The following is a 115,343-nucleotide window of genomic DNA, read 5'->3' as shown; positions in this document are numbered from 1 at the left end:
CCACTATCCCACCAATATTTAAGTTTACTTATATTATTAATACTTTGCGCAGCATAACATTGAGATATTTTATCACGTGATATTACCTCTATATCACTAGCAGAACCCTTAGCTTCTTTTGTAACTGCTTTAGGTTTGACCTGCATAGGTTTTACCACCAGTCCTCGCTCATCTATCGCAACGACTATACGTAATGAGTTATCCTTATGTTTAATAAATGAGCCAGGTGGAGTTAAGGATGGGTATTCTAAAAGTGGCGTTAAATATTGATACCAATGAGCTGGAACAAGCAAACTTATTTGTTTAAACGCGTGATGGAATGTGACCGTTTTGCTTTCTTTGCCTGCTTTGTTAGGCGTGCATAAAAGTGAAAATTTATACCCTATTACTAATAAGCTTTGTAATTTAGTTAACTGTTTGAGGGATTCATTATCTTGATGGTTTAAAAAAGTAATTGATGGATAGGTAGCTTGCCAAATATGTTGATTATGTTTTTTTAATAAGTTGGCAAATAATGAATTTTTTTTCAGTTGTGGTTTATCTTTTGGATTATTTTGTGAGTTATTCGCACTAAAAGCTGATTGATTCGAACCTAAGATACTTAATGCAGTACACATCAGTTGCACACAAACAGACTCATCTACTTTATTCCTAACGCCCAATAAACAAACATGAAGGCAAGCGTTAAACGCTAGGTTGGTAGTGTAAGGTAATTGTGCTTTGTAGAGCTGTGCTTGGGCGAAAACGAGGTCCGGATGGACTTTTATATCGGTTAATAATGTTTGGCAAAATCGATGTGTATCGTGTAAGTGAAGTTTACTTATATTTTTCGTACGATAAATATTGAGTAATTTGACTAGAGAAATATAGTGTTGTTTGATTATTTCGCTAGACATATCGGCTAAGTGTTATCCATCTATATAAGCTTGATAAGCATGTTTGCCTAAAGCGATAAGGGTGTTGTTTTCAAATAATAACGCAGTGCATTCGTCTTGGGTGGTGATCCCATCAGCTTGTTTGTGTTGTGTTCGATAAAACATAACCTGTAATTCTTTATTGGCACTTTTTTTAGCCTCAGTGATATCGGGGCTACCTAATAACTTTAAGATATCTTTTTTGCTTAAGCCTAATTCAAGTTTAGATATTTGAATTTGATTATATTCTTGACGATCCTCCCAATCCATACTCTGAGGGGTATCAGGATATAGTTTGACAACCGCTATGGCAAAAACAGCGTATAAAAACACACCGACACCAATTCTTTTTATAACTTTTTTGTTCATACTTTTTGTCTATTAACAAACCATAATTATCATATAAAATTTAACCTTTTATTACAGTTAACTGGCCGCAAAATATAGGTATCTTAGCCTAGATGCGGGTGCACGCTAACAAGACACGGCAAAAGTTAAAGATAAAACTATTTAGTGAGTTGATAACAGGGGACGTAATTACTTCCAGGTAATTTCATTCTTTGTTGGGTAACAAATGACTCTAGTAACTCATCCATCATTTCCATTAATAGAGGTTCACCACTAAGTTGATATGGCCCCTGCTGTTCGATTAGTTTGACATATTCTGCTTTAACATTCCCCGCTACTATTCCAGAAAAGGCTTTACGTAGAGCTGCAGCTAATTCTGTTTTAGGTTGCTCGAAGTGTAAATTGAGAGCGGCCATATTTTCATGGCTAGGTTCGAATGGGGATTGAAATTCAGTCGCTATTTTTAAAGACCAATTGAAGTCATATGAATCACCAATATCTTTACGGTAGTCTCTCATCGCTTGCTGTTTTTGTTTAATCACTCTCGCTACTTCGCTAGCGTCGCCGACGACAATTTCATACAAATTTTGTGCGACTTGACCTAAAGTTGCCCCAATGAATTTATCCAGTGACTCAAAGTAACCGCGACTTTGTTCTGGGCCCGTTAAGATGATAGGTAATACTTGTTGGGTATTATGTTCGTCTAACATGATGCCAATTAAATACAATAACTCTTCCGCTGTACCCGCGCCTCCTGGAAAGATTACAATAGCGTGAGATAGGCGAATAAATGCTTCTAAACGTTTTTCAATATCCGGCATTATCACTAACTCATTCACAATTGCGTTAGGTGGTTCAGCTGCAATAATACCAGGTTCAGTTAAGCCTAAGTAACGTCCAGTTTTATACCGTTGTTTAGCATGGCCAATGGTTGCACCTTTCATGGGGCCTTTCATTGCACCGGGCCCACAACCTGTACAAATGTTAAGTTCTCGTAAGCCTAATTGATACCCCACTTCTTTAGTATATTGGTATTCAACGGTTCCAATTGAATGCCCACCCCAACACACCACCATGTTTAATTCAGCGGTATTTCTGATTGCATTTGCGTGACGTAACATGTCAAACACACTGTGGGTAATATAATTGGAATCAGAATTAAAGGTTAAAGACTGGGCTGAATATTTTGCTCCAGTGTGGAGTAAATCCCGCAATACAGAAAATAAGTGCTCGTGAACACCTTTTATCAATACACCGTCTACAAAAGCTAATTCAGGCGGATTAAGTAATTCTATTTTTACCCCACGCTCTCTAATGATGAGATTAATATTGAAATCTTTATGAGGCGCAAAAATACTTTCACTATTATCAATTTCTGCCCCGCTATACAAAACGGCTAAACAACAATTACGAAATACCTTGTATAACTCGCCATTAGCGGATTGATTCAATAAATCAACTTCCAGTTGAGAGAGTTGGTTCATAGTGCCTAACGGATTGAGCTGAATACTTTGCATATTGATTTTAGCCTTGTGGGGTAATGTCACTCTGAGTGAAAAAAGAGGTTAACACTTAATGTATAGGTAATTATTATTGCCTTGCAAGTCTTGTCTCTGGATATATATCTTCAAAATTGCTTCTAAATGGGTTGATGTCTAGTCCTCCTCGACGGGTATATCGTGCATAAACCGTTAATTTACTCGGTTTGCAATGCTGCATAATGTCACAAAATATACGTTCTACACATTGTTCATGAAATTCGTTGTGTTGCCTAAATGAAATTAGATATCGCAGTAAACTTTCGTGATTGATTTGTTTACCTTGATATCTAATTAAAACACTTCCCCAGTCAGGTTGATTGGTAATGAGACAATTTGATTTGAGTAAGTCACTCGCCAAGGTTTCTTCCACATAATTATCATCAGTCGAAAGTAAACTCGGGGTAAGTTGATACTGATTGACTTCAATGTCTAAATCATCGATTGAAATGGCATCAAAAGTATTTATGTCTAATTGCGAAAATTGAGATGGCGCAATTAATTTCACATTGACAGTTTCAGCAGCACATTGAGATAAATCTTTGCTGATGATTTGTTCTACCTCTGAAAAACCAGTAAACACACTTTGATTAAAACTGTTTAAGTATAATTTGAAGGATTTTGATTCAATCAGGTTTTCAGATGAGGCTGGTACTTCACAGCGTAAAATAGCTACCTGAGGTTTACCTTTTGGGTTTAACCAGGACAATTCGTAACCATTCCATCTGTCACTACCTGTGAATGGTAAAACGTTATCTAGGTTTAACTCCTGCCGATTCATGCTACGAGGCACGGCTTGGAGTAACTCAGGCGAGTAGGTCTCTTTGTAATCTGTGACCTTTCCTAAACTTAAACCGTCTAGTATGGCTGATTTATCAGTTGAATTATTCACTATATCTCTATTTGTTTTTAACTGTATATAGTAAGTCTACCTTATGAATTATTGGGCAAACACTCTTGATATCAATTTTTTCTAATAATGGTACATTAGCTCTTTGTGAGAAAGTGAAAAGAGTAGTGAAGTGAGTGCAGAAGTAATAACCGCCTTAGATGACTTTGTACAAAAGTATGTATCACAAGTCGCTTTAAGTCCTAATAAAATGTTAGTTGAGTATGATCCTGATTGGCTTTCTGAATGTTATGCGCACAATGTTGGCCCTGCAGAGGAAGTAGCCCCTGGCGAGAAAGTCGAGTGGCAGCCGGTGATCCGAAAAGACACTGCAGACTTTAGCGGAATGGAAACTGCGTTAGATTTTACTATTCATGCAGATATCAAAGCCTTTTATTCTCGGTACTGGAGTGACAATTTAATCGCTAAAACCGAGAAGGGCCGCCTGCAGCTATTACAAGCATGGAATCTAGATGATTTTGAACGTCTTCAACAAAACCTAATAGGGCACATATTAATGAAAAGAAGGTTAAATCAACCTGAAACTTTGTTTTTTGGCCTGACCGATGAAGAGGATTTTATTCTGACTTTAGATAACACCTCTGGAAGAGTCATGTTAGAGCAAGTGGGCGTTCAGCCTACAGAAGTCCTTGCACCTAGTTTGGCTGAATTCATTAAAACCTTAGAGCCTAATGTAGTTATTAATAATTAAGATTTAGTTACTATTTTTGAGTCGTTCCAGTTCTTGTATTACTTTTTGTAATGCTTGTTCTAAATATTCTACCCTTTCTTCTAATGTGTTGGCTGAAGTAGCCGGCGTGTCGGGCTCGCTAATTACCTTTTTTGTTTGGCTAGGGTTTGCCTTCCAATTTTGTAGTGCTTTTATGACTTCTGGAATGGGCAGTGATTTGCTTGCTTGATTTCTAATAAGCGCAACCGAAGGTTTTTTCCCTTGTGCGTGTATGTCGTGGCACAGGTTAATAATGTAATCAATATTGCTCATGTGTATGGTCAAAATCCCTACTTTTTTGTTTTTATCACTAAATCCATAATAACAAAGTACTCCTGTAAGAGTACATTTTTATATAAAACAATTAGTTAGAACTTTGGTCTCATTATTGAATAGATAGTGACAAATTTACTCAATATTTAAAAAAGGAACATAATGCGTAAAATTATCATAGCTACATTAATTAGCGTCTCTTTAGGATTATCTGGTTGTGTTATTTCGGTAGGCGGAGATTCAGAGCATGGTTACAAATCGGGTTGGAAAGATAAAGAAAATCATAATAGAAAGTTGATCGCCAAATTGACGCCTGAATTAAGTTACGATGAGGTTATGGGGCGATTTGGACTGGCTGATTTTAATGAGTTTTATAAAATCGACACTGATACCTATCAAGTACTTTATTATCGAACACAAAGAATTGAAGGTGATGGCCTAACAACTAAAGATGAATGCACACCTTTGGTCTTTAAAAATGGCATTTTACATGGCTGGGGAGATAAAGCCTTTCGATTGATAAATCACTAATGCGTGCTTTTAACAATTTTATTACATTTATTCTTGTTCAACTCAGTTTTAGTATTAACAACTGATAATGCATGGGGTAGAGTAATAGAAAAGTTATTCAAGGTACGATTGATGAGCGAGTTGCAAGAAGAGTTATTAGCGGATGTGAGTAAGGTAAAAGCAGTGTATTTAGCTGCTGAAGATTTGAAAATTGCTGCGTCTATTTTGTACCTTGCTTATCATGATGATCCCTTATTTGTGGATATATTCCAATTCGACAAAGAAGGATATGAGTCCCGTCTAAGATCTGCAATTCGTGAAGAACTAAACGCTTTTTGGTTATCAAAACAACCTATGGTGGGGTTGTTTGATGAAGATCGTTTACTAGCGGTTGCTTGCGTAATGAGCCCCGATGCATCATTAGGCCCGAATAGGTTTTGGCATTGGCGTCTCAAAATGTTGCTCACAGCCGGTTATTTTGGTACTAAACAAATGGTCGAAAAAGAAACCAAGGTAAGAGAGCATATTCCTGCGCAACGTTTTCATATGTTATCTTTAATTGGTGTACATCCAGATCAACAAGATCATGGTTTAGGTCATGTTTTGATGAGTGCGATTGACAGTATTGTGCTTGAAGACCCTGAAAGTGAAGGCATTGGTATGTACGTTACACTACCTAAATGTCTATCTTTTTTTAGAGATGGAAAATATTCATTGATCAAAGAATTAGAAGTGGGACACATTAAAGGTCATTTAATGTTTAAACATCGAGAACCAGCTTAAATTACTGCGTAAGCATAGCTTACATTTAATGTAAGAGATTTCGTACAAACTTGTAGGTTATCGCTTCAATTACCTCACCCTAAAACCTACGTTGTTTTTAACCTATTGTTTTTACACTAAATTAATTTTCAAACCTAAAGTCAGTGCTAATTTTTTTAAGTTTTTAAATTTTTCCTCATCGCACAATCTCATAATTCATCTATCTTTATACCCGTCACAAGGAAACACGACGAGTCAGGATGACTTAGGGAAAGAACAGGAACGCTTCAGGATTGAAGTCTAGTTTGCAAGGTAGCAAGCTTACATGGACTGGAATTTAAGGAAAATCACTTGTTAGGAAAACGAGTGAACATGGAGAAATAGGAGCTAAGGATTAGCCTTTGTTAGTTTACAAAGAAAGGATAAGGAAACACATAGATGTGTGGCTTATTAGGGATTAATAAGTGTAAAGGATTAAGGACACGTCAGTATGGCGCCTCGTTTGGAAGCGAGATTAAAGGATTAGGGACACACTCAGGAAGGGTGACTTGTATAGGATAAACAAGTATTAAGGATTTAGGATACGCTGGATGGCGCCTCATTTGGAAATGAGATAAAAGGATTAAGGACACACTCGGGACGGGTGGCTCATCGGGATGAATGAGACGGGAGGGAGGAGTACAGGATATACTCAAGATGGACTTGCAATGGATAGCAGAGATGGACCCTCAAAATTCTACGAAAAGCGTGCTCTGATTGATTCAGAACACGCTTTTTTTTGTTTCAAAAATGGATGGTAATTACAGAGCTATTCCCGCTATCAAATTTATTTTCAGTTGAACTAAACTTTTTTCGAAACAGCGTCGACTTATTAATTATCCAATCAATTTGACGAACTTCAGAATGAAAAAAATAATCCCCTTATTAGGATTTTTATTAATCTCACTTACTGTTACAGGTATGGCAAGTCAAATGCAAAGTGTTGCCAACGGTTATCAGTTTAAGTTGATTAAAAATGGCAAGGTACTAGGTTCGATGCCTATGAGTACAGAACAAAGAGACTTATTTATTGTATGGCAACGCCAACAAAGAGCTGGTGAAGAGCTGGTTTCACGTAAACTAAAACGTAATTTTATCTCGATCATAGCCGATAATTTTAATGATCTAGATTTTGACCAAGTGAAAATTATTACGCCTTGTACGGTGGTTAAAACTATACAAGCTTCTAATATTTTTGCTAGACAGTTTCCTGTTTATTAGTGCAATTTTATTAGCCTTTCAAACTCTTAAATAAATAACGCCAGTATAATTTCTGGCGTTATTTATTGTAACTTTAGTTAGTAACTCCTTCGGTATATATACAAGCTACCTAATACAAACAATAACCAAAATAGATTGCCGCCACTAGATGAGTTGTTCACTGGAGTCGTGGGTGTCGGTTCAGGTGTCGTGGGCGGAGTTGTCACAGGTGCTGGAACAAAGGTTACATTTTGTACAAAACCTTTATCTTGACCATCTACCGTTGCCGGATCTTTGGAGTATCGCCAACTAATAGTGTGGAAACCTTCGCCAAATACTAAAATATTTGAATCATCTGAGTAGGGGCCAACTGCTACTTCGCCACTGATAAACTCGATTAATTCACCATCTACGTATAATTCTAATACATCATAAGGCTCTTCTGGGTCGTCTAGATTTTCTTCAGAAGACACCCCCCAATCAAACGAAAGTGTGCCTGCACCATCGATCAAGGCTAATAAAATACTTTCTTGCCTATGAGCAATTACGCCGCTTTCTACACCATTAAGTGAGTTGCTTGTCCATGGCATGTCACCACCAGAAAACCAGGTTACTTTGTTATTCGCAGGACCAGCAACGCCAGCTAAGTTGTCTGCTGATGGCACTGCAAAACCTAATAATTGGCTGTAGCTAGTTTTTACATTGGTATTGTCTGAATGGATAATAACCTTGGCAGAATGTTCTCCGGCATATTGAGCTTCATAGTTGACGGTAATTTGGCACGTAGCATTTGCTGCTAAAGTAGAGCAGTTACTGGCATCTAGAGTGAACTGGTTGTCGCCTTCAATACTAAAAGTAAGGGTAGTGGATTCGGTTGAGTAATTAGCCACACGCAGTTCTGTCGTGTTAGTTATATTTGTAGGTACCGCTCCAAAATTTTGTAATTGGTCTATAGCCACGCCAGTAGAGATAGTGTCTATCCAGTCAGTAAATTCAGAGACCCGAGTGTAGACTCCGGGATAATTAGTATCGGCGCAACCAATGCCAAAGCTGACTATACCAACTTGTTGGATACCCGTATTCGTATCTACCACAAGTGGTCCCCCACTATCGCCTTGGCACGAACCTTTTTCTAGGGTGCTCGTTGCACACAACATGGCGTCTGTGATTGAATTTATGGATTCTCGACATTCATCATTACTGATTAAGGTTAGATCTACCTTGTGCAATATGTCTGGAAAGTTACTCGTTTCACCTTCACCTGCAATGTAGCCAGTGCGGCCACCCCAACCTGCAACAGTGGCGGTGCTATTTGCCAGAGCAAATTGTTCAGTGGTTTCTTTGGAAGCTAGTTTAATCGCAGGTGCATTAACAGATTCATTCAATTCAATAATGGCAATGTCATTATTAATGGCATCTACATCGTATTCTGGATGAATAAATATGTTGGCTATGCCTACCGCATTTTGTGCTCCATCTGATAAATCATATTCCCCAATATTCATTTTAAATAAAAAAGCATTAGGTGAATCAACGCAATGGGCTGCAGTCAACACCCATTTTCCTCCCAAGAATGAGGCACCACAACTGGCATCTTGTTGTAATCTACTGCTTGCTGAAACAGATAAATTAGCTGTTTGTCCTAGCAAGTTTAGTAAGGCCTGTCCATCTTGCTGAGTAATAGCAACGAGTGGAATAGTGCCTGTGAAATCGGTACCCATTGTGCCACTAATTGTACCCTCAACATTGTTATAGATGATCGCTGCAATACCACCGGCCGCTTCGCAGTTATTTGCTTTTTCCGCAAAAGTATTAGTGCCCCGCTCGATTAAACAGACTTTGTTCTGCACGTTTTCACAGGCTAGTTGCCCGTCTCCACAAGATACTAATTCGGCTGATACCTGACCGCTTTTTCCTTCAGTAAAATGCCTTGTTGAATAATTTGTACCATTGATTTCCAAGCTAGTTATAAAATCTTGAAAAGTGATAACGTAAGCCGTCATCCAAGGCCAATTTTGCTCAGTGGCCACTTCACCACCGACAATTTTTGTGTCAATTAAACTGGTATCTGACTGGACTGTAATAGATGGGCTGTTTTTGGTGGCAAGTACCTGTGGCGATAAAATACTAAAAGTGATAACGACGGCACTAGCAATTAGTGGCTTAATAAAAAATTGTTTGGTCATAAATTCCTCTTGCCGCAAATTGGAAATATTTATTCATAAATGTGCAGGCGCTGAATGAGTCAATCATACTAAGTAGAACATAGCAGACATTATATTCTTTCAATCGTTCATGATGTGGTATTAACTGTCAACTTAATATACGGATATATTAGTGCTAACGATCACAAGTTTTTAGTAAAGATAATTCAAGTCTGTGCTTTTAAAATCGATAACCTAGGTAATAGTATTTTTTGGATGTTGCTTTGCTCGAACCTAAAGTTGATTTTGATACATTAAATTTTGATACCTTAAATAAGGAGGGGCATGATCCCATACTTGTTAATGATCGTGAATTAAACGGTGCGATTAACCGTGCTACAACTCAAGGCGCTAAGTTTGGGCTCTTGTTGGCAATGCTGGAGCAAAATCACTTACACCGTCCAGTGTTGCAAGAAATCCCAGAGCCTGAACTAAATATAGCCGATGCAGCATTCTTACATCATTACCGGACCTCTGCGTTAAAGGCTGATGCAGAAAGCTGGTCAAACATAAATACTACAAGCCAAATGATAAAATCTGGCTATATTCAAACCGCACACTTATGGTTAGCTATGCACCCAGAACCCCTTTCACAACACAATAATTCCCTACATCTAAACGAAGAGGTCTTAGCAAACTGTAGTTACCCCACTCAAACACGTTTACAACAAGCTACAGATAATTTAGTGAAAGTTGATGAAACGGGCTTATTTGATATTTTGCAGGGAATGGAGTCAAGCACCGCTTGAGGTTTGTTATGTGTTTCGCACTCTAAACATACGCTTCGCGTACAGGGCATTCACTTCGTTCACCGTCATTCTGACGTATTTTCAAAGCGCATTCATGCGCTTCGTGCTTCGACAGACTTTTGCTATGAAATACGTCCCTATATTTCACCCTACGGGCCAGCTAAAGCTGTTTTATTTTTATCCATTATAAATTTGGTCAAACAGTCAAGAAAAGTAAGCAAAATAGGCCGCTCGACGTATATGTTCTTAATCCAGCTATCAACTCAATTAAGATTCAACGTATAGAGCGATTCTGATGTGATCACCTAAAAGTAGTCAAACACACGTCCATGATGATCGGCACCCAATCTCGACGTCCTTGTCGAGCTGTTCAACTGGGCGAAGCGGGGCTTCTAAATAATCCAGTTTCACCCTACAAAAGTAAGCTGATAATTGGCGAACATAGAGTAGGGGTAAATCAAAAGCATGGCGTTGCCATCAATCTAAAATTTTAATTTCAAAGAACCAGCCCTTTTCTCATGTAGAGTCAATTTAAGGCAAAAAACTAAAGTGGATTTATATTCATTTAACTGCAAATAAATTTTTTCGAAAGGTGAAACAACTCATATAAATGTCAGTTATTTTTACAGTTCTTATAGTTTAATTTCTTTTATTATTAATTATTCAATGACTTATAAAATGGCTTTATTTTTGCTTGGCAATCATTTGCAATGATTGCGGAAAATAAATAATAAATAAGGAACTAAAATGTATAAAAAGACTAAGAGTGTATTAATTGCTTTGGGGCTTATGATGGGTACTATGTCATCATCTAATGCTGCAATGATCGAACTTATTACTAATGGTGGATTTGAAACAGGTGATTTCACTGGCTGGACTACTACAGATTTAGCAACTAGTAGTGGGCAGTGGCATATTGACAATGGTTTAGTTACTCCTGAAAGTGGTTCTGCTACTGTTGGCCCTGCGTCTGGTAATTTTTATGCTGTGACTGACCAAAGCGGACCTGGAACACACGCGCTAACTCAAGCTTTTGTTGTGCCTGAATTTACAAATTCACTATTGATATCATTTGACATGTTTATGAACAATCAAGCGTCAAGTGTCATTGTTGACCCTATCGGTTTGGATCATACCGGTGTAGCGAATCAACATGCTCGTGTTGATATTCTTACTTCAACTGCCTCTTTGTTTTCAATTGATTTAGCTGATGTTGTGCAAAACTTGGTTGCACCTGGCGCTGATGCTGGAGCAAACCCTAACCGTTATACATCTTATAGTTTTGATATAGCAGGGGGCTTTTCTGCTGGAACTGAATATGTATTACGATTTGCTGAAACAGATAATCAACTCTTTTTTAATCAAGGTGTCGATAATGTGAGTGTGATTGCCAAAACTAATACTACTAGTGTGCCCGGACCTGCTTCGCTAGGTTTATTTTTCATGGCATTTGCTTGTATGTTCAGTTTGAAAAAAATTAAAGCAGCCCGTTAATTATTAGAAATAAAAACAAAAAGCAATACCTAAACTACTTATAAGAATTCAGGTATTGCTTTTTGTGTTAATGGCGATTAATAATTTTCGATTGTTGTAAACTACTCACTTCTCCTTTCTTTCTCAGTGAATGTTTCTATCTATAGGCTTCACCTCTTAAATAACCTTTAATAAAATAAGGTTATAGGCTGGCCTATTTAAAACACATTTGCTAACATCGCGCTCCAATTTTTTGCTCTGGGATTACGCCCCAATTTCGCAAGGTAGTAAATATGTCAAAACATTCTAAATATGTTGTTTGTGCGTTATATAAATTTGTTTCTTTAGAAAACTTTAAAGAACTTCGTCAGCCGTTACTCCAATTTATGGAGTCTAACAATATCAAAGGTACCTTGCTTTTAGCCCATGAAGGGATAAATGGAACTGTATCTGGTACCCGTGAAACCATTGATGCTTTGTTAGCTTGGTTAAATGCTGATGAACGTCTTAACCCTATCTCAACTAAAGAATCTTTAGATGAAACCCAACCATTCCATCGCACTAAAGTGAAATTAAAAAAAGAAATAGTGACTTTAGGTGTTGAAGGTATCGACCCGCTTAAAACGGTAGGCACTTATGTCAAACCTAAAGATTGGAACGCACTTATTTCTGATCCTGAAGTGTTTGTTGTGGACACTCGTAACGATTACGAAATTGAAATTGGCACCTTTAAAAATGCGGTTAATCCTAAAACCGATTCATTTAGAGAATTTCCCCAATACGTCAAAGACAATATGGACCCTGCCAAACATAAAAAAGTCGCCATGTTTTGCACCGGTGGTATTCGTTGTGAAAAATCAACAGCCTATATGAAAGAGCAGGGCTTTGATGAAGTATTCCACCTAGAAGGTGGGATTTTACAATATTTAGAAGATGTACCTAAAGATAACACTATGTGGGAAGGGGACTGTTTTGTGTTTGACAATCGTGTAGCAGTTAATCATGACTTAGAAAAAAGTCACTACGACCAATGTTATGCATGTAGGCTACCTATTACTGAAGAAGACAAACAAAGTGACGTATTTGAACCAGGGGTAAGTTGCCCTAAATGTCACGGTACACACAGTGAAGAGCAGATCGCCCGTTTTAGAGAAAGAGAAAAACAAGTTAATTTAGCCCGCGAACGAGATGAAGAGCATCTAGGCTTAGAAGCTCGAAAAGCCATTAAATTAAGACGCCAGCAAAAAGGTGCAGCAAGACGAGCACAAAGAGCGGCTATGGGAAAACCTAACGGTTAAGTTCTCGCGGGCTGACATTAGGTAATTTCAATGGACACATACTCCTAAGAAGGGGTAGACTTAACTCATTGAAACAAAAGTTGAAAAAAACTATGACAGATAAAAAATTAACGCCTGAACAAGTTGCCGAAGCCCGCAAAGAGTTCGATTTCTTTGATTCAGATGGAAGTGGTCAAATTGGCTTAACTGAATTTATCGAGTTGTTAACGGTTTTATCGCCAAAAACTAAAGCTAGCCATGTTGAAGAAGGTTTTGGATTAATTGATAAAAACCATGACGGCTCAATCGATTTTGATGAGTTTTTAGTCTGGTGGCAACAATCTTGGTGGGAATATTAAGTCTTACTGAAACTCGTTTTTACAAAGCCCAAATAGCAATATTTGGGCTTTTTTGTTTAGTACAGTCAAAAAGTGAAATTTTTATAAGCATTAAACGTACTTGTTTAAAGAACAATTTTAATGGGATTAAATTGATGTCACAAATATCAAATACAACAAAGTATACACCTCCAAAAGTTTGGACATGGGACGCATCAAGTGGAGGGCAGTTTGCTAACATTAACCGGCCTATATCTGGAGCCACTAAAGATAAAGATTTGCCTAAAGGACGACACCCTTTTCAATTGTATTCATTGGCTACACCTAATGGTGTCAAAGTTACTGTAATGTTGGAGGAATTATTAGAGTTAGGCATTAAAGATGCAGAGTACGATGCCTACCTGATTAATATTGGTGATGGCGACCAATTTTCTTCTGGCTTTGTAGAGGTTAACCCAAACTCCAAGATCCCCGCATTGGTGGACAAGTCTGGTGATGTTGAGATAAATGTATTTGAATCAGCTTCTATTTTACTTCATTTAGCCGAAAAATTTGGACATTTTTTGCCTAAGCAAGGCACAGCCGCAAGAGTAGAAACGCTCAATTGGTTGTTCTGGGCACAAGGTTCAGCTCCGTTTCTGGGTGGTGGATTTGGGCATTTCTATCATTACGCTCCAGAGAAGTTCGAATATCCAATAAATCGTTATACTATGGAAGTGAAACGTCAACTAGATGTGTTGGATAAACAATTGGCGACTAAAAATTATATTTGTGGCGATGATTACACTATTGCTGATATGGCTATTTGGCCTTGGTATGGCGTGTTAGTGCGCGGTGGTTTGTATGAAGCTGCAGATTTTTTACAAGTGAATGGTTATAAAAATGTAATCCGTTGGGCAAACCAAATTGCGGTTCGACCTGCGGTCAAGCGAGGAGTGAAGGTTAATCGCACTTGGGGAGATCTTTCTGAACAATTACCCGAGAGACATCATGCAAAGGATTTTGCCACCAAAACATTAGACAAATTGGCATAATTAATTTTTGTATTGAAGTGTTAAACATTTATCTTCAGTTGTTTAACATTTCAACTAGGTCATGCCAGCTAACTGGCTTTGATAATAAGTATCCTTGATATTGTGCGCAGTCTTTTGTTAGCAAATAATCCATTTGATAAGTCTCTTCAACTCCTTCAGCAATGACATTCAATTCGTATAATTTTGCTAAAGATAAAATAACATCAATCATAGAGCCTTTTGTCTTATCACTATTAGATATTTTGCTAACAAAAACTCTATCAATTTTTAAGGTATCTACTGGATAGTGTTGTAGTTGGTTAAACGCTGTATAACCTGTCCCAAAGTCGTCTAGAGAGAGTTTAAAACCTTGATTTTTTAATTGAATAAGAATTTCAGTACTACTTTTATCATGATCGACTAGGCTGGTTTCGGTTATTTCAAATTCTATAAAATGAGGGCTTATACAATAAGTTTGAGCCAATTTACCCACTTGGCTTGGAAATTTCTTATTTTTAAGTTCTAAAGCAGATATGTTAATTGCAAAGGTAAAATCTCTATTTTTTAAACTTTCTTGCAGTGTTTTGATTTTAATAAATGCTTGCTCGATCACAAAAAGATCAATCTCTTTAATTAAGCCCATTTTTTCGGCTATTGGAATATATTTGTCTGGACCATGCAATGATAGCTCTTTGTCCGAAGTGCGAATTAACACTTCAGCACCAATTACTTCTTTTGCTTGGTTGTAAATGGGCATAAATGTCAGAAAAAATAACTGTTCTTTAATGGCTAATTTTAAACGTTTTAGAATTAAATTATTAAGTTCTAATTCTGTAGATAAGTCGTTATCAAATATTACGAATTGATTTTTTCCTATACTTTTAGCTTTAAACATAGCTTGGTCTGCTTGAAACATTAAGTCACTAGTGTCGGTATTTTTTAAGTTTGACGAAGACACACCAATACTTACGTGTACCTTTAGATCAATACCTCGAATACACATGGGGGCGCAAATTTTTTCCATTAATATTTTGCAAATATCTTGCAAATTTTGCAATGTGTGTACATCTATATTTGCGAGAACAAATTCGTCACTTACAATTCTAGCTACTTTTGTTGAACCTTCTATTTTGTATTTATATGTTGGAGGAGTGGTAATATTCGTAATTCTTTTACTTATAATTTGTAATACTTCGTCGCCTAACGTATTGCCATAAGAGTCATTAATACTCTTAAAATCATCAACATCAATATAAAAGATGCTTAGACTTTGGGGATATGAAAGCTCTTTTATTTTTTGATTTAACCAATTCATTAAGTTTCGACTATTAGTTAGGCCTGTTAAATAGTCTTGCTTTGCTTCAAATTCTAATTCTTTTTTATGTTTAGCTACTGCGATAGCATACATAATGGATAAGGTGATAGTAATAAAAATAGGTACTGCTAGTAATAGAGTAATTTTAATATTAATAGTATTTAAGCAGGCTAGTAAGCTACCTATAGCTAGAATTGAACTTGTGAAAACGGCCCTACGAAATGGTAAATGAAAAAAGAGTGATATGATAAAAGGGAATACATAAACTAATCCTCTAAACCCTTGTTCATAGGTTGTGTAAATAATTGAGCATGTCATCACAAAAGCAATTAGGTTGTGAGGCCAATACACATACTTGAATTTTATACTTTTATATAAAACGATACTCATAAAAAAAGCATTGATTCCGCACACAATGCCAATACCTAATTTCTCCCAAAAAATATGGTACATAAAAAAAGCAAAAAGTGCGGTAATGCCTGCCACTAAATATATTACATGAATTATTCTTAATGGCAGTCGTTCAGTGGATGTAGAAATCATTTATACCCTTGAATAATAGTTATTGCAGATAAATGCATGAAATTTTGTGATCAGAGTATAAAAATTCACATTGGAAGATTATTTAAATAATAACCCGCAGAAATTTATTAACCTTTACATTTATCAATCTATTTATTTTTATTGTATTCAATGAGTTAGCTTACATTGTTTGTTTCCCATCTGAAAACAATGAAAATGTAATTTTTTGTAATCGAAATCTTAATTTTAACTAGGCATTGTTAAAACCTCGGTTCGTGAAATGCACAAGAACAGTGCGCTTGACATAAGTTTGTGCCCTGTTCTTGATAATAATTTTTATAAACTCTTCCCTAGCTCAATGAAACTAACGGTGTAATAAATGGCGTGCTCTTTGCTTTACAAGATTTGAATCAAAACCAATGACGGTTTAAAAGAAAAGATTCAACGGATAACGGCGTCCATCCATTCACTTGAGTTTCAGGTGAACGGATGTGCGCTTTTTTTTGATTTAAAAAACGTCAATAACACATAAAACACATAAAAGAGGTGCTGGAATGTCCTATTTAGAACCGAGTGAGTTTGCCACCAAAATGGTAGACGCGGGTGAGCAGAAAATTTTCATGTCCACCAAAGATACATTAATTAGAGCTTTTATGGCGGGTGCCATTCTTGCCTTAGCAGCATTTTTTGCCATCACGGTAATTGTAAAAACAGGTAGCCCAATATTGGGATCGGTATTATTCCCAGTTGGTTTTATCATGCTCTATTTAATGAAGTATGACCTACTAACAGGTGTATTTACTTTAGTGCCACTTGCGGTTATTGATAAAAGACCTGGTTGCACAGTAAAAGGCATGTTGCGTAACTGGGGTTTAGTTTTTCTAGGAAATTTAGGAGGGGCATTAACTACCGCTTTTTTTGCATCTTTTATTCTGACCTACGGTTATCAAATTGATGGCGGCATCATTGCTGAGAAAGTATCCACAATTGGCGAATCAAGAACCATTGGTTATAAAGAGCAAGGCCTTGGAGGTTGGTTTACTATCTTTATCCGCGGCATGTTATGTAACTGGATGGTATCTATGGGGGTAGTAGGTGCAATGATTTCTACTTCTGCTGGCTCTAAGATGGCTGCAATGTGGATGCCAATCATGTTGTTCTTCTTCATGGTGTTTGAGCACTCAATTGTTAACATGTTCTTATTCCCATTCTCAATGATTATGGGTGGTGAATTTCATTTATCAGATTATTTAATTTGGAATGAGATTCCAACTGTACTAGGTAACTTAGTTGGTGGTTTCTTATTAGTTGGCTTACCAATTTATTACACTCACGTTCGTGAGAGCAGAAAGCGTAACGCTGCTGCTTAATCTTTCCTAACGACCCTTTGCTGGCTGTACAAATTTCATATATGTGGCAGTCAGCAAACATGACCTTAATTTATGAGAGAAAAAAAATGAATCGGAATGAAGTAACTGAACTAATTGTTTTACAAAAACAACTTAAAAACCTGACTTGGCCGCAACTTGCAGAAGCTGTAGGGCAAAGTAAAGAATGGACTACCGCTGCTTTGTTAGGTCAAATGACCTTAACGTCGGAACAAGCTACAACTGTAGGTGATTTGTTAGAATTACCAGAGGCCGCTGTTGCACAATTACAAGTGGTGCCTTATAAAGGCTCTTTGCCTACAGCAGTGCCAACAGACCCATTAATTTATCGTTTCTATGAATTAATTAGTGTATACGGTACTACCTTCAAAGCGCTGATTCATGAAGAATTTGGTGACGGGATAATGAGTGCCATTGATTTTGATATGGATTTGAGTCGTAAAGAAGATCCAAAAGGTGATAGAGTCAAAATTACCATGACAGGTAAGTTTTTACCCTACAAGAGTTACTAACCCCCTCAATCTTAGTAGTAAGGATCTCACACTATGCCCAGTCAATTAACAGTATCGGTTGGGCAATATTCTGATAAAGGTCGTAAGGCCGAAAATCAAGACTTTCATGGTGTGATCATACCTAGCGAGCCACAGTTATCTACAAAAGGTATCGCCATTGCTATTGCTGATGGTATCAGTAGCAGCAATGTGAGCCACCTTGCCAGTCAAGCCACTGTGAGGGGGCTATTAGACGACTATTATTCTACCTCCGAAACTTGGTCGGTAAATAAGTCAGCCATGCAAGTGTTAACCGCCATTAACTCTTGGTTGTTTTCTCAAAGTCAAAAGGGTGAACATAGGTTCGATAAAAACAAAGGATATGTGTGCACCTTAAGTGCGCTAATTCTAAAATCTACTACTGCCCATGTTTTTCATTTAGGTGATAGTCGTATATACCGTATTCGCGATAAGCAAGTGGAACAGCTGACCGAAGATCATCGCGCATGGATCTCAAAAGAGCAAAGCTATTTAAGTCGCGCCATGGGAATTTACCCGCAACTTGAATTAGAGCACCAATCATTTTCAGTAGAGCCCAACGACATTTTTGTACTGGCCACAGATGGTGTTTATGAACACCTTGGTTTTGAAAAAATGTGTGAGTTTATTGATGAGCATCAATCTGATTTAGATACTGCGGCTAAGTTGATGGCAGAGTATGCGTTTGATGATGGCAGTACCGATAATCTCAGTGCCCAAATTTTACGAGTCGACTCCCTGCCTAGCCAAGATATAAAAGAGCGTCTTGAACAACTTACTACTTTACCGTTTCCGCCCATTTTAAATGTACGCAGCGATTTTGATGGTTTTAAAGTTGTACGTAATTTATATGCTACCAGTCGTAGTCATATTTATTTAGTCGAAGACCAAGAGCAAAATAAAACATCAAACCTACCGGTAGTACTAAAAACTCTTTCTGTTGATTTACAAGAAGATGCCGCTGCCATAGAGCGCTTTTTGATGGAAGAGTGGATAGCTAAAAGGATTTCTAGTGCTCATGTACTTAAACCTTGTGAACAGTCTCGTAAACGAAACTTTTTGTATACCACATTTGAATTTATCGAGGGTCAAACTCTGACCCAGTGGATGATTGATAACCCCAAGCCGAGTGTGCAAGCAGTGCGAGAAATTGTTGGCCAAATAGCCAAGGGATTACAAGCCTTTCACCGTTTAGAAATGTTACATCAAGATTTACGTCCAGAAAACATCATGATTGATAGCTTGGGTGTGGTTAAAATAATTGATTTTGGTTCAACCAAAGTCGCTGGATTAATGGAAATGACCCAATCTATCGAACATCAAAACATACTTGGTACTGCCCAATATACTGCCCCAGAGTACTTTCTAGGTGAAGTTGGTACATCTAAATCCGATTTATTTTCTTTAGCGGTTATCACTTATCAAATGTTAACTGGTAGGTTGCCTTATGGTGCGGAAGTCGCTAAAACTCGCACTAAGTCAGCCCAACGTAAGTTGTACTATCAAACTGCTCTACATGATGATAGAGAAATCCCTGCTTGGATTGACGATACTTTAAAGAAAGCGTTGCAGCCAGACCCGTTTAAACGGTATCAAGAATTATCTGAATTTGTGTTTGATTTGAGTCAACCGAGTCAAACCTTCTTAAGTAAAACTAAACCACCGCTATTAGAGCGAGATCCTGTGGTGTTTTGGCAAAGTATTAGCGCTATTTTAGTCGTGATAATCATTGTTTTACTTAATACCTAAGCTGAATTAGGGGCTTAATTACTTTTGGCGTTATTCAATCGTATTTACACCTTGCTCGGTGCCTACTAATACTACATCTGCGCCGCGATGGGCAAACAAGCCATTGGTGACTACACCCACTATGGCATTGAGTTGTCGTTCTAGTTCAACGGGATTAAGTATTTTTAGATTATGCACATCTAAAATTACATTGCCGTTATCGGTTACCACACCTTGGCGATATTCAGGATCACCACCTAGTTTTAATATTTCTCTGGCAACATAAGAGCGTGCCATAGGAATGACTTCTACAGGTAGTGGAAACTTACCCAATACTGGCACTTGTTTACTGTCATCTATGATACAAATAAATTTCTTGGCGACAGCTGCAATAATTTTTTCGCGGGTAAGAGCAGCCCCTCCACCTTTTATCATGTGTTTATGTTCGGTTATTTCGTCGGCACCATCGATATAAATATCTAAACTTCCCACTGAGTTTAAATCAAGTACCTCTATGCCTAGTGCTTTTAGGCGGGCAGTTGAGTCTTCTGAACTCGACACTGCTCCAGCTAAATCATGCCTAATATCAGCCAAGGCATCGATGAAATGTACTACGGTAGAACCAGTGCCTACACCTATAATACTGCCTTGTTCTATGTACTTTACAGCAGCTTGGGCCGCGGCTTTTTTCTTATCGTCTTGAGTCATGAGTGTAATTTTTACTTAAAAATTAATGCCGGTAGTGTAATGCTTCAAACGCTATAACCCAAACATTTATTAAATCAATCAATCTTAAAAAATTGTTTAGGAGTGACTATCCCGTGTAACGGAATATCCCAACCATCAGTGGGGAGTTTGTTTGCTTGTTGGCAGTTGTGGGCCAATCCAATAAGTTGGGTATTTAGGTTGTTTCGTTTGATTGGCGCTAAGGTTCGGTCGTAATACCCCCCACCCATGCCTAGCCGATTACCTTGTTGATCAAACGCAACTAAAGGAGTAAAAACTAAATCTATATTTTGGAGAGGGACTTGGTTGTATTGAGTAATCGCTGGCTCAGCAATGCCGTAGGTATTAATTTGCATTTGACTGTTAGCTTGATACTCCACAAACACTAAGTGCCCTGAATTATTAGGATCTAACACAGGTAACACCACTTGAATATTATGTTGCCAGCAATATTCAATAATGGCTGAAGGATCAAGCTCACCGTCATTTGCCAAATAACAAGCAACGGTTTTTAACTTTGATAATTCAGTTGTTTGCAGACAAGTTTGTAAAGCTGCCTGAGCAACAATATTCTGCTGCTCTTTATCTAACTGATTACGTAATTTGCGAAAATGTTGGCGTAATTCTTTACGTTTAAAAGGGACCATACCATTAGCTACCAGTCATCATTATTGAGGAATATAACGATTAAGTACCTCAATTAATTTGTTTTTTTCTAATGGTTTTGTCAGGTAATCATGCCATATAGCAGTGTTGTTATCGTCGCGCTCTTGGGCAAAGGTATCTGCTGTGAGGGCCACAATCATGAGGTTAGGATGAGTTTGTTTAATTATCTTAGTAGCTTCTCGACCATCTATGCCTGGTAAATGAATATCCATAAATACTAAATCAAAATCAGTTTGTTGGTTTTTTTCAACGGCTATTTCACCGCTCTCGGCCAAAATAACCGGTAAGTTTAGCGATTCAAATATTGCTGCCATAACAGCTTGATTAATTTCATTGTCTTCTACTAACAGCACTTTAGCCTGTAAGTTAAACATTTGTGCTGGAGCCTCAGTATTTTCTATTTTACTGATAGATTTATTTTTGGTCTTCATCGGCAGTGTAACAATAAATTGACTGCCTTTGTTTAATTGGCTTTTAACTTCAATTGTTCCATCAAGAAGTGTCACTAATTTTTGCACAATCGATAAACCTAAACCGCTACCTTGCTGGTTGTTAGTATTGCCCACTTGTTGAAATTTATTGAATAACTTTTCTTGATCTTGTTCAGATATGCCAACTCCCTGATCAATAATACTAATTATTAATCTTTGATTTTCATATGAAAAATCGGCATTTACAGTGTTTCCACTAGTAGTAAATTTAATGGCATTATGCACTAAGTTAGTGACGATTTGACTGATTAGAGCCTCGTCGATAACTAGTTCTTCAGGTACATTCTTGTTAATACTGACAGAAAACTTTACTTGTTTGTTTTTGGCGCCAATGTTTAACATTCTTTCCAAATGATGAATTAAATCAGCAAAATCTACAGGTTTTAAAGTTATTGGCATTTTGCCTGCTTCAATTTTATTAATGTCTAGTACTGAATTGACAACACTCAATAATCGTTTGCCTGAATAGTCTATGTTTTCTAAATACTCAGTTAGTTTGGGATCAGGGTGTTGCTCTACTTGATCTAAAAGAAGTTGACTGAAATTTATAATTGCATTGAGTGGTGTGCGTAATTCATGACTCATATTCGACATAAAGTCAGTTTTGTGTTCAGTCGCGACTTTTAGGTCTTTGATTTTTTTTCGCAATTCCATTTGAGAAATAACTGCTCTGCCCAATATCTCAAGAGATTGTTTTTGTTGTTCTGTGAGTTTACTGGGTTTTTCATCAATAACACAAAGGGTACCAATAGCATGTCCACTGGCTGTCTGTAACTGGGTACCAGCGTAAAATCGTATATTTGGCGCACTCGTTACTAAGGGGTTATCAAAAAAACGCTCATCGAGTAGTGTGTCCTCGACTTCAAAAATATCTTTTTGGTGAATAGCATGGGCGCAAAATGCAATATCTCGAGAGGTTTCAGTTGCATCTATTCCTACTGTAGATTTAAACCACTGCCGTTCAGGGTCGACTAGGCTTATTAATGTTATGGGTTTGTCACATATTTGAGAGGCAAGCAAAGTAAGATCATCAAATACTTTTTCAGCTTCTGTATCTAAAATATCATAGTCATATAACGCTTGTAGACGAGCTACCTCGTCACCTGTTTTAGGTGCTATTTGCATTCTTTCATACTCTAATTTAGTTTTTATTGCGTTAACATAAAATTATGTAACGCAATCTTCAGCTAATTATTAATGTGCATTTTACTCTTGTTGTTTAGTTTATGAGCTGTATGTGTCTAAGTAAAGTTGAGTTAGGCGTTGGTTGTTCACTTTTGTGGCAACATTAATTTGTTGTGCATCTAGCCAATCGGGGCTAGCCGTGGTGTTAGGTAATGCAATGGATGTTTGACCAATATTTAGTGGGTCAGTCGATACTCTGGCATGGCCAGTTTGTAATTCAAATAAACTTGGATCTATCAAATGCGCAATAGGCATAGCATCGTGGAAAAAACACACATCATCATCACGATTCTGTGAATAAAATTCCACATAAAATTGTGCTGCGTCATGCACAAAACCACCCAATTTAGGGTTAATATCTTTCAAGGTGGTTAAAAAATCAGGCGTAAATGGGCAAGAGTTTGTCACATCCAAACCAAACATATTGAGTTCCCAATCTGCGTCAAACACAATTTCAGCGGCGTATGCGTCATTCCATATATTGGCCTCAGCCACTGGTGTCACGTTACCTCTAACAAATGCAGCGCCACCCATGATCGATACTGCTTTGATTAGTTTTGGTAATTCAGGCTCTAAACGTAAGGCTAGGGCTAGATTTCCTAAAGGCCCAATGGCAACTATTGTGATTTCACCCGGATATTTTCGAGCCATATCCACAATAAACTGTGCTGAACTGCGCGGATCAAGCTGGCCTTTTGCTGGTGGAAAATTAATATTTCCGAAGCCATCATCGCCATGAACAAAGTGCGCATAAGTCGACTCTGGTCCCACCCAAGGTCTAGCGACGCCTTTACATACAGGTATATCTTTGCCGGCCAAATCACAAAGAGTAATGGCATTTTTTGCAGCCATCTCAACAGGGACATTACCGTATACTGTGGTTAACCCTAACACTTCTATTTCTGGTCTTTGAAAGGCAAAGAATATTGCCATAGCATCATCGATACCTGGATCTGTGTCTAAAATAATTTTATGGCTCATTTGAAAAGTCCTTAATAAGTTAATTATATTTGGCTAAAAAGCGATCCACTTCTTGAGCGGTTGGAATAGATTGGGCTGCACCTTCTTTTGTCACGGCTAATGCTGACGCTGCACAAGCTCTGACTAAAGCGGTTTTGGCATCACAATGACCACTGTAAGCTGCCAAAAAATAGCCAATAAAAGTATCGCCGGCAGCCGTCGTGTCAACAGCGTTAACGTCAAAAGCTGGCACATCTATTGATTTATCGGCTTTTAACATTCTCACGCCAGCCTTACCCATAGTGATTAATACTTCGCAATGAGACCAATTTTGTCGAAAGTAAGCCTCCATTTGGTCAAGTGTTGTTTGCCCTGATATTTCAGAAGCTTCCACTTCATTTACAATTAATAGGTTAATACAGTCATGGGGTAATGAATTGACAGAATCAGTCATAGGAGCTGGGTTAAAAGCGACCTTTAACCCCTTATCTTTAGCCAGAGTTAACACTTGTTCAACACAACTAGTTTCATTTTGTGTTAGCACCCAGTCTGAGGATTTCGCTCCATCTAAAGATTTCATTATGTCGTTTTCAGATATTTCTTGATTGGCTCCACCAAACAATACAATGGCGTTTTCTGCCGAAGGCGTAACCTGAATAATCGCATGGCCAGAAGGACTTTCAATACACTCAAGATATTTACAGTCAATGCCATCACGGATCAAACTTTGTTTAAAGTTTGAATCATGTTCGTTGATTTTACCAACATGAAATACCTCGGCCCCAGCTTTTGCTAAGGCAATAGATTGATTAGCACCTTTACCCCCAAGTAATCTTTGATAATCACTAGAAGCAAGGGTTTCGCCGGGTTGTACAAAGTGTTCTACTTGATATACATGGTCAATATTGACCGAGCCTATATTAATTATGGCCATACTCTAAATACCTTAAAGCTTTAGCTAAGTGGAATAGCGCTAGTCTAGCTGATTACGGCTCGGTATAAAATAGACTATTTGGTCAGGTTTTTGGTTGTTGATAATTTCAAATTAAAATAAGGTCTAGAAAATCGTAATCTTTGAGGGGAATTAAGGGTTAAAACTATTAGGCGAATAGCCCTGTAAACTTTTGAAAAAAACCTCTTTTAGCAACGTAAGGGGTAGTGTTAGTTAAAAATATTCTCGCAGAAATAGTTGCTCCATGTCCCCAAGGCCACCAAGCCACCATAACTTGTGGACGGTTATCAATGTGGCTACAAAATAATTTTTGTTCTTTGATTAATTTTCCAAAAGAGCCTGCGAAGTGTTTAATCTCAGGTGGCGCTTTTTTGATACTTTTGGCGTCCCAACAATTAGGTAATAAATTTTTAAGTGAAAACAAAACTTGGTCTTTCTTATCGACCGAAAACTCGGCTAACATGACCTTATGGAAGTCGTCATATTTCCATTTAACCAATGGCGATAAGGCTTCTATAATTTCTTTTCCATGTAATTGTAAATGCTCTTCTTGACTCATTTTTAATTCTTAATCCTTGTAAAAATTGGGTGTCTCCCAAAATGCCGCTGTCTAGTGTAAGCCCGTGAACCGAAAGTTCAGGGCGGAAGTATCATCACTACCTTAGGCTTCTCGATACGAGCCGAGCTTGCACAATAGCAGTGGAATCAACTTCCTGGGTAAAAAGCATCGGCCAGGGACATGACTAAACTGGCTAACATTCCAGGAGACGTTGCAAACAATCTAGCCAAACCAATTTTGCACTTGGTTTGCACTAAATTTCGAGCATTATAAACTTTAAGTACTGATAGTTACCAGCGCTAATAAGTTGTAGCTTATACGCCATAGCTTTAACGCTAGTTTTCTAACCAAGTGGTGCTAATTAATTGTTGCTAAAGATGGATGAGCATTGGTATCAATTAATGACAGTGTTAGCATTAGATATCTAATGCCACTTGTATCAATTTCAAATAGAAGATTAAGAGAGCTTAAGTGAGTACATCAAGTAACTTGTTCGACACCCTAACTGCGCTTTTAGAGCGCAATGACATTTTAACCAGCGCGGCAGAAGTGCAAGGCATGTTTTGCGGCATGTTAGGCGGAGGTATGCCTTTGGAGTGTCGAGATTGGTTAGAGCCTTTATCTGACTTTATCCACCAAGGTGAAGTGTTTAACCCTGAGGTGCAAAAAGCCTTTAATGAGTTATACGACCACACTTGCCAGCAACTTGTAGAAAGTGATTTTTCATTAGTACTGTGCTTACCCGAAGATTCTGCACCAATTAACGAACGTGGCCAAGCCTTGTTAAATTGGGTGCAAGGATTTTTATTAGGATTTGGCTTACATCAAGCTGATTTAACTGGCTGTTCTGCTGATGTCAAAGAAGCCTTAGAAGATTTTTCTGAAATAGCTCGTATGGACGACGAAATGAGTGAAGATGAAGAATCAGAGCAAGCCTTATTTGAAGTCGTAGAATATGTGCGTATGACAGCTATGTTGTGTTTCAATGAGCTTGGTAAATCTCCTGAACAAGAGCAAAGTGAGCCGAAAACAGTCCATTAATCTGGTATGAGTATTCTTGAATAATATGTCTAAAACAGAGTTTAAAAACCGCAGAAACCAATTACTGCAATCAATGCAAGCCAACAGTATTTGCCTGATCTCAGCTGCAGAGTTAGTGACCAGAAGTCGAGATACCGAATTCTCTTTTCGACAAGATAGTTATTTTCAATACCTGTGCGGTTTTCCCGAACCTCAAGCATGGCTAGTACTTTCAAATAAGGCGCCTGCTGCTAGCAAAGAGCAAGCTGCTGGCAAAGAGCAAGCTGCTAGCAAAGAGCAAGCTGATAAAAAGGCGCTGTCAAAGCATACAGACGACTCAAGCGGCTTGTCGGTGTTGTTTTGTTTGGATAAAGATCCCACAGCTGAAATATGGCAAGGTCGCAGGTTTGGGCCAGATAAAGCCAGTCAAGAATTTGGACTCGATTTAGCATTTGGTCTAGAACAACTGGAAGAAAAGTTAGTTGAATTAGTGGATGGCCATCAAAATCTATATTTTGCTCAAGGCCATAATGCCGCAGCTGATGAATTCGTAGCAAATTTAATGCAAGCCTTACGTGAAGCGCCTAAACAAAGTATGTTAGCGCCCACTAGCATAATTGATGTACGTATTATTCTAGATGAAATGCGCTTGATTAAATCGGATGCTGAGTTAGATATTATGCGTCAAGCGGCAGACATATCGGGTCAAGGGCATAAACGGGCTATGCAATTTTGCCAAGCCGATAAAAACGAATATCACCTAGAAGCAGAGATCCATCACGAATTTGCTATGCTTGGAGCCAAACATCCTGCCTATGGCACCATAGTTGGTGGTGGAGACAATGCTTGTATTTTACACTACACCGAAAATAATCAGCCGTTAAAAGCGGGAGATTTAGTGCTGATAGACGCTGGGTGTGAATTACAAGGATACGCCGCAGATATCACTCGAACGTTTCCGGTATCAGGCAAGTTTAACCCCGTTCAGGCACAGCTATATCAGATAGTATTAGATGCTCAATTAGCTGCATTTGAGTGGGTTAAACCAGGAAATACCATCAAACAAGCCACAGATGTTGCAGTGGAAATTATTACCCAAGGGTTAATTGATTTAGGAATTTTACAAGGTCAGTTAGCCGAAAATATTGAGCAGCAAACTTACCGCCAATATTTCATGCATGGTTTAGGGCATTGGCTGGGATTAGATGTGCATGATGTGGGGACTTATAAAATAGACGGTCAAGATCGGCCTTTGAAACCTGGTATGGTGTTAACCATAGAGCCAGGAATTTATATCGCTCCAGATGCTGATGTGGATCCTAAATGGCAAGGTATAGGTATCCGCATAGAAGACAATTTAGTGGTAACCGAAAAGGGTTATGAAAATCTAACTCAATCCACGCCCAAAACTATCGGCGAGATTGAGGGTTTGATGCAGCAAACCTCCACAGCAAAACAATCAAGGCAATCTCATGCAAGTGTTTGATGTCGTCGTTGTTGGTGCTGGCATAGTTGGCCTAACCCAAGCATTGGCGTTGAAAAATATAGGTTTGTCAGTAGCTGTTATTGATGGAAACCTAAGTAGTCACTTTCCAAGTGAAGCGCCAGAATTGAGAGTCAGTGCTCTTACGCTAGCCACACAAACAGTCTTGCAAAATGTCGGAGCATGGCAACATTTAAACCAAAAGCGTATGGGCCGATATGCTGATATGTTGGTGTGGGATCAAGACAGTTTTGCCAATATTGAGTTTGCCGCACAGCAAGTCGGTCAAGAGCAACTAGGTTATGTGGTTGAAAATCAGCATATACGCCATGCACTTTGGATGGAAGCTGAGCAAGCCAGTTTTATCCAAATATTGGCTCCTAAAAAAATCCAAAAGTTAATCTTTGGTCAACATGAATGTTTTATTCATTTAGATGATAATAGCCATATATCCGCTCGTCTAGTAATTGGTGCAGATGGCGCTAATTCTATTGTCAAAAAGCAGGCTAATCTAGCGCAAACATTTTGGGATTACGACCAAGATGCCATTGTTGCGACCATTAAAACTGAACACTCACATCAATATGTTGCCAGGCAAGTGTTTACTGCACATGGGCCATTAGCATTTTTACCTTTATGGGATGAACATTATTGTTCAATAGTGTGGTCTCAAGATGAACCTAAAGCCAAACGCTTGTTAGGACTAGATAAAACTGATTTCGAAAAGGAATTAACCGCCAGTTTTGATGCTAAATTAGGTTTATGTGAATTGGTCAGCAAGAGACAAGCTTACCCTTTAAAAATGCGTTACACCCGCCAATGGGTAGGTGAGCGCGTTGCCTTAGTGGGCGATGCAGCACACACCATGCACCCACTAGCTGGTCAAGGTGCAAATCTTGGGATATTAGATGCTGCCGCTTTAGCTGAACAAATTATTACGCTGGTGGAAAAAGGTAAAGATATTGGATTAGCTAGACACTTACGTCCCTATGAGCGTTGGCGTAAAACTGAGGCTGTAAAAATGATTGCTACCATGGAGGGATTTAAACAAATTTTTTCTGGGCAAGATCCGGTTAAAAAATTAATCAGGGATATTGGTTTAGCTACCATAAATAAGCTACCCAAAACCAAACATTCTATTATCAAGCAAGCTATGGGATTGGAAGGGGAATTGCCAAAACTAGCGAAATAAGGTGTTCGCTTTGGATAAATCCGATTACACTTAGGTTTAGGATTACGGAAATTAATTTAAAATAGGGTTCACATGAAAATAATAGCGGCTAGCTTTTTTATATTAGGATTAGTCTCAAGTTGTAGCATTAATTATAGTTTGTCCGATGAGCCCCAAAATACAGCAGACAAAACTCAAAATGAGACTGTAGCTGAAGAGGTCTTAACGCCAGAACAAAAAGCTATGATGGCGAAAGAACGCCAAGAAATGCAGAAGATCCAAAAAATAAAGTGCCAAGATGCAAAATTGGATCTAGTCGAAGCTGAAGCGACAAAAGACATAGGTCTGATCAACCAAGTGACTAAAAGAATTCAAAAGCATTGCCAACCAAACTAACCAAGTGCAGACGGTAAACAAGGCCTTCAGTTTGGTGTTATTTTATGCTGAATGACCTTGTGTTTTTATTTCTAAAATTTGGATTAGTTTTTCTCTTTGTTCTTTTTAATGATGTCTACAATTCGATTAATGGTGATTTCCGATAAATTCCATTGGTATCCCGCAAAATCAGTGGTATTTATAAATTGTACTATCACTGTATCTATATCTTTGTGGTACTCAGCGAGACTTTGGTAACCCGGTACTAAGCCTCCATGTTCATATACATAAATAGACGCATAAATTTCTTGTTCACCCGCATCGAAAATTGATCCATCATTTAAAGCCCGTAAGAATATACCCACGTCTTCGGCCGTGGCTAACATACCGTGTTCATGGGTTTTAAAGTCTTCTTCAACACCTACGTAATATCCACTCATTACATCTGCTAAATTAACTTCTGCTAACGAATAAAAGGTATTCTTCAAGTTAAGAGGTTGGAGTATTTTCTCTTTGAAAAATTGCTGTTCGCTACTGCCTGATACCTTTTCGATGATCCGACTTAATAACAAATAATTGGTGTTGGAATATTCGTAGCCTTGGTCTGGAGCAAAACTGGCAGGTAAATCAAGAGCAAACTCTAGGGCGTTTTTATTGTTTTCTTGTTCGTTATGCCAAAAAGTAGGGTGGTTGGTATAACTGGGAATGCCACTTCTATGTTGTACCATTAATTTCAGTGGTATTTGTGCGGCATTTTCGATTCGGCCTTCAAGCTCCGGAAAATATTTAGTTAAGGGATCATCTAGCGATAATTGTTTTGCGCTGGCCAGTTTAGTAATAGCTACTGCCACATATAACTTACTGATACTGGCAATCTTGAATAATGAATGGGGATCGGCAGGTATTTGGTTTTTACGATCTTTCCAGCCTCCCGCATAAAATTCAGCTGGTTGGCCAGCTTGATCCACATAAACAATCATGCCATCAAAACCATGGCTTATTGCTTCATTGACTTGTTCTTGTACCGTATTCGGTAGTGGTAATATCCAAGCTTTAACTAAGATCCAAGGCACAAAATACAAAGAGATAGCTGTGCTGATAAATAATACTAATCGCACAATAAGTGTGGTTTGTTTCTTAGTCATAGCTTAGCCATTTCCGTTATTCAGATTAAAGTCCTGTATTTCTATTAAATAGCTTTAGGCAAAATTTTTCCAGCCAAATTTTAGTGGTGAAGTTGGTAAGATGGGAAAAATCGGGAAAGAAATCAAGGTGTTTATGATGTTTGAGAACGATTACTTTTGAATAATTTGATCATGGTATGAGTATTAATAATGACAAATAGGCTTTCTATTAAGACTCCACCTAAAGAGCCAGCTAGAAAATTATGACTTAACCAAGATACAGTACCGATTAACATTAAAAAACGCATACGTATGCCATGCTCCCTGAACAATGCCCAAGTTCCCAAGGTTGTGGCGAGTATTGGCAGTAGGTGTATGGGATCAGTCACGTTAGGGATGGCAAGCGTCAGTGCCACCAATAAAAAAACTGTCATTACCCAAATATTGCTGGTTCGAGAGGATAGATAATTACGAATAGCACTCAAAAAAGCCATTGTTGCAGCTGTCCATAAGCCTAACATTAAAAAATGTATACACATGAAGAGAGTGAATACAGACAGGTACACTCGCAATTTTTGATCATCTCTGTGTAAAAAAGCATAAACGCCAACAAATAAGGCGATTAATCCTATGGTTTGGGCTACTGGGTTGAGCCAGAAAAGCTGGTTTACGTTCTGAAAAAAGAGAGTAAAAAGGTTAGTAAGGAATTCCAATGCAAGTCTCAGTTAGGTTTTAGTAGGCGGGCGCTATTCTACAGAATCTATTCTGTTGATGTGATAAACGTTTTGGCTATATGATAAAAAGCTCCCGCCAGATAGTGTATCTGACAGGAGCTTTTTGGAACCGTCTATCAATTGCCTTTGTATTTTATTTATATTGGCTACCTTATCGTTGTTTTAACGTTAAAGCATTCCCTGGATAAAACTGAACGACGGTTCATGCCGAGTACTAAGCTATAATCAGGCCAAGTTTTAAAGTTCTTTATAAACAGTCGCTTAAGTTTTTTGATAGCTTAGATAGTGTCGTGTCTGCACAGTTTTGGATGTTAGCTTCACCAAAGTAGGGGTTGTTTTTTAAGCACATTACAATACGTAAATGTGCGTAGTTTTGTTAACCTGAGTGTGAGCTATGGACTCAGGCTAGTTAAGCTCAAACCTTAGTTAAGATCAACCGCCCCTAGTAAAAATTGCCCATTGTTCAAGTAGGTGTTTAAAGTCGATTAATCCACAGCCTGTACTTTCATCTGGGTCGTAATCTTCAGCAAATTCATCAACAGTGGTTTGATTGTTATTTAATGATAGTAAAACTTCATCATCTTCAAATGTAAGGTAATACTCTTTGCCTGAAAGCTCATAATGAGCAAGGCGTTTATTAAGTAATTGTTCGACAATCTCTAATAAGTCTTTAATTTTTGCCCGGTCAGTGCCTAAATCGTGGCTTAACCAATCACCAAATGCTTCACATTCTAAATCACATTTGGCTAAGGGTAGGCCAGTGATACCTTTGCGAAATTGAAACTCCATTAGGACTCCTTAGTTGCTTTAAAGACATAACCAGTTGCTTCTAGTTCAGTTAAGTACACTCTCACATCAAATTCAACTTGGTGGTAGTCAGGCATCATATGTTGGCAAAGTTTATAGAAAGCTTTGTTGTGTTGTTTTTCTTTTAAATGAGCCAGCTCGTGCACCACTATCATGTTTAAAAATGCTTCTGGGGTGTTTTTGAATAAGGTGCTAACCCGTAATTCGTTTTTACTTTTCAGTTTATTACCTTGCACTCGCGACACATAAGAATGTAAGCCTAAAGCATGATTCACTATGTGGATTTTGGGATCGTAAATTACCTTACTCAATGGTTGCGTTTTTTTCATGTATTGGTTTTTTAAGCCCATAGCATATTCACGTAAGTCGTTGTCGTTAGCCACTTCATGTACATTCGGATATCGAGAGCGTAACCAGTCGCCTAACTTATTTGCATCGAGTAGTTGTTGGATTTGGCTTTGTAGCTCTGCAGAATAATGGGCAAGATAAGTTAATGGTTCTGACATATTAAATTGGAATGTGAAGTTAAATGATATAGTGAACTGAATGACCTTTATTATACTTGGCTTGCGGCCTATTGTTTAAGCCTTTTGTTTTTAAACTAAAGCCAAAGTAACCATTTTTTACCTATGCCGCTCAGGCCCAACCGAAACTAATTCGTATCGTGTTGAGTAAAGTGGCGCAGCGAGTGACACACAATTGAACATTATTGAGTTTATTTTTATTCGCAAGTTTATTCTTAAGCTTGGAAAAATGTTGCATAAGTACGGTACGCCGGCTTTTCGTCTTGAAGCATATTTAACCGAAGTTGCCAGCTACCTGGGGGTGCATTCGTCATTTATTTCGTCGCCTACCTCACTAACCTTCATGATTTGGACTGATAAACACGAAGACGAATATCAAATCGCTGTGCGTCTAGAGCCAGGTGAAATAGATATGAACTGTTTGTCACTTACCGATGAATTGGCCAACGAACTTCTCAGTGGAAAGCTTAGTTTAGCCGATGCAGATAAACATTTAGATCAAATTAATAGTTTAAAAAGCCCGTACTCCAATTTACTGACGGGCATGGCATTCGGTTTAGGTACGGGCGCGTTTTCTATGTTAATGGGTGCTAGTTTGCCAGAGGTGTTATGGTCTGGAGTATTAGGTTTAGTGGTTTTCTTTTGGACTTTATGGTCACAAAAGTCGAAGCGGGTTAACTTGATGTTAGAGCCCATCAGTGCTTTGTTTTCAGCTTTATTAGCTTGCGCTATTAGCCAATATTTCCAATCTTCCATTAACATCCCGCTGGTGGTCTTGAGTTCGGTAATATTTTTGGTGCCGGGTTTATCGTTAACTATGGGCTTAGCAGAACTTTCTTCACGAAATTTAGTGTCAGGTACAGCGCGTGTAATGGATGCCTTAATGCAGTTCTTCAAACTGTATTTTGGTGCATTTCTTGGGGTGGCTATTGGTTTTGCTCTATTTGGTGAAAATACTTACACACCTGCTCCATCACTCCCTTTTTGGGCTACTTGGCTAGCGGTGTTTCTGTTAAGTATCTCATTAGTTGCAGTGTTTAGAACACGTTTAAAACATATACATTGGGCGTTAATGTCAGCCTTTATTGCCTATGGTATTACTACTTGGACATCGAGTTTGTTTGATCAGGAAATAGGTTCATTTATTGGGGCATTTGCTTTGGGGGTGTTTGCCAATTTATCCAGCCGTTTGATGAATCAACCTGCGAGTATTGCCTTAATGCATGGTCTAATTGTGTTGGTGCCAGGCGCTAAAACTTACATAGGATTGAATTCTTTTATCTCAGGGAAAGACTTTGTGAATATTGATCATGTGGGCCAAGAAGTGATGATTATTTTTATGTCTTTGGTTGCAGGGTTAATATTTGCAAATGTTGTGGCGCCGACTAAAAAAGCCTTATAGATAGCTATTATTTTTGCTGAAAATTTAATAAAGACGGCATTGACATATGAAATTTCATATATATGATATTTCGCATGTGTTGTAGTTAATGGAAAACTTATGTCACCGGTTACTTTTTATAAATGTTTGTCGGAAGACACACGTTTGCAGTGTTTGTTATTGATCACTCTTAAAAAAGAATTATGTGTGTGTGACTTAACGGCGGCTTTACAGTTGAGCCAACCTAAAGTGTCGCGGCATTTAGCAGAGTTACGTAAATGTGGACTTTTGCAAGATGAAAGGCGTGGCAAGTGGGTGTATTACGCACTTGCTGCAGATTTACCTCAATGGGCATTGGACGTATTAATTAAAACCGCCGATCACAATCCCGAATATTTAGCTGGCAGTTTAGCTAATTTGTCTCAAACCTCCCAAATTGAAAAGTGTAGCTAGGAACCCGTCCAAAATGAAAATTTTATATATTTGTACCCATAATCGTTGTCGCAGTATTTTGTCTGAGGCCATTACCAATCATTATGCTGATGGCAAAATTGCAGCGAAAAGTGCCGGCAGTCAACCGGTAGGCGAAGTCCATCCTTTATCGATTAAATACCTGCAAGAAGCGGGTATTTCTACAGATGGTTTAATTAGCCAGTCTTGGGACGAATTTGAAGATTTTGAGGCAGATATTGTGGTGACAGTATGTGATTCAGCCGCTGGCGAATCTTGCCCTGTTTGGTTTGGCAATAGCGTAAAAGTTCACTGGGGCTTGGCTGATCCGTCTAAGTTAGAAGGCTCTGAAGAAGAATTGGCTAATGCGTTTCGTGACACAATAGAACAAATCAAACAAAGAGTTGAGCAATTGGCTAACCTAGATGTGGATGTACAAGACAAAGCTGCTCTAAAAGTTGCTTTAGCAAAGTTAGGGGCTAACTAATGGCGATTAACGATATGTCTATGCCAAATTTAGATACTGAGCAGTTTGCTGTGCCAAGCTCTGATTCTTTTAGCAAAACCGCAGCAACTCACAAACCTAAAATTTTGTTGTTGTACGGGTCGTTACGCAAACGTTCGTTTAGCCGCTTAGTGGTTGAAGAGTCTGCTCGTTTGCTTGAAGCCATGGGCGCAGAAACTAAAATATTTGACCCAAAAGGTTTACCATTGCCCGATGGTGACGAGGCAACCAACCCTAAAGTTGTTGAGCTTAGAGAATTGATGATGTGGTCAGAAGGCCAAGTGTGGTGTTCGCCAGAGCGTCATGGCTCGATGACAGGCATTCTAAAAAGCCAGATTGATTGGGTGCCGTTAAGTATTGGCGCGGTGCGTCCAACCCAAGGTAAAACTTTAGCTGTGATGCAAGTCAGTGGCGGCTCTCAGTCTTTTAATGCAGTGAATCAAATGCGCGTTTTAGGCCGTTGGATGCGTATGTTAACCATACCTAACCAGTCGTCTGTGGCGAAAGCCTTTTTGGAATTTGATGACAATGATCGCATGAAACCTTCGTCCTATTACAGTCGAATTGTTGATGTGTGTGAAGAGTTAATCAAGTTTACCTTGTTAACGCGTGATAATGCCGAACATTTAGTTGACCGTTATTCTGAGCGTGTAGAGTCGGCTGAAGAGTTAAGTAAACGTGTTAATCAAAGATCAATTTAGATCGTTATTAAGAGGATAAAACCATGGGATTATTTGAACGGTATTTGTCGGTTTGGGTTGGATTAAGCATTATTGCAGGTGTGGTGTTAGGCAGTGTGATACCCGGTGCTTTTGAAGTGGTGGCTGGCTTAGAGTATGCCCACGTTAATATCGTTGTCGCTGTGCTGATTTGGTTAATGGTGTACCCCATGATGATCCAAATTGATTTCTCTTCAATAAAAGACGTAGGTAAAAAACCGAAAGGTTTAGCTCTGACCTTAGTGATTAATTGGTTAGTAAAACCTTTTACTATGGCAGCTTTAGGTTGGCTATTCTTTAAAGGATTTTTTGCCGACTGGGTTGACCCGCAATCTGCCAATGAATATATAGCCGGCATGATTTTGCTGGGTGTGGCACCTTGTACCGCTATGGTGTTTGTGTGGAGCCAAATGACCAAAGGCGATCCCAATTACACCTTAGTTCAAGTCTCCATTAATGACATCATAATGATTTTTGCCTTTGCTCCTTTAACGGCTTTATTGTTAGGTGTAAGTGATATACACGTACCTTGGGACACCTTATTATTGTCTGTGGTGTTATATGTGGTTTTACCTTTAGTTGCCGGTGCCTTAACTCGTTCGGCCCTAGATAATAAACAAAGAGATAAGAAAAAAAGTGAAAGTAATGAGACTAAGTCTACAAATGACCATCAAGCAGTAGACAATTTTGTAGCCAAACTTAAACCTTGGTCAATCATAGGTTTGTTAGCGACTGTGGTCTTGTTGTTTGGCTTTCAGGCACAAAGTATTTTGTCGCAACCTGAAACCATAGTGTTAATTGCTATCCCATTAATTATTCAAACTTACGGCATTTTTGCTATTGCTTATTTTTTCGCTAAGCGTATGAAATTACCTCATAACGTGGCGGCACCTGCTTGTATGATAGGCACCTCTAACTTTTTCGAATTGGCCGTAGCTGTGGCTATTTCGTTATTTGGTTTACATTCAGGCGCGGCCTTGGCTACGGTTGTAGGGGTGCTGGTGGAAGTGCCTGTTATGTTGTCTTTGGTGTATTTTGCTAATAGAACTCGCCATTGGTTTGATTAGAAGAGTAGGGCAGTAAATAGATACTAGTTTCTAGTAAAAGATTAATAGCAAAAGCAAAAAAAATTTCACCACAGAGGGCACAAAGATCACAGAGGAAAAGCATAGAATTGTTCGAATAATAATCGTGTTTAAACTAGCCTTGTCTTCCCTCTGTGTAGCGCACTGTGGTTAACCGCTTTTAGTCTTTTAGTGTTTGCTACAAATAGCAAAAAGAAATTTCACCACAGAGGGCACAAAGATCACAGAGGAAAAGCATAGAATTGTTCGAATAATAATCGTATTTAAACTAGCCTTGTCTTTCCTCTGTGCAGCGCAGCGCTCGGTGCTCTCTGTGGTTAGCCGATTTTAGTCTTTTAGTGTTTACTACAAATAGCTAAAAGAAATTTCACCACAGAGGGCACAAAGATCACAGAGGAAAAGCATAGAATTGTTCGAATAATAATCGTGTTTAAACTAGCCTTGTCTTCCCTCTGTGTAGCGCCGCCACTAGAGCTATATTCTGAAATGTTTTCAAGAAATAGCTCTGGGAAAAGTTGTATTTAGAACACCTGTCTAGCAAAGGTATTGAAAATATCTGTGGTTCGTGTCAACAATGTGTATGAAATATATTTTAGAGATCATTAGTAGCTGGGCTATAGCCGAAAAGGAAATTAAATAAATTATGAACTTGCTCTTTGCTCTGGCCATTATTATTGCCTTTATTATGATAACTAGATTGACAGAATCAGCTATCCATCGCTTTGGTGCAGCTAGAGATGTTAGTCAATTTAGAATGCAGTACATAGTCAAAACTGTGAATATGGGGCTAACTGTATTTTGTGTGATCTTACTGATCCCATTTATGGGGGTAGAGTACTCACAAGTATCAATATTTTTATCCTCTGTTTTTGCGGTACTAGGTGTTGCACTCTTTGCCCAGTGGTCAATCTTAAGTAATATCACTGCCAGCCTAGTAATATTTTTTGGTTTTCCATATAGAGTGGGGGACCATATTAAAATTATGGATAAAGATGATGATATCACAGGCATTATCGAAGACATTGCGCTGTTTCATATCACCATTAAACGAGGGGATGAGTTGATCAGTTACCCTAATAATTTGATTTTACAAAAAGGTGTGATTAAAAACCCTAAGCCTAAAGTCGAGCAGGTAAAAGAAGCAGAACCAGTTAAAGAGACATCAAGCAAAGAATAAACAGGCCCTAGTTTGAATTACGACTGTTATTTCTCTTTGTATTTTAGTTTATTGTAAAAAGGATCCTGATATGAAATGTCTCTTTTTATGCTTGGCTTTTGTCTTAAGTTGTCAGTTAACAGCTTGTTCAAAACAACCAATCAAAGCAGATAGTGAAGTTTCCCCGCAAAAACAATGGTTCGAATATTTGCAAGGTCAGTATGTTGGCGAACAGCAAATTGAATCAGCCACAACTGGGGTGACTTACCCTTACCATATTTATTTACCAGCCGGTTATGCAGAGCACTCTAAAAAAAGTTATCCTGTTATTTATGTGTTAGACGGACAGTGGAATTTTCAAGCTTATGCATGGGCAATGGAGCGTAACAAATTTTCTGTGATTGTAATTGGCTTAGAGCATGGTCCTAAAGACAGTGATAGACGTAACATTGATTATGTTTTGCCCGGTGCATTAACTTTTACGGATTTTATAACAAAAGAATTTATACCTGTTGTAGAAAGTGATTTGCGTATTGATCCCAAGTATAGAAGTTTTCAAGGTACATCTTTAGGAGGTGTCGCAGCTATTGTGATGATGTTGCAGGATGACCCAAGCACCCCTTTATTTCAAAATTACTTAGCTGATGACGCTTCGTTCTGGAGTCAACCGGAGCAAATGATTGATCTATTTTCTCAACGCCTCGCAAGCAAAAATTCAGTTAATAGTGACTTATATTTAACGTCAGCTTTTCCATTAGGTAATTATTTCTCTGTTTCGGCATTTTTAGCAGAATTAGAGTCTTCGCCTATTCCTGATTTGAATGTTTACCATGAATGGTATTTTACTACCCATGAAAAAATTATAACGGCATCGATAGATGATACTTTGCGGTTAATCTATAAACCCAAAAGTTAAATTATTCTTGTTATATAAAAAAGGCCTCAATCGAGGCCTTTTTTAGATTCTGATTAAATCCAGAGTTTAGCCGAACAATACGCGGTTAACTTGGTTTTCTAGTAATTCTTGTTGACCACTTTCATGTTGTGGAGAAATTTCATTATCCACAGCATAAGCCGCTAAAGATTCTAAGCTATGCTCACCCTTAGAAATAGCCTTACCTAAATCACCATTCCAGTTTCTGTAACGGTTAGCTACTGCATCACCTAGGAAGTCTTTCTCAACGATAGCAGCAGCTTTTTTAAGTGCTAATGCTAAGTGATCCATACCACCTATGTGTCCGTGGAACATATCTGCTGGATCTGTTGATTGACGACGTAACTTAGTATCAAACATGAAACCACCGTTTTCGAATCCGCCAGCTTTTAGAATATCTGTCATGACTAAAGTTAATTCAGGTACATCAATTGGAAATTGGTCTGTATCCCAACCGTTTTGTGCATCACCACGGTTAGCATCAATTGAACCAAATAAGCCTAAAGAGATAGCAGTGGCTATTTCGTGTTGGAAAGAATGCCCAGCAAGTGTTGCGTGGTTAACTTCGATATTAACTTTAATTTCGTCTTCTAAACCAAACTGTTTTAAGAAGCCGTAAACAGTTGCAGTATCGTAATCGTACTGGTGTTTAGTTGGCTCTTGAGGCTTAGGTTCAATTAACAATGTGCCTTTAAAACCAATTTTGTGTTTATGTTCAACAACCATCTGCATAAAGCGACCCATTTGCTCGCGCTCTTGACGTAGGTCAGTATTCAGTAAACTTTCGTAACCTTCACGACCACCCCATAATACGTAGTTTGAACCACCTAAACGTTTAGTGGCGTTCATAGCATTAAATACTTGAGTTGCCGCATAAGTGAAAACTTCAGGATTAGGGTTGGTTGATGCACCCGCTGCGTATCTTGGGTTACTAAAGGCATTCGCTGTGCCCCATAATAATTGTAAACCTGTCTCAGCTTGTTTTTGCTCCAGCACATCTGTCATCTGAGCAAAGTTGTTCACATATTCTTTGATGCTGTTGCCCTCAGGCGAAACATCAATGTCGTGGAAACTGTAATAAGGCACGCCTATTTTCGAAAAGAATTCAAAAGCTACATCGGCTTTTTGTTTAGCACGCTCCATTGCATCGCCTGGTTTTAACCATGGGCGACCAAATGTGCCTTGACCAAATACGTCAGCACCATCCCAACAGAAGTTATGCCAGTAACAAGCACCAAAACGTAAGTGCTCCTTCATTGTTTTACCTAGAATTTTTTCATCTGCGTTGTAGTGATGAAAAGCTAAAGGATCGTTTGATTCTGGTCCAGCGTATTCAATTTTTTGGATGTTCTTAAAATATTCAGCCATAAGGCTCTCCTACTATTAGTTAATTTTGTCTAAGTTTTTGTATAGTCAGCCAATTTATACTGACTCTCAATTATGTTTTCTTGATAAAGATTTGTGCTTTTTATCAAGTGTAAAAAATTCGCCCTAAATCAAAATAAAGGAGCGAGCTGTTTATATATTTGCTGAAATTTAATACGGCGTTTTGCGTATAACTCAGCGTTTTCATCATTTGGCTCAAATACCGCTTCTAAAGCTGGTTGTGGGCAAATTTGTTCTAACGTTTTATCTGTATCTATGGCTATTTGAGCTAACCTTGCGGCTCCTAATCCTGGGCCTACATCGCCACCTTTACGGTAATTGACTGGACGTTTGAGTATGTCAGCTAATAATTGTCGCCAGTAAATACTTTTAGCTCCGCCACCAATTAAGGTGATTTCGTCAGCATCGACTCCTGAAGCATGCAGACACTCTACGCCATCAGCAAAGGCAAAACTCACACCTTCTAATACACTGTGAGTGAGGGTGGCTTGATCTGTTGAATGAGTTAATCCAAAAAAGCTGCCAGTGGCAAATGGGTTGTTATGAGGTGTCCTTTCGCCACTTAGGTAAGGCAAAAATATTGGAGCATTTTCATAATCGATGTCTGCTTTGGCTAGTTCTTCCAATAAGTCGCCCACTGGTTTTTTGGCAATAGACTCGGCATACCATTGTAAACAACTTGCGGCACTCAGCATAACTGACATTAAATGCCAGGTATCGGGTAAGGCATGACAAAAACTATGAACTGCTGATTCTGGGTTGGCTTTAAAGCCATCAGTTACAGCAAAGTACACCCCAGATGTGCCTAAAGACAACATAGCTTGGCCAGGTTTTACTATGCCAACACCCACTGCTCCAGCTGCGTTATCACCACCACCTGCCACTACAGGCACGTTTTGCATATTCCAGTGAGCAGCTACGTCAGCACTTAAGGTGCCTGTGATTTCTGAGCCTTCGTAAAGCTTAGGCATGTTATCTTCAGATAAATCACATGCTTCTAACAATTCAGCATGCCATTGGCGAGAGTTCACGTCTAACCACATGGTACCGGCAGCGTCAGACATGTCCGAGGCAAAATCCCCTGTCATTAAATAACGTAAATAGTCTTTGGGCAGCAATACTTTATCGACTTTAGAAAAGTTTTCTGGTTCGTGGTTTTTTACCCATAATAATTTAGGCGCGGTAAAGCCTGGCATAACAATGTTTCCGGTTATGCTTTGTACGTTTGGTACTAATTTTTCTAGGGCTTTGCATTCGGCTTCACATCTACCATCGTTCCATAAAATGGCCGGGCGTATGATGTTTTGTTGGGCATCTAATAATGTTGCCCCGTGCATTTGACCTGCTAGCCCGATAGCTTTGACATCAGCCAAATTATGATTTTTATGCAATATGTCCATCGAGGAGCAGAACCCAGTCCACCAATCTTGTGGATTTTGTTCTGACCAAAGTGGTTGAGGACGACTCACTTCGAAAGAGCTAGAAGCACTATCTACAATATCGCCTGCGGTATTTGTTAACACAATTTTAATACCTGAAGTGCCTAAATCGACGCCTAAAAACATTAAACTTCTCCTAAATAATTTCATTCACTATAGCAAAGAGTACTACCAATAAAGATGCTTGGAGGTGAAAACGAAATTAAATAACGAAAAAAAGTAAAAAATATCTGGATACCAACTATAATCATTTGTAACAATGATGTTGCAAAAAAATGAAAACCATAAAACTACTTAATCCGAGCTCGGGTTAATTATGTATTGATATTCTGGAGTGTAGTATGTTCCAAGCTAAACACAGTATTAGCCTACTATTTAATGCCAATAAAGTTTATGACCGTCAGGTGATTGAAGGTATTGGCCATTATTTACAATCGTCAAAAGTAGATTGGGATATCTATCTTGAAGAAGATGTTTTAACACGTCTTGAAAATATAGATGAGTGGGGGGGAGACGGTATTATTGCTGACTTTGATGATCCCACTGTGCAAGCCGCTTTGGTAAATGCCAAAGTGCCCGTGATCGGTGTAGGCGGTTCGTACTCAAATGCAGCCGATTACCCGGATGTGCCTTATGTGGCGACAGATAATTTTGCTGTGGTGAAATGTGCATACGAACATCTCAAGAAAAAAGGGCTTGAACGTTTTGCATTTTACGGGTTTCCCGCCGATCAAAATCATAGATGGGCGGTGGAACGAGAGGCGGCAATGGTGAAGTTATGTAAAGAAGATGGGTATGAATGTTCTATTTACCGAGGTCATCCCACTCGCCCAGAAACCTGGCAATATACTATGAATAGAGTGACTGATTGGATCCAAGCATTACCCAATCCGGTAGGGATTGTTTCAGTAACAGATGCTAGGGCCAGGCATTTATTACAGGCTTGTGATCATATTGGAAAATTAGTTCCTGATAATATTTCTATTGTTGGAATTGATGATGATGACATTGCCCGTTTTTTGAGTCGTATTAGTTTAAGCTCTGTGACCCAAGGTTGTTTTGATATGGGCTTTCAAGCTGCTAAATTATTACATCGACATTTAGATAATGAAGGTTTAAAGAATAAGCGGGTGTTAGTCCCACCTCTGGGGGTGTCTGAAAGGCAATCAACTGATTTTAAAGCACTTAAAGATCCGTTTGTGATACAGGCTATGCATTACATTCGACAAAATGCTTGTCGGGGTATCAAGGTTGATCAAGTGTTGGATTTTGTTGGCGTCTCTCGCTCTAATCTAGAGCAACGTTTTAAGGAAGAAAGAGGTCATAGTATCCATGCTGAAATTCATAACGAAAAATTGGATAAAGCCAGTAAATTGTTAAAAGAATCTGAGGTGTCAACCAATGAAGTCGCTCAGGTGTGCGGTTATCCGTCGTTACAATATATGTATGCAGTGTTCAAAAAACATTATAACCAAACCCCTAGAGAATATAGAATTGAACATTCAAATAACCTAGATACATAGGTTTAATGTAGCTAGAAGACTACCTTCTCGCATCCGTTAATATGCAGGTAGATACTTGCTAATTAAGGCTTCTAAAGCTTTTTGTTTTATGGGTTTGGTGATGTAGTCGTTCATGCCAATACTTTTCGCTTTGGTAAAATCTTCTCTCATGGCATTCGCCGATAGGCCACATATAATTAACTCATTGTGGCCTAATTTTCTGATTTCTTGTGTTGCTTGATAACCATCCATTAACGGCATCTGAATATCCATTAGTACCAAATCATAGTGTGCTGAGTTGCTGATTTTGGTTACAGCTTGATGGCCGTCTTCGGCTAAATCAAAGGTTAAACCTAACAACTTAAGCATCTCTCCAGCAACGGCTTGATTGATGAGGTTGTCCTCCACTAATAAAACGTGACCTCGGTAGAGTGTTTGTTTATTAGATTTAGGATTTAATTCATCAGTATCTATGTCGGGGAACTCGGTTCCAAATAGCCCAAGAATAAACTGGGTGACCTGTTGGGGTAAAAAAGGATGAGCTAAACATTTTGCTGGCCACATAGATGTTAATTGCTCTGGTAAGTTACTTGGTTGAGAATTAGTGATAAAGCCAATTTGTTGGGTTTTTGAGGTGATTTGTTCAAGCATAGCATGCAATGTTTTATAGTCTGGTAACTCACCCACATCTATAATTACTGCATCTTTGCTACTAATCATATGTGCGGTAGACTCTATTTGACTGACAGGTAAGTGATGATAATCAAACTTAATTTTGTCTATATATTGGTTGGCTAACAAGCCATTTCGACCTTGACTAAAGTAAAATAACTTGCCATTAGGTACATTCAGTTCTGGCATTATATGTTGAGCTTTTTGACCTACTTTCAATATAAAAGTAACGGTAAATTTGCTGCCTTTACCCGCCTCAGATTGAACCGAAATAGTTCCCTCCATTAAGCTCACTAAGTGTTTGACAATTGATAGGCCTAATCCTGTTCCACCGAAGTTTCGACTAGTAGAGCCATCGGCTTGAGTAAAGGACTCAAATACTTTATTGGCTTGGGTTTTTGTCATGCCTATTCCAGAGTCGATTACCTCTATGGTTAAATTTTTGACGTCTTTATTATTGGTGTCGGCACAATTTACGTTAAACACGACTGAACCATTGGAAGTAAATTTAGCGGCATTACTGGATAAGTTAAGTAACACTTGGGTAATTCTTAATGGGTCGCCAATGAATCTTGTGGGAATGTCGGGCGCAACGTTAAAGCGAACGTTTAAATTTTTCTCTTTGGCTTTTGTCGATATATTGGCTAATACATTTGCCAATACTGAATCAATTGAAAAATCGACATTTTCTATATCTAGCTTACCGGCTTCTATTTTAGAAAAGTCCAATATATCATTGATTAAACTGAGTAATATTTTGCCGGAATAGGCAACCTTGTCTAACTTATCTCTTTGGTAATCAGTTAAATCACTGCGTAAAACAATATCCAATAAACCAATAATACCGTTCATGGGTGTACGGATTTCATGGCTCATATTTGCCAGAAACATACTTTTAGAAGCTGTGGCTTGTTCCGCTTCTTTGTTTGAGATGACGAGTTGTTGGTTTAGTGCTTCTTGCGTGGCGTTTAAGGTTTGAGACTCTTTGAGTAGCACTGTGGTTTGTTTGTTTTTCTCATGGAAAACTGACGCCGCTTTTGTCAATTGGCCAATTTCGTCTTTGCGATCTAATCCAATCAGTGACTCAATATCTTCTCCTTTAGCCAATTTTTGAAATACATCTGTGATGTTTTTAATAGGAACCATTATTCGGTAAACCAAAAACAATGCGGTACCAATAGCTAACAGTATTCCGAAAAATGAAAAGATATCACTACTGGTTTGGGTTTTTTCTACCGACTGTTTAACATTTAGGTTGGTTTCGGTTAGGTTTTCGGTAACCAAACGATTGAGTTCTCTTGCTAAAAATAAAAACTCATTGGCTGAGCCGGCCATCACCACATTCACTAAAAATAAGTAACCGCGTGTGATTTGCGCTAACTGCAAAAAGTCATTTTCTATTTCTACCAGTTTGTCTATATCAGTTTGTAAGCTTTCATTATGCACTAATTCTCTTTGTACAATTTGTTTGGCATTAGTTAATTGTTGTTGAAAGGAAGAGACTAGTTCTTGCTCAGGGGTTGAAAGGTATTGTAGTAAAAAGTTTTGAGCTCTAGCCACATGGAATTGAGCTTGCTTCATGGCGGACGATCTACTAACTGAATTTTTTATATCTAAGTCGCTAAACATAGACTCAAGTTCGGCCAACACACCTATCCTATAGATATATTGACGTTTGGTTCTACCCAAAACTACATTACCAAAGTTTTCATCATATTCATTAAGGTGTGAACGCATTCTAGAAATATAATCATGATATACATGACTATTGGAATTTTGGTTGGTGAGAGCTTCTAACTTTTGAAGGTTTTCTTTATTATCTTTCATCAGTGAATTGAAGCGATTTATGGCAGATTCACTGGCTGACTCTTTATAAATGAGCACATTACGTTGTAAGTCTATAACGTCTCTTTCTAGCTCGCGCACTAAGCTAACTTTTTGAACGGCTTCTTGGGTCAAATCTAGACTATTCATAAAGTTTGAGCTAATAGTACGAGATAAAAATACCTGAGATAACAACAGAATTATCAATACAACTGAGACAAATAATATTTGAGCTTTAATCGATTTAAGCACGTCAGACCTTTTTGTTAAGAGCTAATAAACTCATACCACTTTTGTAAGCTGTAATCATAGGTTGGCATCGCAGTGTTCCATACTGCCACATTGCTAAAACGTTTAATATAACTTCCTCCGGTTCGTACTTCTCCCTTTTTAACCGATAGTTTTCCATCCGTGCCGGTTAAGTCTTGGGAGGCTGCTTTGCCTTCGTACCAAAAATCCCATTCAGCTTGCTGCATAAATTTAGCTGAACGTTGAGGGTTAGAAATATAATATCCTTGTTTTGCGATAAATGCGCCAGGCCAACCAGATAACCACCAATTCATATATTCATAGGCAGCATCTCTATTTTGGCCTAATGACGCTGCAGATAAACACATTACCCCATGCCATCCTCTATATCCCTCTTTGGGGGCTGCATAAGTAACCGGAACTCCTTTACCATTTAACGTCGCCACCGCAGGAGAAAACATACTTTCTATGACCACTCTTCCAGTGCGCATAAAGTCAATTGATTCAGGTACAGAGTTCCAAAAACCACTAAAATGCTTTTGGTTTTTAAGTGTAATAAGAAGCGCAAATAACTTGTCTATTTCAGGCTTAGTTAAATTTCCGATATCGGCGAACTCAACTAAACCTTGTGCTTGTGCGGCTAAGGCTAAGTCAAATATACCAATAGTTGGAGCATTAACTATGCCCACTTTCCCCGCGTATTTTGGATCAAGCAGCCAGCCCCAACTTTCTGTTTCGTAGGCTATTCCTTTGGGAATGAAATTGGTGTTGTAACCGAATGAATCAACATTGTGTACATAAGGTAAAAAACTAAGTTGATCTGTATGGTTTACGCCTAATTGACCATCTTTTTGAATGTGTAAAATTTTATAAGGTGCGTCACCTGCGCCAACCTTAGCTTCGGTACTGACTTTACCTGTTTTGCTTAGAGGATTGATTTCATCCCAATAAGTTAAGCGCTTTTTATCAATAGGTTGAATTGAACCAGAGGACCATAGCGGCCGAATACTATTTGACCACTGTTCATATAAATCAAAAGCTTGCGGGTTAACAGTGGCTTTTTGTAATACTGCAGCACTACCTTTTGCTTCATAGATAAGGTCGATACCAAGATCTTCCATGGCTTGCTGCTTCAGTTCTTGTTGCAAGGTAACATGGGTGCCTAACACTTTGAGTTTTACACGTTTTTTTGCAAATACGTAAGGAGCGTGAATGATTGCTGTTGTGCCAACAACTGCTTGAGCTATGGTTTTCATAGCTGTACGTCGGTTTGTATTTGTTATTTGGCTGGAATTTTGATTGTTTCCCTTCATTTTACCACCTAATACTTCAGTATAAATCTAGCTTAACCTTAGAATAGGATGTTAGCTAGTGCAATAATTTACACTGTCATTTAACTTGGTTTAAAAGTGTCTGTTTGTAATACCATTCCATCTTAATATGTAGTCACTCAGTGAGCGTTTAAAAGAGCTTAAACAAGGCGCATGATTGACAGTTCTTTATTAAAAGGCAGCTAGTGCTCTTTTAAAGTCATGCAACGCAGTGTAAGCGCTTTAAAACTCGCCAGAAAGGAATGCCCCAGCGGTTTTTGCGCCTATCTTTTTAAAAAGAGCAGGTTCTCGCTATTTGAAAGTGAACAACCATTACTGCATAGCGACGCCTAAATCAAAATCCGCTAGATGCACTCTGAGTGATCACATATTAAGATGGAATGGTATGACCATAGGACTGGTGGCAATGTTTGAATTATTCTGCATAGAATTTGTGCTGAAACTTTAGCGTTTTATTGATTTTTCCATCATTAATATCCACAGAAATACGATATTGTTCTTGGTCACTAAAAGGTAACACGGCCAAATAATAGATAGCTTGGCCTTCTTGGACTTGTTTAAAAGATAACTTTTTAACTACGCCTAGTAAATTTTTGGCTGTTCCGGTTAATACTGCTTCTTGTGCTGATTGGTCTTGTTTATCTAGTATTGAGATGTTGATTACACCGTTAAATTTACTACGTAGAATGCCATACTGCTTAGCAATTTCTGGAGTCAAAAATGTGCTATTAAATGCGATATAATGTACGTCCCAATGGGCCAAACTGACTTTTTGTTCAGCCTTTACAGGGAGTGTTATAAATAAACTCGCTATAAATAACGCCACTAAAATGACATGTTTTTGCTTAGAAAATACCAAAAAGATCACCTAATAATTTTTGAATAAATAATAAAAGTAAAATGACGACCATCACAGATAAATCTAATCCGCCTAAATCGGGCATTCTGCGGCGAATAGGCGCTAACATCGGCTCTGTTAGTTGAGCCAATACTAATTCCATAGGATTACGCCCTTGGCTTACCCAGCTCATTATGGCTCGCAAAATTAATACGTACATTACTAAGGTAAGCGCCTCTTTGAATACAATGACAGCAGATATAATTAGTAGAGAAAGCGGGTTAACCCCCACACCGTGAACCACTAGATTCAACACCACTATTTTTAGTCCAGCAACTAACAGAGCCAAGACTAAGGTTGCAGTATCTAAGCGGCCAATTGAGGGCAAGAGTCTGCGCATAGGGGCAACCAACGGATGGGTGGCTTTTACCACAAATTGGCTAAATGGATTGTAAAAATCAGCTCTAGCAAACTGTAACCATAAGCGTAACAACACTACCATAAGGTATAAGTCGAAAAGTGTGCCAATTAAAAATTGTACTGAACTCATAAAGTATATGTTCCTAAATTAACATAAGGATGTCTAAAAATTTTTTATTTAAAGCTTATCGTTTAAAACCTGCCGTCTAAAGCCTTTTGTTTAAACGTGCCCCTAAAACAGCTCTGCCATTTCTTGGGCGCGTTTCACTGCCGCTTGCATCGCATTTGCTACCACAGACTCTAAATTTTGTTGTTGAAATGACTCGATTGCCTTGGCCGTAGTGCCACCTTTAGATGTAACTTGGGTGCGTAACTCACTTAATTCAAGGCTAGGATTGTGACAAACCATTTCAGCCGCACCTAACATAGATTGTTGAACCAATAATCGCGCAGTGTTTTTATTAAAACCTAAATTTTCAGCTTCTTTTTGCATCGCTTCTAAAAACAAAAAGAAATAAGCTGGGCTGCTGCCTGCGGCGGCAATGACTGCATCTATCATTGATTCTTTTTCTACCCAGGCAATTTCCCCCACCTGTGACATAAGATCGCCTGCAAAGGTTTTATCCTCTGCAGTGATATTGGCTGCCGCATATAAACCTGTCATACCTTTACCTAAAGCACTAGGCGTATTTGGCATAGTACGAATAACTGCAATATCTTGTGCTGATGCAGAACCACTTAACATTTGTTGCAGTCTTCCAGCAGGAATACCCGCGGCAATAGACACAAATAATTTGTTAGTTAAATCTACGTGTTTGGCCAAGTCGGCACAGACTTGCTGCATAAGTTGAGGTTTTACGGCTAACACAATGACATCAGCAAATTCAGTCGCTTGGTTATTGTCTTGGGTGGTTTGGATGGCAAAATTTTGCTGTAACACATCAAGTTTTCCAGTTGAGGGATTACTGGCCATGATTAAATCAGCTGGGTATCCATTCGCGATTAAACCACTAATGATACTTTTGCTCATGTTACCAGCGCCAATAAATCCAATTTTTCTGTGTTGCATAGATGTGTTACCTAAAGTTAAATTTTAAAAGTAAAGTTTGTGAATTGTTTTGTAGCCAGTCGTTTCTTAGCCATTATTTCAGCCATTAATTTGGGACTAGCTACTTTCGATGACCAAAAATGCCAGTACCTATTCTAACCATAGTACTGCCGCAAGTTATAGCTTGCGGCATATCTCCAGACATACCCATAGATAAAGTGTCCACGCTTGGATAGACAGCTTTAAGTTGGTTAAACAATTCAGCCATTTTAGCAAAGCTAGATAATTGTTTTGATATTTCTTGGTTGGCCGTGGGGATTGTCATTAAGCCCCTTAGTACTAGGTTGGGCATTTTTTGAATCGCTAGAGCCAGCGGTGCTAATTGATCTGGTGATACCCCTGATTTATTTTGATCGTCATCGATATTGACTTGAATGCAAACATTCAAATATTTGTGCGCACTGCGTTGATCATTTAAGCGTTGGGCTATTTTTAATCGATCAACTGTATGCATCCAATCAAAGTGTTCAGCTACCAAACGGGTTTTATTCGACTGTAAAGGACCAATAAAATGCCACTCTATATCGTCATAAGATTTTAGTGCCAATACCTTCTCTACACCTTCTTGTACATAGTTTTCACCAAACAAACGTTGTCCAGCTTCATACGCTTGGACAATATCAGATACCGGTTTGGTTTTACTTACGGCTAGTAATTTCACCGAATTTAAAGGACGATTAGCTTTTAATGTAGATTGCTTAATTGTTGCGAGTGCGCTTTTTAGTCGTTCTGCTATTGTTTCCATATTGCATCAAAAATATACGGAGAATTTTGCGTGGATATTACCGAACTTTTGGCCTTTAGTGTACAAAATAAAGCCTCAGACTTACATCTTTCTGCCGGATTACCTCCCATCATTCGGGTTGATGGAGAAATGCGTAAGCTAAACATACCGGCTTTAGAACATAAAGAAGTGCATAGTTTAATTTTTGAAATTATGAATGACAAGCAGCGCAAGGAGTATGAGGAAAACCTAGAAACGGATTTTTCATTCGAAGTAAAAGACTTATCTCGCTTCAGGGTTAACGCATTTGTACAAAACCGAGGAGCTGCTGCTGTATTAAGAACCATCCCCAGTGAAATTTTGAGTCTTGATGATTTAGGTGCGCCGCAGATATTCAAAGATATTATTAATCAACCCACCGGCATAGTCTTGGTAACAGGGGCGACAGGCTCAGGTAAAAGTACTACTTTGGCGGCCATGATCGATCATATCAACAGTACTAAACGTGAACATATTTTAACCATTGAAGATCCAATAGAATTCGTGCATCAAAATAAATTGTGCGTGCTTAACCAAAGAGAAGTGCATAGAGACACCCACAGTTTTAATAATGCATTACGTTCGGCATTACGGGAAGATCCAGATATTATATTGGTAGGTGAATTGCGGGATCTAGAAACTATTCGCTTAGCTATATCTGCTGCAGAAACAGGGCATTTAGTATTTGGCACTTTGCACACCAACTCAGCACCTAAAACCATAGATAGATTAATAGACGTATTTCCAGCGGCAGAAAAATCTATGATACGTTCCATGTTGTCTGAGTCATTAAGGGCGGTTATTTCTCAAACATTATTGAAGAAAAACGGTGGTGGTCGAGTAGCCGCTCATGAGATCATGCTAGGTATCCCTGCTATTCGAAACTTAATCCGAGAAGATAAAGTGCCACAAATGTATTCTGTTATCCAAACCGGTCAACAACATGGTATGCAAACCATGGATCAATGTTTGCAAAAATTAGTCGCTGAAGGGTTAATTTCGCCTCAAGATGCGGCAGCAAAATCTATCGATAAAAAACCATCAGCAGGTTTTTAATACCAATAGCATAAGGAGTAATTAATGGAACTCGGCCCTTATTTAGAAGCGATGCAAGATATAGGCGCTTCGGACTTATTTGTGACAGTGGGGTTTCCAGTTAGCGCTAAAGTAAATGGTCAAATGACACCTATTGGTGATAGCTGTTTAACTGAAGAAGATGCGCTGGATTTAGTACACGATGCCATGAACGACAAACAAAAAGTAGAGTTTGAAGAGACAAAAGAGTGTAACTTCGCCATTGCTCGTGAAGATATTGGTCGATTCCGTTGTAGTGCTTTTTGGCAACGAGATATGGCTGGCATGGTGGTTAGACGCATTGTCACCCAAATTCCCCAAGTGGCTGAATTAGGATTGCCTGAAGTACTTAAAGACGTGATCATGTCTAAGCGAGGATTATTATTGTTTGTCGGTGCCACTGGTACAGGTAAATCAACGTCTTTAGCCGCTTTGATGGGTCACAGAAATCAAAATTCAAGAGGACATATTTTAACCATTGAAGATCCCATTGAGTTTGTGCACGAACACGGTAACTGTGTAGTTACCCAAAGAGAAGTCGGTATAGATACGCAATCATTCGACGATGCTCTTAAAAGCTCCTTAAGACAAGCGCCTGATGTGATTTTGATTGGTGAGATCCGTTCTATGGAAACCATGGAATATGCTATGTCTTTCGCCGATACAGGGCATTTGTGCGTGGCCACTTTACACGCTAATAACGCTAACCAAGCTATTGAACGTATTATGCATTTGGCTCCTCCTGATCAACATGAAAAATTGCGCTTTGATTTAAGCTTAAATATGCGAGCCATAGTCGCTCAGCAATTAGTACCTACTCCTGATGGTAAGGGGCGAGTAGCCGCCATTGAAATATTACTAAATTCACCTTTAGTCACTGACTTAATTCAGCGTAACGAAATTGGCGGCTTAAAAGAAGCCATGCGTAAAGGTAAAGAAATGGGCATGCAGAGTTTTGACATGGCGTTATATGAATTATATAAAGCTGGCAAAATTACCCTAGATCATGCGATCCATCATGCTGATTCACCCAATGATTTACGTTTGATGATTAAACTCGATTCAGACGAAGGCAATGCGCTTGGTTCATTGTCCAATGTTTCAATCGACATGGATTAACCAGGTTTTTTATAGAAAAGATCATGGAAAAAGTATTTTTTGATGGAGATAGATTCAGGATTTGGCAAGTTAAACAATTACTTGAAGAGAAAGGCATTGCATGTTTTATAAAAAATGAATTTGCCATTGGTGCTATGGGCGAGTTATCTCCTATGGATGTATTACCAGAAGTGTGGATTTATGATCCTCAATGGTTACCAAAAGCCAAAGTTTTTATTGAGGAATTTCTAGCCCAGCCAATCGACTTAACACCTTGGTACTGCACAAAATGCCAAGAACAAAATGAGCCTAGCTTTGAGGTTTGTTGGAAATGTACTACAAACAGACCTGATTAAATGCTAATTAGATTAATGGAATAATAAATGAAATATATAATTGGATTGCTTTGGGGGGGATCGTTGCTTGCTGCTTTTTATGTTGGGTATAAGTGGCAACAAAACCCTGTAATTAACTCCTCTGCATTCGTTCAGCAAGAGCCCTCTGAGTCATCATTAGAAGCTAACCCAAACCCAAATAAAGTTGTGACAACTAAGTTCGCGCAATCATCTTTTTTGAATATAAATACGAATCATGATACTCACAGTCAGTTAAGTTCAAATGATATTTTATTGCAGGTAAAAGAGCTATTAGATAATGGTTCTGGAATGAACATGGCTGAACTGGCCCAAGCCTATAATTTACTTTTGCAGTTAAATCCTGAGCAATTATTACAAGCCCTTAGCGATATAGATACCAAGGTTCTTGATGAAGAGTCCTCAAAGTTATTTTCGTTATTGTTGAGTCGATACGCAGAGTTTGAACCACAGTCTGCCATGGCTTTTGTGGAGCATCAAGTGCTGTCAAATAAAGCACAAACTGCCGGTAGAACAACAGTACTAAGTACTTGGGCCGATAGTGACCCTTTGGCTGCTTTGGATTGGTTCAACCTAAATGTTAATAGTCAAAGTATTAAATTAAATGGCGTTTTGATTGAAATATTCGCAGGTATAGCAAAGCAGGATGTAAACCTTGCAATTGACAATTTAAGCCCATTTTTAAGAGACAGAAGGGCTTTAAGTCTGGCTGTATCTGGTTTAGCTAAATCATTATCTACATCTGAAGATTTTGTTCATGTGTTAGACAAGACTAAAGATATGGACAATAAAGATTTGACTCAAAATATTGTCAGAGCTTGGACAAGCAAAGCGCCAGAAGATGTATTGCAGTGGGTAAGCACAATAGAAGATAAAGCCGAACAAAATAAACTAGAAGAGAGCGTTTATCGTACCTGGCTATATACTGATGCTGATAAAGCGGCTGAGATGTATATGAACACTGCAGGCAGTGCCAATAGACAAAAACGGGCAAGTTTTGTGGCGAAATCATTGAGTTTTACTAGCCCTGAAAAAGCCTTGAGTTGGGTACAAGAGCAAGTAGATGTCGACACCAATACTTTGATGAAAAATGTGGTGAAAAGTAGCACTTATCGACAACCTGAGTTCGCTGCCAATAATCTTGATTTATTTACCGATAAAAAAGAGTACTTGGCCATATCAATGAGAGTTTATTCGAGTTACCAAAAAGTCAGTCAGACCCAAGCTGATAATTTTTTAAATAGTGCTAAATATAAAAATGAATTAGAAACTAAAATATCTGAGCTTAAAAAGCGTATGGAAAAATACCGAAAAAATAACTAACAGCCTTTAGATATAACTAGAAACCTTTGGTTTACGTTCAGTGTTCCGTTAAACTAACCCCATCAAATTTGAAATTAATTGACTCTTTAAGGGTCTTATCTGTAGTTAGATTAATTTAGGAAACTTATGAACAAAGTAAAAATATTATCGATTAGTTTGATCGGTATGTTGGTTTTAACCACTTTTGTACTGACTTTAGACCGCTCCATCAGTACCGCTGAAGCTGCTGAGTCAGTGGTTAGTCAGGCTCCAGCCAAAGCCTCTTTAACATTAAATGACGCTCAGGACTTTAGCCAAGTTCGAAACAAAGTCAGTCGTACTTTGCAGCTTGAGATTATGTCTATAGCTGAATCACCTGTACCTGGATTGTTGCAAGTGATGACTGAAAGAGGTTTATTTTATGTGAGCCAAGATGGCAGTTATTTTGTACAAGGGCGTATTTTTAACTTAGATCAGGGCATGCGCAACGAGACAGAAGTCGCTTTAACAGGTGCTCGTTTAGCTGGTTTGGAAAACTTTAAAGACAGTGTTATTGAATACAAAGCGGAAAAAGAGAAATACGTAGTTAACGTATTTACCGATATTACTTGTGGTTATTGCCGAAAGTTTCATAACGAAATGCAAGAGTATAATGATTTAGGTATAACCGTTCGTTATTTAGCTTTTCCTCGTGCAGGCCTTAGTGGTCAGTCATATCACGATATGGTGTCAGTATGGTGTGCAGATAACCCACAAAAAGCTATGGATGAAGCTAAAAATGGTTCACAAGTCGCTGCAAAAAAATGTCAGTCAAAAATAGCTGAACAGTTTTCGTTTGCGCAACAAATGGGTGTGAATAGTACACCTAATATAGTGTTACCAGATGGTTCCCTTATACTAGGTTATCAACCACCTGCTCAATTAGAACAAGCGTTAAAAGCTATTATGTAATCTTTATGCCTGCTAAAGTCATTGTTAGCAGGCAAACTCTCCCTATGGAATCACTTTATGCCAGTTGTGCAAATCAGTCGCAGAACTCACAAGAATACGCAACACCTTCCTGATTCAATTCATCCAAGACTTAAACAAATTTATGCTGACCGTGGAGTAGAAAGTGCTGACCAGTTGAGCCGTACTGCCAAATCATTATTGCATTATGACAAATTGGCAGGTGTAGGCAGGGCGGTAGACTTGTTAGTTGAGTCGATTCAGCAAGATAAAAAAATTGTAATAGTGGGCGATTTTGATGCTGATGGCGCGACTAGTACTGCATTAAGTATTTTGTCTTTGCGATCCATGGGGGTTAAGCATTGTGAATATTTGGTGCCTAATAGATTTGATTTTGGTTATGGTTTAAGTCCTGAAATAGTAGAGGTAGCCGCCACTAAGCAGGCAGAAGTGTTAATCACAGTCGATAATGGCATAAGTTGTTTGGCTGGAGTAGATAAAGCCAAGTCTTTAGGCATGACAGTTATTATTACTGATCATCACCTTGCAGCTGAAGTATTACCAAACGCCGATGCCATAGTGAATCCTAATCAACCAGGTTGCGATTTTATATCCAAAAATCTTGCTGGTGTGGGTGTGGCCTTTTATCTAATGTTGGCCTTACGAGCCAAATTAAAATCCATCGGTTGGTTTGAGCAACAGCAATTAATGATGCCTAATTTAGCTGACTTATTGGATTTAGTAGCATTAGGCACAGTCGCTGATGTAGTGCCATTAGATGAAAACAATCGAATCTTGGTGCATCAAGGTTTACAACGCATACGCAGCGATAAATGTCGTCCTGGGATCCAAGCTATGATTGAAGTGGCTGGCCGTGACAAAAGCCGACTAGTGGCGTCCGATTTAGGTTTTGTTGTGGGGCCAAGATTAAATGCTGCCGGCCGTTTAGATGATATGGCAATGGGCATTGAATGTTTGTTAACTGATGATCCAGGTCAAGCGAGGCAAATCGCCGTGCAACTCGACAGTCTAAATCAAGAACGTCGCGAAATTGAAAGTTCGATGCAACAAGAAGCAATTCAGGCTCTAGAGTCACTAGACTTTGAAACTAGCAAATTACCTTTTGGATTGGTTTTGTATCAAGCAGATTACCATCAAGGCGTGATAGGTATTTTAGCAGGTAGAATAAAAGATAAATATTACCGGCCCACCATAGCCTTTGCCCATCAAGATGACGAAACCTTAAAAGGTTCGGCTCGCTCTATTCCGGGTTTACATATTCGAGATTTACTTGAGGAATTAAATAAGCGTTACCCAGACATCATTGATAAGTTTGGCGGGCATGCTATGGCGGCAGGACTAAGTTTACCGGTTAAAAACCTTCCAGCGTTTGAGCAAACCTTTAATCAACTTGCCGAGGAATATCTTAAAGATAAACCTTTAGCCGGAGAATTGATTACCGACGGTGAATTACAAACAGCGGATTTTTCTTTAGCTTTTGCCCAAACTTTAAAAAATGCAGGGCCCTGGGGCCAAGGGTTTCCTGAGCCTCTATTTGATGGTGAATTTCAGTTGATGGATCAAAAACTGGTAGGTACCAAACATTTAAAAATGGTGCTCAAACATCAAAGTGGGTTATTAATTGATAGCATCGCTTTTAATGTTGATTTACAGCTTTGGCCAAACCCAAGGTGTCAGTCGGTAAGTGTGGCTTATAAATTGGATATAAACGAATTTCGCGGCAGAACCAGTTTACAATTAATGGTTGAAGGTTTAGTTGCACAATAATTTGCCCATTAGGGGCTGTTGATTAGTAAAACATACCGATATTTATTAGGCGCTTAGGTATAAATATTTATGTAATGTGCGATAAGTGCTAAACTAGACGTTTTTAGGCAACTGGTAACCTAGCGATTATGGCAAAAAAGTCCGACGTTGAGAAACTTTTAGATAAACACGATAACCTCACTCATTCAGAAGACATGAAGGTGGTCTCTCATGTGCAACGAAAAGACGACGACTGGTTAGCCAACACTTTAATGATAGAAGGTGTTGATGTGCCCTTTAAGTTTCGCCGTCGAAAAGCCTATAAAAATCTGACGGGTGCCCTAGTCAATTTAACCTATTATCCTATCACAGAAGAAGTCGCTGGCATGGAATTCGAAGCTATGAAAGTGGTACGTATTAAAGTTAGTTAATTTCAGTATTTTAGCATTAGGTTGAGTGACTTGGTTTCAGAACAATTACATGGTTTTTTGTTGCATAGACGAGAATACCGTGAGACGAGTTACCTTACTGATTTTTTCACCTTAGAGTTAGGCAAAGTAAGTGCCGTAATAAAAGGCGTACGTGGTAGTAAAGGAGACAAAAAAAGCTTACTTCAATCATTCCAGCCTCTGTTATTAAATTTATCCGGTAAACATGAACTTCGTAACCTCAATCAATTAGAGTCGTCAGCTTCTATGCTGCGATTGGCAGGCCATCAATTATTTTCAGCTATGTATCTCAATGAGTTGTTAAATCGACTCTTGCCAAAAGAAGTACCTCATCCTGAAATTTATGCCTTGTATCAAGCTAGTCTGCAAATGTTGCAAAACTTAGCACCTATCGAGCCATGTTTGCGTCATTTTGAAACCAGTCTATTGAATGACCTAGGTTATGGTTTTGACATACAAATGACTTATGATACTGGCGAAAGTATTCAGCCAGATTTAGCTTATTATTTTGTTAATGAGCAGGGTATTAAGCAAGTAGAAGAATATACTAAAAGTGGTCATCAATTTACTGGACAAGCTTTGATTAACATGAGTAACCAGTATTGGGACCCTGATAGCTTGCAATGCGCAAAAAGATTAAACAGAATGGCGCTTAGCCATATATTAGGCAGCAAACCTTTGAAAAGCAGAGAGCTTTTTCAACAAACTTGGTCCAAAAGTGTAAACCAGTCTAAGGATTGAAATGAAAGACATATTACTTGGTGTGAACATCGATCATATCGCCACCTTACGTAATGCCCGTGGTACCTGTTATCCAGATCCTGTGCATGCAGCTGAAGTTGCAGAAAGGGCCGGGGCTGATGGCATTACCATACATTTGCGTGAAGACAGACGGCATATTAATGATCGTGATGTTGAAATTCTTAAACACACTATTCAAACAAGAATGAATCTAGAAATGGCTGTGACTGATGAGATGTTAGCCATAGCTGAAAAAACGCAACCTGAATTTTGTTGTTTGGTGCCTGAAAAACGTGAAGAGTTGACCACAGAAGGTGGCCTAAATGTGGCGGGGAATTTACCTCGCATAACCACAGCTTGTAGCCGTTTAGCCTCAGCTGGTATTTTAGTCTCCTTGTTTATCGATGCAGATAAAAAACAAATTGATGCGGCCGTTGCTGCAGGTGCACCATTTATTGAAATTCATACAGGGCAATATGCCGAAGCTAAAAATGCTCAAGAGCAACAAAAAGAATTGGGTATATTATTGGAAGGCATTCGTTATGCTGATAGTAAAGGACTTAAAGTAAACGCTGGGCATGGTTTGCATTATCACAACGTTAAACCTATAGCCGCTATTCCAGAGCTGTATGAGTTAAACATTGGTCACGCCATTATCGCCAGAGCCGCGTTTGATGGTTTGGCAAAAGCTGTCACTGATATGCGCAAGCTAATGTTAGAAGCACGAGCTTAGCAATGATTGCAGGTTTAGGCACTGATATAGTTGAAATTGCTCGTTTTGAAAAACTTTTATTGAAGTCAGACCGTATGGCCCAAAGGGTGTTAACTCAGTCTGAATTTGAGATTTTTAAAGAGCATAAGTCTCCAGCTCGTTATTTGGCCAAACGTTTTGCGGCCAAAGAAGCGGCATCTAAAGCCCTAGGAACTGGCATTGCTGAAGGTGTGAGTTTTCAAGATATTGAAGTGAAAAACTTAGCCTCAGGCCAACCGGTTTTAAGCTTAAGTGGCAAGTTTGCAGAAATATGTAAACAAAGAAATATTAAAAATAGTTTTCTTTCTATTTCAGATGAGCAAAGTTACGCGACGGCAACTGTTATTTTAGAATCGCTCTAGTATTTTATTTTGAACCTATTGTGCATTTTGAAATAGTTCTGCACTGACATGGTGCTTTTTAGTCGATTTGTAGGCAATAGCTTGGTTATACATGGTTATAGCCCTTTAAAAGAGCCTATTAATTGTGGCCCATTTAATGTTAGTTATGGTGTTAAATTTTTAGCGTTAAGTTAATAAGTAAATAGGATAGTGTTAGATGGTTTCTATTCGTAAAGTGCATGAAGAACAACGCCCTCCGTTTGATGAATGGTTGGCGCAGTTAAACCTGCCTGATACCACTAAACAAAAATTGCGTGATGTGTCAGATACCCCAGAAATTCTATTAATTGGCCAAGAAATGGTAGAAATTCTGCACGAACTTCACATGGATGATGAAACCTTACAAGCCGCTTTAGTCTACCCATATTGTGAAGTACACCAATTAAATGAAGAGCAAATTAAAGAACAGTTTGGTGAAGGGATCCAAAAGTTAATTATTGGTATACGTCGTATGGACGCCATTAAGTCTTTACATACGCGGGCCAACAGCGGAAAGAAAAATAGTGAAGCGCAAATAGATAACGTACGACGTATGTTATTGGCTATGGTAGAAGATGTGCGAGCTGTGGTGTTAAAACTTGCTGAGCGTATTTGTACTTTGCAGTCCGTTAAAAACGAAGATGAAGAAACGCGAGTGTTGGTTGCCCGAGAGTGCGCCACTATTTATGCTCCTTTAGCTAACCGACTAGGCATAGGCCAACTAAAGTGGGAGTTAGAAGATCATTCGTTTCGGTATTTGCATCCTCTGACCTATAAAAAAATTGCCAAATTATTAGATGAAAAGCGTACGGACAGGGAACAATACATCGAAGATTTTGTTGGTGATTTGCAGGCTGCTCTTGATGCTCAAAATATCAAAGCCAAAGTGTATGGCCGCCCTAAACACATTTATAGCATCTGGAAAAAGATGCAAAAGAAACATTTAAGCTTCGATCAACTATACGATATTCGTGCAGTCAGAATAATCGCTGAGCGACTGCAAGATTGTTATGCCGCTTTAGGTGTGGTGCATTCTCATTGGAAGCATATCCCCAAAGAGTTTGACGACTATATTGCCACGCCTAAGCCTAATGGTTATCAGTCAATTCACACGGTTACTTTGGGGAAACTAGGTAAAACCATTGAAATCCAAATCCGTACCAAACAAATGCATGATGATGCTGAGTTAGGTGTAGCTGCGCACTGGCGTTATAAAGAAGGTGCGTCTGTTAGTCGTTCGGGCTATGAAGAGCGCATTAATTGGTTGCGTAAAATATTGTTATGGCAAGAGGAAGTGTCTGATAGTGGCGATATTGTTGAGGAGTTACGTAGCCAAGTATTTGATGACCGAGTGTATGTTTTCACTCCAAATGGTGACGTGGTTGACTTACCACTTGGTTCGACGCCACTAGATTTTGCTTATTATATTCACAGTAATGTTGGACATAGATGTAATGGTGCAAAAGTAGGAGGCAGAATTGTGCCATTTACTTACCAATTGCAAACCGGTGATCAAGTGGAAATTTTAACCGGCAAAAAGTCCAATCCAAGTCGAGATTGGATGCACCAAGGTTTGGGATATGTTTATTCCTCTAGAGCTAGAGCAAAAATCCAAACCTATTTTAAGAAACAAGATAAAGACAAAAATATTCATGCAGGGAAAGATATGCTTGACCGTGAATTGGTTAAGTTAAGTATTGATCCCAAAGAAGCCAGTGACGCTACAGAGCGTTTTAATATGCAAAATCTGGATGATTTATATGCTGCCATTGGCGGCGGCGATATTCGTATTATGCAAGTGGTGCATTTTCTCCAGCAAAAACATGCACCAGAGCCAGAGCTTGACTTAGATCCCAGAATTAAACCCCGAAAACCTCAATCTGCAAAGTTGAAAAAAGACAGTATAGTGGTAGAAGGGGTAGGTAATTTGATGAATCAAATTGCCAGATGTTGTCAGCCATTACCCGGTGAAGATATTTTGGGATATATCACCCAAGGTCGCGGAGTTAGTGTGCATAGAGAAGACTGTGAACAACTCAATCATTTATTAGACAGTCACCCAGAACGGCAAATTGAAGTCAACTGGGCTAGTGATTTAGAGGCTGCCTTCTTAGCTAAATTACAGGTCCTAAGTACCGACAGAGCAGGTGTGTTAAGAGATGTCACTACTGTGCTGGCTAATGAAAAAGCGAGTTTACTAGGGGTGAACAGTAGCAGTGACACCCGTAACAATACAGCCAAAATCGAACTAACCCTTGAAGTGAAAAATTTGGGAACCCTGTCAAAAACTATTACGAGAATTCAACAAGTTAAAGGTGTGCTTGACGTATTTAAGGTAGACAAGTAAGTGTCCAAGCCAAGCAATAACTTGACACAGCTGCCTCGTTTATTAACCATAATGCAGCAACTACGTGACCCACAAACGGGGTGTCCTTGGGATATAGAGCAAACTTTTGCATCGATTGTCCCTCACACTATTGAAGAAACCTATGAAGTAGCAGATGCTATATTACATGGTGATATGTATGACATAAAAGACGAGTTAGGCGACTTACTTTTTCAGGTGGTGTTTTATGCTCAACTTGCTAAAGAGCAAGGTGAATTCGAGTTTGATGATATCGCCCAAGCAATAAGCGATAAATTAGTCCGCCGTCACCCTCATGTATTTGACAAGCAATCGCAAATGTCGCAGGAGTCACTTGCCCTACAATGGGATGCAATTAAACAGCAAGAGCTTAAAAATAAAGGCCAAGAGGCAGACGACAGTGCTTTAGCTAATATTCCTAAAGGTTTAACTCCACTGTTGCGAGCGAATAAATTACAGAAAAAGTGCGCCAAAGTGGGGTTTGATTGGCCTGAGTTACCCCCAGTTGTTGATAAGGTGCATGAAGAGATTGAAGAAGTATTAGCCGAGGTGAACGCGAACGAGGTGAACCAAGGGGCAGTTGAAGAAGAAATTGGTGACTTACTTTTTGCGGTCGTCAACCTCGCCAGACACGCTAAAGTGAATCCGGAAATGGCCTTAATAAAAGCCAATAACAAGTTTGAAAAACGTTTTAGACAAGTAGAAAAATTGCTTGAAGAGCAAGGTCAAGATGTAACAAAAGCTAGTCTAGAACAAATGGAAGCGGCTTGGATCAAAATTAAAAGTTGTTAATTTCTTTAAAGAAAAATACTAACTAGATAATTTGGTGGAGATAGTTTTTATTTTGCAGAACCTATTGCGCAGTGCTGGTAGCAACCGCAAGCGCAAGTAGTGTCGGTATCAAGCTGTATTTATTCACTCTAGTGTTAAAGGTGAGAGTAATACTAAGTTTATTCCATATAATCGCTTTTAAATTGCCAAAGTGAGATTATATGTAGTAAATACCCGCATACTCATATACCATGGTGTTATATATGTTTATTTAACATACAGATTTTAGTCTATATTCGAACCGGTGAATTCGGATATATTTATTAATATTTCACCAATAATAAAGAGTAACAAAAATGAGTAAAGGTACAGTTAAGTGGTTCAACGCTGATAAAGGTTTCGGATTCATTACACCAGAAGATGGCGGCAAAGATTTATTTGTTCACCATTCTGAAATTCAAGCTGGTGGCGGATACGCAACTTTAAACGACGGTCAAGCGGTTGAATTTGAAGTTGGTCAAGGTCAAAAAGGCCCTTGCGCTAATAAAGTTGTTCCACTTTAAACTTTAAAAAATTAAAAAAAGCAGCGAATGGTTAACGCCTTCGCTGCTTTTTGTTTTTATGCAGGGGTGTTTTTCCTAGTTAATCAAACTGTCCTGTAATTGATATTAAATTATCCAGTGATCCCATGAGTGTGTAGGTTTGAACTGAATGAGTAAGTAATTTACTCTACTCGGTAAGCCGGTAATTCTATATCTAACACCTTTAGTCCTATCATAATGACTTGACCTTGGTAGCTATCTTCACCGTTTCCAGAAAACTCAAAACTATATTCACTTTTAAAATCTAACTTGCCGCGATAACTCGATACCTTTGTTTTGTGCCTGGCTACACTTATTAGTTGTAGATTTCGTTGCTCACAGTATTTTTCCAAATATATTTTTACTGCTTCGGATGTGGCTCTATATCGCCAAAACATAGCAATCAGTAACACTATGATTATTAATACTATTAAGTCATATATATTCATCAGTTAGTTTGACCAAATAGTTGGCCAATAGCTTGGGTGAGTGATGTACTTTTTTCGGGCCACCTTAGTATGCTTAACATGGATGGCCTGATTGAAGGTATTTGTACTAAATCTGAAAATAAACCGATAAAGGTATTTGGTTCAGAGTTGGCTAATAGCTCGATGTATAATTCCAGGACTTTATCATTTTTTAAATATTGCCAATGCCGAGCTGCAATTAACATTAATATATGAGCATCTTGGCCTATTTCAGAGTTGAGGATCTGTAAAATCAAACCTTGTACAGATTCAGTATCTGTTGCTTGAGAAATAGCTCTAAGTACCAGGGTTAGACGCTGAATGTCGGTTTCACCTCCATTATACCAATCGATTAAGAACGAACTAATAGTCGAATTGGGCTGATTATTTTCTAAAGATATAGCCAAAGCGTTTTGCAACTCAGGCGCAATATAATTGAACTGTTTAACAAATAAGTCTGTATTCTCAGGTTCATTCGAAGTCCGGCAAAAGTCAGCTATACCCTGCACAGGTACGTCTTGCCAGGCTAGTTTAACCGGGGATTTTAAATAGTTTATTACCTTTGCAAGATGTTCTGAATAGGGCACGTCTAATTCAAAACGACATGCACTATTAAAATCAGCTAATTGTTGTTGATTAGGTACAAAAGTGAAAGGGTTTTCAGGTAACTGATTGTTTGGATTATTGTTTTTGTCTAATTCTTGACCCAAAGCTTCAATCACAATTTGTAGAAATTGTCTTCTTCCAGCTGCGATGACCAATCCTTGTTCATCAATTGGTAATTTAACAAACCAAATATATTGTTCTTTACTGGCTTGTTTATTGAAAAATAGCACTCCCATCCAAATGTGTTGTTGCCTCGGATATGGAGCAGGTACTGTGCCGTTTTCAATGTCTAGGAAGTCTTGTGAGTTGATTACTCTAATACCTCGCGCCATGTCGAAAATACGATAATCGGTGCCGGCATGGAGCAAAAATTCACTGATGGTGTCTATGTTGTTCATGATATTCTTAAATTAAAGATTTAAATCAATAAAGGGCAATTTTCTAGAAAAAGAATCTGGTAAAATTTTGCGCTTTGATAAAATTAGCCGATGATCATGCCACGTAGTTACTCAGAAGTCGAAATACAGCTAGAAAAACTCACCGAAAATTTACAGAACACGGGTTTATGGTCAGATAAACAACCTTCTCAAGAAGCAATGGCCAGTGTTGTGCCTTTTGCTGTGGATACTATGCCATTGGAAAATTGGTTACAGTTTATCTTTATTCCAAATATGAGAGAATTAATTAAGAATAAATTACCTTTGCCGAGTAAATTGAAGATTTTGCCTATAGCGGAATTAAGTTTTGTCCATGTGGCTAATAAACAATTTTTATTGACCAACATACGAAACATTGATGAGTTATTTGATGGGGAACTTGATGAATAGTTTGCCAATTATTTATCAAGACGAATATGTCATCGCTGTGAATAAACCGTCGGGACTATTGGTACACAGAAGCATGTTAGATAAACATGAGACAGAATTTGCCATGCAATTGGTACGTGACCAAATAGGCCAACATGTATTTCCGGTACATAGATTAGATCGACCCACTTCAGGTGTGTTGCTGTTTGCTTTATCTGCAGAGGTGGCTAGAAGTTTAAATGAGCAGTTTGCTCAACAAACTATACAAAAAACTTACCTAGCTATTGTACGTGGACACATAACACAAAGTGGCGAAATTGATTATCCGTTGAAAGAAAAACTGGATAAAATTGCCGACAAAATGGCTAACAAAGATAAACCTGCTCAAGAGGCATTCACGTGCTTTAATAGATTAGAGTTGTTTGAATTACCTTTTGCCGTGAGCCGTTATCCAACAGCCAGATATTCGCTAGTGCAGTTGACGCCCAAAACGGGCAGAAAACACCAACTACGCAGGCATATGGCCCACCTTAATCACCCTATCGTGGGTGATACCACCCACGGAGATGGAAAACATAATGCATTTATTCGCCAGCAGTTTGGGTTTAATCAGTTGGCGTTAACCTGTAAATCTATGAGCTTGGTGCATCCAGTATCTTTACAACCGCTGGCTTTACATTGCGATCTAGATAAAAATTTATCTTTATTACTAGAAAACTGGGGCATGAGTCTCCATCAATTAACATCAATTGGTAAATTATAAACAGCTAGTGGGTGCTAACTGCTAGCTTATTAGGAATGTTTAAATATGAGTAAAATTAGTATTTTTGTTGGTTCTGTATACGGGAATTCTCAGCATGTAGCTGAAGACGTGAGCAGCATGTTAGACACGAAAGGTATCACCAGTGAGATTTTTACCGATCCTAGTGTTGAAGATTTTAAGCAGGCTTCTAAAGTACTGATAATTAGTTCAAGTACAGGCCAAGGTGATATTCCACCTAACTTAGAGTTTTTTATTCAGGATCTAGCTGAAGCACGTCCATCAATGGCTCAAAAGCCGTTTGCTGTTGCTGCTTTGGGTGATAGTAGCTATGGCGAGAGTTTTTGTGGTGCCGGTGTACAAATATTTGACTTGTTGAATGAGCTTGAAGGAAAGCCACTTGCCGAGTTGTTAGAAGTTGATGCTTGTGAAACCTTAGAGCCTGAAGTTGAAGTCGTGGCCTGGGTTGAAACGTTACTGCCTGAGTTTTAAATAAACGATTGCTATAACTCTAAATTTCAGACATAAAAAAAGCGCCTTAGGCGCTTTTTTATAATAAATACAAATTAAGCTAAAGCTTTAATTTGAGCAGCTAAACGACTTTTATGACGAGCAGCTTTATTTTTATGGATCAAACCTTTAGTTGCCATACGGTCAAGTAAAGGTGTTGCTGCAGAGTATGCAGCTTGAGCAGCTTCTTTATCGCCAGAGGCAATTGCAGAAAGTACTTTTTTCAAAGATGTACGTGTCATCGAACGACGGCTAGCGTTATGTTGGCGACGCTTTTCCGCTTGTATAGCACGTTTCTTAGCAGACTTGATGTTAGCCAAGTTGGAACTCCCAAAAAATTCTAGTCAAAATTCAAGGGGGCGAATTATCCTGATATACAGCTTTATGTCAATCTATTTTGTGGATTTTATAGTCAGTTTTTATAATATTGTTTGAATTTTTTTATTCGATATAAAAATTACTTTGGAAAAAACAGTAAAAACGGCTGTAAATCAATAACATTGGGATATGTTATCAATATTTTAAGATTGCTATTGAGCAAAACCATACCGCATAATACGTCTTTTTATTTTATTGGAATGTATACGTGTCCCGTAAGTTGTTTAAATCAGGCATGATTGTCAGTGTTATGACCTTTATATCCAGAATATTGGGTTTGATAAGAGACGCTGTGATTGCCAACTTGATGGGGGCTGGTGCCAGTGCCGATGTATTTCTATTTGCTAACAAAATCCCTAACTTTTTAAGGCGCTTATTTGCCGAAGGGGCGTTTGCTCAAGCGTTTATCCCTGTACTGACGGACGTAAAAGGTGAAGGGGATGAAGAGCATCTTAAACAGTTTATTGCAAAGGTGTCAGGATCTTTAGGTTTTGTTGTCACCATAGTTACTATCATAGGTGTAGTAGCTTCACCTATATTAGCCGCGCTTTTTGGTATGGGTTGGTTTGTTGAATATCTTAATGGTGGACCAGAAGCCGCCAAATATGAACTTGCATCATTGATGCTAAAAATTACTTTTCCTTATCTTTTATTCATTTCTCTAGCAGGTTTAGCTGGGGCTATTTTAAATACCTTAAATAAGTTCGCCATGGCTGCGTTTACACCTGTGGTACTGAATGTGTCTATCATTAGTTGCGCTATTTATCTGGCACCACAGTTTGACCAACCAGCATTTGCTCTAGCCTGGGGAGTATTTATTGGTGGTTTATGCCAATTACTTTTTTTAATCCCGTTTTTGATCCAAGCAGGCCTCCTAGTCAGACCTAAATGGGGATGGTCAGATCCTGACATTGTTAAAGTACGTACCTTGATGATCCCCGCTTTATTTGGGGTGTCTGTTGGTCAATTAAATTTGTTGTTAGATACTATGATCGCTACTGCCTTAGGCACAGGAGCAATTTCTTGGTTGTATTATTCTGACCGGTTATTAGAATTTCCACTAGGTTTATTTGGCATTGCTATTGCCACAGTGATCTTACCAACTTTGTCTAGAAACCATGTAGCCAAGGATGATCTAGCCTTTAGTAATAATATTGATTGGGCTGTAAAAATGGTATGTGTGTTAGGGATTCCTGCTGCGACTGGCTTGTTTATTTTGGCTGAACCTATGTTGATTACCATTTTTCAACGTGGTGAGTTTACCCCTCAAGATGCCACATTTGCTTCTCATAGCTTGCAAGCTTATTCATTTGGTCTGTTAAGTTTTATGCTAGTCAAAGTATTAGCGCCAGGTTTTTTCTCTAAACAGGATACTAAAACACCGGTTAAATTTGGTATCTGGTGCATGGCAGCCAACATGGTATTTAATTTAATCTTAGTCTGGCCCTATGACTATGTCGGTTTGGCTATTGCGACCTCTATGTCTGCCACTATGAATGCAGGTTTATTATATTTTACATTACGCAAACGAAATATTTATGTGGTGTCGTCTCAGACTATTTCTTTAGTTATTAAGATTCTAGTGGCGAGTATTTTAATGGCGACTTTGGTTTATCAAATTAATCCCGACTCGGTCACTTGGGTTGAATTTTCATTTTTGAATAAAATTATTGAATTGAGCAAATTGATCTTGTTAGGTGCTTCGGTATTTGTGCTGTCTTTACTGGTGTTAGGAGTGCGTAAAAGCTCATTTTCCAGTAAAAATGCGCAAGCTTAAAAGCTGATAGTTTTAGCTATGTAATAAAATTCTTAGATCGCCAATGTTACTGCTTTCAATCAGGCTACAGTCAGTTATAATCCGCCCCTTTGATTATTTTTCGAAGACTATCAATTCGAAAAATTAGCTGACAAGCTTTAAACAACCCTAGGAATAGAGAATTTAAGTGGAATTGATCCGCGGGATACATAACCTCAAAGAAAAGCATAAAGGCTGTGTATTAACCATAGGCAAGTTTGATGGTGTGCATTTAGGGCATCAAGCAGTGTTAAGCCAGGTGGTGGCTAAGGCTAAAACTCTTGGACTACCGGCAACTGTGATGATATTCGAACCGCAGCCAGAGGAGTTGTTTACGCCAGAGTTAGCGCCGGCAAGATTAAGCTTGTTAAGAGACAAGTATAGCGAGCTTAAAAAATTAGGTGTGGATCGTTTATTGTGTATTAAATTTGACCTAGATTTTGCCGCTTATAGCGCGACAGAGTTTGTCGAAAATTTAATAGTTGGAAAGTTAGGTTGCAAATTTTTAGTGGTTGGTGACGATTTTCATTTCGGCCAAGCTAGATCAGGTGATTTCTCAATGTTGCAAAACATGGGAGAAAAATATCAATTTGATGTAGTCAGTACTCAAAGTTTTCTGATGGAAAATTGTCGTATCAGTTCGACGGCAATACGAGAAGCATTAGATACGAATAACTTTGCGCTAAGCAAACAAATGTTAGGCAGGGATTTTACCATATCCGGTAAAGTGATACATGGCGATAAAAGAGGCCGAACTATAGGTTTTCCTACTGCCAATGTTTTATTAAAAAGATGCAAAGCACCAGTAAATGGTGTGTTTGCAGTGAATGTTCAAGTGGGAAATAGTAATTACTCAGGCGTGGCAAATGTTGGGCATAGACCAACTGTCAACGGCCAACGTTCACAATTAGAAGTACATTTATTTAATTTTAATGGGAATTTGTACGGGCAATTTATTGCGGTAGCATTGACCCATAAAATCAGAGAAGAAATGAAGTTTGATTCTTTTGACTTACTTCATACACAAATACAACAAGATGCGATTAAAGCCAAACAACTTTTAAACGTATTACAGTAACTATTGACCAATTTGGATTTAACCAAAAATGAGTGATTATAAACATACCCTGAATTTGCCTGAAACTGACTTTCCTATGCGTGGAAACTTAGCCCAGCGTGAGCCTAAAATGCTGCAGAATTGGACTGAGAAGAAGCTTTATCAGCAAATTCGTGAGTCTAAAAAAGGCTGTAAACCTTTTATTTTGCATGATGGTCCTCCTTATGCAAATGGTGATATTCATATTGGTCATGCGGTAAATAAAATTTTAAAAGACATAATTGTAAAGTCTAAAACACTGTCTGACTTTGATGCGCCATATGTGCCGGGTTGGGATTGTCATGGTTTACCTATCGAATTGATGGTTGAGAAAAAAGTCGGCAAGCCCGGCAAAAAGGTTACGGCTGCTCAGTTTAGACAAAAATGTCGTGATTATGCTGAAAAACAAATCAATGGCCAAAAAGCGGATTTTATTCGTTTAGGTGTATTGGGCGAGTGGGACAAGCCATATAAAACCATGGACTTTGCTTCTGAAGCCAACATTATTCGTGAATTAGGCCATGTAGTACGTTCAGGTCATTTAGAAAAAGGCTTTAAGCCAGTGCATTGGTGTACTGATTGTGGCTCGGCATTGGCAGAAGCTGAAGTTGAATATCAAGATAAAAATTCACCTTCTATTGATGTAAGTTTTAAAGCGGTTGAGCCAAGTGCCGTTGCGGTACACTTTACTGGCGACAAGATAGATGGTGATGTATCTTTTGTTATTTGGACTACTACTCCTTGGACCATGCCTGCTAACCGAGCAGTGTGTATTCACCCTGAATTGGAATATAGCCTAGTACAAGTATCACGTGATGCGAAAACTGAATGTTTAGTTTTAGCCACAGATCTAGTTGACGAGTGTGTTAAACGTTTTGGTTTTGAAGAATTTCAGATCTTGGGTGTTTGCAAAGGCCAAGCTTTAGAAAATACTCAGCTACATCACGCATTTTATGATTTCCAAGTACCCGTGATTTTAGGTGACCACGTTACCACAGAATCTGGTACAGGTTGTGTACATACTGCACCAGGTCATGGTGTAGATGATTTCAACGTTGGCAAAAAGTATGGCCTAGAAGTAGCGAACCCAGTTGGCGCGAATGGTGTGTACTTAGAAGGTACTGAACTATTTGCTGGTGAACATGTGTTTAAAGCCAATGATCATGTGGTAGAAGTACTGAAGGAGCATGGCGCTTTGTTACATCACCATGTTTATAACCATAGTTATCCTCATTGCTGGCGTCATAAAACTCCAATTATTTTCCGTGCCACGCCTCAGTGGTTTATCAGCATGGACAAAAATGGTTTACGTGAAGAATCCATTAAAGAAATTCATAAAACTCAGTGGATCCCTGAATGGGGGGAAAGCCGCATTGAAACTATGGTTAGTGGTCGTCCAGATTGGTGTATTTCTCGTCAACGCACTTGGGGCGTGCCTATTGCTTTATTCGTACATAAAGACACAGGTGATTTACACCCAAGAACTGACGAATTATTAGAAGAAGTAGCCAAGTTAGTTGAACAAAAAGGCATTCAAGCTTGGTGGGATATCGAGCCTGAAACATTAATTGGTGATGATGCAAATACCTTTGTTAAAGTACCCGATACATTAGATGTGTGGTTTGACTCAGGTGTAACCCATTATTTTGTCGTAGATAAACGTGACGATATCCCTGCTAGTGCAGATTTATATTTAGAGGGCTCTGACCAACATAGAGGTTGGTTTATGTCATCACTGATGACCTCAGTTGCCACAAAGGGGCATGCTCCTTACAAACAAGTGTTAACTCACGGTTTTACTGTTGATGGCGAAGGCAAAAAAATGTCTAAGTCAATTGGTAATACGATTGCACCTCAGCAAGTGACTGGAAAGTTAGGTGCTGATATTTTACGTTTATGGGTGGCTTCTACAGATTACCGCAGTGAAATAGCTGTGTCTGACGAAATCCTTAATCGCTCAGCCGACGCCTACCGAAGGATTCGTAATACCGCTAGATTCTTGTTAGCTAATCTGAATGGGTTTGAGCCTAGTAAAGACTTGGTGGCGGTTGAAGATATGGTTGAATTAGATAAGTGGGCCGTAGGGCGCGCTTACTCAATGCAGCAAGACATAATTGCAGCTTATGAAAACTACGACATGTTAGTTGTGACTCAAAAGCTAATGCAGTTTTGTTCAATTGAGCTAGGTAGTTTTTATCTAGATATCATTAAAGATAGGCAGTACACAGCCAAAGGTGACAGCCATGCTCGTCGTTCTTGTCAAAGTGCTTTATATCACATAATAGAAGCTTTGGTACGTTGGATGGCCCCTATTACCAGCTTCACTGCTCAAGAGCTTTGGCAAGAAATGCCATGGCAACGAGACGAGTTTGTATTCACTGACAAGTGGTATACGGGCCTTAGCGAAGTGAATCTAACCGGCACCTTTAATAATGATTTTTGGCAACAAATATCAGCAGTTAAAAATGAAGTGAACCGCTGTATTGAAGCTACACGTAAAGAAGGCCAAATTAAAGGCTCTTTGCAAGCAGAAGTCACACTTTACGTCACCACTGAATTAGCTGAATTACTGGCTAAGCTAGATGATGAATTAAGATTTGTGTTAATTACTTCTGCAGCCAAAGTGGTTGAAGTGAGTAGCGCACCAGATTCTGCCAGCGAAACTGAAATTAAAGGTTTATGGGTACAGGTGTCTGTTTCTTCTGCTGAAAAATGTAGTCGCTGCTGGCATCACAGAGAAGATGTAGGCAGTGATGATAACCATCCTGAATTATGTACTCGTTGTGTAGATAATGTTGATGGTGAAGGTGAAAAACGCGCTTATGCTTAATTTATTCACACAAACCGGTTGGCGGTTTTTGTGGCTAGCAGTGATTGCTCTAGGGTTAGATCAATACACTAAAACCTTAGTGGTGAATAAGATTGAGTTGTATCAAGCTATTCAAGTGACGCCATTTTTTAATCTCACACATGTGTATAACTATGGCGCTGCATTTAGTTTTTTACATGATGCAGGTGGTTGGCAAAGGTGGTTTTTTAGCATAATTGCGATCTTAGTGACGAGTTTAGTGCTTTGGTGGCTAAAGCAAACTACCAAAAATCAAGTTATTCTGCCTGTGGCCTTTAGCCTAATTGTAGGCGGTGCTTTGGGTAATGCATATGATCGTTTAGTCCATGGCTATGTTATCGATTTTTTAGTGGTTTATTATCAAGATTGGTATTGGCCTGCGTTTAATATTGCTGATAGCGCAATATGTTTGGGTGCGGTTTTATTAATTGTTGATATGTTTAAAAACAAAGAGGAACAAGATGCCTGAATCAATGGCAATTCAACATAACAGCGAAGTGGTGTTACATTTTGATTTGAAACTTGCCGATGGTTCGGCCGCTGACAGTACTCGGGTGAATGATAAACCTGCTAAATTAACTATTGGTGACGGAAATTTAACCCAAAGTTTTGAAGACTGTTTGTTAGGTCTTAAAACCGGCGATAAAAAGTCATTTACCTTGCAGCCTGATGATGCTTTTGGTCAACCGAATCCAGATAATTTTCACCATTTGGAACGCAGTAAGTTTAGCGCAGAAGCACCGGCTGAAGTGGGAATGATCTTAGGTTTTAGTCAACCTGATGGTTCTGAGATGCCAGGTATAGTGCGCGAAGTATCTGGAGATTCTGTCACAGTGGATTTTAATCATCCGTTGGCCGGACAGGTGATTACTTTTGATGTAGAGATATTGTCAGTTAATTAGGGTTTAAATACTTATGCAAATTCATTTAGCAAATCCTCGTGGTTTTTGTGCTGGGGTTGATCGTGCCATTACCATAGTAGAGCGAGCTCTAGAGATGTTTCCTGCTCCAATTTATGTGCGCCATGAAGTGGTACACAATAAATTTGTAGTAGACGGATTAAAAACTCGTGGTGCTGTGTTTGTTGATGAATTATCTGAAGTGCCTGACGACAGTATTGTTATTTTTTCGGCCCATGGCGTGTCTCAAGCTGTGCGTACAGAGGCTGGCTCTCGAGGATTAAAAGTATTTGATGCGACCTGTCCATTAGTGACAAAGGTACATATGGAAGTAATGCGTGCTAGTAAAAAAGGCATTGAATGTATCTTGATTGGGCATAATGGCCACCCTGAAGTAGAAGGCACTATGGGCCAATATGACAATGCCGATGGCGGAATTTACTTAGTCGAATCTGCCCAAGATGTGGCTAACTTAGAAGTGAAAGATAGCACTCAACTATATTATTGTAGCCAAACTACCTTGTCGGTTGATGATACCGCTGAGGTGATTGATGCGTTACGAGAAAAGTTCCCATCAATTGATGGTCCTCGAAAAGATGACATTTGTTATGCCACCCAAAATCGCCAAGACTCGGTACGTGAATTGTCTTCAGATTGTGACTTGTTATTGGTAGTAGGGGCGCAAAATAGCTCAAATTCAAATCGTTTACGAGAGCTGGCAGAAAAAATTGGTGCTAAAGCTTATTTAATTGCTGACGCAGACTGTATTCAAAAAGAATGGTTACAGGGTGTACAAAATATAGGTATCACTGCTGGAGCTTCTGCACCCGAAATATTAGTACAAGGCGTGGTTAATCGATTAAAAGATTGGGGAGCACTGCAAGCAGTTGAGCGCCCTGGTCGAGAAGAAAATATCGAATTTGCTGTACCTAAAGAATTACGTATTAAGCAAGTTAGCTAGATCATATAAAACTACTTATCTAAAGCAACTTAGTTGAAACATCCTGCCGGTGTTTTATGCATGGATTGATTAATGCTAAGTACTTTACATGTTTTATCTGCCACCTGACTGCCTTTAGCTGTAGCTACCAATTCATAGGTAGTTGCAGACACATTATCGATTGAAAACGTATAGTAGTCGCTAGTGGGCAAGCTTAACTGCTTAGCTAAAGCATAACTATTATTCTTAGTTCTGAACGCCTCTTGTTGTAACTTTAATCTTAACAACTGATTGATGCCGTCGTTCCTTCTAGCTTGTTGAATTTGTTTTTGAAAGGAGGGAAAAACTAACGTCGCCAACAATCCTATTATTAGTACTACTAACATTAATTCTACTAGGGTCATACCTTGAAATTTTTGCGTAACTAATTCCCTAGCAACAAGGCTCTTCGAGTCGATTTTCATCTTCACTTCCTATGTGTGTTTTTGCCGTTTTGCACTATATTTATCCTAAGGGATTTAATTATAGGCGTGTTTTTTAAATACGCTACGTATGGATACTGGTATGTTTAAACATCATGGTCTTACTCTTCTTGAATTATTAGTCACTGTTTCAGTTGTTGTTTTGTTGGTGATGTTAGCCTCTCCATCGTATACCGCTATTCAAAAAAACATTCAGTTAAAGGCGGTAGTGGAAAATCATTATTTTGCCTTACAGCAAGCAAGGTACTCAGCTATATCTCATAAAGTTGACGTTGGTCTGTTTTTTAAGGGAGGCAAAAAGTGGTGTGCTGGCCTCAGTGATAAAGGTAAGTGCGACTGCTTGATTGTCAATAACTGCACATTAGATGGGGTTGAGCAGTTAATTCGCTCACAAGATTATTCTTTCATCACATTAACTAGTATTAAATTTGGTCAAGACAGTGCCGCACTTTTTGACGGTGTACGTGGATTATCTATTGGTCATGCCGGTTCGTTGATTTTTAGTGATGGAAGACGCCAACTAAAGTTAATTTTAAGTAATATGGGGCGAATTCGGATCTGTGGGGTTAATGAGGTCATAGGGGGATATGAAAAATGTTGAGACCGTCGTTATTACTACCTATCTATCAGCAAGGATCGTCTTTGGTGGAGCTTATGATTTCCATGGCGTTGGGGTTTGCTTCTCTTACTGCTATGACGTCTTTAGTGGCTCATGGAATTAGCCTAAACAATAGTTTAATGGCTAAGTCTCGCTTAGATGAAGAAATTAATGGGGTATTGGCTGTTATTGGTCAAGACTTGAAAAGGGCTGGATATCAAGGTTTAACGGAAGATATGTTGCTAAATCCAACTGTCTTTGTGAATCCTTTTGCTAATAGTATTCAGATATCAAATTTTGGTTCAGAGGTTAGTAATAGCTGTATAACATTTGATTATGATCGTAACCAAAATGGCTTGTTGGATACGAAATTAGTAAACGAAGAATTTGGTTTTCGATTAAAAGACAAGGCAATTGAAATTAGAGTCGATGGTTACAAATGCTCCCAGAGTTATTGGCAGGACTTAACCGACCCTCAAGTTGTGCAGATAAATGATCTAGTATTTTCAATTGATAAATTAACCCACCAACAAATTAGCATGACTCAAATAAATGTGAGTTTACAGGCTGAATTGGTTAAATACCCTGAGTTTTCAAAACTGATTAGCGCCAATTTTTTAGTTAAAAACTATGAATAAGTATTACCAACTGTCTAAATCTAGAGTACGTCGTCAACAAGGAGCAGTAATGTTAATGACGGTGACTTTGTTATTACTCATAGTAACATTAACTACCTTGTACACTGGTAGAAACCAAACCTTTGAACATCGCATTATCGTCAATAATCAGAATCATAAACTAGCCGTTATTTCCGCTGAAGCGGGTATTCAAAAAAAGATTGCTGAATTAAGAGTTAATCCAAAAGTAGTGACGACTTCTATTGCTGAATCTTTAGGCAACAATAGTGGGTTTTCTCTAAATGTGAATAATAAAAGTATCATCACTGTATTCGGTGAACGTCAATTAGTGAGTTTAACATCCAATGGTACGTCGCCTGATGGGTTAGCCACAGCATCGATCACTGAACAAGTATTGATTTACCCATTGCTATCTACTGTGCCTATTGCGCCACTCATTGTGCAGCAAGGCATAATATCGCCTAGTCAATTTCAAGTGGTGACTAATCCTAATGGTTTAGGTTTGGGTAAACCTTTATCGGTGTGGTCAGATAAAACTATAGATTTAACTGGTACGAGTCTGACATGTGAGGAAAGTGCATTTTTAGCAGGTAATTGTGCTAGTCAATTTATATCCAACCAAGCTGTAAAGTCGACTGATATTCAGTCGCATTCTGTGAGTTTCCCGATAAATTTATTTGGTTATCTATTTAATACACAGTCGCAGGGGATAGAACAATTGTATCTGCAAGCTAATCAGATGTTAACCGATTGCAGTTCGTTGAATAGTATGAGTCGCGGGCTAATTTGGGTGACAGGCAATTGTTCTGTAAGTTTAGGCGAACGTTTGGGATCCCAGTCTCATCCTTTAATATTAGTGCTACAAGACGGCGAATTGCGGTTTGCTAAAAATGTAATTTTGTATGGGGTATTAATGTCATATCGCACATCAACAGCCACAGTTTCTACAAAAATTATGATGCAGACAGGGGCTCAAGTCGTAGGATCTTTGTTGTCGAACCATCAAATCAGTCAAGCAGGTGAACAGCTACAGGTTATATATGATGATAAAGTCTTATTAAATCTTTCTAAGCAAACTGAATTGCATAGAATCGCTAGAGTGCCAGGTAGCTGGAAAGATTTCTGAACAATATGAATATATCCAAAGGTTTTTCATTAGTAGAAGTGTTGGTTGCCTCCTTGATAATTATGTTGGGAGTGACAGGGTATGTCACTTTACAAGCAGAATATGTGGTAGCAGACAGAAATATTAATTTGCGTAATTTAGCTTTGCAATTAGCTGTAGATAAATTAAATGATTTATCTTTTTACCAGCTACTCATTTCTTTAAACAGTGTTCCTGCTTACAATCAAATAATTAGCGATGGAGGTGGCAGAATTAGTGCTGGTACTAAAAAAATTCAATTATCAAATAATGCTGATTCCCATGACTTTGAATTACATTGGCAAATTACCGACTTATTTTATATTGATAGTAATTTTGACCAAAGTGCTGATTTGTGGGTGACACAAGGACATCCTTTGTTTCCTAAGTTAGCACCTAGTGTTTCAGATCTCAAAAAGGTTGATATTAAAGTTGAATGGTTAGATCTGAATGCCGAGACTCAAGTTATCAATGTTAATAGTTATATTGCACCATTACCTGCTCATAATAGTTATCAAACTTTTTTTAGAGAAAACAGCGTGAATGCAAAACCCTAAATAACCTATTGTATTGATTTTTAAGATATAGTTAGGATATTGGTGAGTATTTTCATTTGTTTTTGTAAGCAAAAAGGAGCAATTCAATTGTAAAAATATATACCTTTATCCACGCCTCAATAACTATTTTTGTATTTTTTTGACTAACATAGACGTAAGTAAAAATATATTTAGTTCACCTTGGTAGACAAGCCAACCGTAAAATATTAAGAGTGTGAGAAAATAAGTGAATAACCAAAGCCCTCAACTATTACGTAAACGCCAACAGGGTATTGGTATGATTGAAGTGTTAGTCACTTTGTTTATATTATCTGTTGGTTTATTAGGTGTAGCCTATTTACAACTCGTTGGGTCTTTTACAAACTCAGAAGCATTAAGTCGTTCACAATCTGTATTGGTTGCACAACAAATTACCGAGCGATTAAGAGCCAATGCTGTGTTTAGTCCAATAGGTGATGGTTTAGTTGTACACAATGATTATTTCACCCCAGGTATTTATAATTTTACTGGATTAAGTTGTACATCTGGTTTGCCTCATACCTGCTATTGTTTAAGCCTGCCGGCCACCATTCCAGATTGCAATACTAACACCTGTTCTGCCGCAGAAATCGCTGCTTTTGATGGATATGAAGCCTCCTGTGCTGCAGTAGCTGCCAATCCAAAAATAAAAATTCAGGTAAGTTGTGCCGATAATAATTTAGCTGATATTCATGCTTGTAGTGTTGGCTCAAAGTTAGATGTCACACTAACTTGGCCTGTTCAGAAATGGCAAGACATCCAACGTACCCTTAATCCTAACTGCAATGTGGGTAAATCTTCCCCCCACGATTGCGTGTCAGTTGAGTTGACCCTATGAAAAAACAACAAGGGTTTACTTTAATAGAGTTAATGATTTCATTAACCATTGGCTTAATTATATCGGCCTCTATTATTCAGGTGATGATTAGTAATAATGCTACTGAACGCTTGAACAGAGCTTTAGCATCTGCTCAAGAAAATGGCCGCTTTATTATATCTCGACTTCGTACAGAATTATTAACTGTAGGTCGTTATGACATTATGGAGCCGAATTTAAATACTGACGTTGACCCTGTAGTAGAAGCTGCATTTGTGCACAATACCCCAATTCCAATACCAGGTGATTTTAGTAATGCTTTAGGCAAAGGCTCAGTTGAGGGCGCTTCGGGTGCCAGTGATATATTAATGGTCTCTATGCAGGGGACTCAGGATTGTCGTGGTTTGACCCTAGGTTATGCGGCTAACGAAGAGTTTTTTGTGGTAAACGAATATTTTTTAGATGGTACTACATTAAAATGTAGAGGCTTTGACGGACGAGTTTTGCGAGGGCAAAAAGTAGCGGTAGGCAACGATTCAGACAATGCTTATACATTATTAGATGATGTGTATAGTTTCCAGGTGCAATATGGTGTAACTGAAGGTTTTGCTACCACAGATAATTCAGCGCGACCTGTGCAATTTTTGACAGCTAATGATCTAGCCGCTGCAAAAGCGGCAGGGCAAGAAGTGGTTGCAATTCGAATTGCTGTATTAGTCAAAGCTGATTCAGATATTGTTATCTCACCCATCCCCAGTTTTAAGTTGTTAAATGAAGCCGCGATTACGCCCTCTGAAAAGCGCTTATTCAAACAGTTTGAAACAACTATCATCCTCAGAAACAGTAAAAATACAATACGAAGTAGAAATATATGACTTTTAATCGACGAGTAAAAAATTCAGGGATGGTTATGGTTTTCGCACTTTTGATATTAATGAGCCTAACAATTTTAGGTGTATCTTCAGTGTCGAGCAGTTTAATGCAAAATAAAATGGCGGGCTCAATGGAAAAACGCTCATTGGCGTTTGACGCAGCAGAATCGGCTATTGGCGCGGTGATGTTTGAATCTGAAGATAAAACATTATTGAGTAATGATGCACTTAATGACCCCTTATCTGACGCTCGTGCAGGCACCCAAATTGATTTGGCCGTACAAGATTTGAGTTGTTTTGAAAACGTTACTTGGACTAATAGAGCCTTGACTAGTGGTGGATTAACTAAAAACACCCAACATTTAGCCACGGGTAATTATAGTGACAAACCTATAGTCAAAAGTTGGTCTCGAACAGCATTTGTTAGAGAACAGTCGTGTGTAGGCTCTAGCAACGTAATTGGTGGCAGTAATATTAGTTGCCATGTATTTATTATTAAAGGTTGTGGGCAGGTGCAAGATAGCAAATATGTAGTGGCGAATAGCCAAAATGCTTCTGTGTTTGCGCCTGCAACACAATAACAGGAGAAGCAAATGAAACTTCTTACCAAATTTAGAATTTTGCTGGCTTTAAGCCTAGGACTAAGTGTCCAGTTGGTTATTGCTGATGACTTGGAAATTTATTTGGGTAATGCCGGAGGTGCGGTTACCTATGATCCCAATGTGCTGTTTATTATGGATACCTCAGGCAGTATGACTGGCAAAGATGGTGGTACTGAAACGCGCATGCTTAGGGTACAAAATGCCCTCAAACAAACCTTAAATTCAGTGACTAATATTAATGCTGGGTTAATGCGTTTTTCTGATTACGGTGGCCCGGTTTTGTATCCAGTTCGACCCATTGATGATTCTGTTTCCCCTGAAATTATTACCTCAATTGAGCAGGGGAGCGATGATGCTTATGAGATTGGATCTAGCGTCAATATTGGTAGTAATGCTATTAAACTGACACAAAATACAGATAAAGTAACGGTTGGACTGCGCTTTCAGGATTTGAATATCCCAAGAGGCGCATTGATAACTCGCGCGTACATTCGATTTAACTCTAATGGATTCAATGCAGGGGCTACCGATTTAACTTTTAGTGGGGAGCTAGTCAGTAACTCTACAACATTTAGCAATACAGCCAACGACATTTCTGGACGAACCAAAACCACTAATAATGTTTTATGGGATACAGACAACGATTGGCCAGTTACTAACGAGACCACCTCATCTCCAGATTTAAGTCCAGTTATTCAAGAAATTGTTGATCAATCTGCTTGGTGTGGTGGCAATGCGCTAAATATTATAGTTGAAGGTGAAGGGGCTTCTGCAGCGAGTGAAAGGTTATCTACGGCATTTGAGCAGGGGACGGGATTAACCCCACAATTGGTTGTGGTTTATGATGAAACGACAGCAAATGGATGTGTAAAAGGTAGTTTAAATTACCAGGTCAGTTCACAAAATAATAATGCAGAAGAGAGATCGGATGGCTACCAGTCTACAGGTAGTGAATTAACCTTTAACGCCAGTGCCAATAAATATATTGGTGTGAGGTTTAGAAAGGTGACTTTACCTCAAGGTGCATCAGTATCAAATGCATATATTGAGTTTACTGCCTATCAAACAAGTTCATCCAATTTTGCCTCTTTTAATATATCTGGTGTGGATCAAGACGACCCAAGTAGTTTCAGAAATTATTCAAGATATTTGCAAAGAAACAAACCTAAAACGGGCTCAGTCCCTTGGACTAACATACCGAGGTGGATTAAGAATTACACCTATCAAACTCCTTCAGTTGCCTCAATCGTTCAATCTATAGTCAATCGAAGTGGATGGGATTCAGGCAACGACATGATGTTTATATTTTCTGATTTTGTAGGGGTGAGGGGCGCTTATACATATAATGGTAAACCCTCGGGAACGGTAAAGTTAGTGATAGAATACGAAGGTGCAGCGACTCCTGGTCAAACTTCTACGGTCAGAGAGCATTTAATTAGTCAGGTGGATTCTTTGGCGGCTAATGGATATACGCCTATTGTGGACACTATGTATGAAGCCGCGAGTTATTTTGGTGGTTTAGATGTAGATTACGGATTACACCGTGGTCAAAGTAATGTAAATTCTACCATTAGAAAAAACACCCGTGTCAGTCACAGGTTATCTTATTTAGGGGCTGATTCGGTATTACCTTCTGGGTGTACAGCGGATAACTTAAGTAGTTCAGATTGTGTGAATGAATATATTCCAACCGGAGCTAAATACATTAGCCCAGTGACAGATAAAGTTTGCCAAACCAATAATCATATTGTGCTTTTGTCTGATGGTGTCGCTAACAACAACCACAGTGTTTCTAAAATTGAATCTTTATTAGGCATCAGTTGTCGCGGATCTGGCGGAGAAAAATGTGGCTTAGATCTGGCAAGAAATATTGGTGATGGTGACGAGTCGGTCATTGATACACGAGTGATGACACATACAATCGGCTTTTCAGCCGGATCTACTGCCAATGCGTTTTTGAATGACTTGGCAATTAATGGTAATGGTGATTTTTATACAGCGGATAATACGGCAGATTTAGTCGATGTATTTTCTTCTATATTGAAAACTGTAAAAGATGTAAATGCGACCTTTGTTTCGCCCGGTGTAGCGGTTAACCAGTTAAACAGACTGACTCATAATGATGAGTTGTATTTTGCCTTGTTTAAACCTGCTGAAGGGACAATTTGGCCTGGTAATGTTAAGAGATACAGGTTAGATGGTTCTGACATTTTAGATAAAAATGACCTCAATGCAGTGGATAGTGTCACTGGATTCTTTAGTGATAGTTCGCATAGTTTTTGGTCTTTATTAGTAGACGGTAATGACGTTAGAAGTGGTGGTACTGCAGGCCAAATGGGACTACCTAGAGATGCCTATGTTATTAGTGGTGCGGGAACCATTATTCAGTCAGCCAATTTATTGCATGAATCAAATACTAACCTCACAATTGCTGATTTAGCCGTGGCATCTGCTGCTGATCCAAGTGCGACAAGAGACACTGTCTTAAAGTGGGCCAGAGGCGTGGATGTTAAGGATGATGATGCAGACGGGTTTGCTAATGACGCTAGACAGGCAATGGGAGATCCGATTCACTCGCAACCTGTTATCGTTAATTATTCTCTAACCGAAAGTGCGGTGTTTGTTGCTACCAACCATGGCTTTTTACACTCATTTGACCCTGACACCGGTGAAGAGAATTTTGCGGTTATTCCAAAGGAATTATTAGCTAACTTATACGATTTGTATAAAGATTCATCCACATTTTCTCATATATATGGGTTAGATGGTGACATGGTGCTTAGAACGGCTGGCGCAAACAAATATTTATATGTGGGTATGCGTAGAGGTGGCAGAAACTATTATGCCTTTGATATAACAAATAAATCCTCGCCAAGTCTGTTGTTCGAAATTAAAGGTGGTGTGGGTGATTTTGCGGATTTAGGCCAAACCTGGTCTAAACCCACAGTGACTAAGATAAGAGTCGGCTCAACCAGTAAAAACGTACTGATATTTGGTGGCGGATATGATGAAGATCAAGATAGTAAGTTGACGCGTAGCGCAGACACTATGGGTAATGCTGTGTTTATTGTGGATGCAGATACGGGTGCCTTAATTTGGTCTGCAAGTAAAACGGGGGCAGACTTAAACTTAACTGATATGCAATACAGTATTCCGGCAAGGATCTCGGTAATTGACCGAGAAAACGATGGCTTTGCCGATCATATGTATGTGGCTGATACTGGTGGCCAGCTATTTAGGTTGGATATTCATAATGGAGAGTCTGTTGGTGACTTAGTAACAGGTGGTTTGTTAGCTGATTTTGGTGGTACGACTGATGCTAATAATAGACGTTTTTATTATGGACCAGATGTGTCGGAAGTGAGCTTAGGTGATGAGCACTATTATGCCGTTGCGGTAGGTTCAGGGTTCCGTGCACATCCGTTAAATACTGTAATTGAAGACCATTTCTATATGGTAAAAGATAAAGGTGTATTTGAGTTCGATGCGAATGGATTTAATACTTTACCAAGCACTAAACTGTCATTAACTGACCTGTATGATGCTACCAATCATCTATTAACGTCATCAAACACCACTACTAAAAATTTAGAAACCTTACAGTTTGCAAGTAAGGAAGGTTGGATGATTAAACTAACCACAGGTGGTGAAAAAGTATTAGCGTCTCCGTTAATTCTAGATTATCAGATAGTGTTTACAACCTACTTGCCTGCGTCGGCAAGCACCAGCTCTTGCGCTCCCCCAACGGGTAACAGTAGAGCTTATCTAGTACAATTAATAAATGGTAATTCGGTTTCTGATTTAAATAATAATAATACTCAAGAACATGTTGATCGTCATGCTCAGTTAAAACAAACAGGTATTGCACCAGATACAAAAATACTGATTGAGGATATAATTAAGCCAATTATATGTTTAGGGACTGAATGTGCCTCAACTGTCATTGAGTTAGATGCAAATGGTAACAAAAAAGCCTGTGGTTCAGAATTTGAATGTTTAGCTGAAAACATTCATAGTAATTTTGAACGAGTACAGAAAAGCAGTTGGAAAACAGAAACAGAGAGACAGTGATGGATAAAGTAAACAGTAAAGTCAATTTACGCGGGTTTTCTTTAGTCGAACTTATGGTGGTTGTTGCTATCGTTGGGGTGTTAACTATGGTGGCATATCCAAGTTATCAAGGCTTCATGGTGAGCAGCAATCGCGCGGCTGCGCAGGCCGATTTAATGAGCTTAGGTGCTGCTATGGAACGTCATAAAGCGGCAGCATTTACCTACGAGGGGGCCGCGCAATCAGCGGCAAATACAGGTACGCCAGCCATTTTTCATGGTCATTCACCTTCAGCTGAGCCTTACGCAAATCGTTCTTATAATTTATTAATAACGGTTGCAACAGGCACTAGTTATGTTGTTGAAGCTCGACCATTATCCAGTAGTGTGCAAGCTGGAGATGGTAGTGTTTATTTATACGGAGATGGTCGACGAGCTTGGGATGCTAATAATAGTGGTAGCATAGGTAATGATGAATTTTGTTGGAAGTGTTAGGTGAAATAAGTCATTTCACCTAACTTGTTAAGCTTATATTTTTAAAAAATACAGTGCTTGGCAAAGTCCTTAGCTTCGGTGGCTGTCCAGTCACCTTTAGGTTTTTCTTTCATTTGAGCACACCACTCTGGACTTCCGATCTCTGGAGCACAGCTCACTAATAAAAAACTCATTAACACTAGAGCGACTAATTTTTTCATTGTAATTCCTAACACAGCATAATTATTCGAAGGTGATAATCCTACCTTAATCTTATGCATAAATGCCAATGTGTTGCCTGGCTTTATTTAAACTCAGTAATAAAGTCATTTATTCGATGAGTTATTCTTGAAACAAGCCTGTTCCTTTCAAAGATTTTTTATATGCGATAAAGTTTTTTAACTGGTTTTCTTTTAGCTTCTCGTTTTCTAACATGTGTAAACAATTTTTCGCTTGCTCTTCTTCCTCAGCCTTCAAGTTTATATCTTCTGCTAGTTTGACTAAAACTTTCAATAAGCTTAAGGCAATGTTCGGATTTGTAGGAGTCAGCTGAAAGGCTTGACATAACAAGTTGTAGGCCGGTCTAAAGCGTTTGTTTTTGTAATGAGCGGAAGCCATTTCGCCTAATTCTTTGGGTGTATACCTTACACTTTGACGTTCTTTAGACTCTTGCTCGAGGTATTCTGAGAGTACTTTTCCAGTGAAAGAATCATGGTGAAAGTCAGACTTTAATTGATCTAATAAAGACATGGACTGTTCCCATAATCCTACTTCATGGAAAGCTTTTATCTTATCTAAATTATTTTCAAAATCAGGCCCAATTTTAACTTTTACATTGTTTGTCATTAAGTCTTCAGCATCTTTTTTGTTATTTCTCAGATTAAGAATACGGGCTTGAATGACATTAAGTTGGTCCGTAAGATCACTAGCTGAACTATGTTCTTTTAGTAAACGCTCAATGGTTTTTTCGGTTGACGTTAATAGTTTTCCGGCTTCAGCGTCAGACATAGTGGAGGCTAAATCCAGAGATGAGCGGATCACATTAACTGTTAAATCAGGGGAGTCGTGGATTGAATTTTTGGCATATTTTGCCATATTTCTGGTAGCAACATACTGCCCCATTCTGTCATGATTAAGTCTGGCTAAATTCCATGATTTTTTATTTCTTTCTAAACTTCTAGGGGCAAGTTTTGTCGCTTCTTGGATTATCTCGTAACCTATTTGATATTCTTCTTTATCAATATGGTATTCGGCTAATAAATCATAAGTGGCAAAACGAGTATCATCTCGTTCAAGCAAAATTTTAGCTAACTTATTGGCTTCTTCTATCTTACCTAATTTTAATAAAGTCGCGGCTAGCCCAACTTGTACCCAAGCATAATCGTATTCTTTAGTTAATTTTAAATAAAAGTCATAGGCTTCTTGGTATTCAGCTAAATTAAATAAACTACGGCCAATGAGGCGATTAATGTGCGGAAAATAGAGGGCTAAACTCTCGTCTTGTAATTGTCGTTCTGCATAATAAATAGCCGTAGGATATTCAGCTTGATCAAAACAATACCGTAATGCGTAGAGCTTCTTTTCGATTAACAAAATTTGTTGAACACGTTTCTTAACTTTTGAGCTATCTAATGGTTTTACCCAAAAGTCTGTTGGTTCCATTTCTACAACGCAATTGACTAATCCTTGAGTGGTATCAGCACTTAAAAACACTACGCAGGTTGTTTTGGTAATATGACCTTTGAACTTCAATTCTTCTAATAAATTAAATCCATCTTTGTCACTTCGAACATCGAAAGCTATAAGTATCATATCGAAGTCAGTTTCTTCACATAGACGAATTGCGGCATAGGCATCGTGGGCACTTTGAACTTGTTGAATACCAGCATCTAATAAAGCAGATTTAACTAAAGTATGTACTAACGATTGACCATCTATGATCAGAACTTCTAATAGCGCTGAAGGTTTTTGTTGCGGAATTTTGATCAAACTTAGTCCTTTATAATACAAATCAACGATTTATATGCGAAATTATAATTTATTCCTGTATTGACCAATTGTCTAGTTTTTATGAAGAGTGAATAAAAAATTTTGTCTATAAGTAATAATCATTGAATAAAAAGTTACCAGTATCTATGTCACTCGCTACTTGATTGCTTACAATGATAAAAATCAAATTAATTATGTGGCTATACTGGAGCAACCAACCAACAAGGAAAGCGGGTAATGAAAATATTCTTAATAAGTATTTTAATGATGCTTGTGTGCAGTTTATATACTGCCAATAGTGTGGCTCAACGTGTATACGAAAAACAGCAGCCTCCCCGAAAGTTAAGCGACGAGCAAACAATTCGAGCGGCTTCGAACTATAAAAAATATTGTATTTTATGCCATGGAGAAAATCGACAAGGACATGTAAATGATCATGCTCCATCGTTACGTAGTAAAAGTTTATTTGAATCTGGTGTACCTCATTCTATCTTACGGCCTATTTCTTATGGTAGAGACGGCACTGCCATGGGTGGTTATCTAGACGAAGTAGGTGGGCCGATGACGTTGGATGAGGTGTGGGATCTAACCTATTGGTTGTTTTGGCAATCTGGAGCTGAGCGCAAAAAATTAACGGAGTCAGCCGTCATCGGAGATATAGTGCGCGGAGAAGTGGTATATCAACAAAACTGTGCGAGTTGTCATGGTAAAAATGGCGAGGGAGTGAATGCGCCTGCATTAGGCAATCAATCTGCATTAGCCCACAATAAAGATGAATTTATTCGATATGCTATTGAGCACGGTCGACAAGACACGCCTATGGTCGCTTTTTCAGGAATGTTATCAGAACAAGATATCGACAATGTCACCGCTTTCATTCGCAGCAAGGCCAGTGGTTGGACATTAACTAAGCCAGTACTTAGAGAAATACCTAGCCCAGACGAATATGTGATTAATCCACAAAACTCATCACCTAACTTTATGCTCACGGAAGATAAATTTGTGTCGTCCAAGCAATTATATGCTGCGTTAAAAGCCAAGAACAAAATGGTGTTACTGGATACACGTGTTACATCTGTGTGGCAGCGTGCGCACATAGAGGGAGCTATCCCATTCCCTTATTACAAAGACTTGGAAGATAAAGTGACTGCATTACCCAAAGATGTACAAATTGTAGCGTATTGTTCATGCCCGCGTGCTGCTGCGGTGCATGTTATCGAAAAATTAGCTAAATTGGGTTATACAAAAACAGCGGTTTTGTATGAGGGGATTTTTGGTTGGATGAACATGGGCTATCCAGTTACCCGAGCAGAAAACGTGGCAGTTGAAAGCTCTGATGAAGCAGCCCATTAGTTGAACATTACTTATGTAATTTGAAAATGTGGGTTTGGGTTACAAAAAAAGCGAGTGAAAACTCGCTTTTGTTTTTAAAAATTAATGGTATTTAATTAAGCTCCATACCTTGAATAATATCTACGGCAATTTCTGGTGCATCTGTTACCGGTTTCTTGTGTAAATCCCCCTTAACTTGTCCTTTACGATGACTCAAGGCAGCATCCAACTTTTTAGCTGCTTTAGCAATGGCGGGGTACATGACTTTATCATTACCAGAGGTGGCAATTCGGGTATTTTCATAATTGGTAACGAGTTCAACTTGAAACTCACCATGTTCTTTGGTGATGATGCTGTCGATGGAAATAAGAGAAGGAAAGTGACTAGCAAGTTTTGCTAATTTTTGCTCTACATGTTCTTTAACGCCGTTGCTGATTTCTACATGGTGACCGGAAATATTTACTTTCATAGGTATTCCTTTTTCAATTAACGTTTTTACTTGTTGTTCAACATAGACTTTGGGACGATCTAAAAAGATTAAACCCCCAAATTGAATTTAGTTTTATTTTCCTTATAAGTTAGAACCAGATTATTCATATTAGTCTTACAAAATTAAATAATCCATAGGTTTTAAATCTGCAAATGCTTTAAGCCTAAATATTGAAATTAAATTTCCCCTTGACTAATACCATTCCATCTTAATATGCATCACTCAGCGAGAGTTTAAAAGAGCTTAAACAAGGCGCATGATTGACAGCTCTTTATTAAAAGACAGCTAGTGCTCTTTCAAACTCATGCAACGCAGTGTAAGCTCTTTTAAAACTCGCCTGAAAGGAGTTCCCCAGCGAGTTTTGCGCTTATCTTTTTAAAAAGAGCTGGTTCTCACTATTTAAAAGGGAACAACCATTACTGTATAGCGACGCCTCAATCAAAATCCGCTGGATGCACTCTGAGTGATCACATATTAAGATGGAATGGTATAAAGGCTAAAATTGCACAAACTGCAGCCCTTAAACAACTAGCATCAAAATTAAGAACCTCAAATATGCAAACAGAAATTCGATATCAATTTACCTCAGCGCAAGTGGCTAACCGGTTTTTAAATGAGTTAAAACACTGGCCTGTGGCTGAGGTAAAAGCAAAATTATTCAATGGCTCTGAGTCAGTAAAAATAACCTATGAGTTTGATGGCAAGGGTTTTGATTATACTTGTTCTGAATTAGACGATTTGGCCAGCCAATACAATGGTGAAGAAGCGTAAACACTGTCTCATATTCTTTTATTAAAATTAGCATTACGATACTGTTGTTTTCGTTATTAAATTTTTATCCGCTCGCTAACGTCTTTTCAATAAAAACATCGTTTGAGATTTTCATTAAATATTAAACCCTTGTAAAAAAAATGACGGCTTTTTAATCGTCGAATTTCAAATTCCTTCTAAAGATATGTTTTTTGTATATTGTAATACAAAATAATAAATGTATTATGTGTAATGTATGTTAATTATAAGTTAATTAGTTAGCTACATTGTTAGGTTTATGCTTTTTATTACACGTAAAATCTGGAGCAGTGTTGTTTAATTCAAAGGTAAATCTAAATGTATTTTGAGTACCCCCGCTTTTTTAAATGAAAATTAGTTCGATTCGGGTGGGATTGATCTTTATAAGCAAATAAATAAGTTGTTTTAAAGATTTCGCTTGAGATTAGTAATATTTAAACTTTGAGGAACGTCATTATGAAAGACAGAAAAAAAAGAATAAAATCAAAATGTAGTACATTAATACAAGTTGCGTCATTATTTCCCCTAACGCTTATGAGCGCAGCATTTGCTCAAGAAAAAGCGGATAATGGTAAAGATGGTGTAGAAATTATTGAAGTCACAGGCACTTATCAAGCCCTGTCCGATGCTGCTGCTATTAAGCGAAATGCAGCGCAAATTGTAGATGCTATTTCGGCAACTGATATTGGTAAATTACCAGACACAAATATTGCCGAAGCATTACAACGTATTACCGGTGTTACTATTAACCGTGATGATGTAGGTGACGGCACCGGATTCCAAATTCGTGGTTTTAGCGCCAACGCCTTAACCATCAATGGTAAAGGTGTGGTAACTGATGGTTTTGATCAACGTGAAAATAATTTGAATGCATTATCTTCATCGCTAGTTAAAGCGCTTGCAGTCAGTAAATCCCCAACAGCTGATCAAATTGAAGGTGGTTCAGGTGGTTCTGTAGAATTAGTGACCTTTTCACCGTTTGATTTTGAGGGACAAGAAATACGTGGCCGAGTTGAATTGAATGATTCTTCGTCGGATGCCGATATGGGCGGTAAGTTTGGCGGCTTTTATTCAAATCGAATCGAAATTGATAATAAATTTGGTGAGTTAGGCTACCTTATTAATCTAGAAACTGAGAAGAAAAACACAGTCTCCCAAGGCTTTTTTGGGCAATATCATGGTACAGGTTTTAGGAACCGTCAGCCTCTTAGATTACTCGAAAGTCAAGGTCATCCGGATGCTCCGGCCCACCCAGCACATGTTCCAAGACAGTTTGAAGTTAAAGATCAAGATTTTGAAGTTGAAACATCGACTATCAGTGGTGCGCTGCAATGGGCGCCTAGTGAGCGATTTAACCTTGAGCTAAAAGGCTCGTTAAGTAAACGCGAAGCTGCAGTAAACAACTCTCGTTTATGGTATGACTTTTTCCGGATGAATCCGATAGACTCGAAAGGTGAGCACGGTCTTGGCTGGTTGCCAGGGGCGACTTGGCATACGTTAACCCGTGATGCAGTTGATACTGAATATGATCCAGAATCGCTGGCAGATAACCTAACCGTTGGCGATTATACTTACGGTAACCTTTACACTAGCGGTCAGCCACTTGAGGGACAGGTTTCTCGCTCTATGTTAACCTCAGGCGTGTTCTTCCCTGACTCTACACGCCCTGCTAATAATTCACCGATTCGTTCTATGGCAAGACTAGATGGAAGTGAAAAAACCCAAACTAATATAAGCTTGGATTTTGATTGGTATATTACCGATGATTTTAGAATGGAGACTTCTTTTGCCATCTCTGATTCAGAAACTAACAACCAAGGACGTGAAATGCATCTCCATGTGGAGACTTTACATCCTGAAACAGGTGAGTGGCTTTACCCAAGCTTAGGTTACGACATCACAGAAGGTAATGATCTTCCGACTATCAAGCCAATGTGGTTACAAGCATTAGATGATGCTGACGGTAACACCATTAACGCTGAACCCATTCTAGGCTTTAATCCTGATTATTTCGATCCGGCACAACGTAATGATCTGAATCGTTTGGCGAGACTAAATCACGGAGAAAATCGTACCCGTGGTGAAAGTAAAGAATGGCGTATGGATTTTGATTGGGATGTAGACTTTGCTGGTATTACGCAAATTGAGTTTGGTCACCGTCATGATGAGCTGCATAACTTCAAAGATCGCTCCGATATGAAAACGCCTTATAAGCCTGGCTTTGTTGATCTTGATAACGATGGACTACCAGATGATGATGACGGCGATGGCATTCCTGATGAAGCTGACAGAGGAACCGTTTGGGTTAGCAGAACATTAACTTCATTGGTTGAAGATCCATTAATTGCCCCTGCTGAATCAGCTTACCCAGCTCCAACTTATGAACAGCTTGACGATTTCTTAACACTACGCACCGGTTTACAAGACCTTACTGGTGACTTCCCTCGTCAATATTATGTTGGTCCTGATAGCGCAGCAAAATGGGATGCCCTTATCAATGCTGTTTATGGCGGTCATGACGTTATTTATGAAGACCTACAAACAGAAAAAATGACCGAGAAAACCGACGCATTTTATCTGAAGATAAACTTCGAATACGAACTGGCTAATATGCCACTAACAGGTAACCTAGGTTTAAGGCATGTAAGAACAGAAGGTGAAGGTGAAACCTTCTTGGATCACTGTTATATACCTTGGCAGGTCGATGAAGAAAAATCAGCGGTAGTAAGAGGTGAACAGGTGGCTTGGGAGCAAGCGCGAACTGATTTTAATGACGGTGTAGGTGAAGATCCAGGTCCACTCGTTTACTCTTATGAAGATTCAGCATTGCTGGCGTTGAAGGAGGAACAACCATGGCGTCAATCAGTCTGTAGAAAACAACTTGAGTTAGGCGGCGACCGCGTCCCTACCATTTTCCAAGAGCCTTTCAATATTTCAGACACCTACCCAGCAAGAGCTGAATTAAGAACCGGAACGGGTCAGACATCTGGTAATGTTTTACACAAGGATTGGTTGTGGTCGGAATATGATTATAGCTTCAACTTGCCTAGTTTGAACTTATCCTTAGGTGTAACAGACGATATGGTGGTACGTTTTGCTGCTTATAAAACCATGGCCCGTCCTGGTGCGAATGATTTGAGTATGGACCCGGCCGGCAACCGCTTTGGTAACCCGAACTTAAGACCGTTTCAAACTCGCTCGATGGATTTCAGCTGGGAGTGGTATATATCGGAAACTGATAGTCTTTCGATTGCTTATTTCACTAAAGACTTGATTGATCAGAAGATTGAAGAAACACGTTTTGACCCGATTTCAGCGCAAATAATTAGACAACCTGTGAATGGTGGTGACGGTAAGGTAAACGGTATTGAAATTGGCGGTGTACATACCTTCGATTACTTACCTGAAGCATGGCAAGGTTTTGGTGTGCAGGCTAACTATACCTATGTAGACACCGAGCAAGGCATTCGACGAGATACCATTACCGGTGAAAAGCTGCCGATTCAGGGGCGCTCTGATAATACTTATAACCTTCAATTCTTCTATGAAAAAAATGCTTGGTCAGCGCGTATTGCCTACAACTGGAGAGAGCAGTATTTAGATGGTTTCCGAGGTGGTAATTGGGACTGGACTGCCGCATCACTTAATGAGGCACAAACTAACACTTTAGGTCAAAACGTTTATCAAAAATATACACCTGTTAGTGCAAGTGTATGGAGAGAAGATTATGCACAACTTGACTTCTCGTTAGGTTATAAATTCTCAGATAAGTTGGGGGTTCTATTTAAAGCTTCTAATTTGGGCAAAAAAGCGCAAAGAAGCTATGCATGGCATGAGAATGCAACGGTAAGACATAACTTAGCAGCGACTTTCTATCGTTTGAGTGTGAATTGGAAGCTATAAGCTAATTAACTCAAGTCCTTAAACATTGCTTATAGCAGCCCAGAGCCGCTGTAAGCAATGTAACCAAACCTTTCTAAAATTTAACTTTTGAGATGTTCCATGAAAAAAATAATGTGTATTGTATCTTGTATATTCGTTTGCTCAGCGGCTTTGGTCAATTCAGCCAAAGCCTTTGCTCAGGAAGGAGGCTGGGGTTATAAAAATAATAGGATTGCGGTAAGTGCTGATGGTAATGAACAACCTGACATGGAATATGTGGGCAAATACAGAACCGCCGATCCTGATGATTGGGGCGCCACACCCGCAGCATTAGCCATGCTCGCCAAACTTAAAAAACAGAGTAATTTAGTCCATTATTCTTATAACAACTTTATGCCTTCTCCGCCACACACTACTATTCGAAACTATATGCAAGAAGGGATAGACGGCTCCATTTCTCGTTGGGGTTTTAATAGAGATATTTTCTTTGATGTGGGTATTCATAAACAAAAAGCCGTAACACATTTAAAAAATGAAATTGCCAAATCAACAGCGGCTGACCCGTTGTACTTTATCAACATGGGACCATCAGAGTTTTTATATCAAGCAGTTAAATTAACCGTTGAACAAGGCCAAAAAGACGCGTTATCCCATGTTTATGTGATCTCTCACAGTAACTATAACGACAATCATTTAAGACGACCGGAACATAAAACCATAGATGATGTGCTTGCTTTTAGTAATAACAAAATCAATTTTAATCGAATTAAGGATCAAAACGATAGAAACAATCCAAACAAAGGTTGGAGTTCAGCGGGCAAAGTAAGCAAAGATTGGTCGGTTTGGGAATGGATGAAAGACCATAAAGATCCTGACGTTAACTGGTTATGGGAAAGTATGAAAAAACACAAACATAATAAACCAGATATTTCAGATGCAGGTATGGTGTTTTATTTACTGACAGGCGATGCAGATGGCAACCCTGAAAAGTTTAAACAATTTATTGGCACAAGCATTCAATAGTCGCCAACTTTAGAACTGACAATAGGAATCAATAATGAAAAAAATAATATCCCTTCTTTGGCTGTTTAGCATGTTAATCGCCTGCAATAGTCATACAAATATTACTACAATGCCCAAGCAAGACAGCATTGAGTTTGTTAATCCGCCGGCCTTTTTACGCATATATAAAGACGCATATCAGCATAGCTTTACCATTAAATATGAGGCCAAAGATGACCGCGACATTGCTTTAACCTTGATTAACCAATACGGCGCCACTATGGCGAATCAACTTAAATCAGTAAAATCGGGTACTGGGGAATTGACTTATACCTTTGCATTAGATTACTTATTAGACGAGTCAGAGAATTACCAAGTTAGGCTGGTTACTCGTCCTGCGGGAGCCTCATGGCATGAAAATATCATGTTTAAAAACATCGACTTAATTGCTAAACATGATGGTAAACCTATTGGAGTGTCTGGCATTACTCTGACTCCTAGCCAGTTTTCCCTTAAACCTAATACCACTCAATTTTTGAAACTTAATTTTACCCCTGCTTTTGTGAGCAATGAAGCAGTCACATGGCAATCTTCCAATCCACAAATAGCCCAAGTAACCGAACACGGGGTGGTTAAAGCTATCGCCGAAGGAACAGCGAGCATTTCCGCGACTACTGAGGACGGTAATTTAGTTGCTAGCTCACAAGTGTTGGTTAAAACTATTGCAGAAAAGGCAGTTAACTTTTTTGAAGAAAAAAATGGCTTACTCATAATGGAGGCAGAAAACTTGCCCTATCACGACGGAGGCTGGGAGCTAAGAGAAGACATTAGAGCGACAGGTGGCTTTTATATAGTTTGGAACGACACAAATCACTATCATCACAATACTGAAGGTAGGTTTGAGACTCAATTTAAAATTAATACTCCCGGCACATATGAAGTGCGAATGTATACACGACAAGCTGAAGGTTACGAAGGTGATAAAGGTAACGATGTCTTCCTAGGTTTCTACGGACAACATGATGTTGGTCCCAATGATAAGCCGTTGCCTGACTATTATAAATACGTTAATCGATCTACTGAAGTGTTCGGATTTGGCGGTATGTCTTCTGAATTAGCCGATGGCTTAAGTGGAGTGGTCAGGTTAAAAATCGATAAACCTGGGGTATATTCAATGCAACTTGCGGCACGTTCAAAAGGTTTTGAAATTGATCGCTTTATTATCTTTAACAGCGAAAAGTATTCTCATAAAGAAGTTGCGGACCGGTCTTTATTTGAAAGTCCAATACTTGATTAAACTGCAGCATGTAGATATTTTTTTGAAAGTATATTTACTTAAGATACTTGAGCCCAAGAACTTGGAATGAAGAATACGCTCAAATTGATTTTAGTGTGGAGTATGATTTTTTACCTGGCTTAGGCATGTTATTGAAAGTGACCAATGTGGGTGAAGAGGTTAATCGTTCTTATACCGTCATTCCTGAAGCAACGTTCAATCATAATTTAGCTGCATCATTTTATCGTTTAAGTGTAAATTGGAAGCTCTAATGTATTCTTAAGTTACTAAGCTTGGTATTTGAAAGCCCGCTTTGTGTAATAACTAAGCGGGCTTTTTTATGCTCAATCGTTTTTGGGTATTACCTAGAGGCTATTTCTAATATTTCAGATTGGTATTTTTGTTGTTGAATATTTCTTAGGGTTTTAGTTATTTGGCTTTTGGTTTTTTCGATAAAATTCGCCCAAAACTGTTTTTCATGTTTATTTTTCCATTGTTCGGCTTTAATACCTTTGTTCTTACTAAAATCACTTTGTACTTCAATTAAAGTTTCGCCATACATCAATAATTCTTTGCTTTTAGGATGCATTACGACTACTTCAACTACCCCTTTAACATTGTGGGTGTATTGACAAAAAGAGTATGAATGAGCAATTGTTGAAAGGTGTGGATTAGATTGGCATTTTTCTAGTTTATTATGTTTGATTCTTTTAAGTCTAATTTGAGCCACCAAAGTAGAGTCTATGATGTCTTGATATTCGTCATTGTTGAGTTGTTTGTTATCTGCTATTCGTTCTACAAAATGGCTTTGTTGGCCCAGTTCAGGTAGATAATCAGAAGTCAGGGTTTTCCATGTTTTAAAACGGGATGATATTTCAATGTCATCCATTTTAATTGGTGCATACACTATATATCCAAAGTCTTGAAGCTCTACCATTGGCACGCTAAGTAATTTGGCAAATAACTTATCAGATAATTTGGATAATTGCGGCTTTGGTGTCTCAAGGGGAGGCCTTGCTATGATGTCATCACATTGTTGTTCTTTTGCTGACACCACAAAAGCTTCGAACCGTTTGTTACGTTTCAAGCTTCTAGGTACTTTAGGCTTTGCGGCAATTCGATAGGATTTATTTGCTTGTACATTAACCGTAAAGTTTACTTCATCTGCTTGCCCTCCGCCGATAAAGTTAGATTTTTTGCAGTAGCTTTGTGTACAAACGGCAAAACCTCTAAATGAATGCAAACCTGGTTTAAGGTTTAGTGAGATAAACCCACCTAAACTTGGAAACCCACCTATATTAGCAAATCTAATACGTTTACCATTGTGTTCTTGTATGGTGATTGCGTAGTCGCCAGAAGGGACATAACTATTACTAATGAAGCGACCACAATTGTCCGTTTCTGGCGTAGGGTTTAGGTTAGCTAATGTAGCTGAAACCTTAGGCTGGGTTGGAGAAAATGACGCTAGTTGGGCAGAACTAGTTTCTACTTTTTGTATACTACTGCCAGTGTTAATGGTCTTCTCTTTCGACTTTGAACCCTGTGTTTGGTGTGATATTTTATCCTCTATATAGTTAGCTGCAGCACTCACACTGTTAGTTATTTTTTCTTCTTCTACCTTTGAACTAGTTACCGTTTTTTCGTTACTTACTTTAACTATATTTGTGTCTAACGGAGCTTGTTGTTTTTCTGGTTTAGTGACTTGCTTTATATTGAGTGTTTTTGGCATAGCCTGTTTAATTGGTTTTTCAATAAGAGTCGTTTTTTTCGAATCGGTATTATTGTTTGCAATAGTCGGTATATTTTTTACGGGTGTTTTGGACTCAACTAACACGACTTCGTTTTCTGGTTTGTTTTCGAATGTATTTAAGTTATTGGTTGCACTCACATTTAAACTTAACGCTAGTAATACTGCACAACATAATGAAATGAATTTCTCCATAGAAACATTTAATTTTTGTGAGTGTGAGAATAACCTCTTTACTCTCGCTAATAATAAGTATTCACTTTTTGACGCGGCCATAATCGCTTGATTTTTTAGTGACTCTGCCGCTATTTGGCTTAACCCATTTGCATAAACAAACGAGCTTTTACATGCTTTAACTGCTATATCGTCACAGGCATTTTCTCGTTCAATATCTACTCTTTTACTTATCGCTAAAACAAAAGGATTAAAGAAAAACAATACTTTAAGTAATGACTGAAATATATTCACTAAATAATCGTGACGTTTTATATGTGCCAATTCATGTAAAACTATGGCTTCAATTTGTTCATCGGGTAGCTGACAGATTAAACCTAATGGTAAAAGTACTATAGGGTTAATATGCCCAATTACGCATGGGGTTTGGATTTTTGCCGACTGAACAAAGCTAATGTGTTTACAAATGCCTAGTTTTGATTTCAACTCATTTAATCTTATAGTCCAACTTTGCGAAAGGTTATGCGTAGAATTGCGTTTTAGGTCTTGTATTGCCAATAAATCCATGACAAACCTGACGCCTTGAATGGCAAACCCGAGATACCAAATTAGTACTATATTGTTGAGCCAAGGGTTGAGAGTTTGAAAAGTGACAGTCCAAAAACTTTGAGTAACATCAGTGTTTCCTGATAAATTAAGGGTATTAAATATTGCACTGGTTTGAATGATATCTCGATAACAGATTAAAAAAGTTTTGACGCTAATAATGGCACAACAAATCATGGCGAAAATTGATAACCAATAGCGTGTTTCTGGGCGAGAGCGTTTATTTAGCATTAGCGAAAAACTTAATAAGCCTAACACGAACAAACTTTGCCAAAATGAATGAATAATTGTCCAGCCTAATGCGTATATGATTTGGTTATCAAATATGAAGGTAAATCTATCCATGATCTTGGTCCTCGAGGTTTTTAAGAAATGTTTTAATTTGGCTTAATTCATCTTGATTAACTTTATGTTTGCCAATTAGTTGCATCATCATCTGGCTTGTTGAACCACCAAAGGTATTATCTATAAACTTACTCAGTAAACCTTCTTTAGTGCTAGATTCCTGAATAATGGGAAAATAAATATGACTCTTTCCCTCTTTTCGCCGATCCAATAGTCCTTTCTCTGTCATGACTTGCATCGTTTTTAATGTAGTGGTGTAACCTACTTTTCTTTGAGTGTTTAGCTGTGAATTTACCGTTTGGGTTGTCGCTTCTTGCAATGCCCAAAGAATGTTCAGTATTTCTAACTCTGCTGGAGTGGGGGTAATCATTCTTTTTCCTTAACTACGATAACTGTCGTAATAAATATGTACGATAGCTCTCGTATTTGCAAGATATAGTAGGTAAATATTTTTATTTTTTTACGAGGGGAGAAAGCATGGTCGTTTTGATGAAAGGAAACCCTTTTTAAATCAATGTGTTAGTTATCATTGGTCGACGGTTAATTTCCAATACTGGGATTATTACTTTTGTCAGTATCAAGACAATTCAGCTATCAGCGAAAATTGTTACAACTGCTTACATCCTAATTGGAAACTTTTGATTTGGCTATTTGTCTTACTGGAACTCATATTCAGAGTGACATCAACTTGAAGGGATTAATTAAAATGACTCAAAAATTACATACACTATTCAAAGAAAACTGGGGATTTTTGTTATTTGTTGTGATTTTATTCGCATCGCGCAGCAGTTTTGCTGATTGGTACATAGTGCCAACAGGATCGATGCAGCCGACTATTGTTGAAGGTGACCGGATATTTGTGGATAAAATGGCATATCGCTTAGAAGTACCTTTTACTGATATTGAAATAATGCAAACCGGTCAACCGGCTCGAGGTGACATAGTCGTGTTTAATTCTAAACAAGCAGATACTCGGTTAGTTAAACGTTTGATTGGCGTGCCTGGTGATAGAGTTGAAATGCGTAATAATCGTTTAGTTATAAACGGGGAAGCCTCACAGTATCAACTTGAGGTTAATAGCCATAAAGGTATTGAAACCTTAAATGGTGTGGAACATTTAGTGCAGTTTGTGCCGGTAGCAGAGGCATTTGATAACTTTGACGAGGTCACTGTGCCAGACGGACATTATTTGGTTTTAGGTGATAATCGAAACAATAGTTCTGACTCTCGATATATTGGTTTTGTACCTGCCATCGAAATTCAGGGGAAAGCCACTAAAGTTTTGGTGTCACTAGATCCTGAAAACTACTATTTACCGCGTTCTGAAAGAACGTTAAAGCCACTGATTTAGTGGCTTTACAGGCTAGAGGTTTTTATAGACGAGTTGTTTTGTAGAATAGTTGCATAAATAATAGGCAGAGTTTTTATTGTTCCGTCTGAATGGATAATTCATAACCCGAATATTTACGCATGTTTATCACGCGGTCTCCATCTAACATTAGATATTGGCCTTTAATACCGAGTAAAGTGCCGCTAAATTCACCTTCTTTATCTAGGTTAATGGATTTTACTTTTTCTGGATATTGCTGCACTGGATAGTGAATATCAATAGCTGGAGTGTCGGTAATATCTATGGCTTGAAATCCGTATTCTTCGATAATTTCGTCTAAGTCGCCCTCAACCTGTTCTAATAACGATTCTTTTAGAGCTTGTAGGTCTGCTTGTTCAGGCTGGCTTTTTAACATAGTGCGCCAATTGGTTTTGTCTGCAATAAAGGATTTAAATGCTGTTTCAACTAAACCACTGGTTAGACGATTTTGCACGCGCATAATGGCAATGGCTTGTGTGGCGCCTTGATCTAACCAGCGACTCGATACGCCATCAGTGACATGGCGGGTAATACCTACCTTGATGGTGCCAGTATTGGCCAGATACACAAAGTGGTCTGACAAACAGTTGGCTTCGCCCCATGCTGGTTCGCGGCAAGTGCCAGCATCGTAATGACACAATTCAGGTTTAATGATGCAGGTATCACACTGAGCTAACTTCATTAAACAGCGATAACAGTATCCTTGATTAAAACTCTTTTTGGTGACTGCCGCACAATGAACACAGTGGATTTTGCCCGTGTGTTGCATGGAGATTTGTTGGCCAATGAGTTCATTCATATTTAGGCGCTCTTCACCAACCGGTAATTGATATTGAGCTAAATTATCTACATCGGTGCTCACAGACATTTTACGAATGTTGCCTTGGTAACTAGTCATGGTTAATGGCCTTATAAGAATACTTTAAACGGCCAGCATGCTACTGATAGAATAGAGGATGTTCAATAGTTACTTTTCACATCTAAGGTTAACTGGCCAATGGCTTTGCCCGACACTTTGCAAAAAGATATTCAAGATTTGTTAAAAGACTCTCAAGTGAAAAAACTGGCAACTGTTCAATCATTGTGGAGTGGTTATGGTGAAATTGCTCGATATTTTAGTCCCCGATTGAACACTAACTTAATAGTCAAATACGTTAACCCACCTGAAAATATTAATCACCCACGTGGTTGGAATACGGATATTAGTCATCAAAGAAAGATTAAGTCTTATCAAGTAGAAGCTAAGTTTTATCAGGATTACGCACCACTATGTGATGACCATTGTAGGGTTGGGCAACTGGCCGCTGTCAAAGGCAATCAGAATCCAATCATAATATTAGAGGACTTAGACCAAGCAGGGTTTGCTCAACGCTACACCCAGGTTAATTTACCTCAGCTTAAGCACACTATTAAATGGTTAGCTTATTTTCACGCTAGGTTTTTATTAAATAGTGCAAAGGGTTTGTGGTCAGTGGGCACTTACTGGCATTTAACTACTAGGCAAGATGAATGGGAGGTGATGGTTGATGGAGAACTAAAAGAGGCAGCCACTAAAATTGATCAGGTTTTGAATCAAGCTGAATACCAAACTTTAGTTCATGGTGATGCAAAGTTAGCTAATTTTTGTTTCCCTACAAATGTATCCGATTATTCTGTTGCTGCTGTGGACTTCCAATATGTAGGTTGTGGAGTCGGGGTGAAAGACTTAGCCTACTTATTAGGTGGCTGTTTAACTAGTGATCAATTATTTGAACATGCTCCCGCATTAGTAGAACACTATTTTTCGCAACTCAAGCAAGCAATATCTGAATATCAATTACCACTAGATATTGCACAATTAGAACAAGAATGGCGTACTTTATATTCTGTAGCCTGGGCTGACTTTCATCGATTTTTACTAGGCTGGAGTCCGAGCCACTTTAAGATTAATCACTATATGCAATTTCAAACAGACAAGGCATTAGAACAAATTAATGACAAACCCAACTAATAATCAGGTGTCTTTAACTGACAATATCAAAAGAGCGTTAAAAGCTAATTTTATACCGGGTGTGTTTTTACAAGTATTCGCCTTAATGATTGCCTTGAGTTATTTCTTTTGGCCAGCCTCGCAAAGTGTGTTTACTTTTTTTGCTGATCTTAAAGACACAAACGGTGCGCTTTATGCCATAGTTTCCACCGCTTTATTTGGCGGCGTGATACCGTTTTTATATTTGTATCTTAATGGAAAAATAGCATTTTCTGCGAGTAAACAATTCTTGTTTTATGTGTTTATTTGGGCATTGTTAGGCTGGATAGTAAACGAGTTTTACCTGTTTCAATCCTACCTGTTTGGTGATGGAAATGACTGGCTGACCATAATCAAAAAAGCCGCTTTTGATCAGTTTGTGTTTAGTGCCATATTAACCTGCCCTTGGTTAACACTAGTTTATTTGTGGAAAGATCAAAGATTTAGTTGGGCTCGCACTCGGCCTTTATTAGGCGAATTGGTTAAGGTTCAAATTCCTACTACTGTGCTGACAAATTGGTTGATTTGGATCCCTGCAGTTTGTTTAATTTATACCATGCCGCCCAATTTACAAATTCCATTATTTAACTTAGTGCTTTGCTTCTTTGTGTTAATTTTCGCTATTTTACAAAGTGAACCTGAAGTTGCTACTAGCACGCAGAAAACAAAGGAAATAGATAAGTAACCGAAACATTTAGATACTTTTCTAAATGTAACTTAGCTCGTTATTTTGATTTTTGTCCCCATATTATCAACACATAAACAGAGTCACCCAGCATAGAGAAATGTAGTGCAGACTGAAAAAACCAGTACCCTGATGAAATGGCTGTTTAGTCAACTCAAGCCATACAAGAGTAAAGTCTTAATTGCTATGTTTGCTTTGGTGATAAGTGCGAGCTGCTGGTTATTGTTAGGCCAAGGAATTAAAGCTGCTATAGACCAAGGTTTTATTGCCAATAATAGTGACGTATTGAACCAAATGATCTTGTTGGTGTTGGCTATTTCATTGATAGGTAGTGTGGCTACTTATTTTAGGTTTTATTGGATGATTTGGTTAGGTGAACGAGTCAGTGCCGACATTAGACAGAAAGTATATGCTCACTTACTTACCTTGTCTCCGGCGTTTTTTGCTAAGACTCGCACTGGCGAAGTCATTTCTCGGTTTACCTCGGATACCACTCTTTTACAATCAGTAGTGGGCATGGGGTTGTCTATGGCTTTGCGCTCCAGTGTGACATTTATTGGTGCTTTAGTCTTGATGTTGTTTTCTAGCCCATTGCTTACTTTATATGTGTTAATTGCTGTGCCAATTGTATTGTTACCGATTCGAATTTTTGGGGCTAAGGTCAGAATTTTTTCAAAAAATAGTCAAGATCGCGTGGCCGATATGGGCGCCTATGTAGATGAAACCTTACATGAAATTCATACTGTACAGGCCTATTCGCACCAATCATTAGATATCAATAATTTTGCCCAGCGCATAGAAAGTGTTATGGGCGCAGCACACAATCGAATTAAATATCGCGCTTTGCTGGTGGCCTGCATTATTGCCATAAGTGTGACTGCCATGACAATAGTAGCCTGGCTAGGTGCACAGCTAGTATTAAATAATGAGTTAAGTGCCGGTGAGTTAACCGCCTTTATGTTTTATGCGGTGATGGCTGGTGGCTCGGTTGCCACTATTAGTGAAGTGATTGGAGAAGTGCAAAAAGCGGCTGGTGCCAGCGAACGTTTGATGGAGCTACTAATGACCAAAAGTAGTATTGAGTCTCCTGTTACACCAATATCTTTAGCTAGTAAAAAGGTACAAGGCCAGATTACCTTATCTCAAGTGGGATTCGCTTACCCAGAGGCGACAGAGTTTCCAGTACTTAAAGGCCTAGATTTAACCATTAAAAGTGGAGAGCGTATCGCCCTAGTGGGGCCAAGTGGCGCAGGTAAATCAACTTTGTTTCAATTGTTGCTGCGTTTTTATGATATTAGCCAAGGTAAAATTGAGTTAGATGGTATTAACCTCAACGAATTTGATGTGTCTGATTTACGTAACCAATTTGCTTTGGTGCCACAAGAGTCGGTGATTTTTGCTACTAGCGTGAAAGAAAATATTGCCTACGGCAGGCCACAAGCGAGCCAAGAGGATATTAATACAGCAGCAAAATCAGCTCGCGCCTATGACTTTATTCAGGAGTTACCTCAAGGTTATGACACTAATTTAGGTGAGCGGGGTGTACGTTTATCTGGCGGTCAAAAGCAACGTATTGCCATTGCTCGTGCCATTTTAGCTGACAGACCTATATTGTTGTTAGACGAGGCGACTAGTTCGTTAGATGCTGCCAACGAACAACATGTAAAGTTAGCTTTAGAGGAATTGATGACAGGTAAAACCACCTTGATCATTGCCCATAGGTTAGCCACAGTGATCAACGCCGACAGAATAATAGTGATGGACAAAGGCCAAATAGTCGCCACTGGCACTCATAAAGAATTGCTTAAAACGAATACCCTGTATCGTGAATTTGCTGAATTGCAGTTAGTCAATTAACAGCTAAAAGAATTTCAGCCAGCAAGGACACCGAGAGCATTGAGAATTGCGAAGGAAATCAATCTTAAACTTTGTATTCTATGTGGTCTCCTTTTCCTCTGTGGTGAGATATTTTTAGTCATTAGATAATATGAGAATGATTTATGAAAATAGCCCAAGTAGGTGAAGACATTTTAAAAACACCCGCGTTACCGGTGGAAAAATATGTCTTTGCACAAATCGAATTTCAGGACTTTTTAGATGAGTTGCTCAGATGTATGTTAGATGCAAACGGCATCGGTATCGCCGCACCCCAAGTGTTTGATCCTCGTGCGATTATGATTATTGCCTCTAAATCTAACCCTAGATATCCCGATGCTCCAGATATGAAGCCCGAAATATTAATCAATCCAAGCATAACTGATCATAGTGCCGATACCTGCTGGCACTGGGAAGGATGTTTATCTGTCCCCGGATTGCGGGGAAACATTGAAAGGAATAATTGGGTTGAGGTGGATTATTTAAATCGCAAAGGACAGTCTAAACATGTGCGTTATGAAGGATTTTTAGCGCGTATCTTTTTACATGAGTTTGACCATCTAATTGGTAAAACTTGGTTAGACCGAGTAGCTGATCCAAGTCATATTATGGCCAATGATGTTTGGATGGAAAAATTTGTATAATGAGTTGCTGCCAATTAGGCGCGAGTCAGTTAGCATGTTAAGTCAACGGTCTTTAATCTGATTAATTTTTAGGTAACTATCTTGTTTCAATTTTCTTTAGGTAAGTCGGTGTTAACCGCATTGGGTATAGGCTTAAGTTTAAGCTCCTTTTCTTTATTTGCTAACGATACTGAGTTATCACTAAGTGATGAGTTCCCTCAATGTGTTGCTCGGTTGCAAACCCAAGCTTTAGCTGCAGGTGTCTCTCAAGCCACTTCAACTGATATTTTAGGTAAAGTACAGCCTTTAGAAACCATATTAAAGTACGACCGCAATCAACCTGAGTTTGTACAAACTTTTACAGGTTATTTTTCAAAACGTGTAACTGACTGGCGAGTTAATAAAGGCCGCGAAAAACTAAGATTACATAAAGAATTTTTACAACAGCTGACTAATAAGTATGGTGTGCCTGCTCATTACCTGATTGCTTTTTGGGGCCTGGAAACAAACTTTGGCTCTTATAAAGGTAAAATACCCACCATCCGAGCCTTAACTACCCTAGCGTGTGATAAGCGCAGAAGCGCGTATTTTTCTGGTGAGCTAGTTCAAGCTCTTTTATTGCTAGAGCGTGAAGGCTTAACTGAAAAAGATATGATAGGTTCATGGGCTGGAGCCATGGGACATACTCAGTTTATGCCGACGGCTTATATGAAATATGCCAGAGATGGCGACGGTGATGGTAAAGTTGATTTATGGAATAACGAAAAAGATGCCTTAGCGTCAGCGGCTAATTTTTTACAAAATCTTGGCTGGAAAGCTGGCTATCGTTGGGGCCGTGAAGTTGTGCTCCCCGAAAATTTTGATTACCAGCTTGCTGGCAAGTCGCAAGCTCAAAGCTTGCCTTTTTGGCATGATAAAGGCTTAACAAAAGTAAATGGCCAGTTAGTGGGTAAAGCCGATTTAACCGCTGCTCTATTGATCCCTGCAGGTCATACTGGTTCTGCCTTTTTAGTTTACCCAAACTTTGACGTGATATTACGGTGGAACAATTCTGAATATTATGGCATTGCCGTAGGACATTTAGCCGATAGAATTAGTGGTCAAAAAGATTTGTCTAAACCTTTACCTGCTTTACCCAAATACACAGTAGATGAGATGAAAGACTTCCAAGATAAACTTAACCAACTTGGTTTTGATGTAGGTGTGGCAGACGGTATTTTAGGCCCTGCAACCCGCAAAGGGGTGCGAGCATTTCAATTGTCTGTGGGGTTAATTGCTGACGGTTATCCATCAAAAGAGACGGTAGATGCAGCTAAAAATGTAATCTTTCCAGAGGCGGTGAAAGAAGCTGCATCTGCTGAGTAATTTTGTTTATCAATTTATATTAGTTAATTCATCCTGGCCTGCCATCAGGTCGGGGCGACGTTAATATTCTCCAATAAAATATTAAATAAATAACATAAGCAGTTATCCAAAAAATCGCTGCAATAATATAAATGTTTAGGTCTATGGAGGTTTGTAGTGGTTGTGCTGTAAGCCTAGTGATCCCCGCTAAAATAATAAGCCCAAATGAATACTTAATCGCCCAATGTGGTGTGAGTGGGCGGCCTGTATGCCCTAGCGTAATTCTTGCGAGCATGGCTAAAATAAGTGAACTGATAGCACCAGCAGTTAAACCATGAAGTGCGCTAGATAAAGCAACATTTAGTCCCCAATAATGCATAGCAAACAATACAAAACTAATAGGGATAAACCAGTATGCAAGGTGTAATGACCAAACCAGTGGCGTGTTAATAGTAACTTGTGGACGCCAACGAATGGCTCTAAATCCATGCACTAAAGCCGCTGCTATAAATATTGATACCATTAATAGTTTAGGCAGTTTTGCGGGTAAATTTGCTAAATAAATAAGCGTAATTAGTAACGTAGAGCCTATGACTAAGGTTTCTAACCAAGCCAAATTGGGGACTTTTTGAGTTTGTGTACCATTGGCGGTAAACATGGGTACAATTCTTCCGGTAATAACAGTCATGATTAAAGTGATAATGGCAACAGATGCATACATGCCCCATACGTAAAAGCTGGGATCGGCCAGAAGCACCGATAAATGAGTTAAGCCGTTAGCACAAGCTAGTAACAATAAAATAGGCACAAATATTAGATTTCGGTATTGTTTTACCTTTAGCACTAGTTGGGCCATTAGTGCTGCGGCTAACACTAGGAACAATATGTCGATTAAAGCGGTTAGCCATAATAGCGGTAATAGGTTACTGACTATTAAAAGTCTTGCGGTCAGCCATAGGCTAAACAGTGCTATTAATGGCTTTCCATGTGTGGCTCTTAAGCCTGTCCAGTTTTGCACTGCGGTTAATAAAAAACCAACTAGGATAGCCCCCACAAATCCAAACATCATCTCGTGGCCATGCCAATAGAACATACCGCCATATGGGGTGAAACTGAGATTTCCTGACAAAAATAATGCCCAAATACTCATACAAATAATGGCAAATAAACTGCCAATTAAAAACATTGGCCGAAAGGCCTGGCGCCAAATCGCTGGGATTTTTTGTTCTATTCTAGGATCTGTAATATTCATTTCAGACAGTCACTTTTTTTGTAAATAATTAAAGTACATTTTAAATGTATGTTTTATAAGGTGCATATTAAATGTATCATATATGCGTGTCAATTGTACTTCCCCTTAAATACGATATAAGAGAACAAAACATGCAACTCACCCGTTATACAGATTACGGATTACGTACCTTGATTTATTTAGCTCTATTGCCCCAAGGGCGATTAGCAAGTATTGATGAAATCAGTGGGATTTATGATATTTCTAGGAATAACCTAAATAAAATTGTGCATCAGTTAGGTAAAGCAAACATTATTCATACCAAAAGAGGTAAGGGGGGCGGTTTCTATTTAAGTTTGCCCCCAGAGCAGGTCAATATTGGTGAAATAATTGAGTTACTAGAAAATACCTTACAGCTAGTTGAGTGTAAAACTCCTCCTTGTAAAATTTTCCCGAGCTGCAAATTAAAAGGTATTTTGGCTGAGGCGTCGCAAGCTTTTATAAATAGTTTAAAAACTTATAATTTGAGTGATTTGATCCATGATGAGCGTGATTCCCTAGTGCAAATATTGGACATTTCTTAATTTACTTTGATGGAACTAATATGACTTTTTCACTTGTTGCTTTAATGCCTGTAATTCATTATCTAGTAATCGGTTTATTCCGTTCATTGCTTTACTTGCCGCTTCAAAATAGGTTTCTGGCGCAATGGTGACTTTATTCACTTCTAATAATTCAGTGTGTAATAAAGCTAAGAAATACTGACAGGACTCTTGGGCAATCTTAAGAATTTGATTGTGTTCGGGGTGGCTAAAACGTTTATCAGCAAAATGTTTAAAAACCGTTTGTGATAATTGATTAATTTTAGTTTCTAAATAACCTAGTTTCACTTTATCCACTTGAGTACTTGTGCCTTTGGCTGCAATGGCTACACCAATTGCACGAGATTGGCCGATAAACTCAGCGGCAAAAGGTAAAGTTTGCCACAAGGTTTTACTGCTATTTGCATCAGCAAAAAAAGTTGAACTAATATTTTGTTGTTCGGCAATATCTTCAAATAAATACAACAAATTGGTAATTAAGTTGGTATGTTGCTGAAAACTTTCTTCTAGAGTTAATTTTGTGGCTTGTTTTGATAACCTTCCCCAATGATCTTGATAACCCACCCAGCGGTCTTGTTGTTTGATTAACTTTTGAGTGTTTAATTGTTCAATAATAGGATGGATGGTTTGTACTATTTGCGTTAGTTCGCTTTGAGTTTCGGTTTTACCTTGTAAAAAGGATGCGCACATTCCTCTGTGTTTTTGGGTCATAGCAATGATTTTTTTGACTTTGAAAACTTGCTCCACTGCTGCTTGTTGATTAAGCCAGTGTTGTTTTCTCTTCCAAGTAATGTAGATAATAGTGACGACTGATATTGTGGCAATGATAGCTGCGCCTAATAGAGTTTCCTTCATCAGATTACGTCCTTTTTAGTACTAGTCACATTTTTAAGATGGTCTGCTAGTTGAGTTGTTTGTTTCGAAATTTCTGCATTTTCTTCAGCTACTTCAACAACTTCCGTCAAGTGTTTGGATATTTCTCGAGTCGCAACACTTTGTTGTTCTGTATTCGTTGAGACAATTTCAATTTGTTGTTGTACGTGATCAGATTCAGTAAATATGTCTTTGAGTATATCGCCTGCTCCTTGGGCTTGTTGCTCACAGTTTTGTGACAGTTCAACCACTTTTGACATACTCAGGTTAACATTGGCACTTTTGCTCCTAACATTTTCAATACTACTGATGATGTTAGTGGCTGTACTTTTGCTCACCCCTGCTAAATTACGAACTTCGTCTGCAACCACCGCAAATCCTCTACCCATTTCTCCCGCTCTAGCGGCTTCGATAGAAGCGTTTAGCGCTAATAAGTTGGTTTGTTCGGCAATTTTTTCTATGGATCCGGTAAGAGTTAATACTTCTTCAGTGTTGCTGTTTAAATCTTGGATAGCTGAAAGCGTGTCTGTGGCTTCTTGTTTTACACGTTTAACTTCTTCGATTAGCTTTGATAACTGTTCGCTTCCTGAGCTTGCATGTTGACTGGTGTGGGTGGCCGCTTCTTTTACCGTATTTATTTTTTCGACTACTTCGTTCAAAGAGTAACTCATTTCTTCAATTGCAGCGGCGCTTAGATGAGTGGATTCGGACTGTTTTTCGACATTTTGTGAAACTGCCAAAGCTGACTCGGTCACTTGTTCAGATGAATATCGTATTTCAGAGAGTTGTTCAGTTAATTTAATTTTGTCTCGGTTTTGTTCTTTTAAAAGGTGAGCCAATTTACGATTTAGTTCATTAAAAAATAAGCTGTTAGAACTATTATCATGTTTACTCTTTGTTATTTTGTCGGCAGATGACACCAGTTGTTCAGACTGTTCTAGCTCTTGTTTTAAACATAAATTTAGGGCGAATAGTACCCAAATAACCAGCAATGCAATGCTTGCTTTAAGCGCCTCTGAACTAATGAATTGATTGGAGATCAAACAGATAATTGATATGAGGCACAATGCCCAAAGGATTGTTAGGCCAATGCGTAAGCCTAGTTGATTAATTAAGATTCTAATGGGAAAAGTAATCAGTTTAGTCATTACTATATCTTTATTTTTTCGGTAAAATTTTTACTGTGTTAAAACAGTAGCAAATTCTGAGCCAGCCATTTTAGTGCAGCAAAGCTTATTATTTGGTCTAAATTTTTCTAGTTCTGCACACAAATGGTGATTTTGAGTGTTTTTGCCCTAAAAAAGAGCTGTTGTTTGAAATGCAACTCAACTAAATAAGCAGCTTAATTTACACCCAGTTTTTCCCGCATACGTTGCCTATCTAGTTCTACCTTATTTACATACTAGTTATTACTTAAGCATGTCCTTTCCAAGGCGCCAATACGAATTTCATCATGCCGTAGGCATCCCACCAATAGGTTTTTTTTGAAAGGAAGGTCGATAATAACAAGCAAAACAAACAATGAATTCACCCAAGTAGACAAATGTAAAGCAAGCATGGTTATAGAGACGACTTGGATAATCAGCCAACTCAAAACCAGATAACTGATCCTGACTTTAAAAACGTTACGTCTTTTCAGTTCTTGCAAGAAGCGCATAATATCGATTTATTGAGCGAGCAAAGAAACATTTTTTACATAAAATTATCTTAAAACAGGCCTTTAGAAGCCTCTTTATATTCAGTAGTAGTACATGTATTCCTGCATTATTTGCAACTGCTGTAGCTAAATTTCTGCAAAGGATGTTTTAGATCCACAGGGTTTAAGTATTCTGTTATAATCCAGCCGTTTTTTTGAGCATTTTTATTGCTGTTTTTGTTAGAGAGTTATATGCCGAGTATTCAACCCATTTCCCGATCTAAACCTGTTGCCCGTATGAAAGCGGAGCGTGGCTTGTTTTCGTTTCCCAAATATTGGGCTGAATGTTTTGATCCTGCGCCATTTTTACCTATGTCACGTAAGGAGATGGATCAACTAGGTTGGGATAGTTGCGATATTATTATTGTTACCGGTGATGCTTATATTGACCATCCTAGTTTTGGTATGGCTGTGATTGGTCGCACGTTAGAAGCACAAGGGTTTAGGGTAGGGATTATCTCTCAACCAAATTGGCATTCTAAAGAAGACTTTATGCAGTTAGGGGAGCCTAACTTATTTTTTGGGGTAACCGCTGGCAATATGGATTCTATGATCAACCGTTATACTGCTGATCGTAAACTTCGCCATGATGATGCCTATACCGCTAATAATGAAGGGGGAAAACGTCCAGATCGTGCAGTTACCGTTTATACCCAAAGATGTAAAGAGGCTTATAAAAAACCTGTGGTGATTGGCGGTATTGAAGCCAGTTTAAGGCGCATTGCCCACTACGATTATTGGTCGGATAAAGTACGCCGTAGCGTGTTGTTTGATTCAAAAGCGGACATGTTGATGTTTGGTAATGCCGAGCGCCCTCTGATTGAAATGGCTCACAGGTTTGCTGCGGGCGAAACCATAGATCAAATGCAAGACATTCGTGGTACGGCTGTATTGCGAAAAGAGCCCTTACCAGGTTGGCAAGGGGTAGACTCAACTCACGTGGATGTGATTGGAAAAATTGATCCAATTGTGAGCCCATACGAAAACATTGAAGATAAATGTGCAGTGTCCTCGGAGGCCGAAAAACAAGCAGCGATAGACGCAGATAAAGCAAAACCAATTGTTATTCAGCCATTTACTTCAAAAACCCAAAGACGTAAACCTTGGGACAAAACTTACGTGTTGTTACCGCCTTATGACATGGTGCGAGCAGAGAAAACTCACTATGCCCATACCTCTAGGATATTACATAAAGAAACCAATCCAGGCTGCGCTCGAGCGTTAGCGCAGCGTCATGGTGATCGAATAGTGTGGATCAACCCACCGGCTTTCCCTTTAGAAACCGAGGAGATGGATGCTGTGTTTGATTTGCCTTATGCACGAGTGCCTCATCCAAGTTACGGTAAAGCTAAAATTCCAGCGTACGACATGATTAAAACTTCGGTTAATATTATGCGAGGTTGTTTTGGTGGTTGTACGTTTTGTTCGATTACTGAACATGAGGGTAGGGTGATCCAAAGTCGTTCAGAAGAATCTATTATTCGAGAAATAGAAGAAATTCGCGATAAGGTACCAGGTTTTACTGGGGTAATTTCAGATCTTGGTGGCCCAACTGCTAACATGTACAAACTCCGCTGTAAAAGCCCAAAAGCGGAACAAGCATGTCGTAGGTTATCTTGTGTGTGGCCAGAAATTTGTGGTCACTTAGATACGGACCAGTCTCCAACCACTAACTTGTATCGCAAAGCTCGTGAAGTGGATGGGGTTAAAAAAGTCTTGATTGCTTCGGGTGTTAGGTACGATTTAGCTATTGAAGATCCTGAGTATGTGAAAGAGTTGGTGACTCATCATGTAGGCGGATATTTAAAAATTGCGCCAGAACATACAGAGAAAGCCCCGTTAGATAAAATGATGAAACCGGGCATGGGTACTTACGATAGATTTAAAGAGTTGTTTGACAAATATACTAAAGAAGCGGGCAAAGAGCAGTTTTTGATCCCGTATTTTATCTCTGCTCATCCAGGTACAAAAGATGAAGATATGTTGAATTTAGCCTTGTGGTTAAAAGAGCGAAATTTCAAACTTGATCAGGTGCAAAACTTTTATCCGTCGCCTATGGCTAACGCTACCACTATGTATCACACGAATAAAAATCCGATACATAAAGTCACCCATAAAAGTGAAGTGGTGGAAGTACCTAAAGGCGAAATTCATAGACGTTTACATCGTGCATTTTTACGTTATCACGATCCTGCAAATTGGCCTATGTTACGTAAAGCGTTAACTCAAATGGGGAAAACTTATTTGATCGGCAATGGACCTAAATGTTTAGTTCCAGCGGAGAGCCGTAATGAACTGCGTGGTAAAGATCAAAAAGCCTATGAAAAACGTTCAGTGAATAAAGCCCATGCTAAAGGTAAAAATGCTAATGCAGCTAGAGCTCAAAAAGGCTTAACTCGCTTTAGTAGCGATCAGCCACACAATCAGCTACACAATGAAACGGCTAAGAATACTTCGCCCCATAAAAAGCGTAGAAGCAAAAACAAGTAAAATAGCGCCAACAAAAATAAAAAGGGGTAAAATTACGGAGTGTTTGGGCAATGCAGAACGTAAACTACTATCGATCTAATTACCGAGTGACTAAATATTGAGATGGTAGAGTCTTGCATATAATACATAACTAAAACGTTCAGCTAAATCCCTTTATTTTAGTACCTTTGGCTTCCTAATTTAGCTGATTTCTGCTATTTTGTATCGCAAATAGACGTCCAGATGTCTGTCTTAATTTTAACATTAACCTGTCACGTGGAAAATCTCATGAGCAAAGTGTCGTTGCCGAAAGAAAAAATTAAAATATTGTTACTTGAAGGATTGCATCAAAGTACCTTAGATACTTTACACGCAAACGGATATGAAAATATTGAGTACCTAAAAACGTCTCTTCCAGAAGATGAGTTAATTGCAAAAATCAAAGATGTACATTTTATTGGAATTCGTTCGCGTACCCAATTAACTGAAAATGTTATAGCTGCTGCCAACAAGTTAGTAGCAGTAGGCTGTTTTTGTATCGGTACTAATCAGGTTGATCTTAACGCGACGCAAAAGCGTGGCATTCCTGTTTTTAATGCGCCGTTTTCAAATACTCGGTCGGTAGCTGAACTTGTGCTGGGTCAACTTATTTTGCTACTACGTGGTGTGCCAGAAAGAAATGCTAAAGCCCATAAAGGTATTTGGGATAAAAGTGCAGTGGGTTCTTATGAAGCCAGAGGTAAAACCTTAGGTATTATTGGTTACGGCCACATTGGTACCCAGTTAAGTATTTTAGCTGAGCATTTAGGTATGCGTGTACAGTTTTTTGATGTCGAGAGTAAACTAGTTCTAGGTAACTCTACTCAAGTTAAAACTTTAAAGCAGCTATTAAGTACGTCTGATGTGGTGAGTCTGCATGTACCAGAAACCGCTGGCACCAAAAATATGATTGGTACCAAAGAATTAGCTTTAATGAAAGACGGTGCTATTTTGATAAATGCAGCTCGTGGTACAGTGATTGATATTGATGCCTTAGCTGCGGCAATGCGCAGTGGCAAATTGGCTGGGGCGGCTATTGATGTATTCCCTGTAGAGCCTAAATCAAATAACGAATTATTTGAATCACCGTTAACTGAGTTTGACAATGTAATTTTGACCCCTCACGTTGGTGGAAGTACTCAAGAAGCTCAACAAAATATTGGTATTGAAGTGGCTGGCAAGTTAGCAAAATATAGTGATAACGGCTCTACTTTATCTGCGGTAAATTTCCCTGAAGCATCTTTACCTGAACACACAGGGCGTTCTCGTTTATTGCACATACATAAAAATGCGCCAGGTGTACTAACTCAAATTAACCATGCGTTTGCTGATAAAGGTATTAATATTGCCGCACAATACCTACAAACTAATGCCAACATTGGTTATGTAGTAATTGATGTTGAGACGGATCGCTCAGATGATGCCTTTATTCAATTGCAGAAAATCGAAGGTACAATAAAGACTCGTATCTTGCATTAAGCGATGTGTGAGTGGATAAAAAAAGGAGCCGGTGGCTCCTTTTTTATTTAATGTATGTTGGTGATATAAAGGGTTAAACTGGAAAACGAATTTCAAACTGAGATCCTTTTCCTAACTCTGACTGGCACGTGAGTGAACCATTCAGCACTTTCATTACAATATTGCTGCAAATGTGCATACCCAATCCGCTACTTTCATTGCTACCCGCTAGGGAGAAAAACGGCTTATAGATGTTTTGTATAGTTTCTTGATCCATACCCACACCATTGTCTTTATAATAAATGAGTAGTTCACTTTGCTCAGGTACTAAGCTGGCCTTAATGGTAATACGGCCAGACTGATTAGGTAAAAATGCATGGTGTACCGAGTTCATAATTAAATTGATCAAAACTTGACTTAGAGCACCTGGATTACTGGAAATATTGAGTTCATCTGAAATGTCGATGCAAAACTTATGTGGCTTCATTTTTAATCTAGGTTTGAGGGATAATAAAACCTCATAAACATAGTGACATAAATTAAAACTGCGCAGATCTTGACTGTCTTGGTCTATGGATAACCTTTTAAAGGTATTAATTAGCTCATCCGCTCTTTGTACATTTCGCTGAATGATGTATGAAGCTTCTTTCGCCTCTTGCAAATAAGTTATTAACTCCGACCGTTTTAGTTGGTTTAACTCCAGTTTTTCAAAACATTCTTGTTGCAAATCACTTAAATAACTTGATGCGGTTATAGAAACACCTATAGGAGTATTAATTTCATGGGTCAGACTTGACATCATAGTGCCTAAAGCGGCCATGTTTTCTAATTCAATAAGCTGAGTTTGTACTTGGGTTCTTTGTATTATGGCCTTTTTTACCGCTAAATTAAGTTCGTTTAAGTCAGCATCTTGTTTACTTATTGTTTTTTGTAGCGAAATTTTATTCTTTAATTCAGCAGTTTTTTGTTTGCCGTGAAAAATAAGAGCTGAAACACTGCTTGCCGCTCTGTGTAATAAATCTAATTCGCTGTCGTTTGTATGCCTAACGGTATTGAATAGGCATAAATAAGCACCACATAAAATACCGTCATGAGAAACTAGCGGTATAGTCCAAGCTGCGACTACGCCTAATTCTTTGCCTTCTATATGTAAGTCTTTACATTCGCGAGATTGATAAATGTCTGAATATATAAACTCAGTTT

At 38.6% G+C, this 115,343-nt stretch carries 109 protein-coding genes and 1 other RNA gene (2 of these 110 running past the window's edge); 70 read left to right on the top strand and 40 right to left on the bottom strand.

What is annotated here, in order from left to right; genetic code table 11:
* From L0668_RS09895 to queF, 4 genes are all read right to left on the bottom strand, one after another.
* Positions 1–896, bottom strand: the 5' portion of a protein-coding gene (locus L0668_RS09895) for a hypothetical protein (RefSeq protein ID WP_235312188.1). The gene continues 859 nt to the left of window position 1, outside the view; the window shows 896 of its 1,755 coding nt (coding positions 1–896); the start codon lies at positions 894–896; its stop codon lies off the left edge, out of view.
* A gap of 12 nt (positions 897–908) precedes the next feature.
* Entirely contained in the window at positions 909–1,283 is a 375-nt protein-coding gene (locus L0668_RS09890) for a DUF3192 domain-containing protein (protein WP_235312186.1), read from the bottom strand.
* A 137-nt stretch (positions 1,284–1,420) separates the two neighbouring features.
* Complete coding sequence (gene ppnN, locus L0668_RS09885) at positions 1,421–2,779, bottom strand: nucleotide 5'-monophosphate nucleosidase PpnN (protein ID WP_235312184.1); 1,359 nt, start codon at positions 2,777–2,779, stop codon at positions 1,421–1,423.
* Positions 2,780–2,852: 73 nt separating this feature from the next.
* Positions 2,853–3,692, bottom strand: a complete 840-nt coding sequence (gene queF, locus L0668_RS09880; RefSeq protein WP_235312182.1) for an NADPH-dependent 7-cyano-7-deazaguanine reductase QueF — start codon at positions 3,690–3,692, stop codon at positions 2,853–2,855.
* A gap of 130 nt (positions 3,693–3,822) precedes the next feature.
* On the opposite strand from queF, the gene syd reads away from it, so the two are divergent.
* Positions 3,823–4,401, top strand: coding sequence for a SecY-interacting protein (gene syd, locus L0668_RS09875; protein WP_235312181.1), 579 nt, complete (start codon positions 3,823–3,825; stop codon positions 4,399–4,401).
* 3 nt (positions 4,402–4,404) lie between these two features.
* On the opposite strand, the gene L0668_RS09870 is transcribed toward syd, so the two are convergent.
* Complete coding sequence (locus tag L0668_RS09870) at positions 4,405–4,692, bottom strand: hypothetical protein (protein WP_235312180.1); 288 nt, start codon at positions 4,690–4,692, stop codon at positions 4,405–4,407.
* A gap of 162 nt (positions 4,693–4,854) precedes the next feature.
* On the opposite strand from L0668_RS09870, the gene L0668_RS09865 reads away from it, so the two are divergent.
* From L0668_RS09865 to L0668_RS09855, 3 genes are all read left to right on the top strand, one after another.
* Complete coding sequence (locus tag L0668_RS09865) at positions 4,855–5,223, top strand: DUF3192 domain-containing protein (protein WP_235312179.1); 369 nt, start codon at positions 4,855–4,857, stop codon at positions 5,221–5,223.
* A gap of 111 nt (positions 5,224–5,334) precedes the next feature.
* Positions 5,335–5,985, top strand: a complete 651-nt coding sequence (locus L0668_RS09860; protein ID WP_235312178.1) for a GNAT family N-acetyltransferase — start codon at positions 5,335–5,337, stop codon at positions 5,983–5,985.
* An 882-nt stretch (positions 5,986–6,867) separates the two neighbouring features.
* Entirely contained in the window at positions 6,868–7,224 is a 357-nt protein-coding gene (locus tag L0668_RS09855) for a hypothetical protein (protein WP_235312177.1), read from the top strand.
* 77 nt (positions 7,225–7,301) lie between these two features.
* Here L0668_RS09855 and L0668_RS09850 read toward each other — a convergent pair whose 3' ends face one another.
* Entirely contained in the window at positions 7,302–9,389 is a 2,088-nt protein-coding gene (locus tag L0668_RS09850; protein WP_235312176.1) for a trypsin-like serine protease, read from the bottom strand.
* A 242-nt stretch (positions 9,390–9,631) separates the two neighbouring features.
* Here L0668_RS09850 and L0668_RS09845 point away from each other — a divergent pair, with 242 nt between their 5' ends.
* The 5 genes from L0668_RS09845 (at position 9,632) to yghU (ending at position 14,278) form a co-directional block, all read left to right on the top strand.
* Positions 9,632–10,156 (top strand): VC2046/SO_2500 family protein, encoded by a 525-nt coding sequence (locus L0668_RS09845; protein ID WP_235312174.1) that lies wholly within the window; start codon positions 9,632–9,634, stop codon positions 10,154–10,156.
* Between the two features lie 747 nt (positions 10,157–10,903).
* Positions 10,904–11,650, top strand: a complete 747-nt coding sequence (locus tag L0668_RS09840) for a hypothetical protein (protein ID WP_235312172.1) — start codon at positions 10,904–10,906, stop codon at positions 11,648–11,650.
* 272 nt (positions 11,651–11,922) lie between these two features.
* Positions 11,923–12,927: an oxygen-dependent tRNA uridine(34) hydroxylase TrhO gene (gene trhO / locus L0668_RS09835; RefSeq protein ID WP_235312170.1), complete on the top strand. Its 1,005-nt coding sequence runs from the start codon at positions 11,923–11,925 to the stop codon at positions 12,925–12,927.
* A 92-nt stretch (positions 12,928–13,019) separates the two neighbouring features.
* Positions 13,020–13,265, top strand: a complete 246-nt coding sequence (locus tag L0668_RS09830; protein ID WP_235312168.1) for an EF-hand domain-containing protein — start codon at positions 13,020–13,022, stop codon at positions 13,263–13,265.
* 134 nt (positions 13,266–13,399) lie between these two features.
* Complete coding sequence (yghU, locus tag L0668_RS09825; protein WP_268820284.1) at positions 13,400–14,278, top strand: glutathione-dependent disulfide-bond oxidoreductase; 879 nt, start codon at positions 13,400–13,402, stop codon at positions 14,276–14,278.
* 34 nt (positions 14,279–14,312) lie between these two features.
* Here yghU and L0668_RS09820 read toward each other — a convergent pair whose 3' ends face one another.
* On the bottom strand, positions 14,313–16,115 hold the full coding sequence (locus tag L0668_RS09820) for a putative bifunctional diguanylate cyclase/phosphodiesterase (protein WP_235312166.1): 1,803 nt from the start codon (positions 16,113–16,115) through the stop codon (positions 14,313–14,315).
* Between the two features lie 533 nt (positions 16,116–16,648).
* Here L0668_RS09820 and L0668_RS09815 point away from each other — a divergent pair.
* From L0668_RS09815 to L0668_RS09805, 3 genes are all read left to right on the top strand, one after another.
* Complete coding sequence (locus L0668_RS09815) at positions 16,649–17,464, top strand: formate/nitrite transporter family protein (protein WP_235312164.1); 816 nt, start codon at positions 16,649–16,651, stop codon at positions 17,462–17,464.
* Positions 17,465–17,550: 86 nt separating this feature from the next.
* Positions 17,551–17,994: a cyanase gene (gene cynS / locus L0668_RS09810; protein WP_235312161.1), complete on the top strand. Its 444-nt coding sequence runs from the start codon at positions 17,551–17,553 to the stop codon at positions 17,992–17,994.
* 33 nt (positions 17,995–18,027) lie between these two features.
* Positions 18,028–19,761, top strand: coding sequence for a bifunctional protein-serine/threonine kinase/phosphatase (locus tag L0668_RS09805; protein WP_235312158.1), 1,734 nt, complete (start codon positions 18,028–18,030; stop codon positions 19,759–19,761).
* 30 nt (positions 19,762–19,791) lie between these two features.
* Here the strand turns inward: L0668_RS09805 and rpiA are convergent, their stop codons facing one another.
* The 7 genes from rpiA to ssrS form a co-directional block, all read right to left on the bottom strand.
* Positions 19,792–20,448 carry a ribose-5-phosphate isomerase RpiA gene (rpiA, locus tag L0668_RS09800; RefSeq protein WP_235312156.1) on the bottom strand — a complete coding sequence of 219 codons (657 nt, stop codon included), beginning with the start codon at positions 20,446–20,448 and terminating at the stop codon, positions 19,792–19,794.
* Between the two features lie 74 nt (positions 20,449–20,522).
* Entirely contained in the window at positions 20,523–21,113 is a 591-nt protein-coding gene (locus tag L0668_RS09795) for a 5-formyltetrahydrofolate cyclo-ligase (protein WP_235312154.1), read from the bottom strand.
* A 21-nt stretch (positions 21,114–21,134) separates the two neighbouring features.
* Entirely contained in the window at positions 21,135–22,748 is a 1,614-nt protein-coding gene (locus tag L0668_RS09790; RefSeq protein WP_235312152.1) for a hybrid sensor histidine kinase/response regulator, read from the bottom strand.
* A 99-nt stretch (positions 22,749–22,847) separates the two neighbouring features.
* Positions 22,848–23,789 carry a nucleoside hydrolase gene (locus L0668_RS09785; protein ID WP_235312150.1) on the bottom strand — a complete coding sequence of 314 codons (942 nt, stop codon included), beginning with the start codon at positions 23,787–23,789 and terminating at the stop codon, positions 22,848–22,850.
* Between the two features lie 19 nt (positions 23,790–23,808).
* Positions 23,809–24,702, bottom strand: coding sequence for a ribokinase (locus tag L0668_RS09780; protein ID WP_235312148.1), 894 nt, complete (start codon positions 24,700–24,702; stop codon positions 23,809–23,811).
* A 166-nt stretch (positions 24,703–24,868) separates the two neighbouring features.
* Positions 24,869–25,279 carry a hypothetical protein gene (locus L0668_RS09775; RefSeq protein WP_235312146.1) on the bottom strand — a complete coding sequence of 137 codons (411 nt, stop codon included), beginning with the start codon at positions 25,277–25,279 and terminating at the stop codon, positions 24,869–24,871.
* A 29-nt stretch (positions 25,280–25,308) separates the two neighbouring features.
* Positions 25,309–25,490: non-coding RNA, 6S RNA (gene ssrS, locus L0668_RS09770), on the bottom strand.
* Between the two features lie 260 nt (positions 25,491–25,750).
* Here ssrS and L0668_RS09765 point away from each other — a divergent pair.
* From L0668_RS09765 to L0668_RS09750, 4 genes are all read left to right on the top strand, one after another.
* Complete coding sequence (locus tag L0668_RS09765; protein WP_235312144.1) at positions 25,751–26,320, top strand: UPF0149 family protein; 570 nt, start codon at positions 25,751–25,753, stop codon at positions 26,318–26,320.
* A gap of 25 nt (positions 26,321–26,345) precedes the next feature.
* Entirely contained in the window at positions 26,346–27,785 is a 1,440-nt protein-coding gene (gene pepP / locus L0668_RS09760; protein ID WP_235312326.1) for a Xaa-Pro aminopeptidase, read from the top strand.
* Complete coding sequence (locus tag L0668_RS09755) at positions 27,772–28,974, top strand: FAD-dependent monooxygenase (RefSeq protein WP_235312142.1); 1,203 nt, start codon at positions 27,772–27,774, stop codon at positions 28,972–28,974. Before pepP ends, L0668_RS09755 begins: the two co-directional genes overlap by 14 nt.
* Before the next feature lie 72 nt (positions 28,975–29,046).
* Complete coding sequence (locus L0668_RS09750; RefSeq protein WP_235312140.1) at positions 29,047–29,349, top strand: hypothetical protein; 303 nt, start codon at positions 29,047–29,049, stop codon at positions 29,347–29,349.
* Positions 29,350–29,432: 83 nt separating this feature from the next.
* Here the strand turns inward: L0668_RS09750 and L0668_RS09745 are convergent, their stop codons facing one another.
* The 4 genes from L0668_RS09745 to L0668_RS09730 form a co-directional block, all read right to left on the bottom strand.
* Entirely contained in the window at positions 29,433–30,473 is a 1,041-nt protein-coding gene (locus L0668_RS09745; protein WP_235312138.1) for a serine hydrolase domain-containing protein, read from the bottom strand.
* 131 nt (positions 30,474–30,604) lie between these two features.
* A complete protein-coding gene (locus tag L0668_RS09740; protein ID WP_235312136.1) occupies positions 30,605–31,165 on the bottom strand; it encodes a YgjV family protein in 561 nt (186 codons plus the stop codon).
* Between the two features lie 453 nt (positions 31,166–31,618).
* Positions 31,619–31,975 carry a YacL family protein gene (locus tag L0668_RS09735; protein ID WP_235312135.1) on the bottom strand — a complete coding sequence of 119 codons (357 nt, stop codon included), beginning with the start codon at positions 31,973–31,975 and terminating at the stop codon, positions 31,619–31,621.
* The gene (locus L0668_RS09730) at positions 31,975–32,499 is read right to left on the bottom strand and encodes a YgjP-like metallopeptidase domain-containing protein (protein WP_235312133.1); all 525 of its coding nucleotides are present in this window, start codon (positions 32,497–32,499) and stop codon (positions 31,975–31,977) included. The genes L0668_RS09735 and L0668_RS09730 overlap by 1 nt, the downstream gene beginning before the upstream one ends.
* Positions 32,500–32,692: 193 nt before the next feature.
* On the opposite strand from L0668_RS09730, the gene L0668_RS09725 reads away from it, so the two are divergent.
* From L0668_RS09725 to L0668_RS09695, 7 genes are all read left to right on the top strand, one after another.
* On the top strand, positions 32,693–33,919 hold the full coding sequence (locus L0668_RS09725) for a threonine/serine exporter family protein (RefSeq protein WP_235312131.1): 1,227 nt from the start codon (positions 32,693–32,695) through the stop codon (positions 33,917–33,919).
* 99 nt (positions 33,920–34,018) lie between these two features.
* A complete protein-coding gene (locus L0668_RS09720; RefSeq protein ID WP_235312129.1) occupies positions 34,019–34,351 on the top strand; it encodes a metalloregulator ArsR/SmtB family transcription factor in 333 nt (110 codons plus the stop codon).
* A gap of 13 nt (positions 34,352–34,364) precedes the next feature.
* Positions 34,365–34,835, top strand: coding sequence for an arsenate reductase ArsC (locus L0668_RS09715; protein WP_235312127.1), 471 nt, complete (start codon positions 34,365–34,367; stop codon positions 34,833–34,835).
* A gap of 20 nt (positions 34,836–34,855) precedes the next feature.
* The gene (gene arsH, locus L0668_RS09710) at positions 34,856–35,554 is read left to right on the top strand and encodes an arsenical resistance protein ArsH (protein WP_370659895.1); all 699 of its coding nucleotides are present in this window, start codon (positions 34,856–34,858) and stop codon (positions 35,552–35,554) included.
* A 23-nt stretch (positions 35,555–35,577) separates the two neighbouring features.
* Positions 35,578–36,639 (top strand): ACR3 family arsenite efflux transporter, encoded by a 1,062-nt coding sequence (arsB, locus tag L0668_RS09705; RefSeq protein WP_235312123.1) that lies wholly within the window; start codon positions 35,578–35,580, stop codon positions 36,637–36,639.
* Positions 36,640–37,300: 661 nt separating this feature from the next.
* A complete protein-coding gene (locus L0668_RS09700) occupies positions 37,301–37,834 on the top strand; it encodes a mechanosensitive ion channel domain-containing protein (RefSeq protein ID WP_235312121.1) in 534 nt (177 codons plus the stop codon).
* Between the two features lie 70 nt (positions 37,835–37,904).
* Positions 37,905–38,729, top strand: coding sequence for an alpha/beta hydrolase (locus tag L0668_RS09695; protein WP_235312119.1), 825 nt, complete (start codon positions 37,905–37,907; stop codon positions 38,727–38,729).
* A 66-nt stretch (positions 38,730–38,795) separates the two neighbouring features.
* Here L0668_RS09695 and xylA read toward each other — a convergent pair whose 3' ends face one another.
* Both xylA and xylB read right to left on the bottom strand, forming a co-directional pair.
* Positions 38,796–40,115: a xylose isomerase gene (xylA, locus tag L0668_RS09690; RefSeq protein ID WP_235312117.1), complete on the bottom strand. Its 1,320-nt coding sequence runs from the start codon at positions 40,113–40,115 to the stop codon at positions 38,796–38,798.
* A gap of 128 nt (positions 40,116–40,243) precedes the next feature.
* Positions 40,244–41,698 carry a xylulokinase gene (gene xylB / locus L0668_RS09685; protein WP_235312116.1) on the bottom strand — a complete coding sequence of 485 codons (1,455 nt, stop codon included), beginning with the start codon at positions 41,696–41,698 and terminating at the stop codon, positions 40,244–40,246.
* A gap of 215 nt (positions 41,699–41,913) precedes the next feature.
* On the opposite strand from xylB, the gene L0668_RS09680 reads away from it, so the two are divergent.
* Complete coding sequence (locus L0668_RS09680) at positions 41,914–43,095, top strand: XylR family transcriptional regulator (RefSeq protein ID WP_235312115.1); 1,182 nt, start codon at positions 41,914–41,916, stop codon at positions 43,093–43,095.
* A gap of 36 nt (positions 43,096–43,131) precedes the next feature.
* Here L0668_RS09680 and L0668_RS09675 read toward each other — a convergent pair whose 3' ends face one another.
* From L0668_RS09675 to L0668_RS09650, 6 genes are all read right to left on the bottom strand, one after another.
* Entirely contained in the window at positions 43,132–45,822 is a 2,691-nt protein-coding gene (locus tag L0668_RS09675) for an ATP-binding protein (RefSeq protein WP_235312114.1), read from the bottom strand.
* A 14-nt stretch (positions 45,823–45,836) separates the two neighbouring features.
* A complete protein-coding gene (locus L0668_RS09670; protein WP_235312113.1) occupies positions 45,837–47,132 on the bottom strand; it encodes an ABC transporter substrate-binding protein in 1,296 nt (431 codons plus the stop codon).
* A gap of 433 nt (positions 47,133–47,565) precedes the next feature.
* Positions 47,566–48,015 (bottom strand): DUF4426 domain-containing protein, encoded by a 450-nt coding sequence (locus tag L0668_RS09665; protein ID WP_370659894.1) that lies wholly within the window; start codon positions 48,013–48,015, stop codon positions 47,566–47,568.
* Positions 47,996–48,538, bottom strand: coding sequence for a YggT family protein (locus L0668_RS09660; protein WP_235312112.1), 543 nt, complete (start codon positions 48,536–48,538; stop codon positions 47,996–47,998). The genes L0668_RS09665 and L0668_RS09660 overlap by 20 nt, the downstream gene beginning before the upstream one ends.
* A gap of 102 nt (positions 48,539–48,640) precedes the next feature.
* Entirely contained in the window at positions 48,641–49,477 is an 837-nt protein-coding gene (gene proC / locus L0668_RS09655) for a pyrroline-5-carboxylate reductase (RefSeq protein WP_235312111.1), read from the bottom strand.
* A gap of 100 nt (positions 49,478–49,577) precedes the next feature.
* Positions 49,578–50,261 (bottom strand): YggS family pyridoxal phosphate-dependent enzyme, encoded by a 684-nt coding sequence (locus L0668_RS09650; protein ID WP_235312109.1) that lies wholly within the window; start codon positions 50,259–50,261, stop codon positions 49,578–49,580.
* 30 nt (positions 50,262–50,291) lie between these two features.
* Here L0668_RS09650 and L0668_RS09645 point away from each other — a divergent pair, with 30 nt between their 5' ends.
* The 13 genes from L0668_RS09645 (at position 50,292) to L0668_RS09585 (ending at position 62,862) form a co-directional block, all read left to right on the top strand.
* Entirely contained in the window at positions 50,292–51,335 is a 1,044-nt protein-coding gene (locus L0668_RS09645) for a type IV pilus twitching motility protein PilT (RefSeq protein WP_235312107.1), read from the top strand.
* Between the two features lie 24 nt (positions 51,336–51,359).
* The gene (locus tag L0668_RS09640; protein WP_235312105.1) at positions 51,360–52,472 is read left to right on the top strand and encodes a PilT/PilU family type 4a pilus ATPase; all 1,113 of its coding nucleotides are present in this window, start codon (positions 51,360–51,362) and stop codon (positions 52,470–52,472) included.
* Positions 52,473–52,495: 23 nt separating this feature from the next.
* Entirely contained in the window at positions 52,496–52,807 is a 312-nt protein-coding gene (locus L0668_RS09635) for a putative signal transducing protein (protein WP_235312103.1), read from the top strand.
* Positions 52,808–52,834: 27 nt separating this feature from the next.
* On the top strand, positions 52,835–54,148 hold the full coding sequence (locus L0668_RS09630) for a hypothetical protein (protein WP_235312102.1): 1,314 nt from the start codon (positions 52,835–52,837) through the stop codon (positions 54,146–54,148).
* 126 nt (positions 54,149–54,274) lie between these two features.
* Positions 54,275–55,078 (top strand): bifunctional protein-disulfide isomerase/oxidoreductase DsbC, encoded by an 804-nt coding sequence (gene dsbC / locus L0668_RS09625; RefSeq protein ID WP_235312099.1) that lies wholly within the window; start codon positions 54,275–54,277, stop codon positions 55,076–55,078.
* 57 nt (positions 55,079–55,135) lie between these two features.
* Positions 55,136–56,863: a single-stranded-DNA-specific exonuclease RecJ gene (recJ, locus tag L0668_RS09620; protein ID WP_268820281.1), complete on the top strand. Its 1,728-nt coding sequence runs from the start codon at positions 55,136–55,138 to the stop codon at positions 56,861–56,863.
* A gap of 128 nt (positions 56,864–56,991) precedes the next feature.
* A complete protein-coding gene (locus L0668_RS09615) occupies positions 56,992–57,273 on the top strand; it encodes a hypothetical protein (protein WP_235312097.1) in 282 nt (93 codons plus the stop codon).
* A gap of 30 nt (positions 57,274–57,303) precedes the next feature.
* The gene (gene recO, locus L0668_RS09610; protein WP_235312095.1) at positions 57,304–58,032 is read left to right on the top strand and encodes a DNA repair protein RecO; all 729 of its coding nucleotides are present in this window, start codon (positions 57,304–57,306) and stop codon (positions 58,030–58,032) included.
* A gap of 1 nt (position 58,033) precedes the next feature.
* On the top strand, positions 58,034–58,765 hold the full coding sequence (gene pdxJ / locus L0668_RS09605) for a pyridoxine 5'-phosphate synthase (RefSeq protein ID WP_235312093.1): 732 nt from the start codon (positions 58,034–58,036) through the stop codon (positions 58,763–58,765).
* A gap of 2 nt (positions 58,766–58,767) precedes the next feature.
* The gene (gene acpS / locus L0668_RS09600) at positions 58,768–59,145 is read left to right on the top strand and encodes a holo-ACP synthase (RefSeq protein ID WP_235312092.1); all 378 of its coding nucleotides are present in this window, start codon (positions 58,768–58,770) and stop codon (positions 59,143–59,145) included.
* 196 nt (positions 59,146–59,341) lie between these two features.
* Positions 59,342–61,510, top strand: coding sequence for a GTP diphosphokinase (gene relA, locus L0668_RS09595; RefSeq protein WP_235312091.1), 2,169 nt, complete (start codon positions 59,342–59,344; stop codon positions 61,508–61,510).
* Positions 61,511–62,320: a nucleoside triphosphate pyrophosphohydrolase gene (gene mazG, locus L0668_RS09590; protein ID WP_370659892.1), complete on the top strand. Its 810-nt coding sequence runs from the start codon at positions 61,511–61,513 to the stop codon at positions 62,318–62,320. It begins immediately after the preceding gene.
* Positions 62,321–62,655: 335 nt separating this feature from the next.
* On the top strand, positions 62,656–62,862 hold the full coding sequence (locus L0668_RS09585) for a cold-shock protein (protein WP_235312089.1): 207 nt from the start codon (positions 62,656–62,658) through the stop codon (positions 62,860–62,862).
* Between the two features lie 161 nt (positions 62,863–63,023).
* Here L0668_RS09585 and L0668_RS09580 read toward each other — a convergent pair whose 3' ends face one another.
* A complete protein-coding gene (locus L0668_RS09580; RefSeq protein ID WP_235312088.1) occupies positions 63,024–63,329 on the bottom strand; it encodes a DUF3301 domain-containing protein in 306 nt (101 codons plus the stop codon).
* Positions 63,329–64,351 carry a DUF3549 family protein gene (locus L0668_RS09575; RefSeq protein ID WP_235312087.1) on the bottom strand — a complete coding sequence of 341 codons (1,023 nt, stop codon included), beginning with the start codon at positions 64,349–64,351 and terminating at the stop codon, positions 63,329–63,331. Before L0668_RS09575 ends, L0668_RS09580 begins: the two co-directional genes overlap by 1 nt.
* Positions 64,352–64,447: 96 nt before the next feature.
* Here L0668_RS09575 and L0668_RS09570 point away from each other — a divergent pair, with 96 nt between their 5' ends.
* The 3 genes from L0668_RS09570 to L0668_RS09560 are packed head-to-tail and all read left to right on the top strand — an operon-like array spanning position 64,448 to position 66,011.
* Positions 64,448–64,780: a YqcC family protein gene (locus L0668_RS09570; protein ID WP_235312086.1), complete on the top strand. Its 333-nt coding sequence runs from the start codon at positions 64,448–64,450 to the stop codon at positions 64,778–64,780.
* Entirely contained in the window at positions 64,773–65,522 is a 750-nt protein-coding gene (truC, locus tag L0668_RS09565) for a tRNA pseudouridine(65) synthase TruC (protein WP_235312084.1), read from the top strand. Before L0668_RS09570 ends, truC begins: the two co-directional genes overlap by 8 nt.
* Before the next feature lie 45 nt (positions 65,523–65,567).
* A complete protein-coding gene (locus L0668_RS09560) occupies positions 65,568–66,011 on the top strand; it encodes a flavodoxin domain-containing protein (protein WP_235312082.1) in 444 nt (147 codons plus the stop codon).
* Between the two features lie 74 nt (positions 66,012–66,085).
* Here the strand turns inward: L0668_RS09560 and rpsT are convergent, their stop codons facing one another.
* A complete protein-coding gene (gene rpsT / locus L0668_RS09555) occupies positions 66,086–66,349 on the bottom strand; it encodes a 30S ribosomal protein S20 (RefSeq protein ID WP_235312081.1) in 264 nt (87 codons plus the stop codon).
* A gap of 266 nt (positions 66,350–66,615) precedes the next feature.
* Here rpsT and murJ point away from each other — a divergent pair, with 266 nt between their 5' ends.
* The 6 genes from murJ to ispH all read left to right on the top strand — a co-directional run bounded on the left by murJ (position 66,616) and on the right by ispH (position 74,006).
* Positions 66,616–68,184: a murein biosynthesis integral membrane protein MurJ gene (gene murJ, locus L0668_RS09550; RefSeq protein ID WP_235312079.1), complete on the top strand. Its 1,569-nt coding sequence runs from the start codon at positions 66,616–66,618 to the stop codon at positions 68,182–68,184.
* Positions 68,185–68,350: 166 nt separating this feature from the next.
* Positions 68,351–69,280, top strand: coding sequence for a bifunctional riboflavin kinase/FAD synthetase (gene ribF / locus L0668_RS09545; RefSeq protein WP_235312077.1), 930 nt, complete (start codon positions 68,351–68,353; stop codon positions 69,278–69,280).
* Positions 69,281–69,308: 28 nt separating this feature from the next.
* Complete coding sequence (gene ileS, locus L0668_RS09540) at positions 69,309–72,128, top strand: isoleucine--tRNA ligase (protein ID WP_235312075.1); 2,820 nt, start codon at positions 69,309–69,311, stop codon at positions 72,126–72,128.
* Positions 72,121–72,615: a signal peptidase II gene (gene lspA, locus L0668_RS09535; RefSeq protein WP_235312073.1), complete on the top strand. Its 495-nt coding sequence runs from the start codon at positions 72,121–72,123 to the stop codon at positions 72,613–72,615. The genes ileS and lspA overlap by 8 nt, the downstream gene beginning before the upstream one ends.
* A complete protein-coding gene (gene fkpB / locus L0668_RS09530) occupies positions 72,608–73,048 on the top strand; it encodes an FKBP-type peptidyl-prolyl cis-trans isomerase (protein ID WP_235312071.1) in 441 nt (146 codons plus the stop codon). The genes lspA and fkpB overlap by 8 nt, the downstream gene beginning before the upstream one ends.
* A gap of 13 nt (positions 73,049–73,061) precedes the next feature.
* Positions 73,062–74,006 (top strand): 4-hydroxy-3-methylbut-2-enyl diphosphate reductase, encoded by a 945-nt coding sequence (gene ispH / locus L0668_RS09525; RefSeq protein WP_235312069.1) that lies wholly within the window; start codon positions 73,062–73,064, stop codon positions 74,004–74,006.
* A gap of 29 nt (positions 74,007–74,035) precedes the next feature.
* Here ispH and L0668_RS09520 read toward each other — a convergent pair whose 3' ends face one another.
* On the bottom strand, positions 74,036–74,449 hold the full coding sequence (locus L0668_RS09520; RefSeq protein ID WP_235312067.1) for a type IV pilin protein: 414 nt from the start codon (positions 74,447–74,449) through the stop codon (positions 74,036–74,038).
* Between the two features lie 100 nt (positions 74,450–74,549).
* Between L0668_RS09520 and L0668_RS09515 the strand changes: the two genes are divergently transcribed.
* From L0668_RS09515 to L0668_RS09475, 9 genes are all read left to right on the top strand, one after another.
* The gene (locus L0668_RS09515; RefSeq protein ID WP_235312065.1) at positions 74,550–75,068 is read left to right on the top strand and encodes a GspH/FimT family pseudopilin; all 519 of its coding nucleotides are present in this window, start codon (positions 74,550–74,552) and stop codon (positions 75,066–75,068) included.
* Positions 75,062–75,703, top strand: coding sequence for a prepilin peptidase dependent protein B (locus L0668_RS09510; RefSeq protein ID WP_235312062.1), 642 nt, complete (start codon positions 75,062–75,064; stop codon positions 75,701–75,703). Before L0668_RS09515 ends, L0668_RS09510 begins: the two co-directional genes overlap by 7 nt.
* Positions 75,696–76,829 carry a hypothetical protein gene (locus L0668_RS09505; protein ID WP_235312060.1) on the top strand — a complete coding sequence of 378 codons (1,134 nt, stop codon included), beginning with the start codon at positions 75,696–75,698 and terminating at the stop codon, positions 76,827–76,829. Before L0668_RS09510 ends, L0668_RS09505 begins: the two co-directional genes overlap by 8 nt.
* A gap of 5 nt (positions 76,830–76,834) precedes the next feature.
* Complete coding sequence (locus L0668_RS09500; RefSeq protein ID WP_235312058.1) at positions 76,835–77,404, top strand: type IV pilus modification PilV family protein; 570 nt, start codon at positions 76,835–76,837, stop codon at positions 77,402–77,404.
* A 226-nt stretch (positions 77,405–77,630) separates the two neighbouring features.
* Positions 77,631–78,260: a prepilin-type N-terminal cleavage/methylation domain-containing protein gene (locus L0668_RS09495; protein ID WP_235312055.1), complete on the top strand. Its 630-nt coding sequence runs from the start codon at positions 77,631–77,633 to the stop codon at positions 78,258–78,260.
* Positions 78,257–79,114, top strand: a complete 858-nt coding sequence (locus L0668_RS09490; protein WP_235312053.1) for a PilW family protein — start codon at positions 78,257–78,259, stop codon at positions 79,112–79,114. Before L0668_RS09495 ends, L0668_RS09490 begins: the two co-directional genes overlap by 4 nt.
* A gap of 35 nt (positions 79,115–79,149) precedes the next feature.
* Positions 79,150–79,692, top strand: coding sequence for a pilus assembly PilX family protein (locus L0668_RS09485; protein ID WP_268820280.1), 543 nt, complete (start codon positions 79,150–79,152; stop codon positions 79,690–79,692).
* 12 nt (positions 79,693–79,704) lie between these two features.
* Positions 79,705–83,784 (top strand): PilC/PilY family type IV pilus protein, encoded by a 4,080-nt coding sequence (locus tag L0668_RS09480; RefSeq protein ID WP_235312049.1) that lies wholly within the window; start codon positions 79,705–79,707, stop codon positions 83,782–83,784.
* A complete protein-coding gene (locus tag L0668_RS09475) occupies positions 83,784–84,257 on the top strand; it encodes a type IV pilin protein (RefSeq protein ID WP_235312048.1) in 474 nt (157 codons plus the stop codon). The genes L0668_RS09480 and L0668_RS09475 overlap by 1 nt, the downstream gene beginning before the upstream one ends.
* A 41-nt stretch (positions 84,258–84,298) precedes the next feature.
* On the opposite strand, the gene L0668_RS09470 is transcribed toward L0668_RS09475, so the two are convergent.
* Both L0668_RS09470 and L0668_RS09465 read right to left on the bottom strand, forming a co-directional pair.
* Positions 84,299–84,457 (bottom strand): DUF3012 domain-containing protein, encoded by a 159-nt coding sequence (locus L0668_RS09470; RefSeq protein ID WP_235312047.1) that lies wholly within the window; start codon positions 84,455–84,457, stop codon positions 84,299–84,301.
* Between the two features lie 121 nt (positions 84,458–84,578).
* Entirely contained in the window at positions 84,579–86,225 is a 1,647-nt protein-coding gene (locus L0668_RS09465) for a response regulator (RefSeq protein ID WP_235312046.1), read from the bottom strand.
* A 237-nt stretch (positions 86,226–86,462) separates the two neighbouring features.
* Here L0668_RS09465 and L0668_RS09460 point away from each other — a divergent pair, with 237 nt between their 5' ends.
* Positions 86,463–87,578 carry a c-type cytochrome gene (locus tag L0668_RS09460; protein WP_235312045.1) on the top strand — a complete coding sequence of 372 codons (1,116 nt, stop codon included), beginning with the start codon at positions 86,463–86,465 and terminating at the stop codon, positions 87,576–87,578.
* A gap of 91 nt (positions 87,579–87,669) precedes the next feature.
* Here L0668_RS09460 and hpf read toward each other — a convergent pair whose 3' ends face one another.
* Positions 87,670–88,026, bottom strand: coding sequence for a ribosome hibernation-promoting factor, HPF/YfiA family (gene hpf, locus L0668_RS09455; RefSeq protein ID WP_235312044.1), 357 nt, complete (start codon positions 88,024–88,026; stop codon positions 87,670–87,672).
* A gap of 576 nt (positions 88,027–88,602) precedes the next feature.
* Between hpf and L0668_RS09450 the strand changes: the two genes are divergently transcribed.
* The 5 genes from L0668_RS09450 to L0668_RS09430 all read left to right on the top strand — a co-directional run bounded on the left by L0668_RS09450 (position 88,603) and on the right by L0668_RS09430 (position 95,268).
* Positions 88,603–88,818, top strand: a complete 216-nt coding sequence (locus L0668_RS09450; protein ID WP_235312043.1) for a hypothetical protein — start codon at positions 88,603–88,605, stop codon at positions 88,816–88,818.
* A 474-nt stretch (positions 88,819–89,292) separates the two neighbouring features.
* Positions 89,293–92,739, top strand: a complete 3,447-nt coding sequence (locus tag L0668_RS09445; RefSeq protein WP_235312042.1) for a TonB-dependent receptor — start codon at positions 89,293–89,295, stop codon at positions 92,737–92,739.
* A gap of 99 nt (positions 92,740–92,838) precedes the next feature.
* Entirely contained in the window at positions 92,839–93,741 is a 903-nt protein-coding gene (locus L0668_RS09440) for a hypothetical protein (RefSeq protein ID WP_235312041.1), read from the top strand.
* 34 nt (positions 93,742–93,775) lie between these two features.
* A complete protein-coding gene (locus L0668_RS09435) occupies positions 93,776–95,017 on the top strand; it encodes an Ig-like domain-containing protein (protein ID WP_235312040.1) in 1,242 nt (413 codons plus the stop codon).
* A 47-nt stretch (positions 95,018–95,064) separates the two neighbouring features.
* The gene (locus L0668_RS09430; RefSeq protein WP_235312038.1) at positions 95,065–95,268 is read left to right on the top strand and encodes a hypothetical protein; all 204 of its coding nucleotides are present in this window, start codon (positions 95,065–95,067) and stop codon (positions 95,266–95,268) included.
* An 89-nt stretch (positions 95,269–95,357) separates the two neighbouring features.
* Here L0668_RS09430 and L0668_RS09425 read toward each other — a convergent pair whose 3' ends face one another.
* Positions 95,358–97,868: a M56 family metallopeptidase gene (locus tag L0668_RS09425; RefSeq protein WP_235312036.1), complete on the bottom strand. Its 2,511-nt coding sequence runs from the start codon at positions 97,866–97,868 to the stop codon at positions 95,358–95,360.
* Complete coding sequence (locus L0668_RS09420; protein WP_235312034.1) at positions 97,861–98,238, bottom strand: BlaI/MecI/CopY family transcriptional regulator; 378 nt, start codon at positions 98,236–98,238, stop codon at positions 97,861–97,863. Before L0668_RS09420 ends, L0668_RS09425 begins: the two co-directional genes overlap by 8 nt.
* Before the next feature lie 336 nt (positions 98,239–98,574).
* Here L0668_RS09420 and lepB point away from each other — a divergent pair, with 336 nt between their 5' ends.
* Entirely contained in the window at positions 98,575–99,219 is a 645-nt protein-coding gene (lepB, locus tag L0668_RS09415) for a signal peptidase I (protein WP_235312033.1), read from the top strand.
* A gap of 73 nt (positions 99,220–99,292) precedes the next feature.
* Here lepB and L0668_RS09410 read toward each other — a convergent pair whose 3' ends face one another.
* On the bottom strand, positions 99,293–100,135 hold the full coding sequence (locus L0668_RS09410; RefSeq protein ID WP_235312031.1) for a DUF2797 domain-containing protein: 843 nt from the start codon (positions 100,133–100,135) through the stop codon (positions 99,293–99,295).
* Between the two features lie 99 nt (positions 100,136–100,234).
* Between L0668_RS09410 and L0668_RS09405 the strand changes: the two genes are divergently transcribed.
* From L0668_RS09405 to L0668_RS09385, 5 genes are all read left to right on the top strand, one after another.
* Entirely contained in the window at positions 100,235–101,227 is a 993-nt protein-coding gene (locus L0668_RS09405) for an oxidoreductase family protein (protein ID WP_235312030.1), read from the top strand.
* Complete coding sequence (locus L0668_RS09400; protein WP_235312029.1) at positions 101,211–101,930, top strand: hypothetical protein; 720 nt, start codon at positions 101,211–101,213, stop codon at positions 101,928–101,930. Before L0668_RS09405 ends, L0668_RS09400 begins: the two co-directional genes overlap by 17 nt.
* Before the next feature lie 105 nt (positions 101,931–102,035).
* On the top strand, positions 102,036–103,787 hold the full coding sequence (locus L0668_RS09395; RefSeq protein ID WP_235312028.1) for an ABC transporter transmembrane domain-containing protein: 1,752 nt from the start codon (positions 102,036–102,038) through the stop codon (positions 103,785–103,787).
* Between the two features lie 143 nt (positions 103,788–103,930).
* Positions 103,931–104,449 (top strand): peptide deformylase, encoded by a 519-nt coding sequence (def, locus tag L0668_RS09390; protein WP_235312027.1) that lies wholly within the window; start codon positions 103,931–103,933, stop codon positions 104,447–104,449.
* 126 nt (positions 104,450–104,575) lie between these two features.
* On the top strand, positions 104,576–105,793 hold the full coding sequence (locus L0668_RS09385) for a lytic murein transglycosylase (RefSeq protein ID WP_370659893.1): 1,218 nt from the start codon (positions 104,576–104,578) through the stop codon (positions 105,791–105,793).
* 28 nt (positions 105,794–105,821) lie between these two features.
* On the opposite strand, the gene L0668_RS09380 is transcribed toward L0668_RS09385, so the two are convergent.
* Complete coding sequence (locus tag L0668_RS09380; RefSeq protein ID WP_235312025.1) at positions 105,822–107,024, bottom strand: NnrS family protein; 1,203 nt, start codon at positions 107,022–107,024, stop codon at positions 105,822–105,824.
* Positions 107,025–107,095: 71 nt separating this feature from the next.
* Here L0668_RS09380 and L0668_RS09375 point away from each other — a divergent pair, with 71 nt between their 5' ends.
* Positions 107,096–107,587, top strand: a complete 492-nt coding sequence (locus L0668_RS09375) for an Rrf2 family transcriptional regulator (protein ID WP_235312024.1) — start codon at positions 107,096–107,098, stop codon at positions 107,585–107,587.
* Between the two features lie 15 nt (positions 107,588–107,602).
* Here the strand turns inward: L0668_RS09375 and L0668_RS09370 are convergent, their stop codons facing one another.
* Together L0668_RS09370 and L0668_RS09365 are read right to left on the bottom strand one after the other, a co-directional pair.
* Positions 107,603–108,460, bottom strand: coding sequence for a nitrate- and nitrite sensing domain-containing protein (locus L0668_RS09370; protein ID WP_235312022.1), 858 nt, complete (start codon positions 108,458–108,460; stop codon positions 107,603–107,605).
* Complete coding sequence (locus L0668_RS09365) at positions 108,460–109,626, bottom strand: methyl-accepting chemotaxis protein (RefSeq protein WP_235312020.1); 1,167 nt, start codon at positions 109,624–109,626, stop codon at positions 108,460–108,462. Before L0668_RS09365 ends, L0668_RS09370 begins: the two co-directional genes overlap by 1 nt.
* A gap of 740 nt (positions 109,627–110,366) precedes the next feature.
* Between L0668_RS09365 and L0668_RS09360 the strand changes: the two genes are divergently transcribed.
* On the top strand, positions 110,367–112,664 hold the full coding sequence (locus L0668_RS09360) for a YgiQ family radical SAM protein (RefSeq protein ID WP_235312019.1): 2,298 nt from the start codon (positions 110,367–110,369) through the stop codon (positions 112,662–112,664).
* Positions 112,665–112,931: 267 nt separating this feature from the next.
* Complete coding sequence (gene serA, locus L0668_RS09355; RefSeq protein ID WP_235312018.1) at positions 112,932–114,161, top strand: phosphoglycerate dehydrogenase; 1,230 nt, start codon at positions 112,932–112,934, stop codon at positions 114,159–114,161.
* 73 nt (positions 114,162–114,234) lie between these two features.
* On the opposite strand, the gene L0668_RS09350 is transcribed toward serA, so the two are convergent.
* Positions 114,235–115,343, bottom strand: partial view of a sensor histidine kinase gene (locus L0668_RS09350; protein ID WP_235312017.1) — the 3' portion only. The gene runs 325 nt beyond the window's last position; the window shows 1,109 of its 1,434 coding nt (coding positions 326–1,434); the start codon falls outside the window, past its right edge; the stop codon is at positions 114,235–114,237.

This window comes from Paraglaciecola algarum, from assembly GCF_021532655.1.
Classification (GTDB): Bacteria; Pseudomonadota; Gammaproteobacteria; order Enterobacterales; family Alteromonadaceae; genus Paraglaciecola; species Paraglaciecola algarum.
Note: the sequence above shows the minus strand (reverse complement) of the source record. Positions and strands in the feature narration are given on the sequence as shown.

What these genes read in the sequence shown, in the direction of transcription:
- L0668_RS09890 (WP_235312186.1), bottom strand. Translation starts at nt 1,283, where the DNA reads ATGAACAAAAAAGTTATAAAAAGAATTGGTGTCGGTGTGTTTTTATAC.
- ppnN (WP_235312184.1), bottom strand. Translation starts at nt 2,779, where the DNA reads ATGCAAAGTATTCAGCTCAATCCGTTAGGCACTATGAACCAACTCTCT.
- L0668_RS09870 (WP_235312180.1), bottom strand. Translation starts at nt 4,692, where the DNA reads ATGAGCAATATTGATTACATTATTAACCTGTGCCACGACATACACGCA.
- L0668_RS09865 (WP_235312179.1), top strand. Translation starts at nt 4,855, where the DNA reads ATGCGTAAAATTATCATAGCTACATTAATTAGCGTCTCTTTAGGATTA.
- L0668_RS09860 (WP_235312178.1), top strand. Translation starts at nt 5,335, where the DNA reads ATGAGCGAGTTGCAAGAAGAGTTATTAGCGGATGTGAGTAAGGTAAAA.
- L0668_RS09855 (WP_235312177.1), top strand. Translation starts at nt 6,868, where the DNA reads ATGAAAAAAATAATCCCCTTATTAGGATTTTTATTAATCTCACTTACT.
- L0668_RS09850 (WP_235312176.1), bottom strand. Translation starts at nt 9,389, where the DNA reads ATGACCAAACAATTTTTTATTAAGCCACTAATTGCTAGTGCCGTCGTT.
- L0668_RS09840 (WP_235312172.1), top strand. Translation starts at nt 10,904, where the DNA reads ATGTATAAAAAGACTAAGAGTGTATTAATTGCTTTGGGGCTTATGATG.
- trhO (WP_235312170.1), top strand. Translation starts at nt 11,923, where the DNA reads ATGTCAAAACATTCTAAATATGTTGTTTGTGCGTTATATAAATTTGTT.
- L0668_RS09830 (WP_235312168.1), top strand. Translation starts at nt 13,020, where the DNA reads ATGACAGATAAAAAATTAACGCCTGAACAAGTTGCCGAAGCCCGCAAA.
- yghU (WP_268820284.1), top strand. Translation starts at nt 13,400, where the DNA reads ATGTCACAAATATCAAATACAACAAAGTATACACCTCCAAAAGTTTGG.
- L0668_RS09820 (WP_235312166.1), bottom strand. Translation starts at nt 16,115, where the DNA reads ATGATTTCTACATCCACTGAACGACTGCCATTAAGAATAATTCATGTA.
- L0668_RS09815 (WP_235312164.1), top strand. Translation starts at nt 16,649, where the DNA reads ATGTCCTATTTAGAACCGAGTGAGTTTGCCACCAAAATGGTAGACGCG.
- cynS (WP_235312161.1), top strand. Translation starts at nt 17,551, where the DNA reads ATGAATCGGAATGAAGTAACTGAACTAATTGTTTTACAAAAACAACTT.
- L0668_RS09805 (WP_235312158.1), top strand. Translation starts at nt 18,028, where the DNA reads ATGCCCAGTCAATTAACAGTATCGGTTGGGCAATATTCTGATAAAGGT.
- rpiA (WP_235312156.1), bottom strand. Translation starts at nt 20,448, where the DNA reads ATGACTCAAGACGATAAGAAAAAAGCCGCGGCCCAAGCTGCTGTAAAG.
- L0668_RS09795 (WP_235312154.1), bottom strand. Translation starts at nt 21,113, where the DNA reads ATGGTCCCTTTTAAACGTAAAGAATTACGCCAACATTTTCGCAAATTA.
- L0668_RS09790 (WP_235312152.1), bottom strand. Translation starts at nt 22,748, where the DNA reads ATGCAAATAGCACCTAAAACAGGTGACGAGGTAGCTCGTCTACAAGCG.
- L0668_RS09785 (WP_235312150.1), bottom strand. Translation starts at nt 23,789, where the DNA reads ATGAGCCATAAAATTATTTTAGACACAGATCCAGGTATCGATGATGCT.
- L0668_RS09780 (WP_235312148.1), bottom strand. Translation starts at nt 24,702, where the DNA reads ATGGCCATAATTAATATAGGCTCGGTCAATATTGACCATGTATATCAA.
- L0668_RS09775 (WP_235312146.1), bottom strand. Translation starts at nt 25,279, where the DNA reads ATGAGTCAAGAAGAGCATTTACAATTACATGGAAAAGAAATTATAGAA.
- pepP (WP_235312326.1), top strand. Translation starts at nt 26,346, where the DNA reads ATGTCTAAAACAGAGTTTAAAAACCGCAGAAACCAATTACTGCAATCA.
- L0668_RS09755 (WP_235312142.1), top strand. Translation starts at nt 27,772, where the DNA reads ATGCAAGTGTTTGATGTCGTCGTTGTTGGTGCTGGCATAGTTGGCCTA.
- L0668_RS09750 (WP_235312140.1), top strand. Translation starts at nt 29,047, where the DNA reads ATGAAAATAATAGCGGCTAGCTTTTTTATATTAGGATTAGTCTCAAGT.
- L0668_RS09745 (WP_235312138.1), bottom strand. Translation starts at nt 30,473, where the DNA reads ATGACTAAGAAACAAACCACACTTATTGTGCGATTAGTATTATTTATC.
- L0668_RS09735 (WP_235312135.1), bottom strand. Translation starts at nt 31,975, where the DNA reads ATGGAGTTTCAATTTCGCAAAGGTATCACTGGCCTACCCTTAGCCAAA.
- L0668_RS09730 (WP_235312133.1), bottom strand. Translation starts at nt 32,499, where the DNA reads ATGTCAGAACCATTAACTTATCTTGCCCATTATTCTGCAGAGCTACAA.
- L0668_RS09720 (WP_235312129.1), top strand. Translation starts at nt 34,019, where the DNA reads ATGTCACCGGTTACTTTTTATAAATGTTTGTCGGAAGACACACGTTTG.
- L0668_RS09715 (WP_235312127.1), top strand. Translation starts at nt 34,365, where the DNA reads ATGAAAATTTTATATATTTGTACCCATAATCGTTGTCGCAGTATTTTG.
- arsH (WP_370659895.1), top strand. Translation starts at nt 34,856, where the DNA reads ATGCCAAATTTAGATACTGAGCAGTTTGCTGTGCCAAGCTCTGATTCT.
- arsB (WP_235312123.1), top strand. Translation starts at nt 35,578, where the DNA reads ATGGGATTATTTGAACGGTATTTGTCGGTTTGGGTTGGATTAAGCATT.
- L0668_RS09700 (WP_235312121.1), top strand. Translation starts at nt 37,301, where the DNA reads ATGAACTTGCTCTTTGCTCTGGCCATTATTATTGCCTTTATTATGATA.
- L0668_RS09695 (WP_235312119.1), top strand. Translation starts at nt 37,905, where the DNA reads ATGAAATGTCTCTTTTTATGCTTGGCTTTTGTCTTAAGTTGTCAGTTA.
- xylA (WP_235312117.1), bottom strand. Translation starts at nt 40,115, where the DNA reads ATGGCTGAATATTTTAAGAACATCCAAAAAATTGAATACGCTGGACCA.
- xylB (WP_235312116.1), bottom strand. Translation starts at nt 41,698, where the DNA reads ATGTTTTTAGGCGTCGATTTAGGCACTTCAGGTATTAAAATTGTGTTA.
- L0668_RS09680 (WP_235312115.1), top strand. Translation starts at nt 41,914, where the DNA reads ATGTTCCAAGCTAAACACAGTATTAGCCTACTATTTAATGCCAATAAA.
- L0668_RS09670 (WP_235312113.1), bottom strand. Translation starts at nt 47,132, where the DNA reads ATGAAGGGAAACAATCAAAATTCCAGCCAAATAACAAATACAAACCGA.
- L0668_RS09660 (WP_235312112.1), bottom strand. Translation starts at nt 48,538, where the DNA reads ATGAGTTCAGTACAATTTTTAATTGGCACACTTTTCGACTTATACCTT.
- proC (WP_235312111.1), bottom strand. Translation starts at nt 49,477, where the DNA reads ATGCAACACAGAAAAATTGGATTTATTGGCGCTGGTAACATGAGCAAA.
- L0668_RS09650 (WP_235312109.1), bottom strand. Translation starts at nt 50,261, where the DNA reads ATGGAAACAATAGCAGAACGACTAAAAAGCGCACTCGCAACAATTAAG.
- L0668_RS09640 (WP_235312105.1), top strand. Translation starts at nt 51,360, where the DNA reads ATGGAACTCGGCCCTTATTTAGAAGCGATGCAAGATATAGGCGCTTCG.
- L0668_RS09635 (WP_235312103.1), top strand. Translation starts at nt 52,496, where the DNA reads ATGGAAAAAGTATTTTTTGATGGAGATAGATTCAGGATTTGGCAAGTT.
- L0668_RS09630 (WP_235312102.1), top strand. Translation starts at nt 52,835, where the DNA reads ATGAAATATATAATTGGATTGCTTTGGGGGGGATCGTTGCTTGCTGCT.
- dsbC (WP_235312099.1), top strand. Translation starts at nt 54,275, where the DNA reads ATGAACAAAGTAAAAATATTATCGATTAGTTTGATCGGTATGTTGGTT.
- recJ (WP_268820281.1), top strand. Translation starts at nt 55,136, where the DNA reads ATGCCAGTTGTGCAAATCAGTCGCAGAACTCACAAGAATACGCAACAC.
- L0668_RS09615 (WP_235312097.1), top strand. Translation starts at nt 56,992, where the DNA reads ATGGCAAAAAAGTCCGACGTTGAGAAACTTTTAGATAAACACGATAAC.
- pdxJ (WP_235312093.1), top strand. Translation starts at nt 58,034, where the DNA reads ATGAAAGACATATTACTTGGTGTGAACATCGATCATATCGCCACCTTA.
- acpS (WP_235312092.1), top strand. Translation starts at nt 58,768, where the DNA reads ATGATTGCAGGTTTAGGCACTGATATAGTTGAAATTGCTCGTTTTGAA.
- relA (WP_235312091.1), top strand. Translation starts at nt 59,342, where the DNA reads ATGGTTTCTATTCGTAAAGTGCATGAAGAACAACGCCCTCCGTTTGAT.
- L0668_RS09585 (WP_235312089.1), top strand. Translation starts at nt 62,656, where the DNA reads ATGAGTAAAGGTACAGTTAAGTGGTTCAACGCTGATAAAGGTTTCGGA.
- L0668_RS09580 (WP_235312088.1), bottom strand. Translation starts at nt 63,329, where the DNA reads ATGAATATATATGACTTAATAGTATTAATAATCATAGTGTTACTGATT.
- L0668_RS09575 (WP_235312087.1), bottom strand. Translation starts at nt 64,351, where the DNA reads ATGAACAACATAGACACCATCAGTGAATTTTTGCTCCATGCCGGCACC.
- L0668_RS09570 (WP_235312086.1), top strand. Translation starts at nt 64,448, where the DNA reads ATGCCACGTAGTTACTCAGAAGTCGAAATACAGCTAGAAAAACTCACC.
- truC (WP_235312084.1), top strand. Translation starts at nt 64,773, where the DNA reads ATGAATAGTTTGCCAATTATTTATCAAGACGAATATGTCATCGCTGTG.
- L0668_RS09560 (WP_235312082.1), top strand. Translation starts at nt 65,568, where the DNA reads ATGAGTAAAATTAGTATTTTTGTTGGTTCTGTATACGGGAATTCTCAG.
- ileS (WP_235312075.1), top strand. Translation starts at nt 69,309, where the DNA reads ATGAGTGATTATAAACATACCCTGAATTTGCCTGAAACTGACTTTCCT.
- lspA (WP_235312073.1), top strand. Translation starts at nt 72,121, where the DNA reads ATGCTTAATTTATTCACACAAACCGGTTGGCGGTTTTTGTGGCTAGCA.
- fkpB (WP_235312071.1), top strand. Translation starts at nt 72,608, where the DNA reads ATGCCTGAATCAATGGCAATTCAACATAACAGCGAAGTGGTGTTACAT.
- ispH (WP_235312069.1), top strand. Translation starts at nt 73,062, where the DNA reads ATGCAAATTCATTTAGCAAATCCTCGTGGTTTTTGTGCTGGGGTTGAT.
- L0668_RS09520 (WP_235312067.1), bottom strand. Translation starts at nt 74,449, where the DNA reads ATGAAAATCGACTCGAAGAGCCTTGTTGCTAGGGAATTAGTTACGCAA.
- L0668_RS09515 (WP_235312065.1), top strand. Translation starts at nt 74,550, where the DNA reads ATGTTTAAACATCATGGTCTTACTCTTCTTGAATTATTAGTCACTGTT.
- L0668_RS09510 (WP_235312062.1), top strand. Translation starts at nt 75,062, where the DNA reads ATGTTGAGACCGTCGTTATTACTACCTATCTATCAGCAAGGATCGTCT.
- L0668_RS09505 (WP_235312060.1), top strand. Translation starts at nt 75,696, where the DNA reads ATGAATAAGTATTACCAACTGTCTAAATCTAGAGTACGTCGTCAACAA.
- L0668_RS09500 (WP_235312058.1), top strand. Translation starts at nt 76,835, where the DNA reads ATGAATATATCCAAAGGTTTTTCATTAGTAGAAGTGTTGGTTGCCTCC.
- L0668_RS09490 (WP_235312053.1), top strand. Translation starts at nt 78,257, where the DNA reads ATGAAAAAACAACAAGGGTTTACTTTAATAGAGTTAATGATTTCATTA.
- L0668_RS09485 (WP_268820280.1), top strand. Translation starts at nt 79,150, where the DNA reads ATGGTTTTCGCACTTTTGATATTAATGAGCCTAACAATTTTAGGTGTA.
- L0668_RS09480 (WP_235312049.1), top strand. Translation starts at nt 79,705, where the DNA reads ATGAAACTTCTTACCAAATTTAGAATTTTGCTGGCTTTAAGCCTAGGA.
- L0668_RS09475 (WP_235312048.1), top strand. Translation starts at nt 83,784, where the DNA reads ATGGATAAAGTAAACAGTAAAGTCAATTTACGCGGGTTTTCTTTAGTC.
- L0668_RS09470 (WP_235312047.1), bottom strand. Translation starts at nt 84,457, where the DNA reads ATGAAAAAATTAGTCGCTCTAGTGTTAATGAGTTTTTTATTAGTGAGC.
- L0668_RS09460 (WP_235312045.1), top strand. Translation starts at nt 86,463, where the DNA reads ATGAAAATATTCTTAATAAGTATTTTAATGATGCTTGTGTGCAGTTTA.
- hpf (WP_235312044.1), bottom strand. Translation starts at nt 88,026, where the DNA reads ATGAAAGTAAATATTTCCGGTCACCATGTAGAAATCAGCAACGGCGTT.
- L0668_RS09450 (WP_235312043.1), top strand. Translation starts at nt 88,603, where the DNA reads ATGCAAACAGAAATTCGATATCAATTTACCTCAGCGCAAGTGGCTAAC.
- L0668_RS09445 (WP_235312042.1), top strand. Translation starts at nt 89,293, where the DNA reads ATGAAAGACAGAAAAAAAAGAATAAAATCAAAATGTAGTACATTAATA.
- L0668_RS09440 (WP_235312041.1), top strand. Translation starts at nt 92,839, where the DNA reads ATGAAAAAAATAATGTGTATTGTATCTTGTATATTCGTTTGCTCAGCG.
- L0668_RS09435 (WP_235312040.1), top strand. Translation starts at nt 93,776, where the DNA reads ATGAAAAAAATAATATCCCTTCTTTGGCTGTTTAGCATGTTAATCGCC.
- L0668_RS09425 (WP_235312036.1), bottom strand. Translation starts at nt 97,868, where the DNA reads ATGGATAGATTTACCTTCATATTTGATAACCAAATCATATACGCATTA.
- L0668_RS09420 (WP_235312034.1), bottom strand. Translation starts at nt 98,238, where the DNA reads ATGATTACCCCCACTCCAGCAGAGTTAGAAATACTGAACATTCTTTGG.
- lepB (WP_235312033.1), top strand. Translation starts at nt 98,575, where the DNA reads ATGACTCAAAAATTACATACACTATTCAAAGAAAACTGGGGATTTTTG.
- L0668_RS09410 (WP_235312031.1), bottom strand. Translation starts at nt 100,135, where the DNA reads ATGACTAGTTACCAAGGCAACATTCGTAAAATGTCTGTGAGCACCGAT.
- L0668_RS09405 (WP_235312030.1), top strand. Translation starts at nt 100,235, where the DNA reads ATGGCTTTGCCCGACACTTTGCAAAAAGATATTCAAGATTTGTTAAAA.
- L0668_RS09400 (WP_235312029.1), top strand. Translation starts at nt 101,211, where the DNA reads ATGACAAACCCAACTAATAATCAGGTGTCTTTAACTGACAATATCAAA.
- def (WP_235312027.1), top strand. Translation starts at nt 103,931, where the DNA reads ATGAAAATAGCCCAAGTAGGTGAAGACATTTTAAAAACACCCGCGTTA.
- L0668_RS09380 (WP_235312025.1), bottom strand. Translation starts at nt 107,024, where the DNA reads ATGAATATTACAGATCCTAGAATAGAACAAAAAATCCCAGCGATTTGG.
- L0668_RS09375 (WP_235312024.1), top strand. Translation starts at nt 107,096, where the DNA reads ATGTATCATATATGCGTGTCAATTGTACTTCCCCTTAAATACGATATA.
- L0668_RS09370 (WP_235312022.1), bottom strand. Translation starts at nt 108,460, where the DNA reads ATGAAGGAAACTCTATTAGGCGCAGCTATCATTGCCACAATATCAGTC.
- L0668_RS09365 (WP_235312020.1), bottom strand. Translation starts at nt 109,626, where the DNA reads ATGACTAAACTGATTACTTTTCCCATTAGAATCTTAATTAATCAACTA.
- L0668_RS09360 (WP_235312019.1), top strand. Translation starts at nt 110,367, where the DNA reads ATGCCGAGTATTCAACCCATTTCCCGATCTAAACCTGTTGCCCGTATG.
- serA (WP_235312018.1), top strand. Translation starts at nt 112,932, where the DNA reads ATGAGCAAAGTGTCGTTGCCGAAAGAAAAAATTAAAATATTGTTACTT.